99 protein-coding genes and 1 tRNA gene (1 of these 100 cut by a window edge) are annotated in these 114,370 nt (G+C 65.2%); 72 read left to right on the forward strand and 28 right to left on the reverse strand.

The genetic code is table 11. The features are described 5' to 3' along the window. Positions 1-231 precede the first annotated feature (231 nt). Positions 232-1,635 (reverse strand): sigma-54-dependent transcriptional regulator, encoded by a 1,404-nt coding sequence (locus tag AC3WOB_RS26880; protein WP_492276717.1) that lies wholly within the window; start codon positions 1,633-1,635, stop codon positions 232-234. Continuing rightward, positions 1,619-3,598 (reverse strand): sensor histidine kinase, encoded by a 1,980-nt coding sequence (locus AC3WOB_RS26885; RefSeq protein WP_492276718.1) that lies wholly within the window; start codon positions 3,596-3,598, stop codon positions 1,619-1,621. Before AC3WOB_RS26885 ends, AC3WOB_RS26880 begins: the two co-directional genes overlap by 17 nt. 292 nt (positions 3,599-3,890) lie before the next feature. Here AC3WOB_RS26885 and AC3WOB_RS26890 point away from each other — a divergent pair, with 292 nt between their 5' ends. Further along, the gene (locus AC3WOB_RS26890) at positions 3,891-5,267 is read left to right on the forward strand and encodes a dicarboxylate/amino acid:cation symporter (protein ID WP_013392758.1); all 1,377 of its coding nucleotides are present in this window, start codon (positions 3,891-3,893) and stop codon (positions 5,265-5,267) included. A gap of 147 nt (positions 5,268-5,414) precedes the next feature. On the opposite strand, the gene AC3WOB_RS26895 is transcribed toward AC3WOB_RS26890, so the two are convergent. From AC3WOB_RS26895 to AC3WOB_RS26925, 7 genes are all read right to left on the reverse strand, one after another. After that, positions 5,415-6,029, reverse strand: a complete 615-nt coding sequence (locus AC3WOB_RS26895) for a Maf family protein (protein ID WP_013392759.1) — start codon at positions 6,027-6,029, stop codon at positions 5,415-5,417. A gap of 34 nt (positions 6,030-6,063) precedes the next feature. Continuing rightward, positions 6,064-6,534 carry a 23S rRNA (pseudouridine(1915)-N(3))-methyltransferase RlmH gene (gene rlmH / locus AC3WOB_RS26900; protein WP_013392760.1) on the reverse strand — a complete coding sequence of 157 codons (471 nt, stop codon included), beginning with the start codon at positions 6,532-6,534 and terminating at the stop codon, positions 6,064-6,066. A gap of 7 nt (positions 6,535-6,541) precedes the next feature. Continuing rightward, complete coding sequence (rsfS, locus tag AC3WOB_RS26905; RefSeq protein WP_492276719.1) at positions 6,542-6,943, reverse strand: ribosome silencing factor; 402 nt, start codon at positions 6,941-6,943, stop codon at positions 6,542-6,544. A gap of 74 nt (positions 6,944-7,017) precedes the next feature. Next, on the reverse strand, positions 7,018-7,605 hold the full coding sequence (gene nadD / locus AC3WOB_RS26910; RefSeq protein WP_013392762.1) for a nicotinate (nicotinamide) nucleotide adenylyltransferase: 588 nt from the start codon (positions 7,603-7,605) through the stop codon (positions 7,018-7,020). After that, positions 7,602-8,513, reverse strand: a complete 912-nt coding sequence (gene hemF, locus AC3WOB_RS26915) for an oxygen-dependent coproporphyrinogen oxidase (RefSeq protein WP_492276720.1) — start codon at positions 8,511-8,513, stop codon at positions 7,602-7,604. Before hemF ends, nadD begins: the two co-directional genes overlap by 4 nt. A gap of 11 nt (positions 8,514-8,524) precedes the next feature. Further along, complete coding sequence (gene purD, locus AC3WOB_RS26920; RefSeq protein ID WP_013392764.1) at positions 8,525-9,832, reverse strand: phosphoribosylamine--glycine ligase; 1,308 nt, start codon at positions 9,830-9,832, stop codon at positions 8,525-8,527. Between the two features lie 138 nt (positions 9,833-9,970). Beyond that, a complete protein-coding gene (locus AC3WOB_RS26925; protein WP_013392765.1) occupies positions 9,971-10,702 on the reverse strand; it encodes a YebC/PmpR family DNA-binding transcriptional regulator in 732 nt (243 codons plus the stop codon). A gap of 161 nt (positions 10,703-10,863) precedes the next feature. Between AC3WOB_RS26925 and AC3WOB_RS26930 the strand changes: the two genes are divergently transcribed. The 3 genes from AC3WOB_RS26930 to AC3WOB_RS26940 all read left to right on the forward strand — a co-directional run bounded on the left by AC3WOB_RS26930 (position 10,864) and on the right by AC3WOB_RS26940 (position 14,603). Further along, complete coding sequence (locus AC3WOB_RS26930; RefSeq protein WP_492276721.1) at positions 10,864-12,390, forward strand: helicase HerA-like C-terminal domain-containing protein; 1,527 nt, start codon at positions 10,864-10,866, stop codon at positions 12,388-12,390. Between the two features lie 153 nt (positions 12,391-12,543). After that, a complete protein-coding gene (locus tag AC3WOB_RS26935) occupies positions 12,544-13,611 on the forward strand; it encodes a tartrate dehydrogenase (RefSeq protein WP_492276722.1) in 1,068 nt (355 codons plus the stop codon). Between the two features lie 32 nt (positions 13,612-13,643). Continuing rightward, complete coding sequence (locus tag AC3WOB_RS26940) at positions 13,644-14,603, forward strand: WaaZ-like lipopolysaccharide core biosynthesis protein (RefSeq protein WP_492276723.1); 960 nt, start codon at positions 13,644-13,646, stop codon at positions 14,601-14,603. A gap of 54 nt (positions 14,604-14,657) precedes the next feature. Here the strand turns inward: AC3WOB_RS26940 and AC3WOB_RS26945 are convergent, their stop codons facing one another. The 5 genes from AC3WOB_RS26945 to AC3WOB_RS26965 form a co-directional block, all read right to left on the reverse strand. Next, positions 14,658-16,256 carry a DHA2 family efflux MFS transporter permease subunit gene (locus AC3WOB_RS26945; protein WP_454668007.1) on the reverse strand — a complete coding sequence of 533 codons (1,599 nt, stop codon included), beginning with the start codon at positions 16,254-16,256 and terminating at the stop codon, positions 14,658-14,660. Next, positions 16,253-17,446 carry an HlyD family secretion protein gene (locus tag AC3WOB_RS26950; protein ID WP_492276724.1) on the reverse strand — a complete coding sequence of 398 codons (1,194 nt, stop codon included), beginning with the start codon at positions 17,444-17,446 and terminating at the stop codon, positions 16,253-16,255. The genes AC3WOB_RS26945 and AC3WOB_RS26950 overlap by 4 nt, the downstream gene beginning before the upstream one ends. 22 nt (positions 17,447-17,468) lie before the next feature. Beyond that, a complete protein-coding gene (locus AC3WOB_RS26955; protein WP_492276725.1) occupies positions 17,469-18,890 on the reverse strand; it encodes an efflux transporter outer membrane subunit in 1,422 nt (473 codons plus the stop codon). Positions 18,891-18,988: 98 nt separating this feature from the next. Next, positions 18,989-19,495 (reverse strand): MarR family winged helix-turn-helix transcriptional regulator, encoded by a 507-nt coding sequence (locus tag AC3WOB_RS26960; RefSeq protein WP_492276726.1) that lies wholly within the window; start codon positions 19,493-19,495, stop codon positions 18,989-18,991. A 33-nt stretch (positions 19,496-19,528) separates the two neighbouring features. Then, the gene (locus AC3WOB_RS26965; RefSeq protein WP_492276727.1) at positions 19,529-20,425 is read right to left on the reverse strand and encodes a DMT family transporter; all 897 of its coding nucleotides are present in this window, start codon (positions 20,423-20,425) and stop codon (positions 19,529-19,531) included. Positions 20,426-20,499: 74 nt separating this feature from the next. Here AC3WOB_RS26965 and AC3WOB_RS26970 point away from each other — a divergent pair, with 74 nt between their 5' ends. The 10 genes from AC3WOB_RS26970 to AC3WOB_RS27015 all read left to right on the forward strand — a co-directional run bounded on the left by AC3WOB_RS26970 (position 20,500) and on the right by AC3WOB_RS27015 (position 29,719). After that, positions 20,500-21,477: a DMT family transporter gene (locus AC3WOB_RS26970; protein WP_492276728.1), complete on the forward strand. Its 978-nt coding sequence runs from the start codon at positions 20,500-20,502 to the stop codon at positions 21,475-21,477. A gap of 71 nt (positions 21,478-21,548) precedes the next feature. Continuing rightward, positions 21,549-22,538 carry a quinone oxidoreductase family protein gene (locus tag AC3WOB_RS26975; RefSeq protein ID WP_013392775.1) on the forward strand — a complete coding sequence of 330 codons (990 nt, stop codon included), beginning with the start codon at positions 21,549-21,551 and terminating at the stop codon, positions 22,536-22,538. 179 nt (positions 22,539-22,717) lie between these two features. Then, the gene (gene styD, locus AC3WOB_RS26980; RefSeq protein WP_492276729.1) at positions 22,718-24,229 is read left to right on the forward strand and encodes a phenylacetaldehyde dehydrogenase StyD; all 1,512 of its coding nucleotides are present in this window, start codon (positions 22,718-22,720) and stop codon (positions 24,227-24,229) included. A gap of 68 nt (positions 24,230-24,297) precedes the next feature. Beyond that, positions 24,298-25,179, forward strand: a complete 882-nt coding sequence (locus AC3WOB_RS26985; RefSeq protein WP_492276730.1) for a transporter — start codon at positions 24,298-24,300, stop codon at positions 25,177-25,179. 32 nt (positions 25,180-25,211) lie between these two features. Continuing rightward, the gene (locus AC3WOB_RS26990; RefSeq protein WP_492276731.1) at positions 25,212-26,402 is read left to right on the forward strand and encodes an amine dehydrogenase large subunit; all 1,191 of its coding nucleotides are present in this window, start codon (positions 25,212-25,214) and stop codon (positions 26,400-26,402) included. After that, positions 26,399-26,956 carry a MauE/DoxX family redox-associated membrane protein gene (locus tag AC3WOB_RS26995; RefSeq protein WP_492276732.1) on the forward strand — a complete coding sequence of 186 codons (558 nt, stop codon included), beginning with the start codon at positions 26,399-26,401 and terminating at the stop codon, positions 26,954-26,956. Before AC3WOB_RS26990 ends, AC3WOB_RS26995 begins: the two co-directional genes overlap by 4 nt. Before the next feature lie 10 nt (positions 26,957-26,966). Further along, entirely contained in the window at positions 26,967-27,605 is a 639-nt protein-coding gene (gene mauD / locus AC3WOB_RS27000) for a methylamine dehydrogenase accessory protein MauD (protein WP_492276733.1), read from the forward strand. Continuing rightward, positions 27,589-28,095 (forward strand): methylamine dehydrogenase light chain, encoded by a 507-nt coding sequence (locus tag AC3WOB_RS27005; protein WP_492276734.1) that lies wholly within the window; start codon positions 27,589-27,591, stop codon positions 28,093-28,095. Before mauD ends, AC3WOB_RS27005 begins: the two co-directional genes overlap by 17 nt. Then, on the forward strand, positions 28,092-28,628 hold the full coding sequence (locus tag AC3WOB_RS27010) for a cytochrome C (protein WP_492276735.1): 537 nt from the start codon (positions 28,092-28,094) through the stop codon (positions 28,626-28,628). The genes AC3WOB_RS27005 and AC3WOB_RS27010 overlap by 4 nt, the downstream gene beginning before the upstream one ends. Before the next feature lie 131 nt (positions 28,629-28,759). Then, positions 28,760-29,719 carry an AraC-like ligand-binding domain-containing protein gene (locus tag AC3WOB_RS27015; protein ID WP_013392783.1) on the forward strand — a complete coding sequence of 320 codons (960 nt, stop codon included), beginning with the start codon at positions 28,760-28,762 and terminating at the stop codon, positions 29,717-29,719. On the opposite strand, the gene AC3WOB_RS27020 is transcribed toward AC3WOB_RS27015, so the two are convergent. Next, positions 29,720-30,394 carry an epoxyqueuosine reductase QueH gene (locus tag AC3WOB_RS27020; protein WP_492276736.1) on the reverse strand — a complete coding sequence of 225 codons (675 nt, stop codon included), beginning with the start codon at positions 30,392-30,394 and terminating at the stop codon, positions 29,720-29,722. It lies immediately after the preceding gene. An 86-nt stretch (positions 30,395-30,480) separates the two neighbouring features. Then, positions 30,481-33,264: a bifunctional [glutamate--ammonia ligase]-adenylyl-L-tyrosine phosphorylase/[glutamate--ammonia-ligase] adenylyltransferase gene (gene glnE / locus AC3WOB_RS27025; protein WP_492276737.1), complete on the reverse strand. Its 2,784-nt coding sequence runs from the start codon at positions 33,262-33,264 to the stop codon at positions 30,481-30,483. 124 nt (positions 33,265-33,388) lie between these two features. Between glnE and AC3WOB_RS27030 the strand changes: the two genes are divergently transcribed. Beyond that, on the forward strand, positions 33,389-37,012 hold the full coding sequence (locus tag AC3WOB_RS27030; protein WP_492276738.1) for a YhdP family protein: 3,624 nt from the start codon (positions 33,389-33,391) through the stop codon (positions 37,010-37,012). Positions 37,013-37,124: 112 nt separating this feature from the next. Here the strand turns inward: AC3WOB_RS27030 and rho are convergent, their stop codons facing one another. Both rho and trxA read right to left on the reverse strand, forming a co-directional pair. After that, complete coding sequence (gene rho / locus AC3WOB_RS27035) at positions 37,125-38,384, reverse strand: transcription termination factor Rho (RefSeq protein WP_006218533.1); 1,260 nt, start codon at positions 38,382-38,384, stop codon at positions 37,125-37,127. A gap of 117 nt (positions 38,385-38,501) precedes the next feature. Beyond that, positions 38,502-38,828: a thioredoxin TrxA gene (gene trxA / locus AC3WOB_RS27040; RefSeq protein WP_006218534.1), complete on the reverse strand. Its 327-nt coding sequence runs from the start codon at positions 38,826-38,828 to the stop codon at positions 38,502-38,504. A 326-nt stretch (positions 38,829-39,154) separates the two neighbouring features. Here trxA and AC3WOB_RS27045 point away from each other — a divergent pair, with 326 nt between their 5' ends. The 5 genes from AC3WOB_RS27045 to AC3WOB_RS27065 all read left to right on the forward strand — a co-directional run bounded on the left by AC3WOB_RS27045 (position 39,155) and on the right by AC3WOB_RS27065 (position 46,032). Beyond that, the gene (locus AC3WOB_RS27045; RefSeq protein WP_013392787.1) at positions 39,155-41,116 is read left to right on the forward strand and encodes a DNA topoisomerase IV subunit B; all 1,962 of its coding nucleotides are present in this window, start codon (positions 39,155-39,157) and stop codon (positions 41,114-41,116) included. Next, positions 41,116-41,721 carry a YcxB family protein gene (locus AC3WOB_RS27050; RefSeq protein WP_492276739.1) on the forward strand — a complete coding sequence of 202 codons (606 nt, stop codon included), beginning with the start codon at positions 41,116-41,118 and terminating at the stop codon, positions 41,719-41,721. Before AC3WOB_RS27045 ends, AC3WOB_RS27050 begins: the two co-directional genes overlap by 1 nt. A gap of 35 nt (positions 41,722-41,756) precedes the next feature. Then, a complete protein-coding gene (gene parC / locus AC3WOB_RS27055; protein ID WP_492276740.1) occupies positions 41,757-44,093 on the forward strand; it encodes a DNA topoisomerase IV subunit A in 2,337 nt (778 codons plus the stop codon). 116 nt (positions 44,094-44,209) lie between these two features. After that, a complete protein-coding gene (locus tag AC3WOB_RS27060) occupies positions 44,210-44,836 on the forward strand; it encodes a TetR/AcrR family transcriptional regulator (RefSeq protein WP_492276741.1) in 627 nt (208 codons plus the stop codon). Then, on the forward strand, positions 44,833-46,032 hold the full coding sequence (locus AC3WOB_RS27065) for a DUF418 domain-containing protein (protein WP_013392791.1): 1,200 nt from the start codon (positions 44,833-44,835) through the stop codon (positions 46,030-46,032). Before AC3WOB_RS27060 ends, AC3WOB_RS27065 begins: the two co-directional genes overlap by 4 nt. Here AC3WOB_RS27065 and AC3WOB_RS27070 read toward each other — a convergent pair whose 3' ends face one another. From AC3WOB_RS27070 to AC3WOB_RS27085, 4 genes are all read right to left on the reverse strand, one after another. Beyond that, entirely contained in the window at positions 46,033-48,651 is a 2,619-nt protein-coding gene (locus AC3WOB_RS27070) for a TRAP transporter permease (protein ID WP_492276742.1), read from the reverse strand. Positions 48,652-48,802: 151 nt separating this feature from the next. Further along, a complete protein-coding gene (locus AC3WOB_RS27075) occupies positions 48,803-49,807 on the reverse strand; it encodes a TAXI family TRAP transporter solute-binding subunit (RefSeq protein WP_492276743.1) in 1,005 nt (334 codons plus the stop codon). A 161-nt stretch (positions 49,808-49,968) separates the two neighbouring features. Next, the gene (locus tag AC3WOB_RS27080) at positions 49,969-51,309 is read right to left on the reverse strand and encodes an aspartate aminotransferase family protein (RefSeq protein WP_492276744.1); all 1,341 of its coding nucleotides are present in this window, start codon (positions 51,307-51,309) and stop codon (positions 49,969-49,971) included. 48 nt (positions 51,310-51,357) lie between these two features. Further along, positions 51,358-52,290, reverse strand: coding sequence for a MurR/RpiR family transcriptional regulator (locus tag AC3WOB_RS27085; protein WP_207471312.1), 933 nt, complete (start codon positions 52,288-52,290; stop codon positions 51,358-51,360). Positions 52,291-52,550: 260 nt separating this feature from the next. Here AC3WOB_RS27085 and AC3WOB_RS27090 point away from each other — a divergent pair, with 260 nt between their 5' ends. From AC3WOB_RS27090 to AC3WOB_RS27115, 6 genes are all read left to right on the forward strand, one after another. Then, positions 52,551-53,099: a MarR family winged helix-turn-helix transcriptional regulator gene (locus AC3WOB_RS27090; protein WP_013392796.1), complete on the forward strand. Its 549-nt coding sequence runs from the start codon at positions 52,551-52,553 to the stop codon at positions 53,097-53,099. After that, positions 53,096-53,656 (forward strand): diaminobutyrate acetyltransferase, encoded by a 561-nt coding sequence (gene ectA / locus AC3WOB_RS27095; RefSeq protein ID WP_042792828.1) that lies wholly within the window; start codon positions 53,096-53,098, stop codon positions 53,654-53,656. Before AC3WOB_RS27090 ends, ectA begins: the two co-directional genes overlap by 4 nt. A gap of 121 nt (positions 53,657-53,777) precedes the next feature. After that, positions 53,778-55,085 carry a diaminobutyrate--2-oxoglutarate transaminase gene (gene ectB / locus AC3WOB_RS27100; protein WP_013392798.1) on the forward strand — a complete coding sequence of 436 codons (1,308 nt, stop codon included), beginning with the start codon at positions 53,778-53,780 and terminating at the stop codon, positions 55,083-55,085. After that, complete coding sequence (locus AC3WOB_RS27105; RefSeq protein ID WP_013392799.1) at positions 55,082-55,486, forward strand: ectoine synthase; 405 nt, start codon at positions 55,082-55,084, stop codon at positions 55,484-55,486. Before ectB ends, AC3WOB_RS27105 begins: the two co-directional genes overlap by 4 nt. A 23-nt stretch (positions 55,487-55,509) precedes the next feature. Further along, positions 55,510-56,436, forward strand: coding sequence for an ectoine hydroxylase (thpD, locus tag AC3WOB_RS27110; RefSeq protein ID WP_013392800.1), 927 nt, complete (start codon positions 55,510-55,512; stop codon positions 56,434-56,436). Positions 56,437-56,530: 94 nt separating this feature from the next. Continuing rightward, positions 56,531-57,403, forward strand: a complete 873-nt coding sequence (locus tag AC3WOB_RS27115) for an MOSC domain-containing protein (RefSeq protein ID WP_492276745.1) — start codon at positions 56,531-56,533, stop codon at positions 57,401-57,403. A 24-nt stretch (positions 57,404-57,427) separates the two neighbouring features. Here AC3WOB_RS27115 and sugE read toward each other — a convergent pair whose 3' ends face one another. Continuing rightward, positions 57,428-57,745 (reverse strand): quaternary ammonium compound efflux SMR transporter SugE, encoded by a 318-nt coding sequence (sugE, locus tag AC3WOB_RS27120; RefSeq protein ID WP_013392803.1) that lies wholly within the window; start codon positions 57,743-57,745, stop codon positions 57,428-57,430. A 209-nt stretch (positions 57,746-57,954) separates the two neighbouring features. On the opposite strand from sugE, the gene panD reads away from it, so the two are divergent. From panD to AC3WOB_RS27190, 14 genes are all read left to right on the forward strand, one after another. Then, positions 57,955-58,323 (forward strand): aspartate 1-decarboxylase, encoded by a 369-nt coding sequence (panD, locus tag AC3WOB_RS27125; RefSeq protein ID WP_013392804.1) that lies wholly within the window; start codon positions 57,955-57,957, stop codon positions 58,321-58,323. A 63-nt stretch (positions 58,324-58,386) separates the two neighbouring features. Further along, positions 58,387-59,433 carry a CDP-6-deoxy-delta-3,4-glucoseen reductase gene (locus AC3WOB_RS27130; RefSeq protein WP_492276746.1) on the forward strand — a complete coding sequence of 349 codons (1,047 nt, stop codon included), beginning with the start codon at positions 58,387-58,389 and terminating at the stop codon, positions 59,431-59,433. A 187-nt stretch (positions 59,434-59,620) separates the two neighbouring features. Beyond that, positions 59,621-60,877, forward strand: coding sequence for a D-amino acid dehydrogenase (locus AC3WOB_RS27135; RefSeq protein ID WP_013392806.1), 1,257 nt, complete (start codon positions 59,621-59,623; stop codon positions 60,875-60,877). A 4-nt stretch (positions 60,878-60,881) separates the two neighbouring features. Beyond that, positions 60,882-62,222: an extracellular solute-binding protein gene (locus AC3WOB_RS27140; protein ID WP_492276747.1), complete on the forward strand. Its 1,341-nt coding sequence runs from the start codon at positions 60,882-60,884 to the stop codon at positions 62,220-62,222. Between the two features lie 191 nt (positions 62,223-62,413). Next, positions 62,414-63,283 carry a TrbG/VirB9 family P-type conjugative transfer protein gene (locus AC3WOB_RS27145; RefSeq protein WP_492276748.1) on the forward strand — a complete coding sequence of 290 codons (870 nt, stop codon included), beginning with the start codon at positions 62,414-62,416 and terminating at the stop codon, positions 63,281-63,283. After that, on the forward strand, positions 63,280-64,872 hold the full coding sequence (locus tag AC3WOB_RS27150; RefSeq protein ID WP_492276749.1) for a hypothetical protein: 1,593 nt from the start codon (positions 63,280-63,282) through the stop codon (positions 64,870-64,872). The genes AC3WOB_RS27145 and AC3WOB_RS27150 overlap by 4 nt, the downstream gene beginning before the upstream one ends. A 68-nt stretch (positions 64,873-64,940) precedes the next feature. Next, on the forward strand, positions 64,941-66,197 hold the full coding sequence (locus AC3WOB_RS27155; protein WP_492276750.1) for a hypothetical protein: 1,257 nt from the start codon (positions 64,941-64,943) through the stop codon (positions 66,195-66,197). Further along, positions 66,184-66,678, forward strand: a complete 495-nt coding sequence (locus tag AC3WOB_RS27160) for a hypothetical protein (RefSeq protein ID WP_492276751.1) — start codon at positions 66,184-66,186, stop codon at positions 66,676-66,678. The genes AC3WOB_RS27155 and AC3WOB_RS27160 overlap by 14 nt, the downstream gene beginning before the upstream one ends. Continuing rightward, positions 66,675-68,426 (forward strand): ATPase, T2SS/T4P/T4SS family, encoded by a 1,752-nt coding sequence (locus AC3WOB_RS27165; protein WP_492276752.1) that lies wholly within the window; start codon positions 66,675-66,677, stop codon positions 68,424-68,426. Before AC3WOB_RS27160 ends, AC3WOB_RS27165 begins: the two co-directional genes overlap by 4 nt. Further along, positions 68,419-69,555 carry a hypothetical protein gene (locus AC3WOB_RS27170; RefSeq protein ID WP_492276753.1) on the forward strand — a complete coding sequence of 379 codons (1,137 nt, stop codon included), beginning with the start codon at positions 68,419-68,421 and terminating at the stop codon, positions 69,553-69,555. The genes AC3WOB_RS27165 and AC3WOB_RS27170 overlap by 8 nt, the downstream gene beginning before the upstream one ends. Positions 69,556-69,617: 62 nt before the next feature. Further along, entirely contained in the window at positions 69,618-70,238 is a 621-nt protein-coding gene (locus tag AC3WOB_RS27175) for a type 4 pilus major pilin (RefSeq protein ID WP_013392814.1), read from the forward strand. Next, on the forward strand, positions 70,235-71,302 hold the full coding sequence (locus AC3WOB_RS27180) for a prepilin (RefSeq protein WP_492276754.1): 1,068 nt from the start codon (positions 70,235-70,237) through the stop codon (positions 71,300-71,302). Before AC3WOB_RS27175 ends, AC3WOB_RS27180 begins: the two co-directional genes overlap by 4 nt. Before the next feature lie 81 nt (positions 71,303-71,383). Then, positions 71,384-74,008: an alanine--tRNA ligase gene (gene alaS, locus AC3WOB_RS27185; protein ID WP_492276755.1), complete on the forward strand. Its 2,625-nt coding sequence runs from the start codon at positions 71,384-71,386 to the stop codon at positions 74,006-74,008. Beyond that, positions 74,008-74,277: a sulfurtransferase TusA family protein gene (locus tag AC3WOB_RS27190; RefSeq protein ID WP_492276756.1), complete on the forward strand. Its 270-nt coding sequence runs from the start codon at positions 74,008-74,010 to the stop codon at positions 74,275-74,277. Before alaS ends, AC3WOB_RS27190 begins: the two co-directional genes overlap by 1 nt. Before the next feature lie 75 nt (positions 74,278-74,352). Here the strand turns inward: AC3WOB_RS27190 and AC3WOB_RS27195 are convergent, their stop codons facing one another. Then, positions 74,353-74,934 carry a hypothetical protein gene (locus AC3WOB_RS27195; RefSeq protein WP_013392818.1) on the reverse strand — a complete coding sequence of 194 codons (582 nt, stop codon included), beginning with the start codon at positions 74,932-74,934 and terminating at the stop codon, positions 74,353-74,355. 424 nt (positions 74,935-75,358) lie between these two features. Here AC3WOB_RS27195 and rpsP point away from each other — a divergent pair, with 424 nt between their 5' ends. The 3 genes from rpsP (at position 75,359) to trmD (ending at position 77,149) form a co-directional block, all read left to right on the forward strand. After that, positions 75,359-75,619, forward strand: coding sequence for a 30S ribosomal protein S16 (gene rpsP / locus AC3WOB_RS27200; protein WP_013392819.1), 261 nt, complete (start codon positions 75,359-75,361; stop codon positions 75,617-75,619). 88 nt (positions 75,620-75,707) lie between these two features. After that, a complete protein-coding gene (gene rimM, locus AC3WOB_RS27205; protein ID WP_492276757.1) occupies positions 75,708-76,325 on the forward strand; it encodes a ribosome maturation factor RimM in 618 nt (205 codons plus the stop codon). Next, entirely contained in the window at positions 76,325-77,149 is an 825-nt protein-coding gene (gene trmD, locus AC3WOB_RS27210; protein ID WP_013392821.1) for a tRNA (guanosine(37)-N1)-methyltransferase TrmD, read from the forward strand. The genes rimM and trmD overlap by 1 nt, the downstream gene beginning before the upstream one ends. Before the next feature lie 119 nt (positions 77,150-77,268). Here trmD and AC3WOB_RS27215 read toward each other — a convergent pair whose 3' ends face one another. Next, positions 77,269-80,163, reverse strand: a complete 2,895-nt coding sequence (locus tag AC3WOB_RS27215) for a valine--tRNA ligase (RefSeq protein WP_492276758.1) — start codon at positions 80,161-80,163, stop codon at positions 77,269-77,271. A gap of 341 nt (positions 80,164-80,504) precedes the next feature. On the opposite strand from AC3WOB_RS27215, the gene ndk reads away from it, so the two are divergent. The 20 genes from ndk (at position 80,505) to AC3WOB_RS27315 (ending at position 102,512) form a co-directional block, all read left to right on the forward strand. Next, complete coding sequence (gene ndk, locus AC3WOB_RS27220) at positions 80,505-80,930, forward strand: nucleoside-diphosphate kinase (RefSeq protein WP_006393972.1); 426 nt, start codon at positions 80,505-80,507, stop codon at positions 80,928-80,930. A 44-nt stretch (positions 80,931-80,974) separates the two neighbouring features. Next, positions 80,975-82,129 carry a dual-specificity RNA methyltransferase RlmN gene (gene rlmN, locus AC3WOB_RS27225; protein WP_013392823.1) on the forward strand — a complete coding sequence of 385 codons (1,155 nt, stop codon included), beginning with the start codon at positions 80,975-80,977 and terminating at the stop codon, positions 82,127-82,129. Next, a complete protein-coding gene (locus AC3WOB_RS27230; RefSeq protein WP_013392824.1) occupies positions 82,126-82,620 on the forward strand; it encodes a helix-turn-helix domain-containing protein in 495 nt (164 codons plus the stop codon). Before rlmN ends, AC3WOB_RS27230 begins: the two co-directional genes overlap by 4 nt. A 16-nt stretch (positions 82,621-82,636) precedes the next feature. After that, on the forward strand, positions 82,637-83,923 hold the full coding sequence (gene ispG / locus AC3WOB_RS27235; protein ID WP_013392825.1) for a flavodoxin-dependent (E)-4-hydroxy-3-methylbut-2-enyl-diphosphate synthase: 1,287 nt from the start codon (positions 82,637-82,639) through the stop codon (positions 83,921-83,923). 54 nt (positions 83,924-83,977) lie between these two features. Beyond that, positions 83,978-85,264: a histidine--tRNA ligase gene (gene hisS / locus AC3WOB_RS27240; protein WP_085947857.1), complete on the forward strand. Its 1,287-nt coding sequence runs from the start codon at positions 83,978-83,980 to the stop codon at positions 85,262-85,264. Positions 85,265-85,267: 3 nt separating this feature from the next. Beyond that, positions 85,268-85,906, forward strand: coding sequence for a YfgM family protein (locus tag AC3WOB_RS27245; protein ID WP_013392827.1), 639 nt, complete (start codon positions 85,268-85,270; stop codon positions 85,904-85,906). A 5-nt stretch (positions 85,907-85,911) separates the two neighbouring features. Further along, positions 85,912-87,069, forward strand: coding sequence for an outer membrane protein assembly factor BamB (gene bamB / locus AC3WOB_RS27250; protein ID WP_492276759.1), 1,158 nt, complete (start codon positions 85,912-85,914; stop codon positions 87,067-87,069). 25 nt (positions 87,070-87,094) lie between these two features. Then, positions 87,095-88,447, forward strand: coding sequence for a ribosome biogenesis GTPase Der (gene der / locus AC3WOB_RS27255; protein ID WP_013392829.1), 1,353 nt, complete (start codon positions 87,095-87,097; stop codon positions 88,445-88,447). Between the two features lie 3 nt (positions 88,448-88,450). Continuing rightward, complete coding sequence (hisC, locus tag AC3WOB_RS27260; RefSeq protein ID WP_492276760.1) at positions 88,451-89,524, forward strand: histidinol-phosphate transaminase; 1,074 nt, start codon at positions 88,451-88,453, stop codon at positions 89,522-89,524. A gap of 156 nt (positions 89,525-89,680) precedes the next feature. Beyond that, positions 89,681-89,917: an RNA chaperone Hfq gene (hfq, locus tag AC3WOB_RS27265; protein WP_006218585.1), complete on the forward strand. Its 237-nt coding sequence runs from the start codon at positions 89,681-89,683 to the stop codon at positions 89,915-89,917. Positions 89,918-90,001: 84 nt separating this feature from the next. Beyond that, positions 90,002-91,108: a GTPase HflX gene (gene hflX, locus AC3WOB_RS27270; protein ID WP_013392831.1), complete on the forward strand. Its 1,107-nt coding sequence runs from the start codon at positions 90,002-90,004 to the stop codon at positions 91,106-91,108. Next, entirely contained in the window at positions 91,074-92,375 is a 1,302-nt protein-coding gene (gene hflK / locus AC3WOB_RS27275; protein ID WP_207471239.1) for an FtsH protease activity modulator HflK, read from the forward strand. Before hflX ends, hflK begins: the two co-directional genes overlap by 35 nt. A gap of 18 nt (positions 92,376-92,393) precedes the next feature. Then, on the forward strand, positions 92,394-93,296 hold the full coding sequence (gene hflC, locus AC3WOB_RS27280; RefSeq protein WP_013392833.1) for a protease modulator HflC: 903 nt from the start codon (positions 92,394-92,396) through the stop codon (positions 93,294-93,296). 265 nt (positions 93,297-93,561) lie between these two features. Then, a complete protein-coding gene (locus tag AC3WOB_RS27285; protein WP_013392834.1) occupies positions 93,562-94,719 on the forward strand; it encodes an ATP phosphoribosyltransferase regulatory subunit in 1,158 nt (385 codons plus the stop codon). A gap of 77 nt (positions 94,720-94,796) precedes the next feature. Continuing rightward, entirely contained in the window at positions 94,797-96,092 is a 1,296-nt protein-coding gene (locus tag AC3WOB_RS27290; RefSeq protein ID WP_013392835.1) for an adenylosuccinate synthase, read from the forward strand. 84 nt (positions 96,093-96,176) lie between these two features. Further along, on the forward strand, positions 96,177-96,719 hold the full coding sequence (locus AC3WOB_RS27295) for a phosphoribosyltransferase (protein ID WP_013392836.1): 543 nt from the start codon (positions 96,177-96,179) through the stop codon (positions 96,717-96,719). 391 nt (positions 96,720-97,110) lie between these two features. Continuing rightward, positions 97,111-97,323, forward strand: a complete 213-nt coding sequence (rpsU, locus tag AC3WOB_RS27300) for a 30S ribosomal protein S21 (RefSeq protein WP_006218592.1) — start codon at positions 97,111-97,113, stop codon at positions 97,321-97,323. Between the two features lie 19 nt (positions 97,324-97,342). Further along, the gene (gene dnaG / locus AC3WOB_RS27305; RefSeq protein ID WP_492276761.1) at positions 97,343-99,403 is read left to right on the forward strand and encodes a DNA primase; all 2,061 of its coding nucleotides are present in this window, start codon (positions 97,343-97,345) and stop codon (positions 99,401-99,403) included. A 768-nt stretch (positions 99,404-100,171) separates the two neighbouring features. Then, positions 100,172-102,424, forward strand: coding sequence for an RNA polymerase sigma factor RpoD (rpoD, locus tag AC3WOB_RS27310; RefSeq protein WP_013392838.1), 2,253 nt, complete (start codon positions 100,172-100,174; stop codon positions 102,422-102,424). A gap of 9 nt (positions 102,425-102,433) precedes the next feature. Then, a tRNA-Ile gene (locus tag AC3WOB_RS27315) sits at positions 102,434-102,512 on the forward strand. Positions 102,513-102,694: 182 nt separating this feature from the next. Here the strand turns inward: AC3WOB_RS27315 and AC3WOB_RS27320 are convergent. Both AC3WOB_RS27320 and AC3WOB_RS27325 read right to left on the reverse strand, forming a co-directional pair. Then, entirely contained in the window at positions 102,695-104,608 is a 1,914-nt protein-coding gene (locus AC3WOB_RS27320) for an acyltransferase family protein (RefSeq protein ID WP_492276762.1), read from the reverse strand. Between the two features lie 647 nt (positions 104,609-105,255). Continuing rightward, positions 105,256-105,414: a DUF6726 family protein gene (locus AC3WOB_RS27325; protein ID WP_080551052.1), complete on the reverse strand. Its 159-nt coding sequence runs from the start codon at positions 105,412-105,414 to the stop codon at positions 105,256-105,258. A gap of 325 nt (positions 105,415-105,739) precedes the next feature. Here AC3WOB_RS27325 and AC3WOB_RS27330 point away from each other — a divergent pair, with 325 nt between their 5' ends. Continuing rightward, positions 105,740-106,333: a BPSL1445 family SYLF domain-containing lipoprotein gene (locus AC3WOB_RS27330; RefSeq protein WP_041655386.1), complete on the forward strand. Its 594-nt coding sequence runs from the start codon at positions 105,740-105,742 to the stop codon at positions 106,331-106,333. 13 nt (positions 106,334-106,346) lie between these two features. Here the strand turns inward: AC3WOB_RS27330 and AC3WOB_RS27335 are convergent, their stop codons facing one another. After that, positions 106,347-107,279, reverse strand: a complete 933-nt coding sequence (locus AC3WOB_RS27335) for a LysR family transcriptional regulator (protein WP_492276763.1) — start codon at positions 107,277-107,279, stop codon at positions 106,347-106,349. Between the two features lie 154 nt (positions 107,280-107,433). Here AC3WOB_RS27335 and AC3WOB_RS27340 point away from each other — a divergent pair, with 154 nt between their 5' ends. The 8 genes in view from AC3WOB_RS27340 to AC3WOB_RS27375 are tightly spaced (at most 58 nt apart) and all read left to right on the forward strand, a layout consistent with a single transcriptional unit that may run on beyond the window. Beyond that, entirely contained in the window at positions 107,434-107,835 is a 402-nt protein-coding gene (locus tag AC3WOB_RS27340) for a Zn-ribbon domain-containing OB-fold protein (RefSeq protein ID WP_013392841.1), read from the forward strand. Then, complete coding sequence (locus tag AC3WOB_RS27345; protein WP_492276764.1) at positions 107,832-109,004, forward strand: thiolase family protein; 1,173 nt, start codon at positions 107,832-107,834, stop codon at positions 109,002-109,004. Before AC3WOB_RS27340 ends, AC3WOB_RS27345 begins: the two co-directional genes overlap by 4 nt. 58 nt (positions 109,005-109,062) lie before the next feature. Continuing rightward, positions 109,063-109,752, forward strand: a complete 690-nt coding sequence (locus tag AC3WOB_RS27350; RefSeq protein WP_013392843.1) for a 3-oxoacid CoA-transferase subunit A — start codon at positions 109,063-109,065, stop codon at positions 109,750-109,752. Continuing rightward, positions 109,739-110,407: a 3-oxoacid CoA-transferase subunit B gene (locus AC3WOB_RS27355; RefSeq protein WP_013392844.1), complete on the forward strand. Its 669-nt coding sequence runs from the start codon at positions 109,739-109,741 to the stop codon at positions 110,405-110,407. Before AC3WOB_RS27350 ends, AC3WOB_RS27355 begins: the two co-directional genes overlap by 14 nt. A 32-nt stretch (positions 110,408-110,439) precedes the next feature. Beyond that, entirely contained in the window at positions 110,440-111,984 is a 1,545-nt protein-coding gene (locus tag AC3WOB_RS27360) for an acyl-CoA carboxylase subunit beta (protein ID WP_013392845.1), read from the forward strand. A 10-nt stretch (positions 111,985-111,994) separates the two neighbouring features. Further along, positions 111,995-113,362: an acetyl-CoA carboxylase biotin carboxylase subunit gene (locus tag AC3WOB_RS27365; RefSeq protein WP_013392846.1), complete on the forward strand. Its 1,368-nt coding sequence runs from the start codon at positions 111,995-111,997 to the stop codon at positions 113,360-113,362. Further along, on the forward strand, positions 113,359-113,571 hold the full coding sequence (locus AC3WOB_RS27370) for an acyl-CoA carboxylase biotin carboxyl carrier protein subunit (RefSeq protein WP_013392847.1): 213 nt from the start codon (positions 113,359-113,361) through the stop codon (positions 113,569-113,571). Before AC3WOB_RS27365 ends, AC3WOB_RS27370 begins: the two co-directional genes overlap by 4 nt. A 42-nt stretch (positions 113,572-113,613) precedes the next feature. Next, positions 113,614-114,370, forward strand: partial view of a Bug family tripartite tricarboxylate transporter substrate binding protein gene (locus AC3WOB_RS27375; RefSeq protein ID WP_013392848.1) — the 5' portion only. 269 nt of this gene lie beyond the right edge of the window; only the first 757 of its 1,026 coding nucleotides appear in the window; its start codon is at positions 113,614-113,616; the stop codon falls past the right edge of the window.

Here is a 114,370-nt window from a genome sequence, read left to right on the forward strand (position 1 = left end):
AGTGAAACGACTTTGCGCCGATGATAGTGGACGGACGTCTGTGAAAGTAGGTCATCGTCAAGCTTTTATTCCGCAGAGCCCCACAGGTAACCCCTGTGGGGTTCTGTCTTTGCGGCGCCGGGCTGAGGATGCGCTTCGCAGGTTCCGCAAACCCCAATGAAAAACCCCTCGCAGGATGCCCCTGCGAGGGGTTTTGTTTTTCATGCCTGCAAGCCGTGACGCGTTCGCCGCCTAGGGTTGCGTATATTGCTGGCGGTCGATGCCATGGCGCTGCAGTTTGTCGTAGAAGGTCTTGCGCGGAATGCCCAGGGATTCCAGGGTGGCCTTGATATCGCCCTGATGGGTCTGGAGCGCTTCGCGGATCAGTTGGGCTTCTAAGCGTTCCATCCGTTCCGGCAGGCTTTCGGCGGCGCCCTCTGCTGCGATTGGAGTTGCGGGCGTATTCAGCACGCCCAGCACGACGCGTTCGGCGAAATGCGCGAGTTCACGCACGTTGCCGGGCCAGTCGTGTGTCAGGACATGCCGCCGGATGGATGCCGGCATTTCGGGAATGTCGCGTTGGAAGCGGCGCGAGGCATGGCCAAGGTAATGGGCAAACAGCAGAGGGATGTCCTCGCGGCGTTCGCGCAAGGGCGGAATCCGGATGGTGACGACATTGAGCCGGTAGAACAGGTCTTCGCGGAATTTGGTCCGTATGGCTGGGCTGCCGAGGTCTTCTTTGGTGGCAGCGACCACCCGCAGGTCCAGGTTGCGGACTTCGTTGCTGCCCAGAGGAGTGATCTGGCGTGACTCGAGCACGCGCAGGAGCTTGACCTGGACGGCCAGCGGCATGCTTTCGATTTCATCCAGGAACAGGGTGCCGCCGCTGGCATGCTCGATTCGGCCGATGCGTTTCTTCTGGGCGCCGGTGAATGCGCCAGGCTCATGGCCGAAGAGTTCGCTTTCGATCACGCTTTCGGGCAAGGCGCCGCAGTTGATCGCCACCAGCGCGCGGTGCCTGCGGCGGCTCAGGCGGTGCAGAGCGGTGGCCACGACTTCCTTGCCGGTGCCGGTTTCTCCTTCGACCAGGACGTCCACATCCGCGTCCGCGATATGGCGCAGCGTTTGCTTGATCCGCTGCATGGCGGGAGTGGTGCCGATGAAGGGGACCTCGTCTGCTTCGACGGCGAAGGCCGTTTCGCGCAGGCGGCGGTTTTCGAGCACCAGGTGGCGCTTTTCCGCAGCATGCACGATGGCGGTGATCAGCCTGTCGGCGGCATAGGGTTTGGTGAGGAAATCATAGGCGCCATCACGCATGCATTGCACGGCGGTCGCGATATCGCCATGCCCGGTGATGAGGATCACGGGGATGTCGGGATCGATGTCGCGCAGGCGCTGGAATAACTGCAGGCCGTCCATGTCGGGCATGCGGATATCGCTTACCACCACGCCGTCGAAGTCGCGGTTCAAGGCCGGCAACGCCGCGCGCGCGCTGGCATGGGCATCCACGGCAATGCCATGGAGCTTGAGCGTCTGGGCATTGGCGCGGAGCAGCTCCTCGTCGTCGTCGATGAACACGGCGCGGGGCGCAAAGGGCCGACGCAAGCTGTCGTCGATGGAGTTTGTCGCGTTGCTTGGATCAGGTGCGCGGGTCATGGTGGAGGCTCGTAGGGTTGTTCTGGTCGCGCGCCTTGCGCAATGTCAGGATGAACATCGCGCCGCTGCCCGGGGCATGCGGGGCGGGAAAGGCGGGATCCGAGAGGCCGGCTGCGATCAAGTCGCCGCCGAATTCGACGACGATGTCGCGGCAGATGACCAAGCCCAATCCCAAGCCTTCCGGCTTGGTCGTATGGAATGGGGTGAACAGGTGGGCACGGGCTGCGGGAGACAGCCCTGGGCCGTTGTCGCTGACGTAGATCTGCACCGTGGCCCCCAAATCTTGCAGCGCGACGACGATGCGGCCGTCCGGCAGACCTTCCAAGGCGTCCATGGCGTTCTGCAGCAGATTCACCAACACTTGTTCCAGCCGCACGCGATTGGCCAGCACCTGGTAGTTCAGGTCCTCGGGCGGCCGTTGCAGCACGATGCCCTGGCGTCGGGCGCGCGGTGCGACCAGCAGCAGCGCGCCTTCCAGGCAATCTTTCAGGCTGGTCGGTCCTACCGAGGCGCCGGCCTTGCGAGAAAAGGCGCGCAACTCCCCGGTTATGTGGCCGATCCTGTCAGTCAAGGCGGCGATGGTGCCCAGGTTTTCCTGAGCGGAGCCATTATCCTGGCGGCGCAGAAACTCGGCCGCATTGTCGGCATAGGCGCGTATCGCGGCCACGGGCTGATTGATCTCGTGGGCGACGCCGGCGGCGACCTGGCCCAGCAGGGCCAGCTTGCTGGCCTGTACCAGTTCTTCCTGCATGGTGTGCAGACGGGCGGCCGTGCGCTGGCGCTCGTCCATTTGATCGACCAGTTGTTCGTTCACCCTCAACAACTGAGATGTGCGTTCGTCCACCAGCGAGGCCAGCTGTTCATGGATGGCGGCCTGCTGCTCGGCGCGTCCGCGATTGCGATGACGGCGAAAGAGCACGAGGCCGGCAATGGCGGCGAGCGCGCTCTGCGCCAGCAATGCGCCCAGTTGCGCGTTGGCGGTGGCCTGGTTGATGGCCGCTTGTACCGGCGACAGCAGGTGCAGGGTCCAGCCGGGCGATTCGACGATGGGCAGGGTGGTGTGCAACAGCGGTGCGCCGGCGGGAATCTGCGGCAGGGTTGCGTCCGCGCGCACCAGTTGGCCACTGCTAACGGGTTGCAGCGGCGGCTTGAGCGGCAGCGGCTGGAACAGGGCGTCGCCGAACTGCAGGCTGGTGCGCAACGTCCGGGCCAGAGTGGGCGAGAGCGGCGCCAACACGTCGAAGCGCCAGTCGGAGATGCTGCCCAACAACACCACGCCGTGCTCGTCGGTGACGAAAATGGGCGCATTGGACTGACGCCAGTCGGCCTCCAGATCGCGGAAGTCCACTTTCAAAACCACCACCCCCAGCATGGCACCGTTGGCGTCGTCCACGCGCCGCGAAAGGTATAGCCCGGCCTCGTGGCTGATCGTGCCCAGGGCGAAATGCTCTGCCGAGCCACGCGCGATGGCGCCCTGGAAGTAGGGCCGGAACTGGTAATCCACCCCGACGAAGGTGGCGGGTTCGCGCCAATTGCTGGCTGCGATCGCCAGGCCTTTCTTGTCCAGTACATAGATCGCGGACGCGCCCACGCCGCGGCTGAGCGTGTCGAGTTTTTCGTCCAGGGATTCGATCTGCCCGCGCGAGCCTCCCAGCAAGGCGGCGCGCACGTCGACGTCGCGTGTCAGGACGAAGGGCAGTGCGCGGAATTTGTCCAGATTGTTGCGCAACAGAGCGGCGTTGATCTGCGCCGTGCCGCGCGCCTGAGCGGCCGCGTTTTTGAGGGCGCCTTCGCGCGCCCAGAGCGTGGCGGCATGCAGTACGCCGAAGACGATGGCGATGCCCAGCAGGATGGCAGCCGCGCGCCAGGGCCAGGACCAGGCGCGCGCTGGCGGAAAGCGGGCGGGGCGCTTGGCCTGGTCCGGAGCGGAACCAGTGCTGCGGGAGGAGGATCGGGCTGACATGAGATGTGCGGTTTTTCGCACATTTTATATCGCTTCTGTGTGAAATTCCGCCACGCCATCCTGAGGCAGCGCCTATTTAGGGGGAAAAATTCATTTCCAATCAATGGCTTGGAAGCTCGGGGCGAAGCAAACACTGCTGGCACGGGTCTTGCATAGGTATGTCCAAGCCCCGCGGCCTCCAGAGCGGGGTGAAATCGGCCCGCGATGACACGCGCAAGCCAGAAAATAGATAACGCCCCGCCGCCCGCGCTGAACCGCCCGGAGCAAGGGGCCTTGGTGGGGACAAATCCCAATGATCGACGTGGATCAAGTCGCGCCCGCGCGCAAGCTCAAGTTCTATCAAATTCTCTATGTGCAGGTGATTTTCGCCATCGTGGTGGGCGTGCTGCTGGGCGCGTTCAAGCCCGAACTCGGCCAGCAGATGCAGCCGCTCGGCGACGCCTTCATCAAGTTGGTCAAGATGATCATCGCGCCGGTCATCTTCCTGACCGTGGCCACCGGCATCGCTGCGATGAGCGACCTGAAGAAGGTCGGCCGCGTGGCGGGCAAGGCCATGCTGTACTTCCTGGTGTTCTCCACGCTTGCGCTGATCGTGGGCATGATCGTCAGCCATATCGTGCAGCCGGGCGCCGGCATGCACATTGACCCCAGGACCCTGGACGAGAAGGCGGTGTCGGGCTACGTGGCCAAGGCGCATGACTCGACCATCACGGGCTTTCTGATGAACGTGATCCCGACCACGATCTTCAGTCCGTTCGTCGGCGGCGATATCCTTCAGGTGCTGTTCGTGGCGGTGTTGTTCGGCATCGCGCTGGCCATGGTGGGCGAACGCGGCCAGCCGATATTGAACTTCATGACTGCGTTGGCCCAGCCGGTTTTCAAGCTGGTCGCGATCCTGATGAAGGCCGCTCCGGTCGGCGCCTTCGGCGCGATGGCCTTTACCATCGGCAAGTACGGCATCAAGTCCGTCATCAATCTGGCGATGCTGGTGGGGACCTTTTACGCGACCTCGGTGCTGTTCGTGGTCGTGGTGCTGGGCCTGGTCGCGCGCTACAACGGGTTCTCGATCCTGAAGCTGGTGCGCTATATCCGCGAAGAGCTGCTGCTGGTGCTGGGCACCAGCTCGTCCGAGGCGGCGCTGCCCACGCTGATGCAGAAGATGGAGCGGGCCGGGTGTTCGAAGTCGGTGGTTGGGCTGGTCGTGCCTACCGGCTACTCGTTCAATCTGGACGGCACCAATATCTATATGACGATGGCGGCCTTGTTCATTGCGCAGGCTTGCGACATTCCGCTGTCGCTGGGCGACCAGATCCTGCTGCTGCTGGTCGCGATGCTGAGTTCCAAGGGCGCGGCGGGCGTGACGGGGGCAGGCTTCATCACCCTGGCTGCGACGCTGTCGGTGGTGCCTTCCGTGCCGGTGGCCGGCATGGCGCTGATCCTGGGCGTGGACCGCTTCATGTCGGAGTGCCGCGCGCTGACCAACCTGGTCGGCAACGCGACCGCCACCGTGGTCGTGGCGCGTTGGGAAGGGGAACTGGATCAGGAGCAACTGCATGCCGCGCTTGAGGGTGAGCTCCAGCCTGCGCCTGTTCCAGCCTCGGTTCCGGCCCACGAGGCGCCGGGCAGAGCTGGCGCCCTGCCCATGGGCCAGCCAATGCAGCAGGGCTGAATCGGCGAAAAACCGACGTTGCCCGCGCACGCTGCTGCGTCTGCCGATGCGGGCAGCAGCCCCGAAGAGAGGGGGCGCCCGGCGATGAAGAAATCCCCCGGACCGCGAGGTTCCCGGGGGATTTTTTTCAGCCGGAGAGCGCGGTTTTCAGGGCACCTGAATACCCGCCGCGCGGAGCAGGTTCGCGGTTTCGAACAAGGGCAGGCCCATCACGCCGGTGTAGCTGCCGGCGATGTGCGAAATGAACGTGCCAGCCAAGCCCTGGATGCCATAGGCGCCGGCCTTGCCGTAGGGTTCGCCGCTGTCGCAGTAGCGGCCGATTTCCTCGTCCGTCAGGTCGCGCATGCGGACCTCGGTGATGGATACCGCTTCCAGCAACTGGTCTCCGGTCCAGACGGCGACGGCGGTGTGCACTTCATGCGCGGAGCCCGACAGGGCGCGCAGGATCCGCATGGCGTCGTCGCGGTCGGCCGGCTTGCCCAGGACCGTGCCCGCCAGGATGACCGTGGTGTCGGCAGCCAGCAAGGGCAGTTGCCGCAGGCTCTGGTCGCGCATCCAGTCGCGGCCGCGCAAGGCCTTGTCCCGCGCGGTGCGCTGGACGTAGTCGGCGGCGCTTTCGCCGGGATGCTGGGGTTCGTCCTCCCCGGGCGGGGCGGGCACGAGCAGGACTTCGTGCGCCAGGCCGATCTGGGCCAGCAGCTCGCGCCGCCGGGGACTGGCGGAGGCAAGGTAGAGGCGCGCGGGCGTTGCGGTGTCGGTCATGCGTGAGTGAAAAATATGCGCGCCGGCCCAGCGGTCACGCGCGGTGGTAGGGATGATTGGTCATGATGGCCCAGGCGCGGTAGAGCTGTTCGGCCAGCACCACGCGCACCATGGGGTGCGGCAGCGTCAGCGAGGACAGGCGCAACTGCCCGGCGCAGGAAGCCTTCAGGCCGGCATCCAGCCCGTCTGGGCCGCCGACCAGAAAGGCGACATCCTGGCCGCCGGCTCGCCATTGCTCCAGCTTTTGCGACAAAGCCATGGTGGTGAGGTCGCGTCCGCGCTCGTCCAGCGCCAGGCGCAGGGCGCTGGCGGGCAGGGCGGCTTCGATCCGCTTGGCTTCCGCGGCCATCATCTGGGCGGGCGTCTTGCCGGTGGTGCGGGGCTCTGGCTTGATTTCGCGCAGTTCCAGCGCGCAGTCGGCCGGCAGGCGCTTGGCGTAGTCGTCCCAGGCGGTTTGCACCCAGTCCGGCATCCGCGTGCCGACGGCCGCGACGATCAGCTTCACGGCGCGCTCAGTACTCGGCGTCGTGCACGCCGTCGTTGGCGACCGGCGCGGGGCGGGTGGACTCGGGCAGGAGCTTCACGCGCACCGGCTTGCCGCCCCAGATCTCTTCCAGGTTGTAGTACTGGCGGATGGCGGGTTGCATGATGTGCACGACCACGTCGCCCAGGTCGACCACGACCCATTCGCCGGTGTCCTCGCCTTCGATGGTGATGCCGGAGAGATCGAGCGCACGGCCGCGGTCCGCCACGCTGGAAGCGAGGGCGCGGGTCTGGCGGTTGGAGGTGGCGCTTGCAATCACGACGCGATCGAACAGGCTGGTCAGATGCGTGGTGTTGTAGACCTTGATGTCTTGCGCCTTGACGTCTTCGAGGGCGTCGATGACGGCGCGTTGGAGTTTTTGTATATCCATAGCTGCAAATATAACCCGCGCGTGGACAGCGGATGCTGGCCCCGTGGCGCTTTCAGCGCCTGGCGGGTGAGGGTTTATCGGTAAAGATGGTGCGTCGCAATATAGGCGGCGACCGGCGCCGCAAGCAGGCCTTCGGTGGATTCGCCCTGCGCCAGGCGCTGGCGGATCTGCGAGGCCGAAACCGCCATGGGAGCGAAAGGCAATTCCTGCAGTTCGCGTCCCTGGCCGCGCAGGTGTTCGGCCAGCGCCGGCGGCGCGCTTAGCGCGGTGCCCGGGCGGGTGGCGACGGCCAGGTCCACCAGGCTGGCGATGTCCTGCCATTCGCGCCAGGTGCAGAAATTGGCCAGTTGGTCGGCGCCCAGCAGCCAGACATAGCGCGCGTCCTGGGGCAGGGCGCGCAGCGTGTCCATGGTGTAGGTTGGGCCGCCGCGTTCGATTTCGATGGGATTGACGACCAGGCCCGCGTGGCCGGCAATAGCCAGCTGCAGCATGTCGCGGCGCTGGTCGGCCGTGGCGTGCAGTGCGGCACGCTGCCAGGGATTGGCGGCGGGGATGAGCTGCACCTCGGCCAGGCCTAGCGTCTGCAAGGCATTTTGCGCCAAGGCGATATGCGCGACGTGGACGGGGTCGAAACTGCCGCCTAGGAGACCGATGCGCTTCAAGCCCAGTCCCGCGGCTTCAGGTAGGCCGCCAATTCGGCCTCGGGTGTGCCGGCTTCGGGCTGCCAGTCGTAGCGCCACTGCGCCAGCGGCGGCATGGACAGGAGGATCGATTCCGTGCGTCCGCCGGACTGCAGGCCGAACAGCGTGCCGCGGTCGAAGACCAGGTTGAATTCGACGTAGCGGCCGCGACGGTAGGCCTGGAAATCGCGTTCGCGTTCGCCGTAGGCCTGGCCGCGGCGGCGCTCCACGATGGGCATGTAGGCCGGCAGGAAGGCGTCGCCCACGGAACGGGTCAGGGCGAACGAGGCGTCAAAGCCGGGTGCATTCAGGTCGTCGTAGAAGATGCCGCCGATGCCGCGTGTTTCATTGCGATGCTTGAGGAAGAAATACTCGTCGCACCAGCGCTTATAGCGCGGGTAGTAGTCGGCGCCATGGCCGGCCAGCGCATCGCGGCAGGTGGCGTGGAAATGGCGGGCGTCTTCCTCGTACGGATAGTAGGGCGTCAGGTCGATGCCGCCGCCGAACCAGAAGACGTCGGCCTCGTCGTGGCCAGGCCGGGCGGCCGCCAGAAACATGCGCACGTTCATGTGCGTGGTGGGCACGTGGGGATTGCGCGGGTGCAGCACCATGGACACGCCCATGGCTTCCCATGAACGGCCGGCCAGTTCGGGGCGGTGCGCGCTGGCCGACGGCGGCAGCTTGGTGCCCTGGACGTGGCTGAATAGCACGCCGGCGCGCTCGAACAGCGAGCCGCCTTCCAGCAGGCGCGACAGCCCGCCGCCGCCTTCGGGCCGCACCCATTCGTCGCTGCGGAAGGCCGTGCCTTCAGCGGCTTCCAGGGCGCCGACGATGCGGGCCTGCAAGCCGGTGAGGTAGTCCCGGACGGAGGAGACGGGCAAGGCGTTCATTGAGATTCCGGCTAGGCGTTGGGCTTGGACTTCTGTTGCGAGGGCTTGAGCGCGCGCCAGCCGATGTCGCTGCGGTACTGGCGGCCGTCGAAGTGGATGCCGTCGATCGCTTCGTAGACGCGGTCGCGGGCCATCTTGACGGAGTCGCCCAGCGCCGTGACGCACAACACGCGGCCGCCAGTGGTCTTCACTTCGTCACCATCGAGCTGGGTGGCGGCGTGGAACACCATGCAGTCCTCGGCGTCGGCGGGCAGGCCGCGGATGACGTCGCCGGTGCGCGGCGTGTTGGGGTAGTTATGCGCGGCCAGCACGGCGCCCAGCGCGGTGCGGCGGTCCCAGACGATGTCGGCCTGGTTGAGCGTGCCGTCGACGGCGTGCTCCAGGGCGTCCAGCAGGTCGCTCTTGACGCGCATCATGATGGGCTGGGTTTCCGGATCGCCCATGCGGCAATTGAATTCCAGGGTCTTGATCTCGCGGTCGGGATCGTCGCCCGGGGCGATCATCAGGCCGGCGTAGAGGAAGCCCGTGTACGGGATGCCGTCGCGCGTCATGCCCTGCACGGTCGGCAGGATGATTTCGCGCATGATGCGGTGATGCAGTTCCGGGGTGACGATGGGCGCGGGCGAATACGCGCCCATGCCGCCGGTGTTGGGGCCCTGGTCGCCGTCCTGCAGGCGCTTGTGGTCCTGGCTGGTGGCCAGGGCCAGCACGTTGCGGCCGTCGCACATGACGATGAAGCTGGCTTCCTCGCCCACCAGGCATTCCTCGATGACGACGCGCGCGCCGGCGGCGCCCATGGAGCCGTCGCCCAGCATGGCGTCCACGGCGGCATGCGCCTCTTCCAGCGTGGCGGCGACCACGACGCCCTTGCCCGCGGCCAGGCCGTCGGCCTTGATCACGATGGGGGCGCCTTCCTGGTCGATGTAGGCGTGAGCCAGGGCCGGATCGGTGAAGGTTTCGTAGCGGGCGGTCGGGATGTTGTGCCGGACCATGAAGGCCTTGGCGTAGTCCTTCGAGCTTTCCAGCTGCGCGGCGGCCTTGGTCGGGCCGAAGATCTTCAGGCCGCGGGCGCGGAACACGTCGACCACGCCGGCGGCGAGGGGGGCCTCGGGGCCGACCACGGTCAGGGCGACGCCTTCGCGCTGCACGAAATCAGCCAATTCCTCGGCACTGGTGAACGGAATGTTCTCGATCTGTTCGGCGCGCTGGGTGCCGCCGTTGCCCGGGGCGACGTAGACCTTGTGGACGCGCGGGGAGCGGGCCAAGCGCCAGGCGAGGGCGTGTTCACGGCCGCCAGAGCCAATTACCAGGAGTTTCATGTTGCGTGGTTCTTAAGGTTGCCAGTCGAGCGCCGCAAGGCGCCAGCCCGTGGAGTAGGCCAGGATCCGGGCGGACCCGGATCCGGTGACAGCGTGGCGCCGGGCAGGCAAGGCCCGCCCGGCGCCGGGGTAATGGGATTACTGCGCTTCGTCGAAAACGACGTTCGTATAGACTTCCTGCACGTCGTCCAGGCCTTCCAGGGCGTCGAGCAGTTTCTGCATCTTGATGGCGTCTTCGCCGGCGAGTTCGGTCTCGTTCAGGGCCTTCATGACGATGCCGTCCACTTCGGCCTTCAGGCCGGCGGCGTCGAAAGCGCTGCGCACGGCGGCGTAGTCGGCCGGCGCGCAGACCACTTCGATCACGCCTTCTTCGTCGGTCGTCACGTCTTCGGCGCCGGCCTCGAGGGCGGCTTCCATGACCTTGTCTTCCGAGGTGCCGGGTGCGAACACGAACTGGCCGCAGTGCTTGAACATGAAGGCGACTGAGCCTTCCTGGCCCAGGTTGCCGCCGTTCTTGGCGAAGGCGTGGCGCACTTCGGCCACGGTGCGGGTGCGGTTGTCGGTCATGCAGTCGACGATCACGGCCGCGCCGCCGATGCCGTAGCCCTCGTAACGGACTTCCTCGTAGGCTTCGCCGTCGGCGCCACCCGCGCCGCGCTGGATGGCGCGCTGGATGTTGTCCTTGGGCATGTTGGCGTCGGTGGCCTTGTCCCAGGCCATGCGCAGGCGCGGGTTGCTGTCCGGGTCCGGGCCGCCGGCACGCGCCGCCACGGTGATTTCACGAATGATCTTGGTCCAGAGCTTTCCGCGCTTGGCGTCTTGGCGCCCTTTGCGGTGCTGAATATTGGCCCATTTGCTGTGTCCGGCCATGGCTTCCCAGGGTAAATTGTCTGCAAAGAGGGCATTTTACCGTGCCGGCGTCCGGCGCGCCCGGGGGCGGACCGCATGTGTCCATATTGCCACGCGCACAAGCGGCGCGGCAGGCTCTACACTTGGGCATCCATCTGATTCCCTGGTCCGGAGAGCTGCACATGCCCAACCCCATCGTCATCGCCAAGAATGCCCAGACCGAATTGGCGCTGCTGCCTGCCCTGGCCAATCGCCACGGTTGCATCACAGGGGCCACGGGTACCGGCAAGACCGTCACCCTGCAGGTCCTGGCGGAATCCTTTTCCCGTATCGGCACACCGGTATTCATGGCCGACGTCAAGGGCGACCTGACCGGTATTTCCCAGGCTGGCGCGGGCACGCCCAAGCTGCTGGAGCGCCTGAAGAACCTGGGCCTGAGCGAACCGGCCTGGGCGGCCAGCCCGGTCACGCTGTGGGATGTATTTGGCGAGCAGGGGCTGCCGGTGCGGGCCACCGTGTCGGACATGGGGCCGCTGCTGCTGTCCCGCATCCTGGAATTGAACGACACGCAGGAAGGCGTGCTGACGCTGGTCTTCAAGGTCGCCGATGACGAAGGCCAGCTGCTGCTGGACCTGAAGGACCTGCGCGCCATGCTGCAGAACGTCGCCGATCGCGCCTCGGAACTGAAAACGCGATACGGCAATGTGTCTTCCGCCAGCATAGGCGCCATCCAGCGCGGGCTGCTGGCCCTGGAATCGCAGGGTGCGGAGAAATTCTTCGGCGAGCCCATGCTGGACGTGGCCGACCTGATGCGCACGGACGCGCAAGGCCGCGGCATGGTCAACGTGCTGGCCGCCGACAAGCTGATGCAGGCGCCGCGCCTGTATGCCATCTTCCTGCTGTGGCTGCTGGCGGACCTGTACGAGAAGCTGCCCGAAGTGGGCGACATGGACCAGCCCAAGCTGGTGTTTTTCTTCGACGAAGCCCACCTGCTGTTCAACGACGCGCCTGGCGCGCTGCTGAACAAGATCGAACAGGTGGTGCGCCTGGTCCGTTCCAAGGGCGTGGGCGTCTATTTCGTGACCCAGAATCCGCTGGACATTCCCGATACCGTGCTGGGGCAATTGGGCAATCGTGTCCAACATGCCTTGCGGGCGTTCACGCCGCGCGACCAGAAAGCCGTGAAGACGGCCGCCCAGACGATGCGCCCCAATCCGGGGTTGGACATCGAGGCGGCCATCACCGAGTTGGGCGTGGGCGAGGCGCTGGTGTCGCTGCTGGACCCGAAGGGGCGGCCGATGCCGACCGAGCGCGCTTACATCGTGCCGCCGGCAAGCCGGATCGGCCCGGCGACCGACGCCGAGCGGCAAGCGCTGCGCCAGGGCAGTCCGCTGGCATCCAAGTATGAAACGGCCATCGACCGGGAGTCCGCCTATGAAGTGCTGGCCGGGCGCGCGGCCAAGCCGGCGGATCAGGCCGGCGCGGCGAAGAACGGTTCCGCGCAGCCGGAAGCCAAGGGCGCCGCGGAAGAGTCGGGCGGCGGCCTCATGGACAGCCTGAACGACGTCCTGTTCGGCTCGACCGGCCCGCGCGGCGGCAAGCGCGATGGCGTCGTGCAGACCATGGCCAAAAGCACGGTCCGGTCGATTGCGCGCGAGCTGACCCGCGGCATATTGGGTTCTTTGCTGGGCTCGAAAGGCCGGCGTTGATACCCTGATCCGGTGCGTTTGCCGGAAACGGCTCGCGTGCCTGATCCAGGGCCGTACCGAGTAATATTTTCGTGTAATGATAAGGAGGCTGCGCGTGGCCCTTGAGACCTATGGCCGCGCGCGAAGCATCCAAGGAAAACAAAGGAAGACGTGGTGGCAAAGAAACACAAGATTGCGGTGATCCCTGGAGACGGCATCGGCAAGGAAGTCGTGCCCGAGGGCTTGAAGGTGCTGGACGCGGTCGCAACGCGATTCGGCATCGATTTTCAGTGGGACCATTTCGACTGGAGCTGCGACTACTACGCCAAGCACGGCAAGATGATGCCGGACGACTGGCAGGCGCAGATCGGCCAGCACGAAGCGATTTTCTTCGGTTCCATCGGCTGGCCCGCCACGGTGCCTGACCACGAAGCACTGTGGGGTTCGCTGTTCAAGTTCCGCCGCGAATTCGACCAATACATCAACCTGCGTCCCGTGCGCCTGATGCCCGGCGTGCCTTCGCCGCTGAAGGATCGCCAGCCGGGCGAGATCGACTTCTTCATCGTGCGCGAGAACACGGAAGGCGAATACTCGAACAGCGGCGGCCGCCTGTTCGCGGGCACCGAGCGCGAAGTGGTCATCCAGGAAAGCGTATTCACGCGCATCGGCGCCGACCGCGTGCTCAAGTTCGCCTTCGAACTGGCGCAGAAGCGCGGCAAGCATCTCACTGCGGCAACCAAGTCCAACGGCATTTCCATTTCGATGCCCTGGTGGGACGAGCGCGTGGCGGAGATGGCCGAGAAGTACCCGGACGTGCGTTGGGACAAGTACCACATCGACATCCTGTGCGCGCATTTCGTGCAGCATCCGGACTGGTTCGACGTGGTGGTGGCTTCCAACCTGTTTGGCGACATCCTGTCCGACCTGGGCCCGGCCTGCACGGGTACCATCGGCATCGCGCCTTCGGCCAACCTGAACCCGGAACGCAAGTTCCCGTCCTTGTTCGAGCCGGTGCATGGTTCGGCGCCGGACATCTACGGCAAGGGCATCGCCAATCCGATTGGACAGATCTGGAGCGGCGCGCTGATGCTGGATTTCCTGGGTTATCCAGACGCTTCGGCGGCAGTGGTCAAGGCTATCGAAACCGTCCTGGCGGAAGGTCCCCGCACCCGTGACATGAAGGGCAACGCCTCCACCGCCGACGTCGGCAGCGCGATTGCCGCGCTGGTCGTCGCGGGCTGAGACAGGCTGTCGACCGGGCTCCAGGCTAGTCAATGGACGAATCTGGCTTTTCCCCCACCGTTGCCCATGTGGGCGGCGGACGGGCCGACCGTTTCGTGCGCAAGCTGTTCCGCGTGCTGCGATCGCGCACGCAGAGGCACAACCAGCATTTGTGGCCCTTTGTCCGGATCTGGAGGGATAGATCCGGCGCGATCGGCGGCTTTCGCGCCTTTGGCCGGTCGCAGCCGGTCACGCCGCTTGCCCAGGGATACGATCGTGCCGACGAGGAAGTGCATCTGATCCTGAGCGGCCCGTCGGTCACCCAGATTCCCTACGACCGGCTCGACATCCGGGCGGCGATGGGTGTGAACGGCGCCATCGTGCTGGCGCGCAAGTTCGACCTGCCGTTCAAGTACTACTGCATCATCGACCAGAACTTCGTCCGCGAACGTATAGACCTGGTGCGCGAGATCGTGTCGCGCGACCTGACCCTGTACGTCTTGCCCGAGGTCCTGCGCTACATCATGCAGGGGCTGCCGCAGGATGCGATTCGCTGCCGCATTTGCGTCATCGAAATGATCTCCGAACGGGCCTACCAGCGTATTTCCGCGCCGGCCGTGCTCCAGCGCATGGCGGCGGCCTCGCCCGACGTGCAGTTGCTGGACGCGAAGCGCGGCATGGGATTCAGTTTCAACGTGGAGTTGGGCGTGTTCGATGCCGATACCGTGGCCTATGCCGCCTTGCAGGTGCTGGTATCCAGTGGAGCCCGCAAGGTCTATGCGCACGGGCTGGACCTGACGTTGCAAAATGGCTTGCGCTTCTATGACGAAGGACAGAAGCCCCAGGCCAGCAGGCTGGCGCGCAAGTTCTCGCATCTGATCGAACCGTCGTTCCGCTTTGCCGCCGCGCATTGGCGCGCCCGCGGTATCTCGGTGTTCAACCTGTCGCCCGTCAGCGCCTTGCCGGCCGACATCATCGAACGCGCCGACTGGCAGGTCTTGCTGAAGGAATAGGTTTCTTGCGGCCTGATCCCGGACGCAACGGTCCGGGATCAGGTCCGCCGCGCATCAGTGCGCGCCGGCCGCCGCTTCAGCGGCACCGCCGCCGCCAGCCTTGGCCGAACGTGGACGGGCGAACCAGACCAGGCCGGTCAGGGCCAGGAAGATGATGGCGGAGGCGTAGAACACGTCCACCGCCGACATGGTGAAGGCTTGCGTATTGATCAGCCCGTCCACCATGGTCAGCGCTTGTTGATGCGACATCCCCAGCCCGTTCTGCAGCGCCGCCATGGTCTGGTCGAACGCCTGCTGGCCGGGCTTGGCGACTTCGGTCAGTTGCGAGTGATGCATGGTCGCGCGGTTTTCCCACAGCGTGGTGGCGATGGACGTGCCGAACGCGCCCGCCGTCAAGCGCAGGAAGTTCGACAGGCCCGAGGCCGCGGGAATGCGCCACGGCTCGATGCCGGACAGCGTGATCGAGGTGAGCGGCACGAAGAACGTCGCCATGGCCGCGCCCTGGATGATGGTCGGCACCATCAGCGTGCGGACATCGGTTTGCGTGTTGAATCCCGAACGCATGAAGCACACCAGCGCGAAGATCAGGAACGCCACTGTCGCGATCTGCCGCGGGTCGCGCGTGGCCAGCATCTTGCCGACAATGGGCGTCAGCAAGATCGCCAGCAGGCCCACCGGTGCGGTCACCAGTCCCGCGTAGGTCGCGGTATAGCCCATATTGCTCTGCAGCCATAGCGGCAGCAGCACCACGTTGCCGAAGAAGACGCCGTAGGCCACCGCCAGCGTCAGCGCGCCGACCGTGAAGTTGCGGATCTTGAATAGGCGCAGGTCTACCACGGGGTGCGCGTCGGTCAGTTCCCAGATCAGGAAAAAGACGAAGGCGACGAAGGCGGTCGCGGCCAGCGCAATGATGGTGCCGCTGGCGAACCAGTCCAGCTCCTTGCCCTTGTCCAGCATGATCTGCAGCGCGCCCACCCACAGCACCAGCAGTGCCAGGCCGACCTTGTCGATCGGCAGCTTGCGCGTGACGGACTCCCGGTTGCCATAGATGCGCCAACTGATCCAGGCGGCCAGCAGGCCCACCGGCACGTTGATGTAGAAGATCCAGGGCCAGGTGTAGTTGTCGGAGATCCAGCCGCCCAGCAAAGGCCCGGCGACGGGCGCGACCAGCGTGGTCATGGACCAGACCGCCAGCGCCATGCCCGCCTTGGACTTGGGGAAGCTCGCCAGCATCAGCGCTTGCGACAGCGGGATCATGGGGCCAGCGACCGCGCCTTGCAGCACGCGGAATGCGATCAGCGCCTCCAGCGAAGGCGCAAAGCCGCACAGCCATGACGCCAGCACGAACAGCAGCGTGGAAACCAGGAACAGCCGCACCTGCCCGAAGCGTTGAGTGAGCCAGCCCGTGAGCGGCACCGTGATCGCGTTGGCCACGGCGAAGGAAGTGATGACCCAGGTGCCCTGGCTGGTGCTGACGCCCAGGTCGCCCGAGATGGTGGGAATGGACACGTTCGCGATCGAGGTGTCCAGCACGTTCATGAACACCGCCGTGGACAGCGCGATGGACCCGATGATGCGGGTCGCGCCTTCCAGTGGCGGGTAACCGCCAGGCGGGGGCGCCGGCGGGGCGGCGGGCTGCTTGGCTGCGCTCATGATGCGAGGTTGGCCTCGATGATCTTGCTGATCATGGTGTCGACTTCATCGTGGGCCGGCTCGAAGGCGCGCGTCGACCAGACCGGCTCCTTGCGTTCGGCCTGCGTCAGCGGTTCGCCTTCCTGCTTGCCCACGTCCACTTCCACGTCCATGGACAGGCCCACGCGCAGCGGGTGCTTCTTCAGGTCTTCGGGATCCAGCGCGATGCGCACCGGCACGCGCTGCACCACCTTGATCCAGTTGCCGGTGGCGTTCTGGGCGGGCAGCAGGGCGAAGGCGCTGCCCGTGCCGGCGTCCAGCCCGGCGATGGTGCCGTGGTAGATGACCGAACTGCCGTACAGGTCGGCAACCATCTTGGCGGGCTGACCGATGCGCATCTTGCGCAGTTGGCCTTCTTTGAAGTTGGCTTCGATCCAGACCTGGTCCAGCGGCACGACCGTCATCAGGGCGGAGCCGGGCGCGACGCGCTGGCCGACCTGCACGCTGCGCCGGGCGACCACGCCGCCCACCGGGGCGGGCAGCACGGTGCGCGATTGCGCCAGCCAGGCGTTGCGCAGGCCGGCCGCGGCCTGCTGCACGTCGGGGTGGCCGGCGATCGTGGTGCCCTGGGTCAGCGCCTGGTTGGTGGCCAGCTTGGCGCGCGAGGCGGCCAGCGCGGCGCGGGCCTGGGCCAGACCGGATTGAGCGGACTTCAGCGCGGCTTCGGCGTGCAGAATCTCTTCGCCGCTGACGCCGCCGGACTTGGCCAGCTGCTGGCGGCGGTTGACGTCGCTTTGCGCGCGGGTCAATTCGGCCTGTGCGCGCAGGATGTCGGCGTTGCGCAGGTCGACGTCGGCGGCCAGGGCGTCGTTCTGGACATAGATGGTGCGCACCTGGCGCACGGTTTGCGCGAGCTTGGCCTGGGCCTGCTGCAAGGCCACGTCGGTGTCAGCCGGATCCAGGCGCACCAGCGGCTGGCCGGCGGCGACGGTTTCCGTGTCGTCGGCCTCGATGGCCACGACCGTGCCGGGTACCTGGGGCGTGATCTGCACCAGGTTGCCGTGCACGTAGGCGTCGTCAGTGCTTTCGAAGTGGGCGCCGAACAGCGCCCACCAGATGCCGTAGGCGATCGCGATGAGGATGAAGGCCCCGGTGGCCAGCAGCAGCAGGCGTTTGCGGGCGGGGTTGGCGGCGGGAGTGGCTGCGGTCATGACGTCTGAGTCCGGGGAGCGTTCAATGGGTGGGGTTCGTGGCGGGGGCCGGCTCGGTCGCGGGGGCGTAGCCGCCGCCCAGCGCGTTGGCGAGGCTGGCGTCCAGTTGATAGGCGCGGATGCGCAGATCGGTGTCCAGCCGCGCCTGGGTCAGCACGCCGGTCTGCGCGATGAGCACGGAGATGTAGTTGCCCATGCCGGCCCGGTAGCGCTTGACCGCCAGGTCATAGGCGGCGTCGATGGCTTCGCGGGCCTGGCGCTGCTGGGCTTTTTCCTGGTCCAGCAGGCGCAGTCCGTCGAGCGCGTCGGCCACCTGGTGCACGGCGTCCAGCACGGTCTGGTTGTAGTCCGATACCGCGAGGTCGGCGTCGGCGCGGCGACCCGCCAGGTTCGCGTTCAGTTCGCCGCCGTGGAAGATCGGCAGCGTGACGGCAGGGCCGAAGCCGGCCATGCGGGCATCCGCGCCCAGCAGATTGCCGGTGCCCATGGCCTGGAAGCCGACGAATGCCGCCAGGTTCACGTTGGGGTAGAACTCGGCGCGGGCGCTGTCGATGGCGTGGCGGGCGGCCTCGGCGCGCCATTTTGCGGCGGTGACGTCGGGGCGGTGGCCCAGCAGGTCCAGCGGCACGCTGGCGGGTACGCCGCCGGCGGGGGCGGTCAGCGCCACCGGCTGCAAGGATTGTCCGCGTTGCGGACCGGCGCCGGCCAGGGCCGCCACCTGATTGCGCAACTGCGCCAGCGTGGTGTCGGTCTGGGTCAGTTCGACCTTGCCGGCGGCCAGCGACGATTCCGCCTGCTTGACCTCCACCTGGGTGTCGAGTCCGGCCGTGTAGCGGCCCTGGGTCAGCGACAGCACCTCGGCACGCTGAGCCAGCACGCGGTTGAGCACCTCGCGCTGGGCAAAGGCGTTTTGCAGGTTCAGGTAGGCGCGGACCATGGCGCCGGCCAGCAGATTGCGCGCCGCCTGGGCGTCGGCCGCGGCGGCGGCCTGCTGCGACACGGCCGCCTGCAGGCGCGAGCGGTTCTTGCCCCAGAAGTCCAGTTCATAGCTGAAGTCCAGGGCCAGCCGGTTGTCGCTGACGACCGAACCGCCCAAGGGCGCGGGATAGATGTAATCCTTCGACAGGTGTTCGCGGGTCAGCGTGTAGTTGGCGTCCACCCGGGGCAGCAGCGGCGCGCGTGCGATGCCGACGGCGGCGTTGGCCTTGGCCAGGCGGGCCTGCGCGGCGCTCATCGAAGGGTTATTGGCCAATCCCTCGTCCAGCAAGGCATTGAGCTGCGGGTCGCCGTAGCGCTGCCACCATTGGGTGTCAGGCCAGGCGGTGTCCTGGCTGGTCAGTCCAAGCTTGGCTCCGTCCAGCGTGGCCACGGGCTCGGAGCCGGATTCCATCAATGCGCAACCGCTCAGGGCCAGCACCAATACGGTAGTGAGAAGGCGTTTCATCCTGACTGTTTGCTGAAAGTAGTTGATTAATCTGTATTTGCCTAGGCAATTATTGTGCCAAATAAAACCCCGGGGACCGGGGCATGCCGGAGCCGTTGTCAGCGCTCCGGAGGCGCTGAAGAGGCGGAGCCGTTGGCGATCATGCGGCGCAGGAAATGCTTCAGCTGCGCGACTTCGTCGATGGAGAATCCGCGCAGATGGTGATTCAGTACCCGCGCGATATTGGGAGGAATCTCGCGCGCCTTGGCTTCGCCGATCTCGGTAAGTTCGATCTTGACGACGCGGCGGTCTTCCTGACAGCGGTTGCGGCGCAGCAGGCCCTTGGCTTCCAGGCGGTCCAGCGCACGGGTCATGGCGCCGGTGTCCATGCCGGTGAGCCGTGCCAGCTCCGCGGGCGTGTCGGCGCGTCCCTGGAAAACCAGCAAAATGGGGCGCCATTGCATGGCGGTGAGTTCCAGCGGAGCCATTTCCTGATCCAGCATCCGGTTCAACGAATTGGAGACCAGTTTGATCAGGAAACCGGCGTTGTCTTCCATCACGCAGCGGGCGTCGCCGCGGTAATGGACAGGTGTATCGGACGAAGAGAGGGGAGGCGCGGCAGTCATATGCGCCGAATTTTACTGCCTAGTCAGTTATTGTCAAGGCTGCATCTTTGCCGTCGTGTCGGGCTGCGCGGATGCCGGCGCCTGCTTGCGCAGGCCCGACCAGACGATGGCGGCCACGATCAAGGCGGCGCCGGCCATCATGCGGGGCGTGGGCTCCTGGCTGAACAGGATCCAGGCGAAGCCGATGGCGTATACGGGTTCCAGCGCGATGACCAGCCCGGCGCTGCGCGCGTTGAGCCGCGTCAGGCTGGACACGAACAGGTAGTGGGACAAGCCGGTGCAGAAGATGCCCAGCAGCGCCAGCCAGAACCAGTCCAAGGCAGGCAGCGCCGGCAGTTGGGACACGGCGAACGGCAGCATCACCAGCGCCACCACCAGGTTTTGCCAGCACGCTACCTGCATCGGGTCCATGCCCGAGGCTGAACGGCGGTTGCTCAAGGCCAGTAGCGCGAAGCTCAGCCCCGACAACAGGCCCCAGGCCAGGCCGATGGTGCCCTGGTCGGCCAGGTCGAACGACGGGGTGACCAGCACCAGGCCGGCGGTGACCAGGCCCAGCAGCAGCCATTCGGTCGGGCGGATGCGCTCACGGAACAGCAGCCCCTCGAACAAGGTGATGAACGCAGGGAAGCTGGCGAAGCCCAGCGTGGCGATGGCGATGCCGCCCACCTTCACGGCAATGAAGAACGTGACCCAGTGTCCCGCCAGCAGGGTGCCCGACACCACCAGCACGAACAGCTGCGCCGGCGTCAGGGCGCCCAGCAGCGGCTTGCGGCGCATGCGGGCGAACAGCCCCAGCGCGAGCACCGCGAAGACCGCCCGGCCCAGCGTGATCACGGCGGCGCTGGCCTGGATCAGTTCGCCGAACACGCCGGTCAGGCCGAATAGCACGGCGGCAACATGGATGTAGGTGAGAGCGCGGTGTCGGGTCATGCGTGAGAAAAATGTGGCCGGGAAAGCGTGGGCAAAGGCGTGCGGTGTTTTTGCACTGAACATAAAATCATCGCATGAATCGCCTTGCCAAGCTTTTGCCGTCCTTCCGTCCTTCCAGCCGCGCTGCCGGCTTCTTCCTGGCGACCCTGGGCGCGGTCCTGTTTTCGGCCAAGGCCATCGTGGTGAAGTTCACCTATCGCTACGGCATCGACGCGGTCACCCTCATCGCCTTCCGCATGCTGTTCGCCATGCCGTTTTTCGCGGCGGTGGCCTGGCATCAGTCGCGCCGCGCGGCGCGCGGCGAAATCCCGACCATGACCTGGAAGGAGCGCGCGCAGGTCTGCGTGCTGGGCCTGCTGGGCTACTACCTGTCCAGCTTCCTGGACTTTCTGGGGCTGCGCTACGTCACCGCCAGCCTGGAGCGCCTGATCCTGTTCCTCTCGCCTTCGCTGGTGGTGTTGCTGTCGGCGTTCTGGTTCAAGCGCCCGGTCGAGCGCCGCCAGTGGATGGCCATGGTGCTGTCCTACGCCGGGGTGGTGCTGGTGTTCGCCCACGACCTGTCCTTCGGCGGCGGCGAGGTGCTGTTAGGGTCTTTGTTCGTTTTCGGATCGGCCGCAAGCTATTCTGTGTACCTGATCTGTTCGGGAGAACTGGTCAAGCGCTTGGGCGCGACACGTCTGGTGGCGTATGCCATGCTGGTGTCCTGCGTGGCCTGCATCATCCAGTTCTTTGTCGTGCATCCCCCGGCCATGCTGATCCAGCCTGCCGGGGTCTATGGTTATTCGGTGATCCACGCCACGCTGAATACGGTGGTGCCGGTGTTCATGCTGATGTGGGCGGTCGCGCTGATCGGCGCGCCCACCGCGTCGCTGCTGGGCATGATCGGGCCGGTGTCGGTGCTGTTTCTGGCATCGTGGTTCCTGCAAGAGCCCATCACGGTATGGCAGATGGCGGGGACCGCGTTGGTGCTGGCTGGGGTATTCGCGCTGATGGGGGGCGGGGCCGGCAGGCTTGCGTCGGCCAGGCAGGGCGAGGCCCGGCCGTCGCGTTGAATCTGGTTTTTCTCGTTCAAGGGCCGCAGACAGGCCCTCGTTAGCAATTTTTCCAATGAAAGGAGGCCAGCATGGCCAGCAATCTCGTCAAGGCAATTCGTATCGAGCAGCACGGTGGTCCTGAAGTCCTGAAGCTGGTCGAGGTGGAAGTGCCTCCGCCCGCCGCCAATGAAGTCACGATCGAGCAGCATGCCGCCGGCCTGAACTTCATCGATATCTATTTCCGCACGGGCTTGTATCCCCATCCGCTGCCCCACGGCCTGGGCTTTGAAGGCGCGGGTGTGGTGACTGCGGTCGGCGCCGAGGTCACGCATCTGAAGAAGGGCGATCGCGTTGCCTACGGCCAGAGCCCGATCGGCGCCTACGCCAAGGCGCGCAACGTGCCGGCCGCGCAGGTCGTCAAGGTGCCCAAGGGTATCGGTTTCGACGAAGCGGCGGCGCTGATGCTCAAGGGCCTGACCGTGCAGTACCTGTTCCGCCAGACCTACCGTTTGCAAGGCGGCGAGACCATCCTGTTCCATGCGGCCGCCGGCGGCGTGGGCCTGATCGCATGCCAATGGGCCAAGGCCCTGGGCGTGAAGCTGATCGGCACCGTCTCCAGCCCCGAGAAGGCGGAACTGGCCCGCGCCAACGGCGCCTGGGAAACCATCGACTATTCGCGCGAGAACGTGGCCGAGCGCGTGCTGGAACTGACCGGCGGCAAGAAGGTGCCGGTGGTGTATGACGGCGTGGGCAAGGACACCTGGGAAACCTCGCTGGACTGCATTGAGCCGCGCGGCCTGATGGTCAGCTTCGGCAATGCGTCCGGCCCCGTGTCGGGCGTCAACCTGGCGACGCTGAACCAGAAGGGCTGCCTGTACGTGACGCGTCCCTCGCTGGGGCTGCACGTCAACACGCTGGCCAAGCTGCAAGCCGCTTCCGAGGAACTGTTCGATCTGGTCCTGAAGAAGAAGATCAAGGTCCGCATTGACCAGCGCTATACGCTGGAGCAGGCCGGCGAGGCGCAGACCGCGCTGGCCGGACGCAAGACCACCGGCGCCACGGTGCTGATGCTGGACTGATCCAAGGTCCATGATGCGCGGCTCCCGCAGGGGCGCCGCGCCAGGCCCGGCACCGTGCTGCGCGCGCTGCCGGGTTTTTTTGCGCCGTGCGCAGAATGACAAATCGCCATGCACGGTCCGACAAGCCTTGCGGGAATGCCGTTGCTATCCTGGCTTCAACCATTTCGTTGGAGCTTCGAATGTCTTCAGCAAGCGCAATCGCCGCCGGCCACGCCGGTTCTGACCGCCCGGAACTGGCCGCCATCCGGGAAGCCATGCTCATCGATGGCAAGCCGGTGCGCGTGGGGCAAGGCGCGCCCATCGCGGTCCATGATCCGGCCACGGGCGAAGTCATCGCCCATCAACCCGACGCTGGACCGCTGCAGGTGGATCTGGCCGTACAGGCCGCCAGGCGCGCCTTCGAGTCCGGTCCCTGGCGCGACATGCTGCCTGCCGGGCGCGAGCGCCTGTTGCTGAAACTGGCCGACCTGGTCGAGCTGCACGGCACGGAACTGGCCCGCCTGGAAACCCTGAACAACGGCAAGCTGCTGGGCGTCGCGCAGGGCCTGGAAGTCGGCTCGGGCGCGCAGTGGCTGCGCTACATGGCGGGTTGGGCGACCAAGATCACGGGCGACACGCTGTCGCTGTCCATACCGTTTCCTCCCGGCGTCCGCTACAGCGCCTACACCCTGCCGCAGGCCGTGGGCGTGGTGGCGGCGATCATCCCGTGGAATTTCCCGCTGCTGATGGCGATCTGGAAGATCGCTCCCGCCCTGGCCGCGGGCTGCACCGTGGTGCTCAAGCCGGCCGAGGAAACGCCGCTGACGGCATTGCGCCTGGCCGAGCTGGTGCTTGAAGCAGGCTTCCCGCCCGGCGTCGTCAACGTCGTGACCGGGCGGGGCGAGACCGCTGGCGCCGCGCTGGTCGCGCATCCCGGCGTGGACAAGATCGCGTTCACGGGCTCGACCGAAGTCGGCAAGCTGATCGGACGCGCCGCGATGGACGACATGAAGCGGGTTTCGCTGGAACTGGGCGGCAAATCCCCGGTGATCGTGTTGGACGATTGCGACGTCGACCGCGCCGTGCAGGGAGCCGCAGCCGCCATTTTCTTCAACCAGGGGCAGGTTTGCACGGCGGGCTCGCGCCTGTATGTGCAAAAGAACCTGTATCCCAAGGTCGTCGAGGGACTGGCCGATCTGGCCGCCGGCATGAGGCTCGGGTCCGGATTCGACCCCGCCACGCAGGTCGGCCCGCTGGTGTCGGCCCGTCACCAGAAGCGCGTCATGGATTACATCGATATCGGACGCAACGAAGGCGGACGCGTCCTGGCGGGAGGGGAGCGCGGAACCGGCTCGGGCTACTTCGTGCAGCCCACTGTTTTTGCGGACGTGCCGTCGGGCGCGCGCATCGCCCGCGAGGAAATCTTCGGCCCTGTCGTGGTGGCGCAGCCTTTCGACACCCTGGACGATGCGGTGCGGCTGGCCAACGACAGTGCCTACGGCCTGGGCGCCAGTCTCTGGAGCAACGATCTCTCCCGCGTGCAAAGCCTGATCCCGCGCGTCGATGCCGGCACCGTCTGGGTCAACACGCACAACATGCTGGATCCCAACATGCCTTTTGGCGGATTCAAGCAATCCGGCATCGGCCGCGAGCACGGCCGCGCCGTACTGGAGATGTACCTGGAACGGAAATCCGTTTGCATCGCTTACTAGAACGGTGATCGCGCGGCCCAAGCCGGGAAATACCGGTGGCCGCGCCTTCACGACACCAAGGGGAAGACATGGCAGGCAGGACAGGTAGCCGGGCCCGCAGGCGGGCGGCGCTGCTGCTCGCGTGCGCGGGAGCGTCGCAGGCAGCATGGGCGGGAGACCCCAGCGCGCGCGACTGGATACCCGCGCCAGTGGGCACCAACATCATCGCCGGGTACATGGCCGGGCTGAGGTCTTCGGGCTTGTATGCCGAAGGCTCGCGCGTGGACGGCGGGTCGGTCGACGTCAACACGCTGGTCTATCGCCAGATGCACTATCGCGACTTCTACGGCAAGACAGTGCAGCTGGAATTCATCGTGCCCATGATCCGGACCTCGCAGGACCTGCCGGGCATGGCGGGCGACCACCAGACCGGCATCGGCGACGTGACGCTAGGTTCGGCGATCTGGTTCTACAACAATGAGCAGACCCGGACCTGGTTCGCTTGGGAGCCGTTCGTCGTGGCGCCCGTGGGCCGCTACGACGGTTCGCGCCCCGATGTGTCGCCGGGTAAGAACCGCTGGTCCACCGTCCAGGATTTCTCCTTCGTGCAGGGCTTTGGCGAATCCACGTATCTGGAAGCCATCGCGGAAGTGGAGATCTACGGCCGCAATACCGATTGGCATGGGCAGACACTGAAGAAGGATCCCTCGTTCCGCTTTTTCGCGCTGGCCTCGACCAACCTGACGCCGGACACTTACACCGGCATCCGCTACCGCTACGAGACGGGCGGCAAGGAAACCTCGTCCGGCGAGACCGTCGCCACGCGCGCGCGCAATCACCAGCTGGCCGTCGAACTGACGCATCAGATCAACGACGCCAACCAGATTCAGATGCAGTACATCCACGACCTGAAGGTCGAGAACGGACCGCGGATGCGTGGCGTGCAGTTGCGCTACGTCTATGCGTTCTAGAGGAGCCGGATCATGAGACCAGGAGAATATCGATGAACGCGCCTAGCGCCAGATCATGTGCATCACGGGCCGGACGGTGGGCGCTGTGCGCCGCTCTGGCGGCGTCGGCGGGCCTGGCCCGGGCGGACCTGCCCGTGGAAGAACTGAAGGGCGGCACCCGCCTGCCGCCGGCCACGCCGCATCGGCTGTACGTGATGGACGCCGTCTTCAACCACCTGGTCGACAGCCGGGTCAACATCTATGACGGCGACACCCTGAAGTTCCTGGGCCTGGTGCCTACGTCGTTCAACGGCCACATGACCGTGTCCGCGGACGGCAAGGACATCTATGTCATGACGACCTATTACGAACGGCTTAACCGCGGCAAGCGCACCGATGTGGTCGAGGCCTGGGATGCCGAAACGCTCACGCCCAAGTACGAGGTGCCGATCCCGCAGAAGCGCGCGCAGGCGCTGAACTACCGCAACTACCTGCGACAAAGCACGGACGGCGGGCTGCTGCTGGTGCAGAACGCCACGCCCGCGTCTTCCGTCACGGTGGTCGACCTGAAGACGCGCCAGTTCGCGGACGAGGTGACCGCGGCCGCGGGTTGCTGGAGCATCATCGTGCTGCCCTCGCGCCCGCGCAGCTTCGCCAGCATCTGCGGCGATGGCGCGCTGCTTACCGTGGATCTGGACCAGGCCGGCAAGCCGGCGGGGCAGCAGCGCAGCCAGCCCATGTTCGATCCGGAGAAGGACCCCATCTTCACGCATACCGAGAACCTGGGCGATACCTACTACTTCGTGTCCTACAACGGCAACGTCTACAGCGCCGACTTCGGCGGCAAGGACGCCGTGTTCGGCAAGCCCTGGTCCTTGCTGGACGCATCGGGCAAGGACCAGGGCTGGCGTCCGGGCGGCTATAACCTGCTGGCCGTGAACCAGGCCAGCAAGCGGCTGTACGTAGGCATGCATCCGAACGGGGCCGAGGGTTCGCACAAGACGCCGGCCGCCGAGATCTGGGTCTACGACCTGGCCACGCACAAGAGGGTAGCGCGGGTGCCGGGCCAGAACGCCTTGTCGATGTCGGTCTCGCAGGATGACCAGCCGCGCCTGTACACGATCGATGGCGGCAACGTGAGCGTCTACGACGCCGCGCCGGCCGCGCCGGTCCTCAAGGGCACGATCCAGGCCGCCGGCGAAACCGCGCTGCAGGTCGAACCGCAACCGCGAGGTGCGCGATGAACGATCCCGTGCTGCTGTATGCCGCGAGTGCGGCGCTGGCCTGCGTGCTGCTCCTGGGAGCGCTGGAAAAGCTGAAGGACATGGCGGGCTTCGCCACCATCGTGTCGGCCTACCGGATCTTGCCTGCGGGCTGGAGCGGCGCATTTGCCTGGGCCTATGCGTTGAGCGAGGCGCTGGCCGGAGCCCTGCTGCTTGCGCCGCCCTGGCAGGCGGCGGGCGCGCAGCTGGCGCTGCTGGTGCTGGCGGCGGCCACGCTGGCGCTGGCCTTCAACCTGCTGCGCGGCCACCGCGACATCGATTGCGGTTGCGGCGGTTCCGCGTCCAGTGGGCTGGGGCGAGGCGCGCAGCGGGGAGGGCTGTCGTGGTGGCTGGTGCTGCGCAACGCCGCGCTGGCGCTATGGACCGCGCCAGCCCTCATCGCCACGGCGGGCCAGTCCCGCGGTTTGCGGTGGACTGATTCCGCCGCCGTTTTCGGCCTGACCATCGCCGCCGTGGGCCTGTACTTCACCGCCAACCACCTGTTGGCCTCACACCTCAAGTTGCGCAATCTCTGAAGGAATTCACATGGATGCCTTGATCATTTCCAATTTCCTGCTGTGGGGCGTGGTGCTCTGCCTGGTGCTCGTCATCCTGGCGCTGTCGCGGCAGATCGGCGTGCTGTACGAGCGCGTGGCGCCGATGGGGGCGCTGACGATGGACAAGGGCCCGGGCGTGGGTGAGGCTGCGCCGCGCTTCGAACTGTCGGATCTGTTGGGCCGCCGCATCGTCGTGGGCGAACGCGGCCAGCACAGCCAGCTGCTGTTCTTTCTTTCCCCGACCTGCCCGGTCTGCAAGAAGCTGCTGCCCATCCTGAAGTCGGTGGCCAGCACGGAAAGCGCGTGGCTGCGCATCGTCCTGGCCAGCGACGGCGAAATGCCCGAGCATCTGGCGTTCTACAAACAGGCGGGACTGGAACGGTTTCCGTACTTGCTGTCGACCGAAATGGGTATGAAGTTCCAGATCAGCAAGCTGCCTTATGCCGTGCTGATCGATGAAACCGGAACCTTGCGCGCCAAGGGCTTGATCAACTCGCGCGAACAGCTGGAAAGCCTGTTCACGGCGAAGGAGCTAGGCGTGGCGTCGGTGCAGGAGTTCCTGGCCGCCGGCACGCTGGAAGAAACCCGGATTTCCCGCAAGGAGAGCGGCAATGCACTGGCTGGATAAATTCGCAGAGCGCGCCACGCGCTCGGTCGCGCACACCACTTCCCGGCGCAGCGTGCTCAACCGCATCGGCCGAGCGCTGGTAGGAACGGCTTTCCTCATGCCGGTGCTGCCGGTGGCGCGTTCCGCGCCCGCGGATCCCAAGAAGCCGCAGATGGATGACACGGCGTGCGATTACTGGCGCTATTGCGCGGTGGACGGCTTTCTGTGTTCATGCTGCGGCGGCAGCATGACGTCCTGCCCGCCCGGCACCTCACCCTCGGCGGTATCGTGGGTCGGCACCTGCCACAATCCGCTGGACGGCAAGGACTACCTGATCAGCTATAACGACTGCTGCGGCAAATGCATGTGCGCATCCGCCGAGCGCGAGCGGCCGGGCTATCAGATGTTCCTGCACAACGATGTGAACTGGTGCATGTCAAACGAATCCTCCATCTTCCATTGCACCACGTCCGTGATCGTGGGCCTGGCCAAGCCCAAGCCGAAATCATGAATCCGGCGCAACGACCGCCGCAGCAGGGGTGGCGCTGGCTCTGTGCCGCCGCCGTCCTGCTCTGCGCGGGCCCGGCCGTTGCGCAGCATGCGGCGGCCGATGCCGCGGCGGCCGGTGCCGCGTCCGACCGGTTGCGCCAGGCCGTTCGTGCCGACTATGTGCTGCAGTGCGCGGGCTGCCATCGGGTGGACGGGCGCGGGAGCGGCCGCCATGGCATTCCCGACTTCCGCAATTCCGTGGGTTCGTTCGTGCATTTGCCGCAAGGCCGGGAGTATCTGGTGCGCGTGCCGGGGGCGGCGCAATCGCAGCTGAACAATGCCGAGCTCGCGGCCGTGCTGAATTGGATCGTGGAGGAATTCAGCCCCGCGCAATTGCCGGAGAACTTCCGTCCCTACACCGAACAGGAGGTGGCGCAGGTGCGTCCGCGCCGTTACGAGGACGTGGTGCCGGTGCGCCACGGATTGGCGCAGGCCTTGGCGGGACTTGGCTTGCCCTTGGCCGATTATTCCTATGGCAGCGACAGAAAACCCTAGCGGGCCTGAAATTTAGGGGTTGTCACCGATACTCCCTCGCGCCGGCCGGTGCTAGAAAGAGGCAGCATTTCATTCAACGCTGTAGCTGTGCTGTCGGGCTTGCCGCCCAGGCAGAAAGGCTCGGAGCCGCCATGTCCCCATCCCTTTTGCGCAGCGAGCCCAGGCATTTCCTGGACTGCGCAAGCTGGCAGGAAAATGTCAGCGATACCTTCGTTCCCCTGGAAGTCTCCGCGGTGTTTCCGGCCCGTTTCCGCAACAGCGTGGCGGTGGACTCGCTGGGCTGGATGCAGGTTTGCGAAATGCGCAGCAGCGCCCAACGCGTACGCCGCAGCAAGCTGCTGGCCGATCGTTCCGAGACGCCAGGATACAAGGTGACGCTGCAGCTCGCGGGCCGCAGCGAAATCCGCCAGTCGGGACGCAGCGCCTTGCTGGTGCCGGGCGAATGGAGCATCTACGACACCACCCGGCCGTACGAGGTCGAAGTCGACGATGGCGCGCACTTCCTGGTGATGCAGGTGCCCGGCAAGCATTTCGACGCCTGGCAGTCGTTCATGCAGAATGCCGTGGCGCGCAGCTTCAGTGCGCGCCAGGGTTGCGGGCGCATGGCGATGGATCTGCTGCGCGTAGCGCTGACCGAGCACGCGCACCTGTCCGAAAGCGCCTCGCGCGATGCCGCCAACGCGGTGCTGCAGATGATGGGGTTGGACATCAGCGAGCGGGCAGGGGGGCAAGCCGAACACGACCAGGCCGAACTGCGGCAGGCGCAATTGCGCCGGGTGCAGCAGCACATACTTGAAAACCTGCATGATCCGGCGCTGTCGCCGGCAGCCGCAGCTGCGGCCTTCCGGATGTCGCGCCGTTACCTCTACAACCTGTTCGCGCAGGCTTCCACGACTCCGGCCGACTTCATCCTCAGCGCGCGGCTGGAGCGTTGCCGCGATACGCTGCGCGACCCGGCCCAGGCGGCGCGGCCGATAGGCGACATCGCCTACAGATTCGGGTTCTCAGATGCGGCGCGTTTCAGCCACGCGTTCCGCAAGCGTTTCGGCGCGTCGCCGTCGGAGTACCGGCGCCATGGGCACACGGCTTGATCAGAGCTGTTCCTCGTTGATCAGGTCTTCCTTGCCGTAGAACTTCACGCCGATGTGGATGCGTTCGCGGCCCTGCGAGCGGCGGTGGCGGTTGGTGTCGCGCAGCGAATAGACGCAGCCGCAGTATTCCTGCTGGTAGAAGTTCTCGCGCTTGCTGATTTCGATCATGCGGGCGGAACCGCCGCCCTTGCGCCAGTTGTAGGTCCAGTAGACCAGGTCGTCGTAGCGCGCCGCGGCGCGTTCGCCGCAGCCATTGATCTGGTTCATGTCCTTCCAGCGCGAGATGCCCAGCGAGCTGGTGATGGTGTCGAAACCATGCTCGTGCGCGTAGAGCGCGGTGCGTTCGAAGCGCATGTCGAAACAGGCCGTGCAGCGTTCGCCGCGTTCGGGGGCGTTTTCCATGCCTTTGACGCGGTCGAACCAGTTGTCCATGTCGTAGTCGGCGTCGATGAATTCGATGCCGTGCTGCTCGGCGAAGCGGATGTTCTCCTGCTTGCGGATTTCGTACTCTTTGACCGGATGGATGTTCGGGTTGTAGAAGTAGATGGCGTAGTCGATGCCCGAGGCGGTCATCGCTTCCATGACTTCGCCGGAACAGGGCGCGCAGCAGGAGTGCATCAGCACTTTGCTGCGGCCGGCGGGCAGGTCGAGTTTGGGGCGCACGAGTTCAGACATGGCTTGCGAGCAACAAATAAGGCGGAAAACTCCTTATTTTACGCTGAGTTGCCGCAAACTGGCGATGCTCTGTCCCCCCAACGTGTTCAGCCCAGCACCGCCGTCCAGAGTTCGCGCACGGCGGCGCGTTCTTCCTGTAGCTGATCCTGCGGGACACGCGCCTTTTCCACACCCTGCAGGCGCATCTGGTGCTGGGCCCGGCGCAGCGTGCGGTAGGCGTCGCCGGCGCGGGCCGCCAGCTCAGGCGAAATCAGGCCCGCTTCGCCCGACAGGCGCAGCAATGCGATATTGCCCAGGTTGCGCACCAGCACCGGGTGGGTGGCCGAGTGGCATAGCACCAGGTATTGCGTGACGAATTCCACGTCCACCATGCCGCCGCGGTCATGCTTCAGGTCGAACAGCGGGCCGGTGTTGGGGTGGCCCGCGTTGATTTTTTCGCGCATCGCCAGCACTTCCTCGCGCAGCTTGGCGGCGTCGCGCGGCAGCACCAGCATGTCCTCGCGGATCTGTTCGAAACGAGCGCCGACGCTGGCGTCGCCCGAGGCGTAGCGGGCGCGGGTCAGCGCCTGGTGCTCCCAGGCCCAGGCGTGCTTGTGCTGGTACTGCTCGAATGCTTCCACCGAGACCGCCAGCAGGCCGGCGTCGCCGTCCGGCCGCAGGCGCAGGTCGACTTCGTACAGCCGGCCGGAGGACGTCATGGTCGAGAGCCACGACGTCATGCGCCGGCCGAGCTTGGCGTAGACCTCGGCGGCGTCCTCGCGAGGGTCGTCGAACAGGAACACCAGGTCCAGGTCCGAGGCGTAGCCCAGTTCCTTGCCGCCCAGCTTGCCATAGGCAATGACGGCGAAGCGCGGCTCGGCGCCCTCGGCCTTGTTGACCAGCGGCCAGGTGCGGCGGATGGTCTCGGTCAGCAACAGGTCGGCCAGCGCGGATAGCTGGTCGGCCAGCTTTTCCACGGTGAGTTCGCCTTCCAGATCTTGCGCCAGCAACTGGAAACTGGCTTGGCGCTGCATGTCGCGCATCAGGTTCATCTGGCGTTCGATGTCCGGGTCGCCGTCGGGCAGTCGGCAAGCGTCCAGGTCCGCGCTCAGCTGACGCGCGATCTGGGCGAAGTCCAGCGGCTCGAACAGGGTGCGCCAGTCGATCAGGCTGTCCAGCAGCAAGGGGTGCTGGGTCAGGTATTGCGCGGCCCAGGGGCTGGCGGCGACCATGCGCGCCACGCGCGCCAGGGTGTCGGGGTACTCGGCCAACAGCGCCAGGTAGGCGCTGCGCTGAGCGATCTTTTCGATCAGGTCAAACAGGCGCACCGTGGCCTGCAGCGGCGCCGGAGTTCGCAGGGCGGCGCGCAGCGCGGCCGGTAGCAAGGCGTCCATGCGCTTGCGGCTGCTCTCGGGCAGGCTGCGCACGCGGTGGCTGCCCAGCAGCGTTTCGGTACGGCGCAACAGGTCTTGCGCGTCGTCGCCGAAGGCCTGGCTGATCTGTTCGGCCAGTTCGCAGCTGCTGTCGGGTTCGTCCGGGCCGGACCCGGGGTCGGCGGTGCCGGGTGCGGGTGCCGGCACTTCGGCGTCGCCCATGCCCACCAGGCGGAACACGTTGCGGAAGGTTTGCGAGACGAATTGCCGGTGCCCGGCCAGCGTGCTTTCGAAGTCCTCGGGGCTCATGCCCAGGGCCGCGGCCAGGGCGCCGCGCAGCTCGGGGTCGCCCGGCAGCAGATGGGTCTGGGCATCCTCGCGGTATTGCAGGGCATGCTCGGTGCGGCGCAGGTAGCGGTAGGCCTCTTCGAGCCGGCGCGCGTCGTCCTCGGGCACCAGGCCGGCGGCGCTTTCCGCATGCAGCGCTTCCAGCAGGCCGCGCTTTTGCAGCGCGGGCATGCGGCCGCCGCGGATCAGTTGCGCCAACTGCACCACGAATTCGATTTCGCGGATGCCGCCATCGCCCAGCTTGATATTGTTGGCGCTGTCGATGCCATTGCGCGCGCTGGCGCGCCGCTGCCAGTCCTGGCGGATGCGTTCGCGCAGGGCGCGCAGGGCCGAGAGCGCGTCGAAGTCGAAATACTTGCGGTAGACGAAGGGCACGCGCAGGCTTTCCAGCTGGCGCGCCTGGGCGGCGCTGTCGCTGCCTTCGAAGGCCTGGGCCGGTATCAGGCGCGCCTTGAGCCAGGCGTAGCGTTCCCATTCGCGGCCCTGGCCGATCAGGTAATGCTCCAGTGCATCCAGGCTCCAGGCCAGGGGGCCGGCGTCGCCGTCGGGGCGCAGCCGCAGGTCGGTGCGGAACACCTGGCCGTTGGCGTCCACTTCCGACAGCACGGGCATCATGCGCCGCGTCAGGCGGCCGTAGAACTCGTGATGGCTGATGCGGCGCGGGCCGTCGGTTTCGCCTTCTTCGCCGTACAGCATGATCAGGTCGATGTCGGACGAGACATTCAGCTCGCAGCCGCCCAGCTTGCCCATGCCCACGATCAGCATTTCCTGCGGCTTGCCGGTAGCCGGATCCCGCGGCACGCCATGCACGGCGGCGAGATCCGCCGCCACGCTGCGATAGGCCGCGGCCACGGCGGTGTCGGCCAGCGCGGTCATGGCGCCGACGACTTCCTCCAGATCGGCCTGACCGGTCAGGTCGCGCACGATGAGCGTGTTGAAGACCCGCTCGCGCAGCTTGCGCAGCGCCATGCGGCAGACATCGACCGGCAGCGCGCCGCCTGCCTGCGGTCCGGCCAGCTCGGCTTGCCAGCGCTCGATCTGCGCGGGCGTCACGGGTTCGCGCACGGCATCGTCCAGCCAGGCGGCCAGATCCGGGTGGGCATCCAGTCGGCGGCGCAGATGGCCAGACCAGGCGAGGGCGGGGGCAAGTGTGGGGGCGGGCGTGGACATGGCGAAAGGGGCGGCAGAATAGGCGCGTTTCAGGTATAAGTGGGGACGATACCGCAAGACATATTTTCCTGCCCACCGATCCGTGTCTGTTTCAAAAAAAGTGCTCTGCTGGGTTTTCTGGGCCGTGCTGACCATCTATGGCGTCGTGGCCCTCGGACTGCTGGGCGTCCGTTATTGGGTCCTGCCGCGCGTGGACCAATGGCGTCCCCAGATCGAAGCCTACGCCAGCCAGGCGCTGGGCTCCCGCGTGACCATCGGCTCCATCCAGGCGAACTGGCATGGCCTGAATCCCAAACTCGACCTTACCTCCGTCCAAGTCTACGACGACGAGGTCGATCCCGTGCTGTCCTTGCCCTCGGTGTCGGCGGTGCTCGCCTGGCGCAGCATTTTGACTTTGTCGCCCAAGCTGCTGCGGCTGCAGGTCGAACGGCCTGAGCTCACCTTGCGGCGCGATCCGGCCAATCACTTATGGGTGGCGGGCCAGGACATCGACTTGAATGCCAGCGACCAGCGTTCGGACCTGGACCATCCAGCCCTGCGCTGGCTGGGCGCGCAGCGCGAGCTGCGGATCCGCGGTGCCACCATACGCTGGCAGGACGAATTGCGCGGGGCGCCGGAGTTGACGCTTACCAGCGTCGATCTACTGGCGCGCAACGGCAGCCTGTCGCACCGCTTCGTGCTCAAGGCCGCGGCGGATGGGGCGCTGGCTCGCAACGTGGAGCTGCGCGGCGAATTCAACCGCAGCCTGTTCACCGTGAACGCGGCCAATCCCGGCAACTGGGGCGGTCAGCTATATGCTCAGCTGGACGACGTGGAGCCGCTGGCATGGCAGCCGTGGTTCGAGGTTCCGGCAGTGGCGGGCCGCTTGAGCGGTCGTGCATGGCTGCAGCTGGAACGCGGCAAGTTTACCGATCTGACCGCGGACGCCGCGGCGCGCGGCCTGCAATGGACGGCGACGCCGCAAGGCGCGCAAGCCCCTGGCTTCAAGGCTGGTTACGCCCAGGTCCGTATCCAGGGCTTGCCGGGCGACTTCATTCAATTGGACGGCGTGCCCCTGGCGCGCAGCCCCGGGGCTCCCGCGGTGTCGGTCAGCGGCAAGGCCGAGCAACTGGGCGTGCACTTGCCGGGCATCTTCGAGCAGCCCACGCTGGCGGCGCGTGAAGTGGCGCTGGAAGCCAGCGTGAAGGGACCGGACGCCGAGCACTGGTTCGTGGACGTCGGCCAGCTGCAACTGGTCAACGATGACATCGACCTGCGCTTGCAAGGGCAATGGCGGCGCGAGGGCAAGACCGCGGCGGGCAGCGTCGACATGCGCGGCGTGATGGCGCGCGGCTCCATGTCCGCCATCCATCGCTACCTGCCCTTGGAGGTCAACGCCGATGCCCGCGAATGGCTGGCGATCGGCTTGCCTGCCGGCGAAATGCAGTCCGCGTCCATCACGCTCAAGGGCGATCTCGATGACTTCCCCTATGCCAATCCGGCGTCCCAGGGCGAATTCGTGATTGCCGGCGCGTTCAGCGGGGCCAAGGTCGATTACGCGCCCGCGCACGAACGCCGCAAGGGCTGGCCGATGCTGGAAAACCTGTCTGGCAATTTCCGCATCGACAAGGTCAGCCTGACCTTGGACAGCCCCGGCGGCGCGACCGCCCAGACGGGGCCGGGGCAGACCGTGACGCTGGGGGCAGTTTCCGCCACCATTCCCAATATGGAGGAAAACTCCGAATTGCTGCTCACTGGCGAGACTGCCGGCACGGTGCCGGCGTATCTGGCGCTGGCGGCCAATTCGCCCTTGGGCGGATTGCTGGATGGGGCCCTCGAAGATGCGCGCGGAACCGGCGACTGGCGGGTGGGGCTCAAGCTCAAGGTGCCCTTGCTGAATACCGATGACACCCAGGTCCAGGGAAATATCCTGTTCGCGGGCAACACGTTCACCTTCATGCCCGAAATGCCCCTGCTCAGCCAGATGCACGGCGACCTGGCGTTTTCGGAGAAGGGCGTGGAAGCCAAGGAACTGCGGGCGCAATTCCTGGGCGGCCCGGCGCGGATCTACGGGCGCCTGGCCCAGAGCACGGACGCGCTGCGCTTCGAGGGTACGTTGGCCGGGCCGGCGCTGACCCAATTGAGCAACACGCCGTCCATGGCGCGGTTTTCGGGCAAGGCCGCTTATAAGGGCAAGGTGGGCTATCAGCGCGGCGGCGCGGTGGACATTTCCGTCGAGTCCGATCTGGTGGGCATGGCCATCGACATGCCCGCGCCGGTGGGCAAGCCGGCCCAGGCTTCCCAGTTGCTGAAGGTGCAATGGTCGCCCGCGCAAGACCGCGGGGCGCAGAACCGGCGCTGGCTTACCGCCAGCCTGGGCGATGCCGTCAACGCCCTGTTCGAACGGGCGCCGTCAGAAGGAACGCCATCCTATTTCGCGCGTGGCGCGCTGGGCATCAACCGTCCGGCAAGCCTGCCGGAACGCGGCTTCAGCCTGAACGCCAGCCTGCCCGAACTGGACATGGACGCCTGGGAAAAGGTGTCCGATGGCTTCAGCGCGCCTGCCGGCAAGGGCAAGGCGGCGCCCAAGCCCATGCTGCCCGCGGCCGAGCGCATCAGCCTGGCGGCCGGTGTCCTGCGCACGGGCGGCTTTACCCTGAACGACCTGACGCTGTACGCGACCCGGCCGGGGCCGGCGCAGTGGCGCGTGGACCTGCAATCCAAGCAGGCCACGGGTTCGCTGGAATGGCGCGAGGCTTCCGGCGCCATCGCCGGCCAGATCACCGCCCGCCTGAAGCACCTGTCGCTGGGCGGCGAGGGCGACAGCAACAAGGCGGACGAGGCGTTGTCCTCTGGCAACGACCTGTCCGATATCCCGGCGATCGATCTGCAAGCCAAGGAGTTCCTGCTGTACGGCAAGAGTGTGGGCGAACTCCAGGTGCAGGGCACGAATCTTGAACGCGGCCGCCAATGGCGCCTGGACAAGCTGTCCATCGTCAATGACGCGGCCTCGCTCAACGCCACCGGCAATTGGGGCCTGGAAGGCCAGAGCCGCGGCCTGACCGTGGACGCCTCGGTCAAGTTCGAAGACGTGGGCAAGTTCCTGGACCGCATCGGTTTCGAGAAGGTGGTGTCGGGCGGCAAGGGCACGATGCAGGGCAAGGCTACCTGGCGCAATCTGCCGTGGACCCACAAGATCGAGGATCTGACCGGCGAGGTCGACGTCAGCCTGGACAAGGGCCGCTTCATGCACGTGAACTCGCGCACCGCGCGCCTGCTGGAGCTGTTGTCCCTGCAATCGCTGCAGCGTCTGGCGCGGCTGGACGTGAACCCCACCAATCTGCTGCGCGACGGGTTCCCTTTTGACACCATCCGCGGCAAGGTCAAGCTGGCCGATGGCACGGCCTCGACCGAGGGCTACAAGATCAACGGCCCCGTTGCCGCGATCGTGCTGGCGGGTGGCGTCAACATCATCCGCGAGCGCTGGGACATGAAGGCCGTGGTGATTCCCAACCTGGACGCCAGCGGCGCGGCCATGGTCACGGCGCTGGCGGTCAATCCGTTGATCGGACTGGGGGCCTTCGTGACGCAATGGCTGCTGAAGCAGCCGCTGGCGCGGGCCATGACCATGGAATACGCCGTCACCGGCAGTTGGGACGATCCCAAGATCGAGCCCATAGACGCGTCGGGCAAGCCGACGGGCGCCAAGCACACCCCGCGTCCCGCTCCGCAGCCCGGCACGCTGGAGGAGTTCATGGGGGGGCAGTGAGCGGCGCAGGCGGCCCGTTCGCCCCATGAAAAACGCCCTGGAGCGCGCTTGGCGCCCAGGGCGTTTTTCATGGGCGGGTCCGCGGCGCAGGCGCCATGGACCGCGGCGCCGTTTACTTCTTCTTCATCATGTCGAAGAATTCGGCGTTGGTCTTGGTGGCGCGCATCTTGTCCAGGATGAATTCCATGGACTGGACTTCGTCCATGTCGTGGATGAACTTGCGCAGCACCCAGACCTTCTGCAGCAGGTCCGGCGCGATCAGCAGCTCTTCGCGGCGGGTGCCGGACTTGTTCAGGTTGATCGACGGGTAGACGCGCTTTTCAGCCAGGCGGCGCTCGAGGTGGACTTCGGAGTTGCCGGTGCCCTTGAACTCTTCATAGATGACTTCATCCATGCGGCTGCCGGTTTCGATCAGCGCCGTGCCCAGGATGGTCAGCGAACCGCCTTCTTCCAGGTTGCGGGCGGCGCCGAAGAAGCGCTTGGGGCGTTGCAGGGCGTTGGCGTCCACGCCGCCGGTCAGCACCTTGCCGGAAGCCGGCACCACGGTGTTGTAGGCGCGGGCCAGACGGGTGATCGAGTCCAGCAGGATCACGACGTCCTTCTTCATTTCGACCAGGCGCTTGGCCTTTTCGATGACCATTTCCGCGACCTGCACGTGGCGGGTGGCGGGTTCGTCGAAGGTCGAGGCCACCACTTCGCCGCGCACCGTGCGCTGCATTTCGGTCACTTCCTCGGGGCGTTCGTCCACCAGCAGGACGATCATGACCGCGTCGGGGTAGTTGGTGGTGATGGCGTGCGCGATGTGCTGCATCATCACCGTCTTGCCGGACTTGGGGCTGGCGACGATCAGGCCGCGCTGGCCCATGCCGATGGGGGCGAAGACGTCAAGAATGCGGCCCGTGAGGTTTTCCTCGCTCTTGATGTCGCGTTCCAGGCGCATGGTCCGGTTTGGATGCAGCGGCGTCAGGTTTTCGAACATGATGCGATGCTTGATCGCTTCGGGCGCCACGCCGTTGACCTTGTCGACCTTGACCAGGGCGAAATAGCGCTCGCCATCCTTGGGCGTGCGCACTTCGCCTTCGATCGAGTCGCCGGTGTGCAGGTTGAAGCGGCGGATCTGCGAGGGCGAGATGTAGATATCGTCCGTGCTGGCCAGATACGAAGTCTCGGGCGAGCGCAGGAAGCCGAAGCCGTCCGGCAGGACTTCGAGGACGCCGTCGCCGAAGATCTGCTCGCCTTGCTTGGCGCGCCGTTTCATGATGGCGAACATCAGTTCCTGCTTGCGCAGGCGGTTGGCGTTCTCGATTTCCAGGCCGGCGGCCATTTCCAGCAGCTGCGAGACGTGCAGCGCCTTCAGTTCGTTGAGGTGCATCGCGGTGGGATTTTGGGGGAGAGTGAAGGAGAGTTCTGGCGGCGCGCCACGGACGGGCACACGCGGTATTGAATGAGCGCCGCCCCGAGGGCGGCGCCTTCGTTCACGGCACGCGGCTTACAGCGCGCCGTCCAGGAATGCGGTCAGTTGCGACTTCGACAGCGCGCCAACTTTGGTGGCGGCGGCTTGGCCGTCTTTAAAGAGCATAAGGGTAGGGATGCCGCGGATGCCGTACTTGGTGGCGGTGCCCTGGTTTTCGTCGACGTTCAGCTTGGCGATCGTCAGGCGGCCGGCGTATTCCGTGGCGACTTCTTCCAGGATCGGGGCAATCATCTTGCAGGGGCCACACCAGGCAGCCCAGTAGTCCACCAGCACCGGCTGGCCGGATTTCAACACATCGGCATCGAAGCTGGCGTCACTGACGTTCTTGATTTGGTCGCTCATGATGGTGATTCTCGGTTCGGCAGCAAAAGGCGCGTAAAAAGGGACGCGCCTCGCCGTTGTTCTTGTTTGTGGATGGACTCAAGCATACCACTGTCAATAACAACAGGCATACCACTGTTAATAACAACAGGAGTTGCTGGATTTGTGTAGGATGTTGCGGCGCAGTTGTCGCGATCCGGGCCGTGTGGCCCCGATGCGCTGGCTGTGACTGTCATCATCCTACCGAATTCGGAGCTGCTCAGGTCGTGCTCATCCCACTGGGAGCCGCGCAGAATCTAGGCTTATCCGTAAAATGTCGGTTTTTTTCCACAGATGTTGGGGATAACTTGGCCACTCCACGTTACACCGAGGCGTCCATTCGCGTCCTGAAGGGACTGGAGCCCGTGCGCCAGCGCCCGGGCATGTACACCCGAACCGAAAACCCCCTGCACGTCGTGCAGGAGGTCATTGATAACGCCGCAGACGAGGCCTTGGCCGGCTACGGCAAGCAGATCCAGGTCACGCTGCATATCGACGGCAGCGTTTCCGTCGAGGACGACGGGCGCGGCATTCCCGTCGGCCTGCATCCCGAAGAGCATGCTCCCGTGGTGGAGCTGGTGTTCACGCGCCTGCACGCCGGCGGCAAGTTCGACAAGGCGGGCGGCGGCGCCTACGCCTTCTCCGGCGGCCTGCACGGCGTCGGCGTGTCGGTTACCAACGCCCTGGCCACGCGCCTGGAAGTGGTGGTGTGGCGCGACGGCGCCGTCAATCGCCTGGTTTTCAAAGGCGGCGACGTGGCCGAGCCCCTGGCGCCCTATGACCAGGGCGGCCGCAAGAAGTCCGGCACCCGCGTGCGCGTCTGGCCGGACGCCAAATACTTCGACAGCCCCAACATTCCGCTGGGCGAGCTGACGCACCTCTTGCGCAGCAAGGCCGTGCTGCTGCCGGGGGTCAAGGTGTCCCTGGTCAATGAGAAGACCGGCGACACCAAGACCTGGCAGTACCAGGACGGCCTGCGCGGCTACCTGTCCGAGGCGCTGGCCGGGGCGGAGTTGATGGTGCCGTTCTTCGAAGGCGAGCAATACGCCGGCGCCGACCACGAGAACTTCGCCGAAGGCGAGGGCGCCCAGTGGGTGGTGGCCTGGACCGAGGACGGCAACGCCGTGCGCGAGTCCTACGTGAACCTGATCCCCACGCCCGCCGGCGGCACCCATGAATCGGGTCTGCGCGAAGGCCTGTTCAGCGCGGTCAAGGGTTTCGCCGAACTGCACAGCCTGCTGCCCAAGGGCGTCAAGCTGCTGCCCGAAGACGTGTTCGCGCGCGCCAGCTTCGTGCTGTCGGCCAAGGTGCTGGACCCGCAGTTCCAGGGGCAGATCAAGGAACGCCTGAACAGCCGCGACGCCGTGCGCCTGGTCGGCGGTTTTTCCAAGAGCGCGCTGGATCTGTGGCTGCACAGCAACGTCGAGTACGGCAAGAAGCTGGCCGAACTGGCCATTCGCCAGGCCCAGGCGCGCCAGCGCTCGGCCCAGAAGGTGGAAAAGCGCAAGAGCTCGGGCGTGGCCGTGCTGCCGGGCAAGCTGACTGATTGCGAATCCAGCGACGCGACCCGCACCGAAGTCTTCCTGGTCGAGGGCGACTCCGCCGGCGGTTCGGCCAAGATGGGCCGCGACAAGGAATTCCAGGCCATCCTGCCGCTGCGCGGCAAGGTGCTCAATTCCTGGGAAGTGGACCGTGACCGGCTCTTCGCCAACAACGAAATCCATGACATTTCCGTCGCCATCGGCGTGGACCCCCACGGCCCCGGCGATACGCCAGACCTGTCGGGCCTGCGCTACGGCCGCATCTGCATCCTGTCGGACGCGGACGTCGACGGTTCGCACATCCAGGTGCTGCTGCTGACGCTGTTCTACAAGCACTTCCCCAAGCTGGTCGAAGCCGGCAACGTGTTCGTGGCCAAGCCGCCCCTGTTCCGCCTGGACGTGCCGGCGCAGGGCAAGCGTCCGGCGCGCAAGATCTACTGCCTGGACGAAGGCGAACTCGAGGCCGCGCAGGACAAGCTGCGCAAGGAAGGCGTGCGTGAAGGCGCCTGGGCTGTCAGCCGCTTCAAGGGCCTGGGCGAAATGAACCCCGAGCAACTGTGGGAAACCACCATGAATCCGGACACGCGCCGCCTGCTGCCCGTGGGCTATGGCGACCTGACGCCTGAAGACACCACCCGCATGTTCGACATGCTGATGGGCAAGGGCGAGTCCTCGCAGCGTCGCGCCTGGATCGAAGAGAAGGGCAACCTGGCGGAGCTGGACATCTGATGGCCGCGTCCGCGCCCGGGCAAGCCCGTATGGATGTCGAGATGACGGCCGACGACTACGCCGACTTCGCCGCTTACGTGTACAAGCGGCCGGAGCTGCGCCGCCGCCGCTATCGCTCCCATCTGCGTTTCGCGGTCCTGATGATCGTGGCCCTGCTGGCCTACCTGATCTGGCAGACCTGGGACGGCAATATGCCGAACTGGGGGCGGATCCTGCCCGTGTACTTCCAGGGGTTGGCGGTGGGCCTGGGCATCCTCATGCTCCTGGCGCTGGCCTACGAGTACATCCTGCCGGCGCTGGTCAGGATGAACACGCGCCGCATGCTGAAAAGGCAGCCCGACGAGTTGTTCCTGGGCCGCCATCAGCTGGATTTCGGCGCCGACGGCATCACGGACACCACTTCTACTGCCTCCGGACGCATGGACTGGTCCGATGTGCGGCGCGTCGAGGAAACCCCGCAACATCTCTATGTCATTCTCGGCACCTTGCAAGGCGTGATCATCCCCAAGCGCGGGCAGGACGCCGCCACGCTGGATGCGGTGCGGACCCAGCTGCGCGCGCATGTCGCCGATACGCAGCTGATGTCGTCCGCGCAGGCGCTTTGACGCCGTTTCGATGAAATTGTCTACCTGAATACATCATGACCGACAGCAATCAACCTGGCTTGTTCGATTCCAACCCGCCCGGCGGCGATGGCGACGGCGATGGCGATGCCGCCATCACCCTGGCGCGCTACGCGGAGCAGGCCTATCTGGACTACGCGGTTTCCGTGGTGCGCGGCCGCGCCCTGCCTGACGTGGGTGACGGGCAGAAGCCGGTGCAGCGCCGCATCCTGTACGCCATGCAGGCGATGGGACTGGCCGCTGGCGCCAAGCCCGTGAAGTCCGCGCGCGTCGTGGGCGACGTGCTGGGCAAATACCATCCGCACGGCGACCAGGCCGCCTATGACGCGATGGTGCGCATGGCGCAGGATTTCTCGCTGCGCTATCCGCTGATCGACGGCCAGGGCAACTTCGGATCGCGCGACGGCGACAACGCCGCCGCCATGCGATACACCGAAGCCCGCCTGACGCCCATCGCCAAGCTGCTGCTGGACGAGCTGGACGAAGGCACGGTGGACTTCGTGCCCAACTACGACGGCAGCCAGCAAGAGCCGCAGATGCTGCCGGCGCGCCTGCCCGTGATGCTGCTCAACGGCGCCTCGGGCATCGCGGTCGGCATGGCCACCGAGATTCCGCCGCACAACCTGCGCGAAGTGGCGCAGGCCTGCGTGGCGCTCATCAAGCATCCGCAATTGCCGGACGCCGAGCTGCACGCCTTGATCCCGGGTCCGGACTTCGCGGGCGGCGGGCAGATCATTACGCCGGCCGAGGACATCGCCCAGATCTACGCGGGCGGCCGCGGCTCGCTCAAGGTGCGCGCCCGCTGGCAGTTCGAGGAAATGGCGCGCGGCCAGTGGCAGTTGGTGGTCACCGAGCTGCCGCCCGGCACCTCGGGCCAGAAGGTGCTGGAAGAGATCGAGGAAATCACCAACCCCAAGGTCAAGACCGGCAAGAAGAGCCTGACGCCCGAGCAGACCCAGGCCAAGGCCGTGATGTTGAACCTGCTGGACGCGGTGCGCGACGAATCCGGCAAGGACGCCGCCGTGCGCCTGGTCTTCGAACCCAAGACCTCGCGCGTGGACCGCGACGAATTCGTCAATACCCTGCTGGCGCAGACCAGCATGGAAAGCAGCTCGTCCATCAACCTGGTGTGCATCGGCACCGACGGCCGGCCGCGCCAGAAGGGCCTGCGCGACATCCTGGTCGAATGGATTGCATTCCGCACCAACACCGTGGTGCGTCGCACGCGCTACCGCCTGGACAAGGTCATCGACCGCATCCACGTGCTGGAAGGCCGCATGGTCGTCTACCTGAACGTGGACGAAGTGATCCAGACGATCCGCGAATCCGACGAACCGCGCGCCGCGCTGATGGAACGCTTCAAGCTGTCCGAACGGCAGGCCGAGGACATCCTGGAAATGCGCCTGCGCCAGCTGGCCCGCCTGGAAGGGTTCAAGATCGAACAGGAACTGGCGGACAAGCGCGAGGACCAGGTGCGCCTGCAGGAACTGCTGGACAATCCCGCCTCGCTCAAGCGCCTGCTGGTCAAGGAAATCGAGGCCGACGCCAAGCAGTACGGCGACGACCGCCGCACGCTGATCGAGACCGCCGAGCGCGCCGTGCTCGAAACCAAGGTGCTGGACGAACCCGTCACCGTGATCGTGTCGCAAAAGGGCTGGCTGCGCGCCCGCCAGGGCCATGGCCACGACGCCTCGCAATTCGGCTTCAAGCAGGGCGACGATATGTACGGCGCCTTCGAGTGCCGCACCACCGACACGCTGATCGCCGTGGGCGACAACGGGCGCGTCTATTCGGTGCCGGTCGGCGGTCTGCCTTCGGCCCGCGGCGACGGCCAACCCGTCACCACCATGATCGACCTGGGCAGCGGCACGCGCATCGTCCACACGATCGCGGCCGCGCCCGACAGCCGCTGGCTGCTGGCCACGCGCGGCGGCTACGGCTTTGCCGCCAAGCTGTCCGACATGGTCAGCCGCCAGCGCGCCGGCAAGCAGTTCATCACCCTGGAAGAGGGCGACGAACTCCTGCGCCCGGTGCCGCTGTTCGCTGGCGCCAAGCAATTGGCGCTGCTCTCGCACAAGGGCAAGTTCCTGGTCTTCGGCCTGGACGAGGTCAAGACCTTGTCCGGCGGCGGCCGCGGCACCATCCTGATGGGGCTGGACGGGACCGACAAGCTGGACCAGACCGTGCCCATTGGCGCGGGCGGCCTGCGCGCTGCCGGCATCTACCGCAACAAGCACACCGAGGACATCCTGGTGGGCGATGCGCTGGCGCCGTACATCGGCAAGCGCGCGCGCAAGGGCCGGGCGCTGGACGTGCGGCCGAAGCAGCCGGTGCTGTCGCCGGTGCTGGGCTAGGCCCCGGCGGGCAGGCAAGAATGCGGCGGGCTTCGGCCCGCCGTTTTTTTTCGCCTGTTGACCAGCGGCGAGATCCCGGTATTTAATAGATAGACTATTCAGTCTATTAATTAAAGATGCGCAAGATCGACCCCATCAAGCAGCAGGAACGACGGAATCAGATACTGGCCGCGGCGGCGGACTGCTTTGCCGAGCAAGGCTTCCATTCGACGTCCACGGCGCAGATCTGCGCCCGCGCCGGAATGAGCCCGGGCAACCTGTTCCATTACTACGGCAGCAAGGCCGAAATCGTCGAAGCGCTGATCGCGTCGGACACGGCATCGGCGCGCGAGCTCATGCGGGAAGCGTGCGCCGCGCCGGACGCGCGGCGGGCGCTGGCGGACTGGGTCGGCGCGCAGTTGGCGCTGCATCAGGATCCGGCCTACGTCAGGCTGGGCATGGAAATCCTGGCCGAGGCCGTGCGCAACCCGCGGGTGCATGCGCTGGTGATGGAGAACGAGGCTGCACGCAAGGCCGGCCTGGTGGTGCTGTTGGAAACAATCTGGGCGCATCGCTTGCCGCCGCAGCCGCCAGCGGAAATGGCCGACACCTTGTTGCTGTTGCTGGATGGCGTCTACAGCCGTTCGGTGGTCGATCCCGCTTTTGGAGCGGTAGCGGGCAGCCGCTTGTTGGAGCAGGCCTTATTGCGCTGCCTGCCCCCTGGCAAAGCCAGGCGGGCCGCAGCCGCAGGGAGGCAGGCATGAACGCGCCGGCAACCTACGCGCGGCTGGAGCAGGTCGACGCGCTGCGCGGCTTCGCGCTGTTCGGCATCCTGGTGGTCAACATCGGCGTGTTCTCTTCGCCGTTCTATGGCGCCGGCGTCGCTGATCCCTCCTATTCGCAGCCGCTGGATCTGACCGTGCGCTGGCTGATCGCCTGGCTGTTCGAGACCAAGTTCTACCTGCTGTTTTCGTTCCTGTTCGGCTACAGCTTCACCCTGCAGATGAGCGCCGCCGAGCGCAGCCAGGCGGCCTTCGCGCCGCGCTTCCTGCGGCGGCTGGCGGGCCTGGCGCTGCTGGGCTTGGCGCATGCCGTGCTGTTCTATCAAGGCGACATCCTGCTTACCTATGCGTTGTTGGGGTTGGCCCTGCTGCTGTGCCGGCGCATGGAGCCCAGGCGGGCGCTGCGCATTTCACTGTGGATCATCGTGCTGACCGCGTCGCTGTGGGCCATCATGGGCGCGCTGAGCTACCTCGATCCGGTGCCGCCGGAGTACACGGCGCAGTACTACGCGGATGCGCTGAGCGCGATCGAGGCGTACCGGGGCACCATAGGCAGCACCATCGCGCAGCATATGAAGGAGCTGACTGAGGGAGTGTGGTTCACGGTCCTGTTCGTGCAAGGGCCGTTCGCGTTCGCCATGTTCCTGGCTGGCTACGCGCTGGGCCGCCGGCATGCGCTGGCGGACCCCTGGCGCCAGCCGCGGACACTGTGGCTGCTGTGCGCGCTGGGCCTGGGGCCTGGCCTGGCGGGGTCCGCAGCCTACGCCTTCAGCGCGCTGCCATCGGCGGGCGTGGCCTGGGAACTGCCGGGGCTGGCGGCCGACCTGCTGACCGCGCCGCTGCTCAGCATGTCGTACGCCGCGGCCTTGCTGCTGGCGATGCGCACCCCGTCCGGTGCGCGGCTGGCGGGCTGGCTTGCGCCGGCCGGGCGGATGGCGCTAAGCAACTACCTGATGCAGTCGGTCGTCTGCGCCTTCCTGTTCACCGCATGGGGCCTGCGGCTGTTCGCCTCGGTTTCGCCGCTGGCGGCATTCTGCATCGCCGTGGCGATTTTCGCGGCGCAGCTGCCGCTGTCGGCATGGTGGTTGCGGCGCCATGCTTACGGCCCGGTGGAATGGTTCCTGCGCGCGCTCACCATCGGCGCATGGCCGGCCTGGCGGCGCGCGCGGGCGGACTGATCAGACCGGCTTGGCGCGCAGCCGGCCGACGGCGGCGCCGCCATCCCGACGGCCCTGGCGCGTCCACATGCCCGCCAACAACAGCAGCGCGGGCACGTACACCCAGAAGTCGGACCAGCGCTGCGGGTTGGGCGCCTTCACTTCCACCACGTCCCAGCCTTGTTCCCAGCCCGCGCGCTGGGCGCGGCTGCCGAAGCGCACGCCGCCGATCTGCGTCTGGTCGCCCAGGCTCATCAGCGTCAATCCCGCCTCGGCCAGGCGCTTGCGGCCGGCGTCCTGTCCGCCAGCGTTGTCGGTCAATTCAGGCAGGGCGACGGCGACGGTCTTGGTCAGCTCGTCGCCTTCCAGGTTGATGCCGCGCAGCACCACCGTCAACCGTCCATTGTCGGGCAGCGCGCCCGCGATGGCCTGCATCTCGGACGCGGGCCGGCTTTCATGGCGGGCTGCGAAATGGTCCATGAACCAGTCCGGGCGGAACAGCATGAACGTGACCAGCAGCAGCACGCCGACTTCGACCAGCGTGCAGCGCACGCGGAACCAGCGCATGGTGGCGGCGGCGAAAGTCAGCGAGGCGATGGTGGCGCCCGTCACCACCAGGGCCAGCTCCCAGCCGTAGGTGACGTCGATCAGCAGCAGCATGGGGTTGAACACGAACATGAACGGCAGGATGGCCGTGCGCGCCGCGTAGGTCACGCCCTGGATGCCGGTCTTGATCGGGTCCTCGCCCGAGATGGCGGCAGCCGCGAATGTGGCCAGCCCCACGGGTGGCGTGATGTCGGCCATGATGCCGTAATAGAAGACGAACATGTGCACGGCGATCAGCGGAATGACCAGGCCGCTCTGCGCGCCCAGTTCCACCACCACGGGCGCCATCAGCGTCGCCATCAGGATGTAGTTGGCCGTGGTCGGCATGCCCAGGCCCAGGATCAGGCAGACCACCGCCGTGAAGATCAGCATCAGCAGCACGTTGCCCATCGACACCAGCTCGACGAAGGCCGTCATGCGCAGGCCCAGGCCGGTCAGGGTGATGGCGCCGACGATCAGCCCGGCGGTGCCGCAGGCGATGGCGATGCCTATCATGTTGCGGGCGCCGTCCTCCAGGCCGCCAATGGCGTCGCGCCAGCCCTGGCGCCAGGCCGGGGCGGCCGGCTGCTTGCGGAACCAGGCGATCAGCGGACGCTGCGTCACCATCTGGAACAGCATCGCCATTGCCGCCCAGAACGCCGAGAGGCCGGCCGACAGTTCTTCCACGCTCAGGCACCAGACCAGGATGCCGATGGGGATCAGGAAGTAGAGCCCGGCGCGCACCGTGGGCCAGGGCTGCGGGCGCACCGGATGGTTGATGTCGATGTCCTGCGGCAGATCGGGATGGCGCGCCGCGATGCGCAGCAGCCATAGATAGAGCGCCGCCAGGATGGCCAGCAGCACCCAGATGGCCGCGGCGCCCGCCACGGCCTGCACGCCCGTGCCTATCCAGTAGGCGGCGCCCATCACCAGCAAGGTGCCGCTGATGCCCATGCCCCATCCGGCCAGCTTCTGCAGCGGCGTACGGGCCGGACCCGAGGCCATCATGGGCTGGATCCCCAGTTTCAGGGCTTCCAGGTGGACGATGTAGAACAGCGCGATGTACGAGATCGAGGCCGGCAGGATCGCGTGGCGGATGATGTCGGTATAGGGGATGCCGACGTATTCGATCATCAGGAAGGCGGCGGCGCCCATCACGGGCGGCATGATCTGGCCGTTGACGGACGAGGCGGTCTCGATCGCTCCCGCGCGCACGCCGCCGTAGCCGGCCTTCTTCATGAGGGGAATGGTGAAGATGCCGCCCGTCACCACGTTGGCCACCGACGACGCCGACACCAGGCCGTTGACGGCCGAGGACACCACGGCCACCTTGGCCGGCCCGCCGCGCAGATGTCCCAGCAGCGCGAATGAAACCTGCATCATGTAGTTGCCGGCGCCGCACTTGTCCAGCATGGAACCCAGCAGCACGAAGATGAAGATGTACGACACCGACACCCCCAGCGCCACGCCGTACACGCCTTCGGTCGTCAGCCACATGTGCGACATCAGGCGTTCCAGCGAAGCGCCGCGGTGCGCCAGCACGTCGGGCAGCCAGGGGCCGGCCAGGGCGTAGGCGACGAACACCAGGCCCAGCACCGTCATGGGCAGGCCGAGCGCGCGGCGCGTCACTTCCAGCAGCAGCGCCAGGCCGATCGCCGCAGTGGCCACGTCCATGGTCGTGGGCTGGCCGGGGCGACCCGCCAGCTCGTTATAGAAGAGGTACAGATAGCTGCCGCAGAAGCCCGCCATCAGCGCCAGCGCCCAGTCGTACCAGGGCATGCGGTCGCGCGCCGAGCGTTTGCTGGCGGGATAGGCCAGATAGCCCAGGAACATGGCGATGCCCAGGTGCAGGGCGCGCGCCTCGGTGTCGTTGAAGATGCCCCAGCTCAGCGTGAACGGCAGCGGCGATGCGTACCAGAGCTGGAAGAAGGACCAGATCAGCGCGCCCGCCGCCAGCGTGGCGCCCGCCAGGCCGCCGGCATTGCGGCCTCCGCGGTCGGCGTCGGCGACCAGCTGTTCCAGGTCCGGGGCCGGCGTGTGCGGCTCTTTAATCATGAAATTCCCCTACGTGTCATGGCGCGCGCCGGCGGCGCGGCGCGCGTTGTGTCCTTGCGCGCTTGCGCCGCGCAAGGGGCGGCAGCCTGCGCGCCGGGCGTGAGCCCAGGTCACGAAGGCGTGCCGTGTCAGCGGCCCTGAGGCCCAGGCCTCAGAGCAGGCCCTTTTCCTTGAAGTACTTCTCGGCGCCCGGATGCAGCGGCGCCGACAGCCCGTTCTTCACCATGTCCGCCGCCTTCAGGTTGGCGAATGCGGGGTGCAGCTTCTTGAAGTCGTCGAAGTTGTCGAACACCGCCTTGACCACGGTGTAGACGGTGGCGTCGGGCACGTCGGCCGAGGTGACGAAGGTGGCCGTCACGCCGTAGGTCTTGGTTTCCGCCGGGTTGTTCGGATACAGCCCGGCCGGAATCGAGGCGTGGGCGTAGTACGGGTACTTCTCGACCAGCTTGTCCACGGCGGGGCCGGTCAGCGACACGAGCTTGGCGCCGCAGCTGGTGGTGGGGTCCTGGATGTTGGCCGAGGGGTGGCCGACGCCATAGAAGAAGCCGTCGATCTTGCCGTCGCACAGCGCCGAGCCGTGCTCGTCGGGGCGCAGCTCGGACGCCAGCGAGAAATCCTTCAGCGTCCAGCCCATGGTGCTCAGCAATTCCTCCATCGAGGCGCGGGTGCCCGAGCCGGGGTTGCCGACGTTGAAGCGCTTGCCCTTCAGGTCTTCGAAGCTCTTGATATTGGCTTCCTTGCGCGTCACAACCGTGAACGGTTCGGGGTGGATGGAGAACACCGAGCGCAGCTTGGTATACGGCCCGGCCTGCTTGAACTGGCCTTCGCCCTTGTAGGCGTTGAAGCCCACGTCGGATTGCACCACGCCCAGGTCCAGCTCGCCGGCCTTGATGGTGTTGGCGTTGAAGACCGAGCCGCCGGTCGATTCGACCGAGCAGCGGATGCCGTGGTTGGAACGGTCCTTGTTGACCAGGCGGCAGATCGCGCCGCCGGCGGCATAGTAGACGCCGGTGACGCCGCCCGTGCCGATACTGACGAACTTCTGTTGGGCGGAGGCCGGAGCCGGCGCCGTGGACAGCAAGGCCGTGGCGAGACCCGCGGCTGCGAGCGTCCAGGCGTTGCGATGGCCCAAGGGGTGTTTGACGGACGTGGTCATGCAAACTCCTTTTGGGGTTTTTTCCCCGTGATATTGCCGGTCTTGGCCGGCGGTTGGCGCGCCCCGCGAGCCGCGGAGCACCCTGTGCGTATCATCACGAGCCCGCGCCAGGCGGGCGGCGCGGCGGCTCGACGTCCGCCGCGCTTGCAGGCAAGCAGGCTCTAGGCCCGCGTCTGCGCAATGGCGGCGTCGATGGCGCCGACCAGACGTTCGGTTAACTGGTCCAGCTCATCGTCGGAAATGATGAAGGGCGGGGCGAGCAGCACGTGGTCGCCCTGGCGGCCGTCGATGGTGCCGCCCATCGGGTAGACCATCAGGCCAAGGGCCATGGCCTCGCGTTTGATGCGCGCATGCAGCGACAGCGCCGGGTCGAAGGTCTGCTTGCTGGCGCGGTCCTGCACCAGCTCGACGCCCATGAAGAGGCCCCGGCCGCGGATGTCGCCCACATGCGGATGCGCGCCCAGCGCGCTGTCCAGCCGCTGGCGCAAGCCTGCGCCCTGCGCTTGCACGCGCGCCAGCAGGCCGTCGCGCCGGATCACGTCCTGCACGGCCAGCGATGCGGCGCAGGCGATCGCATGGCCCAGGTAGGTGTGGCCGTGCTGGAAGAAGCCGCTGCCTTGCTGCATGGCGTCCACGATGCGCTGCTGAACCATCACCGCGCCGATCGGCTGATAGCCGCCGCCCAGGCCCTTGGCGATGGTGATCAGGTCGGGACTGATGCCTTCCTGTTCGACCGCGTACAGCGTGCCGGTGCGGCCCATGCCGCACATGACCTCGTCGGCGATCAGCAGCACGCCGTGGCGGTCGCAGACTTCGCGGATACGCCGGAAATAGCCTGGCACCGCCGTGACGGCGCCAGCGGTGGCGCCGACCACCGGTTCGGCCACGAAGGCCATCACCGTGTCCGGACCCAGTCGTTCGAAGGTCTGCTCCAGCTCCTGCGCCAGGCGCTCGCCGTATTGCTCGGGACTTTCGCCCTCGCGCTGGTCGCGGTAGGCGTAGCAGGGCGAGACATGTTCGACTTCGATCAGGAGCGGCGCGAACTGCGCGCGGCGCCAGGCGTTGCCGCCCACCGCCAGCGCGCCCAGCGTGTTGCCGTGATAGCTCTGGCGCCGCGCGACGATGTGGCGGCGTTCCGGCTGGCCGATTTCCACGAAGTACTGCCGCGCCATTTTCAGCGCGGCTTCGACGGCTTCCGATCCGCCCGAGACGAAGTAGGCATGGGAGACGCCTTCTGGCGCGTCGGCCACCAGCCGCTCTGCCAGTTGCTCTGCGACCTCGGTCGTGAAGAAGCTGGTGTGGGCATAGGCCAGCGCGTCGATCTGCGCGTGCATCGCAGCCTGGACGTCGGGGTGGTTGTGTCCCAGGCAGGAGACCGCCGCGCCGCCCGAACCGTCGAGGTAGGAGCGGCCGGCGCTGTCATAGACCCACACGCCCTGGCCGCGGACCGCGACGGGAGGCGTCTGGCGTAATGAACGATGCATGACATGGGTGTGGCTCATGGGGCAATTCCGCAATGCAAGAGGTTGAAGGCGAATCCGGGCGGGGTATCAGGCGGGGCGGCGCGGCGGGGCGCTGCTCCAGTAGACGTTGTCGTTGAGCAGGCGTTGTTCCACTTCGGTCAAGCGGTTCAGCACTTCGTCGCCGCCGCGCGCGGTCAGACGCGCGATCAGGTGCTCGGCCAGGCCGAGCAGCCCAGCCGTGGTGTGGAAGAACGAACCGGGACCTTGGCGCGCCGGGCGCGCCCGCACGCCTTCGCGATCCGGCGGCGCGAAGCGCAGGGTATGGCGGGCGTCGACGGCAAGCGGCGACAAGGGATCATCGGTCAGCGCGATCAGCGCCACGCCGCGTTGTGCGGCCTGGCGGGCCAGCTGCACGGTGGCGGTGGGATAGGGCGCTTGCGAAATCACGATCAGCGCATCGCCCGTCCCCAGGTTGTCGGCCTGCTCGGCGGGTGCGCCGCCCAGGCCGTCTATGAGCATGCTGTTGCGCCGCACCAGCTGGTAGGCGTAACGCATCTGGAAGGCAATGCCGAAGGCCGAGCGGGTGCCCAGGAAGCCGACCTGCCTGGCCTCCAGCAGGGTCTGCACCGCGGCGTCGAAGGCAGAGGGCGGATTCAGTGCGCAGACGGAGCTCATGGCCTGGATCTGGTAGTCGGTCAGCACATCGTGCCCGGGCGCGGCGGGTTCGCCCGCTGCGGCCTGCAAGGCGGCGGCACGGTCGCGCAGCCCCGGCGTGGCTTGTCCCGCCAAGGCCTGCTGGAAGGGCAGGCGGAAGTCTTCGTAGCTGGAAAAGCCAACGGCGCGCGCCAGCCGCAGCATCGTCGCCGGCGCCACGCCCAGGGTCTGCGCCTGGCGCCGCATGGACCACAGGCCGACCTCGGCGGGATGCGCCACGACCCAGTGCGCCGCCCGCTGTAGTTCCGGGGGCAACTGTTCCAGTTTTTCCTGGAGGGTCAGGAGAAGGTCGGACGGCAAGGACATGTACGGCAGCAGGTTTTCATAAAAAACAGATGATAAATCTGTGGTTGATAAAAAAACATATGTTTTTATAAGGATTTTCACCTAGAACGCAGGGGCGGACAAAAGAAGCGTCACGCAGGTAATTCCATGAAATCCACCGTTATCCTCCGCAAATCAGCGCTTATTTACTTACATCATGCAACGGGATTTTTGTTTGACGGGAATGAATCGTGCGCATATCATTTGTGTAGAAATGAATTTGACCGAACCTTCTTTTTCCCATGACTGACGCCGCGAAATCCGATCCTTCACAGCAATACGATTTGCGCATCTTGCGGGCCTTGCGCCGCATCACGCGTTCCATCGCCTTGCATTCGCGCCAGCTGTCCGCCGTCAGCCACATCACGGCGCCGCAGCTGATGTGCCTGCGCACGGTCATGGCCAACGGGCCGATGACGGCAACCGCCATCAGCCGCGAAATGCACGTCAGTCCCAGTACCGTGGTCGGGATCCTGGATCGCCTGGAAGACAAGGGCTTGATCCGCCGCGAACGCGGCCGCGAAGACCGCCGCATCGTATTCGTCACGGCCACCGACGCGGGCCGCGACCTGGCGCAAGGCGCGCCGTCGCCGTTGCAAAAGCACCTGGCCGACGCGCTCAACGCCTTGCCCGAACTTGAACAGGCCACCATCACGCTGTCCCTGGAGCGCATCGTGGCGCTCATGGAACAGGACGGCCAGGCCGCCGTCGAGACGCATGGCGATGTGTCTTCGCCCATCCTTGAAGTGCCCACGGGCGGGGCACCCCCTGAATCAGGAATCGTTGCATGAAGAAAAACGAACTGGATACCCCAACCCTCTCAAGTGCCGTGGCGCCGGCGGTCAGCGCGCAGACCCATACCATGCGTCTGCCCGACCGCAAAGACGGCGCCGCCATCCACCGCCTCATTTCCGAGTGCCCGCCGCTCGACCTGAATTCCCTCTACGCGTACCTGCTCCTCGCTGAGCACTTCCGCGACACCTGCGTCCTGGCCGAAAGCGCCGGCGGACGCATCGACGGTTTTATCTCCGCATACGTGATCCCGGACCGGCCCGACACCTTGTTTGTCTGGCAGGTCGCGGTGCACACCCGCGCACGCGGCCATCGACTGGGCCGCGCCATGCTACGCGAGCTCTTGCGCCGCAAGGGTCTCGAGCATGTCCGCTATCTCGAAACCACGGTGGGGCCTGACAACCAGGCATCGCGCCGCAGCTTTGCCGGCCTGGCCGGCGAACTCGGCGCCCACGTCTCCGAACAGCCGTTCTTCGACCGGCAACTGTTCGGCGGCGCGGACCATGACGACGAGATGTTGTTGAGGATAGGTCCGTTCGCCTTGCCGGCCCCCTAGGGGCGGCGCAAGCCCAGCGGTCTTATCGAATACCGGGATGGTTGGCCGATCCGGATGCGTCCGCGCACCCGGAAGGGCTCTGGCCGTCCGTCCACTTATGAGATGAAAGGGAGGATTAATCATGGACTTGAAGATCTTTGACCGGATGGAGTCGGAGGTACGGGGCTACATCCGGTCGTTCCCCGTGATATTCAGCCAGGCCAGGGGCTCGACCCTGATCGATGAGGACGGCACCGAATACATCGATTTCTTCAGCGGCGCCGGCACGCTGAACTATGGCCACAACAATCCTGTTCTCAAGGAAAAGCTGCTGGAGTACGTCCAGTCGGACGGCGTGGTGCATGGCCTGGACATGGCCACCAGCGCGAAGAAGCGTTTCCTGGAGACGGTGGACCGCGTGCTGCTCAAGCCGCGCAACTGGCAATACACCTTGCAGTTCACCGGCCCGACCGGCACCAACGCGGTGGAAGCCGCGCTGAAGATCGCGCGCCAGGTGAAGGGGCGTCCCAACGTCATCTCGTTCACCCATGGCTTTCACGGCGTGAGCGGCGGTTCGCTGGCGGTGACGGCCAACATGAAGTTCCGCGAGGCGTCCGGCTATGCCCTGGGCAACACCACCTTCATGCCCTACGACGGCTACTTCGGTCCGGACGTGGACACCATGGCCTACCTGGAGCGCATGCTGGAAGATCCCAGCAGCGGCATGGACAAGCCCGCCGCCGTCATCGTGGAAACGGTGCAGGGCGAGGGCGGCGTCAACGTGGCGACGCTGCGCTGGCTGAAGGAACTGGAAAAGCTGTGCAAGCGCCACGACATGCTGCTGATCGTGGACGACATCCAGGTCGGCTGCGGCCGCACCGGCACCTTCTTCAGCTTCGAGGCCGCCGGCATCCGGCCCGACATCATCACCCTGTCCAAGTCGCTGTCGGGCTTCGGCCTGCCGATGTCGCTGGTGCTGATGAAGCCCGAGCTGGACGTCTGGAAGCCGGGCGCTCATAGCGGCACCTTCCGCGGCAACAACCTGGCTTTCGTCACCGCGACCCAGGCGTTGGAAACCTATTGGGCCAATACCGCCTTCACCGCCGAGATCCAGCGCAAGGAGCGCCAGGTGCGCGACTGGCTGGAGAACCTGGTGCATAGCTATCCCAACGCCGGCCTGTCGGCGCGCGGCCGCGGCCTGATCCAGGGGCTGGTGTGCAACGCCACGCCCGCGCTGGCCAACCGCATCGCGCAGAACGCCTTCAAGAAGGGCGTGGTGATCGAGACCTCGGGCGCGCAGGACGAAGTGCTGAAGCTGCTGCCCGCCCTGACCATCGAGGAAGAACTGCTGAGCAAGGGCCTGGACGTGATCGAAGCCAGCGTCGCGGAAGCGCTCGCCGAAGAAGGGCAGTCCGCCCGCATCCTGAAATTTGGAGGAAAACGTCAATGATCGTACGCAATGTCAAAGATGTGATCGGCACCGCCGACGAAGTCCGCACCGACACCTGGGTCAGCCGCCGCGTGCTGCTGAAGAAGGACGGCATGGGCTTCTCCTTTCACGAGACCACCATCTTCCCGGGCGGCCGCACCCACATCCACTACAAGAACCATCTTGAAGCGGTGTGGTGCATTGAAGGCGACGGCTCCATCGAGACCATCGCCGATGGCAAGAAGTACGACCTGGGACCCGGCGTGGTCTATGCCCTGAACGAAAACGACGAGCACTGGCTGTGCGGCGGCAAGGAGCCGCTGCGTGTCATCTGCGTCTTCAACCCGCCGCTGACCGGCCAGGAAGTGCACGACAAGGAAGGTGTCTACGCCTTGCCCGAGGCCGAGGCCCAAGCGGCCTGACATACACATACAAGGAGGTTCGCATGATCTCACCTGCACAGGATCCGTACGCCTCCCGTACGGATCGAAGTTCCGCCATCATTGCCCGCCAGGATCCGGTGGTCTATGAAAACGGCCAGTACGCCAGCGCATTGAATGCCGGCCAGGTCGAGCAATACGAGCGCGACGGTTTCATCCTGCTGGAGAACCTGTTCTCCGACGATGAAATCCGCGCCTTGTCCACCGAGGTCGAGCGCATGACGCGCGACCCCTCGATCGTCCGCCGCGAAGAGTCCATCACCGAGCCCGGCAGCAATGCGGTGCGCTCGATCTTCATGGTGCACGTGCTCAATCCCATCCTGTCGCGCCTGGTGCGCGATCCGCGGCTGGTCAACGTGGCGCGGCAGATCCTGGGCTCCGAGGTGTACATCCACCAGTCGCGCGCCAACATGAAGCCGGGCTTCAAGGGCAAGGAGTTCTACTGGCACTCCGACTTCGAGACCTGGCACGTCGAGGACGGCATGCCGGCGATGCGCGCCCTCAGCTGCTCGGTGCTGCTGACCGACAACAATGAGTGCAACGGCCCTCTGATGCTGGTGCCCGGTTCGCATCGGCAGTTCATTTCGTGCGTGGGTGAAACGCCGAATGATCATTACAAGCAGTCGCTGAAGAAGCAGGAATACGGCGTGCCGGATCCGGTCAGCCTGCAACTGCTGGTGGAGCAGGGCGGCATCCGCTCCATGACGGCCAAGGCCGGCTCGGTGGTGTTCTTCGACTGCAACACGATGCACGGCTCCAACAGCAATATCTCGCCCTGGCCGCGCGCCAACGTGTTCATGGTCTACAACAGCATGGACAACACCTTGAACCCGCCCAAGTACGGGCTGACGCCGCGTCCCGAGCACATCGCGACGCGCAAGGGATTCAAGGCAGTCACGCCGCTGGATACCCTGAAGCTGGTCGGGGGCTGAACCCCCTGTGTAAATGCCCAGGCGCTGCCTGGGCATTTTCTTGTGGGCCTCTGCTATTCTCTGCGCACTCCGCTACATCGAGATCCCGCAAGCCATGTCTGCCCGCATCCTCAGCCTGCACATCTACCCGGTCAAATCCTGCGCGGGCATCGCGCTGGACGAAGCGCCCATCGACCGCGCGGGGCTGGCCCATGACCGCCGCTGGATGCTGATCGGCGCCGATGGCCAGTTCATGACGCAGCGGCAATGGCCCGCGATGGCGCTGATCCGCACGGCGCTTACGGCAGATACGCTGCGCCTGTCCGCGCCGGGCATGCCCGATCTGGACGTGGCCCTGGACGGCTCGGGACTGGAACCAGAGGCGCAGTCCGTGGCCGTCTGGAGCGATACCACTTCCGGCCGGCGCGAAAGCGCGGCGGCTGGGCTGTGGTTTTCCGATTTCCTCAAGACGCCGTGCCGCCTGTACAAGGTGGACGCGGCCGCGCAACGCAATGCCAAGCCGGATTGGGTGTCGCGCTGGCTGGACGCGCATCCCGACCTGGCGGAACCGTTCGCGGGCCAGCACTGTTTCGGCTTTGCCGATGGCTTTCCGTTGCTGGTGGCCAACCAGGCCTCGCTGGACGATCTGAATGCCCGCCTGCAGGCCAAGGGCGTGGCGCCGGTGCCCATGGACCGCTTCCGCCCCAATATCGTCGTGCAGGGCGAATGGGAAGCCTTCGAGGAAGACCACACCGCCATGATCGAGGCTGCAGGGGTGAAGATGGCTTTCGTCAAGCCTTGCACCCGTTGCTCGATTCCCGATATCGACCAGAATACCGCCCAGCAATACGAAGAACCCGGCCGCACGCTGGCGGGCTACCGCAATCTGGAGATCGGCGTGGTGTTCGGCCAGAACGCCATCCTCGACGCGCCCGCAGGCGCGCGCCTGAAGGTGGGCGACGAGGTCGGAATCGAACTGGATTTCTGATCCCGCGCCCCCGCCGCCGGGGCCTCAAGCCGAGGACAGCTTCAGGCCTACCAGGCCGAGCACGATGAGGGCCACGCTGGCGATGCGCATCCAGCTGGTGGACTCGCCGAACAGCACGATGCCGGCCACGAAGGCGCCGATCGTGCCTATGCCCACCCATACCGCGTAGGCGGTGCCCAGCGGCAGGGATTTCATCGCCACCGCCAGCAGCCAGACGCTGATGGCCATGCCTCCGGCGGTGATGGCCGAAGGCCAGAAGCGGGTGAATCCGTGGGTATATTTCAGGCCTACGGCCCAGACGATTTCAAACAGGCCTGCGAGTACCAGGATGATCCAGGTCATTACGACTCCTACGCTTGTGTTGCCGGCTTGCCGCCGGCGCGAGGGGCCGTCCCCAGTATCAAACGCACCGGCCGTCCGGCCGCGCGCGGCAACGGGCCGTCCCGCTGCGGCAAAAATTATAGAATACCGGGTTCATACGGCAAAACCGGGTGCCGGGCATCACTCTAGCAACACTTCGCGTTCCGGGACGCGAAACCAGGATATCAATCATGCAACGCATCATGCTGCGGGCAAAACTGCACCGCGTCACGGTCACCGAGGCCGACCTGCACTACGAAGGGTCGTGTGGCATCGACGAAGACTTGCTGGACGCTGCCGGCATGCGCGAGTTCGAACGCATCGAGCTCTACAACGTCACCAACGGTGAACGTTTCGACACCTACATCATCAAGGCGGCCCGCGGCAGCGGCGCCATCTCCTTGAACGGCGCCGCCGCGCGCCGCGCCCAGGTCGGCGACCTGATGATCATCTGCACCTACGGCCCGATGTCCGAGGCCGACTCGGCCACGCACAAGCCGCTGGTGGTGCTGGTGGACGACGCCAACCGCGTCAAGGAAATCCGCAAGTTCCCGGCCTGAGGCCGGGCCGGGCGGAGCGCCTCGCGAACGAGGCGCTCCGCTAACACCCTGAACCGTTTCATCATGAGCTTCCAGGTCATCATCCAACCCAGCCAGCACCAATTCCCCGTCGAACCCGGCCAGACCGTGCTCGATGGCGCGCTGGCCGCTGGCATCGTCCTGCCGTACAGCTGTCGCAACGGCGCCTGCTCCACCTGCAAGGGCCGCGTGGTGTCCGGGGAGTTCGACGCGGGGCAGTACCCCGCGCAGATTCTTTCGCCCGAAGAGCTGGCCGACGGCTACACGCTGTTCTGCCAGGCCCGGCCTGAATCCGACATGGTGGTCGAATCCACCGAAGTCCGCCTGGCCAGCGACATCCAGATCCGCAAGCTGCCGTCGCGCGTGCAGACGCTGGAACGCGTGGCCCCGGACGTCACGGTGATCAAGCTGCAGCTGCCGGCGTCCGAGCAGTTCCGCTACTACGCCGGCCAGTACATCGAAGTCATCCTGAAGGACGGCCGCCGGCGCAGCTATTCGATGGCCGGCGCGCCGCATACCGGCAGCCCCCTCGAACTGCACATCCGGCACATGCCCGGCGGCGTGTTTACCGACCACGTGTTCGGCGCCGGCGACACGCAGATGAAAGAGCGCGAAATCCTGCGCCTGGAAGGGCCGTTCGGCTCCTTTTTCCTGCGCGAAGACAGCGACAAGCCCGTCGTGCTCCTGGCCAGCGGCACGGGCTTCGCCCCGGTCAAGGCCATCGTCGAGCATATGATCCACCACAACATCAAGCGCCCCGTGGCCCTGTATTGGGGGGGGCGCCGTCCGCACGACCTCTACATGGACGCGCTGGCGCAGTCGTGGGCGGGCATGCTGCCCGATTTTCGCTATGTGCCCGTGGTGTCCAATGCCTTGCAGGAAGACGGTTGGACGGGGCGCACCGGCTTCGTCCACGAAGCCGTCATGCAGGACATTGCGGACCTGTCGGGCCATCAGGTTTACGCCTGCGGCACGCCGCTGATGGTGGACGCCGCAAGGCGCGAATTCAGCGCTCAGAACGGACTGCCGGCGGACGAGTTCTACGCCGACGCCTTCACGTCCGAAGCGGACCTGGCCCGGGCCGCGCCCTAGTGTTGAGTAACAGGGCATGAGCGAGCAGGGGGGGAACGAGCGGGCCTGGAAAGGTTTGTGACTTCCGCCCCTTTTTATTCCGTAGGCGCGGGCAAAGCGCCAGGGTAAACTGCCGTGGCAGCAGCTTGCCATGGATCGTGGACATAGGGTCGGCGATCCGAGTTGGCACGCAAGGAGCAATGCGGGCATGAAAGTAGCGGTATTGGGTGGCGGCATCATCGGAATCTCCAGCGCCTGGTGGCTGAACCAGGCCGGCCACGACGTCGTGGTCATAGATCGCTGCACCGGTCCCGCCCAGGAAACCAGCCTGGCCAATGGCGCCCAGATCTCGGTTTCCTATGCCGAACCCTGGGCCAACCCGCAAGCCCCGTTCAAGTTGCTCAAATGGATGTTCCAGGATGATGCCCCGCTGCTGTTCCGTCCGCAGCTGGATTGGCGGCAATGGATGTGGGGGCTGTCGTTCCTGCGCGAGTGCCTGCCCAGCCGCCTGGCTCCGAATATCCGCGCCATGGTCCGCATGGCGGAATACAGCCGCGCGACTCTGCGCGGCATGCGCGCGGAACTCGGTATCCAGTACGACCACCTGGAACGCGGCATCCTGAATTTCTACCGCGACCCGCACGAATTCGAAAATTCGCAGCGCGCCGCCGGCCTCATGCGCGATTTCGGCGTGGAACGCCGCGTGGTTTCGGCCGACGAAGTCATCGCCATCGAGCCTGCGCTGGCGCCGCACCGCCAGACCATCGTCGGCGGCGATTACACGCCCGAGGACGAAAGCGGCGACGTACACCTGTTCACCGTGGCCCTGGCCGAGCATTGCGCCCGGGCCGGCGTCGAATTCCGCTACAGCACGCGCGCCACGCGCCTGCTGACCGAGGGCGGCGCGGTGCAAAGCATCGAAATCATCGAGCCCGACGGCCGTTACGGCGTCGTGTCGGCCGATGCCTACGTCGTGGCGATGGGCAGTTTCAGTCCCTATCTGCTGCGGCCGCTGGGCGTGCCTTGCAATGTCTATCCGGCCAAGGGCTATTCGGCGACGTTCCCGGTCATCAAGCCGGACGCCACGCCTACGGTCAGCCTGACGGACAGCAGCCACAAGGTCGTTTTCTCGCGCCTGGGCGACCGGCTGCGCATGGCCGGAACCGCGGAGCTGTCGGGCTATTCCCGCAGCCTGAATACCGGCCGCTGCGAAGCCATGACCCGGCTGGCGCGCGAACTTTTTCCCGATGCGCTCGATTTCGAGCGCGTCAGTTACTGGTCGGGCTTGCGCCCGTCCACTCCCTCGAATGTGCCCATCATCGGCCGCAGCCGTATTCCCAACCTGTACGTCAACACAGGACACGGTACGCTCGGTTGGACGATGGGCGTTGGCTCGGGCCGGGCATTGGCCGATCTGCTCAGCGGACGGCGGCCGGAACCGGAGTTTCCTTTTCTTGGTCTGTGAACCTATGAAGAATCTGCAATTGGCGGGCGTTGCCCGCGCGATGTTCGCCAGCCGGCGCGCATGGTTGTTCGGCGCCGCCATGGCGATGGCCGGCGCGGCGAATGCCGCCGCGGTCGAAATCCAGGTCTGGCACACGCTGACCGACGCAAACAAGGCCGAGTTCGAAAAGCTCGCCAAGCAATACAACAAGGAGCAGGACCAGGTCCGCGTGACGCTGCGCGGCTTCGCCTCGTCCAACGCGCTGGAACAGGAAGCCGTCACGGCGGTGAAGGCCAAGAAGGGCCCGAACCTGCTGCAGCTGACCGATAACCACTCGCCTGAAGTCGTCGCCCAGCACAAAGCCGTGCTGCCGCTGTATGAACTGCTGGCCAAGTACCCGATCAAGGACCTGAACTGGTTCGTGCCGGCCACCAGCAGCTTCACGCGCGACAGCAAAGGCCGCCTGCTGGCCTTCCCCTGGATGGCCGAAGTGCCGGTGATGTTCTACAACACCGCTGCCTACAAGAAGGCCGGCCTGGATCCCAACAAGCCCGCGCGCACCTGGACGGCCCTGCAAGGCGAGCTGCTGAAACTGCGCGACGTGGCTGACATCGACTGCCCCTACGCCTCCAGCGACCAGGTCACGGTCCACCTGGAGAACCTGGCGCCGATCAACAACCAGCAGTTCACCAGCAACAACAACGGGCTGGACGCGGTCACCAAGAAGTCGGCCGCGCCCGCCATGCAGTTCGACACGCTCTACATGCGCCATATCTCGCTGATGGTGAGCTGGAAGCGTTCGCTGCTGTTCATGGCGCATTCGGGCGACAACGCCAGCGACAAGCTGTTCGCCAAGGGCGAATGCGCGGTGCTGACGGCCAATACCGGCGCGTTCGGCCAGTTCCTCAATACCAAGTCGTTGTCCTTCGGCGTGGCGCCGCTGCCTTACTACGACCAGGTCACCAAGGACGGCGGCAAGCCGTTCGTGAGCGGTTCGGCGCTGTGGGCACTGGAAGGCCATCCCCAGGCCGAGGAAAAGGCCACGGCGCAGTTCCTGGCCTGGCTGTCCAAGCCCGTCATCGCGGCGGAATGGCATCAGCGCACCGGCTACCTGCCGCTGACCGAAGCCGCTTTCCGCGCCTCGGACGTGTCGTTCTATGAGCGCATTCCGGGCGTCCAGGCGCTGATCGCCTCCATGCGTTCCAACCCCACGGCGAACAGCCGCGGCTTTCGCATGGCCAACTACGAGCGCATCGAGCCTGTGCTGAACCAGCAGCTCAATGAAGCCTTCGAAGGCAAGGTGCCGCCGGTCGCGGCGCTGAACAACGCCGCCACGCAAGCGCGCAGCATCGCGGCGCAACGCTGATCCAGGCGGGCGGCGCACACGTCGCCGCACCCTGACGCAAGCCCGGTCTCAGGACCGGGCTTTTTTTTGGTCCGGCCGCCGCGCGACCAAACCATCCATGCGTACATGCCAGTCTGGCGATGCGCTGGCCGCTCGTCCACCATGCCTCTCATGCGTATCGATTCCGGTGCGCCTTTCGCTCGCGGTGAGGCATGGTTCGTTTCTTCTTCCTGGCGGCAGGGCTGTCCTGCCTGGGGGCCTGCACAGGGGCCGGCAAGAGTCCGGCCGCATCGACATGGGAAGCCTCGCGGCAGGCTGCCCAAGGCTTCCGCTTCGACTGGCAGTTGTCCGGCGATCCCTCTGTTGCGCCGATGCAGGTGTTCGACGACGGCAAGGAAACCTGGCTGCAGTTCGCGCCGGGGCAGGCGTTGCCGGCGATTTTCGGTGTTGGCAGCGACGGCGAACGGGCCTTGCCGTACGTCAGGCGCGATCCCTACGTAGTGCTGGCAGGAGGCTGGAGCGGTCTGCTGTTTCGCGGCGGGCGCCTGATGGCCCGCGCGCAGCGTGTGCCGGCGGTCGCGGACGCCAGGCCGGCAGGTGGGGCGGGGACCAGGCCGCAGGATGAACCTGCGCCTCTGGCGCTGGCCGCCGCGGCCGAACGCATCGGCCCGGCGCGGCCTGCCGAGCCGGCGTCGCACGCCATCGGCGCGTTGCAAGCCGCCGGACCACTGGCCGGTGCGGCGTCGGCCGGCGCTACTGCACCGGCACCGATGGCGGCGCCGCAGCAGGTCTATCGCGCTGCTCCCCCGGACGCCACGCTGCGAGCCGTTCTTGCGCGCTGGGCGGACCTCGCCGGCTGGACCTTCCAGCCGCAGCATTGGGCCGTGGACGTGGACATTCCCTTGTCGGCTGCGGCCGAGTTCTCCGGCGATTTCAAGTCAGCCGTGCGCGAACTGCTGGGCGCCACCGAGCTCGCCGAAAAGCCCTTGCAGCCATGCTTCTACGGCAACCGGGTGTTGCGCGTAGTGCCGCTGGCGCAGTCCTGCACGCGGATGGCCGCGCCAGGGGGGGCTGCGGCATGATGCGGATACTGTGCTTGTCTGTCGTTGTCTCTGGCGTGTTGGGCGGCTGCGCGGCGTCGCAGCAGGCGGCGGATCAGCGCCTTGCGGCAAACACGCGTCAGGCCCAGGTGGCTGCCCACCAGCGGGCCTTTGTCGAAGGGCTGTCGGACCGCGCCGCACGCGTCGCGGCCCAGGATGTCGCCATGCCGTGGCTGGCCGGCAAACCACAGCCCCTGGCACGGGAAGTGGCGCTGCCGCCCGCATTGCGTGAGAACGTGCGGACCACCTTGATGCTGGCCGACGATGCCGACCTGCCTGCGCTGGCCCAGCGCCTGACGGCCGCCACGGGCATCGCAGTGCGGGTACGGCCGGATACCTTGCTGCCGCTGGAATTGTTCCTACCTCGGCTGGCCGTCAACGGCGCCTTGTCCCTGCCGGCACCGGTCAGCCTGGAGGTCCGCGCTGGCGGGCAGCCGCTGGCCGACCTGCTCGACGCGCTGGCCGCGCGCTTCTCGGTGCATTGGCGCTACGAGCACAACGCGCTCGAGTTCTACCGCACCGAGACCCGCGTGTTCGATTTGCGCGCCTTGTCGCTGACCAGCAAGGTGGATGTCCGCCTTGGCCGCGAGGGCAGCCCGGAAGGTGAAGGCTTTGAGAGCACCTCCAACACGTCCTTGTCGGCGGGCCAGCACGATGCGGTGGCTATCCTGCGCGCCAACATCGCGCCGTTCCTGACGCGTTCCGGCGTGGTGGCCGACGCGGTCGAGGGCGCCACCTCGATCGTCGTCACGGACACCCCCGAGGCGCTGGAACGTGTCGCTCGCTACCTCGAGCGCGAGAACAAGGCGCTGACCCGCCGGGTCCGGCTGGTGTTCGAGGAAATCACCGTCGTCGCCAACGATGCCACCTCGGGCGGCATCGACTGGAACGTCGTCTACGCCGCGGCCGGGGCCGCAGCGCGGCTGGCGCTGCCGGGCGCGGGCGCGGGGGCGGGCGGGGGCAGCCTGGACGCTTCCATGGCCAGGGGGCCATTCCAGGGCACGCAGGCCATTGTCTCCGCGCTCAGCACGATGGGAGCCGTCGTACGGCACAACAAAGTTCCTATCCTGACCCTGAACCGCCGTCCGGTCACGCACGCGGTAAGAACCACGTTCAGCTACATCGACCGGGTGCAGAGCACTGCGGTCCCCGGCACCACGGCGGGGGGCGCCAACGGCTCGCTGCCGGCGGTATCCATCAGCCAGAAGGAAGAGACGGTAGGTTCGTTCCTGACGTTGTTGCCGGACATCCAGGAGGACGGCCAGATCCTGCTGTCGCTTGCCTATGACAACGCGGTCGCCCAGCCCCTGAAGACCATCACCTTCGGCGAGCGCGGCAACCAGGTGCAGGTGCAGCAGGTCACGATCGACGGCAACGGCACGGTGCAGCAGGTCGAGCTGCGTCCCGGCCAGCCCATCATCGTTTCCGGTTTCGACCGCAGCCAGGACCAGCATGACCGCCAACGGCTCGCGCCGGGGCTGCCGCTCATCGCGGGCGGCCTGGACAGCGCCTCCACGGAACGCATGACGACCCTGGTGCTGGTGACCGCCCAGGTCGAGGAAGGGTACTAGGCGTGGAACGGGTCCCTCTCTCCTTGTTGCTTGACGTTCCAGACACAGGCCGCACCTTGGCATTCGGTTTGCGTTGGTTCGCTCTGATCGGCTCCAACATTCCCGCGCTGGCGCGTTCGCGCGGGCGCCGCTTGCGGGCCAGCCACTACGTGGTGGGCGGAGCGCCGGCCATGGTGGCCGGTTATGGCCGCGTGCGTCCGTCGTGGCGTGGCGGTTCGCGAGCGGGGCGGGGCGGGCATCGGCACATCCAGGCGGCCGCGCAACTGTATGCCCTGCTGTATCCGGATGGGGGCCACAGCCTGATCAGCCTGCCCGGCGGCGGGCACTGGTTGGTGGCGGCGCAGCGCGGCACCGTGCTGTCGCAGGCGGACAGAGTGTTCGCCACGCTCGACGAAGCCTTGCGCGAACAGGAGCTGTTGCGCGCCCGGCGGCCGGGGTTGCCGGCGCAGGAAGCCGGCGAAGCCTGGGCCTTGCTGATGCAGGCGGCGGACCCGGCCGCGCGCCTGGCCGTGTTGTCGTCGCGCTGGGGCGAGCTGCCGCTGGCGTTCCGGTTGTTCCTGGCCTGCGCGGGGGTTGCCGCCATTGCTCCGCAATTGTGGAGCAGCTTGATAGCCCCATGGTCCGGCCGCGAACCACCCGCCCATGCCGATCCGCAGGGCCTGGAGCCGCAGCCGGATCCGTACCAGGTCCTGTTGCGAAGCACCGTGGTTCACGCTCCCGGCGAAGTCACCCGCCTGCTGGACGGTTTGGGCAGATTGCCGATACAGATGCGCGGCTGGGCGCTGAGCCGCGCGCGTTGCCTGGCTGCGGAGCAGGCCTGGAATTGTTCCGCTGTCTACGTCAGGGCTCATCCTCAGGCTGCCAACGACGTCCTGCACGCGCTGCGGCCCGTCGGCTGGCAGGTTTCATTTCAGCCTCTGGAGGAAGCCACGCTGTCTTGGCGCACGGCGTCCTCGCCGACATGGCTGGCGGATCTGGTTCTGCCCACCTCGCTGCAGCTCGACACCGGGCTGGTCGCCGCGTTGCAAAGGATGCGGGCGGCCTTTACTTCCGTCGTTCTGGCGACGGCATTGCCGTTGCCCTTGCCCATGCAGTCGCCGCCTGCCACTGGGCAGGCTGGCGTCACATACGCGGCGCGGCCTGCCATCCGCAGCCGCGCCATCACCTTGCGGGGGCCGCTGCGTTCCTTCGCGCTGCTGGATGGCGCCATCGTGGCGGCCAAATGGTCCCGCTTGTCGCTGGACATCCAGGCGCAACCCCGGCCGAGCCTCGTCTCCAGCACGCTGGTTGCCGAACTACAGGGAGAAATCTATGAACACGAATAGGGGCGGCGGCGCGCGCCCGCACCTCGCGGCAGGCTTCATCGGGCGCCTGCTCGTGTCAGCCGCGCTGGTGCCTGCCGCCCACGGCCAGCCGGCGCCGCAGGCCGAGGAACCGCGACCGTGGCCAGAGACCGAAACCGTGCGCGCCTTGCTGCGTGCGGATGCGGCGGCTGCCCTGGCGGACTGCCGGGTCCCCGGCTTGTGCCGTCAGGGGGCCGAGTTCGCGGCGTCGGTAGCGCCACCCGCCAGGGCCTCCGACGAGATCCGGGTAATGGCGATTTTCGGTCTTGCGCGGCACTTGAGCGTCGATATCGCCATCAATGGTGCCGTACTCCGCTATCAGGCGGGTAGGGGTGAACCTGTCGCGGGAGCCGTCGACAGCCGCGCTTACCTGTTGCTGGCCATCGACGATAGCTGCGTGAAGTTGCGCCGCGGCGATACCGAACGCACAGCTTGCGTCGATGCGGGCAGGGGGCAGCCATGACCGTGCATGCCCTTCAGCCCGTCGCGACGCATGCCGATGTGGGGCTTCCCACGGTGGCGGGCTGGGAGCCGCCCCAGCTTCAAACGCCTGAAGACATCGCCCGCCTGCAGCCACCATTCGCGCGGCCGCTCGGGCGCGACTTCGATCTCGCCGCGCTCGCCGGCAGGCTGTGTCCCGTGTTGCTGGAAAGCGGCGAGGTCGCTGTGTTCGCCGTAAAGGACTACACACTGGGCGATCAGATCGACGAGGTCGAGCGCATGGTGCTGGCGCGCGGCTATCGGCTGGCGCGCGTGCCGCGCTATCAGCTGCCCGCGCCGCTGTTGTTGATGATCGCCCGCGGGCAGTTGGCGGCGCCAGCGTTGGCCGGGCGCGGCAAGCAGCGGCAGGAGGAGCGAGCCTCGGCCCTGGCCGCGATGTTCCTCGACATCGTGGGCTGGGGCGTGGCTCAGGGAGCGAGCGACGTGCACATCAACGTCAACCGGCGCCGTGCCGCCTGCGAGATTCGCTACACCATCGGCGGGGAATACGTGGGCACGGAACGCTTTGCGGGCCTGTCCAACGCGACGCTGCTGGAGGTCCTGGCGATGGCCTGGATGGATGTCAAGGGAGGCAACGGCGCGGTGTTCGACCCGGCGCTCGAGCAGCAAGGGCGCATCGGGCTGGACATCGATGGCGTACCCATCGTGCTGCGCTGGGCTTCACTGGCCGCCGATGCCGGGCCTTCGGTCTGCTTGCGCATCTTGCGACTGGACGCGACCGCCAACGCCGATCTGCTGGCCTTGGGCTACCTGCCCACGCAGGTGGAAATCCTTGCCCGGGCGCGCGAGCGCGAAGGCGGAGCCATCGTGCTGGCAGGCGTGGTCGGCTCCGGCAAATCGACCACCATCGCGACGCTGATGCGCGGCATCGCGCCCACCCGCAAGGCCATCACGCTGGAGGATCCGGTCGAATACGTCATCGACAATGCCTTGCAGAACACGCTGGGAGGGGCTCTGGCGGAATCAGCCTGGCCGGCGTTCGACGCCAAGCTCAAGACCATCAAGCGCTCGGCGATGAATGACCTGCTGATCGGCGAGATCCGGGACATGGACACCGGCCGGGCGTTCATGGACCTGGCCGGCTCCGGCGTCAGCCTGTACACGACCACCCACGCCGCTGGCGCCGTGCTGATACCCGAACGCTTGGCATCGGATTCGATCGGCGTGTCGCGAGATTTTCTGGCTACGCCCGGCATCCTCAAGCTCTTGGTCTACCAGACCTTGCTGCCGCGCCTGTGCAGCCATTGTTCGCTGCCCGTGGACAGTTTGTGGTCCAGAGCCGCCGACGGCGGCAAGCGCCCGGACTGGCAGGCATGGTCGAAGCGGATGCAGCAGGAGTTCCTGCTGGATCTCGCCACGCTCAGGGTCAGGAATGCGGCGGGTTGCAGCGCTTGCAGGCGGCCGCAACTGCCTGAGTTGAACGGCATCTCCGGCCGCAGCGTGGCAGCCGAAATGCTTGAGCCCGAGCGTGTCGAAGGTTTTTTTGAGCGCGTGCGCGCACGCGACAATGTCGGGCTCAAGCGCCTGGCCGAGGCCGCCGGCCCTACGGTCTGGCGCAGCGAGACTGCGCGCGGCGCATCGGCGCGGGACTGCGCTCTGTACAAGGTCAGTTGCGGAGAAGTCGATCCTCGTTCCCTGCTGCGTCGCTTCGATTTTCCAGCGCCCGTGCCTGCGCGCGGCGTCGGCGCCGGCGGGGGCGGTCATGGCTAGATCGTTGCTGCCGCATTTTTCCTTCAGCCCCTCCTCCGGCCGGACCTTGTTGTTGCGCCTGGACGCGCTGCGCTTTCGTGCGGGGCGAGCTGACTATTACGAGTACCTTGCAGACCTGGTCGAAGGAACCCAGGGCCGCAAGAATCTGCGCGCCGTCTTCGAGGATGACGCGCGCCGTCATGGCGAAGATACCGTGCGCGGCCGGCTGTCGAGACATTGGGCGGGCATGTACCTGGAGGCCGGCGGCGATCTGGGCGCGGCCTGGGCGGACACGCTGCCGTCGAGCGAGTGCGTGCTGCTCAGCTGCGTGCAGGAAGAGGGCGGCGATCTGTCCGCCGCGTTGCGGGATGTGGCGCGGGCCGTGCGCTTGGCGTCGGATGCGTGGCTGGCGCTGGTCTCGGCCGCGGCGGCCGGCCTCGCGGCTGCGGCTGTTGCATTCTCCTTGCTATGTGCAATTCCCTTTTTCAGCGTGCCGCGCTTGCAGCAGGTATTCCAGGCCGTGCCGGCGGAGGATTATGGCCGGCTGACCCGCGCGCTGTTCGCCTTGGCCCAGGGCCTGCGGCAATGGCTGGCCTTGTGGCTGGTGCTGTTGTCGGGCCTGGTCTTGCTGAGCCTGTGGTCGCTGCCGCGTTACACGGGCGCTGCGCGGTCGCGGCTGGACCGCTGGCTGCTGTGGCGGCTTTACCGGGATTTCCACGCCATCCGCTTTCTCGCTCTGCTGACCGTGCTGGTCAGGCAGCACGGCGCGGCCGACACCCGTTTGCGGCGCGCCCTGGCCGTGCAGGCCCGCGATGCCGCGCCCTGGATGCATGGGCATCTGCTGGACATGCTGGGGCGGATAGACGGCGGCCAGACCGGTCCGGAGATCTTCGGCACGGGCCTGCTGGACGCGGACACATGGTGGTACATGGCCGACATGATGGATGCCCTGGGCATGGAGGCCGGACTGGTGCAGGTGCGGCTGCGCGTCGAATCGCGCCTGTTGGTGCGCGTGCGCCGCCAGGCATCGGTGTTGCGCTGGGCGTTGCTGCTCTCGTCCGTGGGCGCCGTGCTGGGCATCACGCTCTGGCATTACGGCGTGATCGATGAACTGCGCCAGGCGCTGACTAATTTCTATGCCAGCCAATAGGGGCTGCATCAGGCACGCGGCGCCAATCGGCCCGCGCGCTACATCTCACGAGGAAAGCAACCATGCATTACGTACACGCAATCCCGTTCCGCGCCAGCCGGCAGCGCGGCTTTTCGTTGATGGAGGTCTCCATCGTCACCGCCATCGTCCTGTTGATTGCGATCGTCGGCATTCCGGCCATCGGCGCCTACGTCGTTGAGAACAAGGTGCCCAAGGTGGGAGAGGAATTGCAGCGTTTCATTGCCAGCATGAAGACCAATGCGCAGGGGGGCGGGGTCACTCCGTATGCCGGCCTGGACACCGGCGCCATGGCCAATGCCTTGCGGGAGTCCAGCGTGCTGGCCATCGATGGGTCCGGGGGCGCGGCGCGCATCGCCCATGGCCTGGGCGGCAGCGGCGTGGGAGGCAATGGGGTGGTCGAGGTCGCTGCCGCCTCGTTCGGCAGCGCGGGACAGGGTTCCGCGTTCTCCATCAAGCTGACCAACGTCAGCCAGGCGGCATGCCCATCGTTGGCCTCGGTGCTGCAACGGATGTCGGAGACCATCTCGATCGGTGGAGGGGGTGGCGGCCTCAGGCTTGTGAAGGACGCGTTTGCGACGCCCAGCGTGCCTTACCGGGCGGCCCTGGCCCAGGCGCAGTGCAGCCCGGGCGACGTCAACACCTTCGTATTCGTCGCAAAATGAGCCCGCCGCTGTGGTGCATCACGGCTCGATCGGGTGCCGCTGCGGCTTTGCGTCAGCGCGGGTTCTCATTGCCGGGCCTGGTGGTGACGTTAGCCTTGAGCGCCATGGTGGCCATCTGGGCGTCCGGTCAGGTGGTGCAGCGGATCGAAGACGCAGCAGCCCGTGCCTCCGGCGTATGGTTGACACAGATCCGCCTGGCGCTAACCGAGGTGTTGGCTCGGCATTCCGCCATCCTTGCCAAGGGGGATTTGCCACGTAGCGAACAGGGGGTTCCACTGTTTGCGGACCCGCTTGCGCCCACCGTGGGCGAATTGCGTGGCCTGGGGCTGCTGCCGGCCGATTTTCCCGAGCGGTCCTCCATGGGTTTTTCGGCGCAGATCCAGATCGTCAGGTCGCAGGCATGCCCGGGCGAACGCTGTCGGATGGATGGACTGGTCTACAGCGCCGCGCCGTTATTGAAAACGGGGACGCAATTCATTGACTTGACCGGCATCGCTGCCGTTATCGATGCGGCCGGCGGCTATGGCGGGGCGGTGTGGCCGGCTTCGCCGGGTCTGGTGCGCGGCGCGGCGTTCAGTTTCGCCAATCCGGCGGCGTCCGGAGGGGCGGCCTACGCGCCGGGCACGCTCGCCCTGTGGGCGGGAGCGGACGCTGGCGGTCCTGATCTGGACCGATACGTCAGGATCCGGGATACGCGCGATCCGCAGCTGCAGGGGGAGCTGAGCGTCGCGTCCTCGGCGCGGGTGGGCTCGCATCTTACAGTCGGCGCGCGCGCCAGCGTGGGACAGCCATGCAATGTCGCCACCGGCGCCATGGCCACCTCGGAGCAGGGAGAGCTGCTGACATGCCAGTCCCAGGCCTGGGGGCCCGCAAGCGGCGGCTTCGGCGGGGCGTACAGCTTCAACTACCCATTGGGTTGCTACCATTACAGCGGCACGTCCACTGCGAATCCCCGGACTGGCGAGTGCTCATGCCCCGCCGGCTACAAGGCCGTGATTGTTTCAGCGGGCGGTAAATGGACCGAGACGGAAGGCTGGACCACAGGCTACGTCTGCGTGCGCTGAGGCTGCCGCGAGGCCGGTTTTCCTGGGATCCCCGCCAACCCTCTATAATCAAAAATTCGCCTAAATTCTGCTTCGCCCACGATGAAATCCTCCGAGATTCGCCAGCAGTTTCTGCAATTCTTCAAGTCCAAGGGACACACCATTGTTCCCTCGTCGTCGCTCGTCCCGGGCAACGATCCGACTTTGCTCTTCACCAATTCGGGCATGGTCCAGTTCAAGGACGTCTTTACGGGCAAGGAATCGCGGTCCTATACGCGTGCCACCTCGTCGCAGCGCAGCGTGCGCGCCGGCGGCAAGCACAACGACCTGGAGAACGTGGGCTATACCGCCCGCCACCATACGTTCTTCGAAATGCTGGGCAACTTCAGCTTCGGTGACTACTTCAAGCGCGACGCCATCCAGTACGCCTGGGAATTGCTGACCCAGGTCTACAAGCTGCCCGCCGAGAAGCTCTGGGTCACGGTCTACCAGGAAGACGACGAAGCCTACGACATCTGGGCCAAGGAAGTCGGCGTGCCGGCCGAGCGCATCATTCGCATCGGCGACAACAAGGGCGCGCGCTACGCGTCGGACAACTTCTGGCAGATGGCGGACACCGGTCCTTGCGGCCCGTGCTCGGAAATCTTCTATGACCATGGTCCCGAGATCTGGGGCGGCCCCCCGGGATCGCCCGAAGAAGACGGCGACCGCTACATCGAGATCTGGAACCTGGTGTTCATGCAGTTCGAACGCGATGCCGCCGGCAACATGCCGCGCCTGCCGCGTCCCTGTGTCGATACCGGCATGGGTCTGGAACGCATCGCCGCCGTGCTGCAAGACGTGCATTCCAACTACGAAATCGATCTGTTCCAGCACCTGATCGCCGCCGCCGCGCGCGAAACCGGCATCAAGAACCTGGAAGACAACTCGCTCAAGGTCATCGCCGACCACATCCGCGCCTGCTCGTTCCTGATTGTCGACGGCGTGATCCCCAGCAACGAAGGCCGCGGCTACGTGCTGCGCCGCATCGTCCGCCGCGCGCTGCGCCACGGCTACAAGCTGGACCAGACCAAGCCGTTCTTCCACCGCCTGGTGCCCGACCTGGTCGCCGAAATGGGCGAGGCCTATCCGGAACTGGCCGCCACGGCCGAGCGCGTCGCGCAGGTGCTCAAGCAGGAAGAAGAGCGCTTCGGCGAAACGCTGGAACACGGCATGCGCATCCTCGACACCGCCCTGGCCAACGTGCCCAAGGGCGGCCAACTGGACGGCATGACCCTGTTCACGCTGTACGACACCTACGGCTTCCCGGTGGACCTGACCGCCGACATCTGCCGCGAACGCGAACTGGACGTGGACATGGCCGGCTTCGAGGTCGCCATGGAACGCCAACGCGACCAGGCGCGCGCCGCCGGCAAGTTCAAGATGGCCGAAGGCCTGAGCTACGAAGGCGCTGACACGCGCTTCGAAGGCTACGAAAAACTCGAACTGGATGGCGTCAAGGTCACGGCCCTGTACGTCGACGGCACGCAGGTCCAGCAGGTCAAGGCAGGCCAGAGCGCGGTCGTCGTTCTGGACGCGACTCCGTTCTACGCGGAGTCGGGCGGCCAGGTCGGCGATACCGGCCTGCTGGAAGCCGACGGTGTCCGTTTCGCCGTCGCCGATACCCTGAAGATCCAGGCCGGCGTGTTCGGCCACCACGGCGAACTGGAGTCCGGCACGCTGTCCGTGGGCGATACCTTGCTTGCGCGCGTCGACGCGGTCCGCCGCGCCCGCACCGTGCGCAACCACTCGGCCACCCACCTCATGCACAAGGCGCTGCGCCAGGTGCTGGGCGCGCACGTGCAGCAGCGCGGCTCGTTGGTGGATCCCGACAAGACCCGCTTCGACTTCGCCCAGGATGCGCCGCTGACCGCCGAGCAGATCGCTCGCGTCGAAGCCATTGTCAACGCCGAGATCCTGGCCAACCAGCCCACCGTGGCGCAGGTCATGGCCTACGACGACGCCGTCAAGGGCGGCGCCATGGCGCTGTTCGGCGAAAAATACGGCGACACGGTCCGCGTGCTCGACATCGGCTTCTCGCGCGAACTCTGCGGCGGAACCCACGTCAGCCGCACGGGCGACATCGGCCTGTTCAAGATCGTGTCCGAAGGCGGCGTGGCCGCTGGCGTGCGTCGCATCGAGGCTATCACTGGCGACAACGCGCTGGCCTGGGTGCAGAACCAGAACGCCTTGCTGACCCAGGTTGCGGGCATGCTGCGCAGCACGCCCGCGGACCTGCCGGCGCGTATCGCGCAGGTGCAGGAACAGGTCAAGAGCCTCGAGAAGGATCTGGAACAGTCCCGCAACAAGCTTGCCGCCAGCGCCGGCAATGATCTGGCGACCAGCGCCGCGGTCGAGGTCAAGGGCATCAAGGTCCTGGCCGCCAGCATCGGCGACGTGGATCCCAAGGCATTGCGCGGCATGGTCGACAACCTGAAAGACCGCCTGAGGCCTGCTGTCGTGCTGCTGGCCACGGGTTCGGCCGATGGCAAGATCAGCGTGGTGGGTGGCGTCACCGCCGATCTGACCGGCCGCGTCAAGGCGGGCGATCTGGTCGGCTTCGTCGCGGCCCAGGTGGGCGGCAAGGGCGGCGGCCGTCCCGATATGGCCATGGGCGGTGGTACGGACTTGGCAGCCTTGCCCGCGGCGATCGCCAGCGTGCAGAAATGGGTGGACGAGCGTCTGTGATGAACGGGGCGGATACCAGCTTTGATGGCGGCGCGCAGGCGCCGTCCTTCGAGCACGAAGTCGATGCCAGCGGCCTGACCTGCCCCTTGCCTATCCTGCGCGCCAAGAAGGCGTTGGCGCAGATGGCCAGTGGTGAGGTGCTGCGGGTCATCACCACGGATCGCAATGCGATCCGCGACTTCCAGGCGTTCGCCCGCCAGACCGGCAATGTGCTGGTGGCGCAACAAGAGGTCGATGGCCGCGGGGTGCATTTCCTGCGGCGGCGCTGACCGGTTGCCGGTAGTACGCGCCACGTAGAAGGGCCCGCCGCAAGGCGGGCCCTTTCGCATGGGCGGAGCCCCTGCTTACTTGCGGATGGCCGCCGCGACTGCCCGGGTAATGGTGAAATCCACCAGGTCGCCTTCCTTCAACTGCTGCAGGCGTGCCTGCAGGGCCGGATCCTGGACCTGGATGGTGCGCATGCCGCCCTGCGGACCTTTCAGCGTCACCAGGTTGGCGCTCTTGTTGATGTGCCAGATCTCGGCGGTGATGGTGGTCTGGCGTCCGGCAGCGCCGCCAGGCATGGCTCCCTTGGCGCTGCGGGTCGCCGCGGTTTCGGTCTTGACCTCCGGAATGCCGGATCCGGCCGGACGCACGTCCACCGCTACCGACTCGTAGTAGTCGAGCGTCAGCGTGTCGCCGGGCTTGATCTGCTGGAAGTTGCGGATATCGGGGCCAGCCTGAATGTCTACGCTATTGCCGTTTTCGCCCTGCAGTGTGATGGTCCGAGTGGCCGGGTCCACAGCGGTGACCTTGCCGGAGGCGGTCGTCAGGGCGGCTCCCATGACACGGGCCGAAGCTGCAAGCGGCATGGCCAAAGCGCCCGCCAGCAGGCCCGCCAGGGCCAGGCGCGCGACAGGGGTGAAGACTGATTTCTGATTCTTCATGGTGGTGCACCCTCCGGTTAGAGGAAGTTGGGGGAAAACCGCTGGAAAAAGCAGAGACAGGCGGCAGGTGGGCCGCCATTAAGGGGATGGTTTGAAGCAGGTGCGGTGGCGGCGCCGTGGACAGGCGGCAGGCGGGATCGAAGCGCGGGGTCTTGCGTAGGTCGACATAAAACCGATCTCCTCAATCGGGCTATTTCTTCACACGCACTGAGTTCTGACGCACTAAGACAGGCACGAGGGGGGCAGGGCGGCTACACTTGGTACTGCGGCGCGGGCCCCGGCCCCTGTGTTTGTAGAATACCTGGATGTGGTGTTTTAGGATACAAATCGCGCCGCTACGCACAATTCGGCACTGCCATTTGCCAGCAGGCTTGTTTAAGTGCTAGAATTTCCCGTTTTTCACAACTAATTCAAGGGATTACCTATGGTGGTGATTCGCCTGGCCCGCGGTGGGTCCAAGAAGCGTCCGTTTTACAACCTGGTGGCCACCGATTCGCGTAACCGTCGCGACGGCCGTTTCATCGAGCGCGTGGGTTTCTACAACCCCGTAGCCAGCGAAGGCACGGAAAACCTGCGCATTGCGCTGGATCGCGTGCAACACTGGACCGGCAACGGCGCCCAACTGTCGCCTGCTGTCGAGCGTCTGGTCAAAGAGTACTCGGCCAAGGTTTCCGCCGCGGCTTAATTGCCTGCGTCGCATACCGAGCCCTGAGCTTTACTGCGCTTAAAAGCTGCCATTCATAGCTGCTTCATAGTTACCAAGAGCACGATACATGCCTGATGCCGCAACCTCCAACGCGGCGCCGACGGATTTGATCGAGCTGGGCCGCATCAGTGCAGCCTACGGTGTGAAAGGCTGGGTCAAGGTGCAGCCACATTCGGCCAATGCCGAAGTGCTGCTCTCAGCATCTCAATGGTGGTTGACTCGCCCTGTGCCTGAACTGGCGCGGGGCGTTGTCGCGTCTGCGCCTGTCGCATACAAGGTCGTGCAAGCCCGTTCGCAAGGAGCCACCGTGGTGGCTCAGCTGGCTGGCATTGCGGACCGCGATCAGGCCGAAGCCCTGCGCGGTTGTTCCGTGCAGGCGCCGCGGGGATCCTTTCCCGCGCCCGAGGAAGACGAATACTACTGGGTCGATCTCATCGGTTGTGCGTTGTACACCAGCGCCACCGGCGAACCTGCGCTGCTGGGCGTGGTCGACGAGGTCCTCGATAACGGCGCTCATGCCGTTCTGAGGGTCTTGCACCAACGGGTTGGGGCTGAAGGCCCCGAGCCCATCCTGAACGCCAAAGGCCGGCCCGCCGAAATGCTTGTTCCGTTCGTGCGCGCGCACATACACGCCGTCGATTTGTCAGCTCGCCGCATAGACAGCGACTGGCCGGCGGATATTTGATGCGTATAGACGTCGTTACGCTCTTTCCCGAAATGTTCGGGGTAGTGCGGGACCTGGGTGTCACCGGCCGGGCGCATGCCCAGGGCCGGTGGTCCCTGCATGCCTGGAATCCTCGTGATTTCACGCACGACGTGCACCGCACCGTGGACGACCGCCCCTACGGCGGCGGCCCCGGAATGGTGATGATGGCGGGGCCTCTGGAAGCCGCCGTCAATGCCGCCCAGGACGCGCGCGCAGCGCTTGGCCTGGGCCGCGCCCCTGTTGCGCTGCTGGCTCCGGTCGGCCGGCGCTACGATCAGGCGGGCGCCGAATCCCTGGCGGCAAGCGAGGGTCTGATCCTCATTTGCGGCCGCTACGAAGGCGTGGATCAGCGTTTCATTGCGCGCTGCGTCACGCAGGAAATCTCGCTGGGCGACTTCGTGTTGTCGGGCGGGGAAATCGCCGCGCTCGCCGTGATTGACGCCGCCGTGCGCCTGTTGCCCGGCGTGCTGAACGATGGCGAATCCGCGCTGCAGGATTCCTTCAACGACGCCTTGTCCGGCCTGCTGGACAGTCCGCACTACACGCGCCCCGAGGTCTACCAAGGCGAGCCCGTGCCGGCGCCTCTGCTTAGCGGGCATCACGCGAACATCGCCCGTTGGCGGCGCGAGCGTTCGTTGGAGCTGACCGTTGCCCGGCGTCCCGAACTGATCGAGGCTGCTCGCGCAAAAGGGGTGTTGACCCTGGCCGACGAGCGCTTTCTGGCCGAGTTGGCGGGTACTCCGCTGCCGGAGCCGGTCAAGCGGCGGCGGCCATCCCGGCCCAAGCTGCCCAAGGCCTCCTGAAACTTCTTCGACTGCACGTTTGCCGGCGATCCTTGCGCCGCGCATGTCTTGCCGCGGCGGGCAAACAAAAACCCCGGAACAAAATTCCGGGGTTTTTGCTTCCAGCGTAGCGATGGGGCTTAGTTGCCCAGCTTGACGCGCTGTTCGCGCACCTTCTGTAGCGTCTCGCCGAACTGCGCCATGCGCGCCTTTTCCTGCTCGACCACGGCAGCCGGCGCGCGCTCGACAAAGCTGGCGTTCGACAGCTTGCCGTTGGCCTTGGCGATTTCGCCTTCCAGGCGCGCGATTTCCTTGTCCAGCCGCACGCGTTCCGCCGCCACGTCGATTTCGACGTGCAGCATCAGACGGCTGTTGCCCACGACCTGGACCGGTGCTCCGGCGTCGGGCAGAGCGTCGAGCACCTCGACCTGGCTCAGCTTGGCCAGCGCGGCCAAGTACGGCGCGTTGCGGGTGAGGATGGGCGCATCGCCTTGGGCGCAGAGCGGCACCTTCTGCGCGGGCGACAGGTTCATCTCGCCGCGCAGCGCGCGCACGGCTTCGACCTGGGCCTTGAGCTCGGCGACATCGGCTTCGGCGGCGGTGTCGACCGCGGCGGGATTGGCCTGCGGGTAGGGCTGGACGCTGACGCTGTCGGCCACGCCTTCCTTGCGCTTGCCGGCTACCACCGACACCTTTTGCCAAAGCTCTTCCGTGATGAACGGAATGATCGGGTGCGCCAGGCGCAGCACGCCTTCCAGCACGCGGATCAGCGTGCGGCGCGTGCCGAGCTGCTGGGCCGGCGTGCCGGTCTGGATCTGCACCTTGGCCAGTTCCAGATACCAGTCGCAGTACTCGTCCCACACGTAGCGGTAGAGCGAATTGGCGATGTTGTCGAAGCGGTAGTCGGCAAAGCCGCGCGCCACGTCGGCCTCCAGCGCCTGCAGTTGGCTGACGATCCAGCGGTCCACGAAGGACGTTTCGCCGGTTTCCGGGCCGGTCAGGTCGTGGCCTTCGGTGTTCATCAGCACGAAGCGCGTGGCGTTCCACAGCTTGTTGCAGAAGTTGCGGTAGCCTTCGCAGCGCTTCAGGTCGAAGTTGATGTTGCGGCCCAGCGTGGCGTAGGCGGCCATCGTGAAGCGCAGCGCGTCGGTGCCGAAGGAGGGGATGCCGTCCGGGTACTGGCGGCGCGTGGCTTTCTCGATGGCGCCCGCCTGTTTCGGATTCATCAGGCCGTAGGTGCGCTTGGCCACCAGGCCGTCCAGGTCGATGCCGTCGATCAGGTCGACCGGATCCAGCGTGTTGCCCTTGGACTTGCTCATCTTCTGGCCGTCGGCATCGCGGATCAGGCCGTGCACGTAGACGTGCTTGAACGGTATGTGGCCGGTCAAGTGGGTGGTCAGCATCACCATGCGGGCGACCCAGAAGAAGATGATGTCAAAACCCGTGACCAGCACGCTGGACGGCAGGTAGCGCTGCAGGTCGGGGGTGTTTTCCGGCCAGCCCAGCGTGGTGAAGGGCACCAGGCCCGACGAGAACCAGGTATCCAGCACGTCCGGGTCGCGCTTGAGCTCGCCGGTCACGCCGGCCGCGCGGGCCTGGGCATTGGCTTCGGCTTCGTCGTGCGCCACGAAGATCTGGCCGTCCTCGGAGTACCAGGCGGGAATCTGGTGGCCCCACCAGAGCTGACGCGAAATGCACCAGTCCTGAATGTTGTTGAGCCACTGGTTGTAGATGGTGGTCCAGTTGTCCGGGTAGAACTGGATGCGGCCGTCGGCCACCACTTCCAGCGCAACCTCGGTAATGCTCTTGCCCGGGTTCAGCGTGCCTTCGGGAGCGGGCTTGCTCATCGCCACGAACCATTGGTCCGTCAGCATCGGCTCCAGCACGACGCCGGTGCGGTCGCCCTTGGGCTGCATCATCTTGTGCGGCTCGACCTTGACCAGATAGCCTTCGGCCTCCAGCTGCGCCACCACGGCCTTGCGCGCCTGGTAGCGTTCCATGCCCTGGAATTGCTTGGGGCCGTTCTCGTTGACGTGGGCGTCCAGCGTGAAGATCACGATCAGGGGCAGATCGTGGCGCATCGCGCAGGCGTAGTCGTTGAAGTCGTGGGCGCCGGTGATCTTCACGCAGCCCGTGCCGAATTCGGGGTCGACGAAATCGTCCGCAATGATGGGGATGTTGCGGTCGCACAGCGGCAGTTCCACTTCCTTGCCGACCAGGTGTTTGTAGCGCGGGTCTTCGGGGTGGACGCACAGGGCGCCGTCGGCCAGCATGGTTTCCGGGCGGGTGGTCGCGATGGTCAGGCCGCGCAGCGTGACGGTCTGGCCGTCCTTGTCGACGATGGTTTGCGGGCCGTCGACGAAGGGGTAGAGGATGTGCCACATGTGGCCGTCGGTTTCCTCGGACACCACTTCCAGGTCGGACACTGCCGTCAGCAGCTTCGGATCCCAGTTGACCAGGCGCTTGCCGCGGTAGATCAGTCCCTGTTTATGCAGGCGCACAAAAGTTTCCACCACGCCGCGCGACATGCGCTTGTCCATGGTGAAATATTCGCGCGGCCAATCGGCCGAGGCGCCCAGGCGGCGGACCTGCTCGGTAATGGCATTGCCGGATTTTTCCTTCCACTCCCACACCTTTTCCACGAATTTTTCGCGGCCCAGGTCGTGGCGGGAAACCTTCTGGGCGTCCAGTTGTCTCTCAACCACGATCTGCGTGGCGATGCCGGCGTGGTCGGTGCCGGGAATGAATACGGTGTCGTCGCCGAGCATCCGGCGGTAGCGGACCAGGCCGTCCATGATGGTCTGGTTGAAGGCATGGCCCATGTGCAGGGTGCCCGTCACGTTAGGAGGCGGGAACTGGATGACGTAGGGGTGGCTTTCGGTCCCCGTTTTTACATGTTGCCCTGCCTGGAAGTACCCGCGCTTGTCCCACTCGGCGTACCAGCGGGATTCCAGCGCGGAGGGTTCGAAGCTCTTGGAGAGTTCCTGGGCGTCGCTCGCGGCATTCGCGGCGTTCGGGGGGGCAGCTTGAGTCATTGCAGGGTTCCGGCAAACAGGGGCGCCCGAGCTAAGGGTGCGGGCGGCAAACCGCACATTTTAAGATGTAATGCGGTCTTCTCAGCGTGTTAGAATACCGGGTTACTGTAAACCTTTTAGAAGTCCCTGAATTCATTGAGGATTCCGGGCGAGTCCAACAGGTAGGCAGTGTCGAATCCCTGCCTTGGCCTAGTGGTTCGGGACGGCCCGAAACAAGCATGCGTTTCGGACCTCCTGCGCGCCAACAGCGCGATGACGCTTCAAGGGTGACACCGACAAGCGCAGAGCCACGCCAGGCAATTCATCAGAAACCAAGTCAGAAATCAGTTTTCGGAGTTCTTATGTCCATTCAACGCACCCTCTCGATCATCAAGCCCGACGCCGTCGCCAAGAACGTCATCGGCCAGATCGTCGGCCGTTTCGAGCAAGCTGGCCTGAAGGTCATCGCTGCCCGCCTGGCCCAGCTGTCGCGCGCCGACGCCGAGCGTTTCTACGCCGTGCACAAGGAACGCCCCTTCTTCAAGGACCTGGTCGACTTCATGATCTCGGGTCCCGTGTTTGTGCAAGTTCTGGAAGGCGAAGACGCCATCCTGAAGAACCGCGACCTGATGGGCGCCACGGACCCCAAGAAGGCGGCTCCCGGCACCATCCGCGCCGACTTCGCCGACAGCATCGACGCCAACGCCGTGCACGGCTCGGACGCTCCGGAAACGGCCGCTGTCGAAGTCGCTTTCTTCTTCCCCGAAATCAACATCCACAGCCGTTGATTTTCGCGGAACTTCTGTTCTAGCTTTTTAGTGTTACCCAGGTCATGGAAACCGTCGAACGAATCAATCTGCTGGGGCTAGACGGCTCCGCCCTGTCCGAACTGGTCGGAAAGTGGGGCGGCAAGCCGTTTCGGGCTCGCCAGTTGCAGCGCTGGATGCACCAGCGCGGCGCCGATTCGTTCGACGCCATGACCGACCTGGCCCGCGATTTCCGCGGCCAGCTTGCGCAGCATTGCCGCATCGAGGCTTTGCCCGTCAACATCGAGCAGCGCTCGACCGACGGCACCCGCAAGTGGCTGTTCGATGTGGGGCAGGGCAATGCCATCGAGACCGTCTTCATTCCCGAGGACGACCGCGGCACGCTATGCATTTCCAGCCAGGCCGGATGCGTGGTGAACTGCCGCTTCTGCTCGACCGGGCACCAAGGCTTCAACCGCAACCTGAAGACCAGCGAGATCATCGGCCAACTGTGGTGGGCCAAGCGCGTGCTGGAGGCCGACATCGGCACCGCCCGCCTGGAAAGTGCCCGCGCTACCGAAGACACCCGCGTCATCAGCAACGTGGTCATGATGGGCATGGGCGAACCCCTGCTCAACTACGACCAGGTTCTGCCCGCGTTGCGCCTGATGCTGGACGACAACGCCTACGGCTTGTCGCGCCGCCGCGTCACCGTATCCACCTCCGGCGTGGTCCCCATGATGGACCGGCTGTCGCAGGACTGTCCCGTGGCGCTGGCCGTTTCGCTGCACGCACCGAACGATGCGCTGCGCGACGAGCTGGTGCCGCTGAACAAGAAGTACCCGCTGAAGGAGCTGCTGGCTGCTTGCGAACGCTATCTGGCGTTCGCCCCGCGCGACTTCATCACTTTCGAATACTGCATGCTGGACGGCATCAATGACACCGACCAGCACGCCAAGGAACTGATCCAAATTGCACGCCAGCTGCGCTGCAAGCTCAATCTGATTCCGTTCAACCCCTTTCCCGAGTCCGGCCTGAAGCGCTCGAACTCGGCGCGGGTGAAGGTGTTTGCCCAGCGTCTGATGGACGCCGGCATCATCACCACCGTGCGCAAGACCCGGGGCGACGATATCGATGCGGCCTGTGGCCAACTGGCCGGAGAAGTGCGCGACCGTACCCGGATCACCGAACGGAACGCCGCACAGCGCCAGACCATACCAATTAAACAGGTGCACGCATGACGCAGGATTTCGCTTCTGCAGTTTCAGAAACGCCCGCAGGCGCTGTGGGTGGCATCGGCTCGGCATTGCGCGCGCTGCGCCAGTCCAAGGGCTGGTCGCTCGACGAAGTGTCCAGCCGCATCAAGTTTTCCACGAAGCAGATCGAAGCCCTCGAAAACGAGCAATGGGCAAACCTGCCCACCGGCGTTTCGCTGCGAGGCCTGGTACGCAACTACGCGCGCCTGTTGGGCGCGGATTCGCAGGCCATCGTCGATTCGCTGGATCCCAAGGCGCGCGTCACCGGTCCGGTGAAGCTCAGCCCGGGCGCCCTGCATTCGGCGCACTCCATTCCCCAGTCCGGCGCCGACGACGAGCGCTCGTCGTCGACCTCCTGGGGCTGGCTCATCGCCATCGTGCTGGTGCTGGCCGCCGGCGTGGCGTATGCCTTCTGGCAAGGCTGGTTGCCGCAGCACTGGCTGCCGTCCGACTGGCTGCCGAAGTCGACCAAGTAACAACCCGGTTCCACCGATGCAAGAATCTTCTCTGCCTTGCCAGGATGCCCCGCCTCCCTCCGTGGGGGCGGCTGAGCGCCGCGCCACGCGTTCGGTGGCGGTGAAGTGGGGTGATCGCGTCGTGAAGATCGGCGGCGACGCTCCGGTCGTGGTCCAGTCCATGACCAACACCGACACGGCGGACGCCATCGCCACCGCGATTCAGGTCAAGGAGCTGGCTCAGGCCGGCTCCGAGCTCGTGCGCATCACCGTGAATACCCCGGAAGCCGCGCGCGAAGTCATCGCCATCCGTGAACAACTCGACCGCATGGGCGTGAACGTGCCGCTGGTCGGAGACTTTCATTACAACGGCCACAAGCTGCTGACGCAGTTTCCCGATTGCGCGCAAGCGCTGTCCAAGTACCGGATCAACCCGGGCAACATGGGCGGGGGCAAGCGGCGCGACGACAATTTCGCGCAGATGATCGAGGTGGCCTGCCGCTACGACAAACCGGTGCGCATCGGCGTGAACTGGGGCAGCCTGGACCACGAGCTGATGGCCCGCAAGATGGACGAGAACAAGCTGCGCGCCCAGCCCTGGGAAGCGCAGGCCGTGATGCGCGACGCGCTGGTCGTGTCTGCCATCAGCAATGCGCAGCGCGCCGAAGAACTCGGCCTGCGGCGCGACGCCATCATCCTGTCCTGCAAGGTCAGCCACGTGCAGGACCTGATCGCCGTGTATCGCGACCTGTCCGCGCGCTGTGACTACCCGCTGCATCTGGGCCTGACCGAAGCCGGCATGGGCAGCAAGGGCATCGTGGCTTCCACCGCCGCGCTGGCCGTGCTGATGCAGCAAGGCATCGGCGACACCATCCGTATTTCGCTCACGCCCGAACCTGGCGGCGACCGCAGCCGCGAGGCCATCGTGGCGCAGGAAATTCTGCAGACCATGGGGTTGCGCGCCTTCACGCCCATGGTCGTCGCCTGCCCGGGCTGTGGCCGTACCAGCAGCACGTTCTTCCAGGAACTGGCCGATAGCATCCAGACCTACCTGCGCCGCCAGATGCCGCTCTGGCGCGCCCAGTATCCCGGCGTCGAAAGCATGAACGTCGCGGTCATGGGCTGTGTGGTCAACGGGCCGGGCGAAAGCCGTCATGCCGATATCGGCATCAGCCTGCCGGGCACCGGCGAGGTACCCGCCGCGCCGGTGTTCGTGGACGGCGAACGCACGGTCACGCTCAAGGGCGACCATATCGCCGAAGAGTTCCAGGCCATCGTTGAAGACTACGTTGCGCGCCGCTATGGCGCGCCTGCCTCTCATTAAAGTAAGGGTGTGGTCGCTAGCGCGCTTGCCGGCGCGCGATGCGGCATGATCAAGATGACTCAAGCTTTCCAGAAAGTCGCCGCGATACGCGGCATGAATGATCTGTTGCCGGGGGCGAGCGCCCGCTGGGAGCAATTCGAGGAAATCGTGCGCGGCTGGCTGCGCGGCTACGGCTATCGCAATGTGCGTACGCCCGTGCTTGAGCATACGCGCCTGTTCGCGCGCGGCATCGGCGAAGTCACCGACATCGTCGAAAAAGAGATGTACACCTTCGCCGACGGGCCCGACGAAGAACTGCTGACCATGCGTCCTGAAATGACGGCTGGCATCGTGCGCGCGTCCATCGAACACAATCTGCTCTACGACCGCCCGCAGCGCGTCTATTCCATCGGTCCCGTGTTCCGCCGCGAGCGTCCGCAACGCGGCCGCTATCGCCAGTTCCATCAGATCGACGTCGAGGCCCTGGGCTTCGCCGGTCCCGACGTGGACGCCGAGCTCATCGTCATGCTGGCACGCCTGTGGAAGTTGCTGGGTCTGACCGATGTGCGCCTGGAACTGAATTCGCTGGGCCAGCCGGCCGAACGCGCCGCCCACCGCGCGGCGCTGATCGAGCACCTGGAAAAGCACCGCGACATCCTGGACGAAGATGGCCAGCGCCGCATGTACAGCAATCCCTTGCGCGTCCTGGACACCAAGAACCCCGCCATGCAGGAAATGGCTGACAGCGCGCCGCGCCTGTTCGACTTCCTGGGCGAGGAATCGCGCGCGCACTTCGATGGCATGTGCCAGCGCCTGACCGACGCCGGTATCGAGTACCGCCTGAATCCGCGCCTGGTGCGCGGGCTGGACTACTACAACCTGACCGTGTTCGAGTGGGTCACCGACCGCCTCGGCGCCCAGGGTACCGTGTGCGGCGGCGGCCGTTACGACGGCCTGATCGAACTGCTGGGTGGCAAGTCCGCACCCGCGGTGGGCTTCGCGATCGGCATGGAGCGCCTGCTGGATCTCTGGGAGCAGAGCGTGCAGGTCGAACAGCAAGCCGAGTGCGACGTCTATGTCGTGCACCAGGGCGAAGAGGCGCAACGCCTGGCCGCCCGGGTTGGCGAAGACCTGCGCGATGCCGGCCTGTCGGTCGTCGTGCATGCGGGTTCGGCAGGCTTCAAGTCGCAATTCAAGCGCGCCGACGCCAGCGGCGCCCGGGTTGCGGTTATTCTTGGCGCCGATGAAGTGGCCGCGCAGACGGCCAGCGTGAAGTTCCTGCGCGCCGACGCGCAGGGCGAAACGGCCCAACAGCAAGTCCCGTTGGCGGGATTGGCCGACGTATTGAATAACAAGGGTTAATGCATGGCATACGATCTGGAAGAACAGGAAAAACTCGACGCTATCAAGGCGTGGTGGGCGCGTTACGGCACGCTGGTGGTCACGCTGGTGGCGGCGGTTGCGCTGGCCTGGGGCGGCTGGTGGGGCTGGAAGGCCTATCAATCGCACCGCGCCAACCAGGCCATGGGTTACTTCGAAGCGCTGGAAGACGCGGCCCGCCTGGGCGGCGCCGATTCCTCGGTGCGCATCAAGACCGCCGCAGCCACGCTGCGCGAGCAATATCCGTCCACCGGATACGCCACGCGCGGCGCCCTGGTGGCAGCCCAGGCGCTGCAGGCCCAGAAGGATGACGCAGGCGCCCGCGAGCAGCTGGAATGGCTGGCCGCCCAGGGCAAGAACCCGTCCATGCAAGCCGTGGCGCGTTTGCGCCTGGCTGGCATGATGCTGGACCAGAAGCAATACGATGCCGCCTTGGCGCAACTGAACAATCCGCCGGCAGCCTTCGCCGCCTTGTTCGCGGATCGCCGCGGCGACATTCTCGCCGCGCAAGGCAAGCGCGAAGAAGCGCGCGCTGCGTGGCAAAGCGCCATTGATGGCCTGGGTACGGCCAATCCCCTGACCCAGGTTGTGCAACTGAAACTGGATGCCCTGAGCGGAGCGTGACTGTAATGCGTAAATTTGCACCTGGTCGTACGTGGCGTGGCGCCGTTTGCCTGGCGGGCTTGCTCGCCCTGGGCGGATGCGGCATGTTTTCCCATGATGACGGCCGCTACGATCCCGCGCCCCTGACCGAATACAAGGCCGGCATGTCCGTGCGCCAGGTCTGGAGCGTGTCGGTCGGCAGCGGCTCGGGACTGGGCTTTGCGCCCACCGTGCTGGGCGACGCCATCTATGCCGCCACGCCTGACGGTTCGGTCGGCAAGTTCGACCTGCAAAGCGGCCGCGCCATCTGGAAGGCCAGCGTCGACGGCAAGTTGTCCGCCGGCGCCGGCAGCGATGGCACCACCACCGCCGTGGCCTCGCCCAACGGCGACGTCATCGCCTTCGACGACACCGGCAAGGTGAAGTGGAAAGTCCGCGCCACCAGCGACGTGACCATCCCGCCCGTGGTGGGCTATGGCATCGTCGTGGTTCGCAGCGGCGACTACCGCATCCAGGCCTTCGACGCCAACAGCGGCGAACGCGTCTGGAACGTGCAGCGTCCGGGTCCCTCGCTGGCCCTGCGCAGCGTGTCGCAGATGGTCCTGGCCGAAGGCCTGGTCATTACCGGCCTGCCGGGCGGCAAGCTGATGGCCATCGCGTCCAACAGTGGTAACGTGCAATGGGAAGGCACCGTGGCGACGCCGCGCGGCGCCAGCGACCTGGAGCGCCTGACCGACGTGGTCGGCGCCCCTCGTATCGCGGGCAACCTGCTTTGCGGCGTGGCCTATCAGGGACGTATCGTTTGCTTCGACGTCACGGCCGGCGGCCGCCCGTTGTGGGCCAAGGACTTCTCCAGCGTCAGCGGCCTGTCGCTGGACGAGCGTTTCGCCTACGCGGCGGACCAGAACAGCGTGGTCAACGCGTTTGCGCTGGATAATGGCGGCAATGTCTGGAAGCAGGCAGCGCTGAAGAACCGCCAGGTCACCGCTCCGGCTATGCTGGGTGGCGCGCTGGCAGTGGGCGACCTGGATGGCTATGTGCATTTCCTGTCGCGCAGCGACGGCAGCCTGATGGCCCGCCTGTCGGTAGGTGGAGGCCCGGTGATTTCGCCGCCGCAGACCACTTCCCAGGGAGTGCTGATCCAGACGGGCAATGGCAACCTCGTCCTGATCGGCGCCAACTAAAACCTATAGAACAAAGCCTTACACCGTGTCTTTCAAGCCTGTCGTCGCCCTGGTCGGCCGTCCCAACGTTGGGAAGTCGACCCTATTCAACCGCCTGACGCGATCGCGCGCCGCGCTGGTGGCCGATTATTCCGGCCTGACCCGCGATCGCCATTACGGCGAGGGCAGGGTAGGCGAGATCCCCTTCATCGTCATCGATACCGGTGGTTTCGAACCCGTCGCCAAGGACGGCATCCTGCTGGAGATGGCTCGCCAGACCCGGCAGGCCATCGCCGAGGCCGACGTCGTGGTGTTCCTGGTGGATGCCCGCGCGGGCATCAATGCCCATGACCACGAAATCGCCCAGCTGCTGCGCAAATCCGGCCAGCAGCGCGTGCTGCTGGCGGTGAACAAGGCGGAAGGCATGGGCGCCGGCTCGGCCATCTCCGAATTCCATGAACTCGGATTGGGCCAGCCCTATCCCATCTCGGCTGCGCACGGCGACGGTATCGTCGACCTGATCGAACTGGCCCTGCAGGACCTGGCCGAGCCGCCCGCGGAAGAAGAGTCGCCCGAAGAGGGCGAGCACGACCACCGCATCAAGCTGGCCATCGTCGGCCGTCCCAACGTGGGCAAGTCCACGCTCATCAACACCTTGATGGGCGAAGAGCGCGTGATCGCGTTCGACATGCCGGGCACGACCCGCGACGCCATCGAAATCGACTTCGAGCGCGATGGCCGTCGCTATACGCTGATCGACACCGCAGGCCTGCGCAAGCGCGGCAAGGTGTTCGAGGCGGTCGAGAAATTCTCCGTCATCAAGACGCTGCAGGCCATCGAGGCCAGCAACGTCGTGCTGCTGATGCTGGACGCGCAAACCGAAATCTCCGAGCAGGACGCCCACATTGCCGGCTTCGTGCTGGAAACGGGGCGCGCCGTGGTCGTGGCCATCAACAAGTGGGATGGCCTGGACGGCGAAGCCAAGGAACGCATCGAACGCGAGTTCCAGCGCAAACTGCGTTTCCTGTCTTTTGCGCGCATGCATACCATTTCGGCCCTGCGCGGGCAGGGCGTGAAGCCCCTGCTCAAGTCCATCAACGCGGCGCATGCCGCGGCGTTCGCCAAGCTGTCCACGCCCAAGCTGACGCGCGAGCTGCAGACCGCGGTCGAGCAGCAACAGCCGCCTCGCAAGGGCATATTCCGTCCGAAGATGCGCTATGCGCATCAGGGCGGGCAGAACCCGCCGCTGGTCGTCATCCACGGCAACGCGCTGGACGCTATTCCGGATTCGTACCGTCGCTATCTGGAAACGCGCTTCCGCAATGCGTTCGACCTGGCCGGCACGCCGCTGCGCATCGAATTCAAGTCTTCGCACAACCCCTACGCGCAGGAAAACTGATCCATGAGCCGCTTCTGGAGTCCCGTGGTCGGGACGCTCAGTCCGTATGTGCCGGGCGAGCAGCCCAAGCTTCAGAATCTGGTCAAGTTGAACACCAACGAGCATCCCTACGGCCCGTCGCCCAGGGTGCTCGACGCGATCCGCTCGGCCTGCGATGACACGCTGAAGCTCTATCCGGACCCTGCGTCCGACCGTCTGCGGCAGACCATCGCCGGCACGGTCGGCGTGCAGCCCGGCCAGGTCTTCGTGGGCAACGGCTCCGACGAGGTGCTGGCGCATGTGTTCCTGGCGTTGTTGAAGCATGAGCGTCCGTTGCGCTTTCCGGACATCACCTACAGCTTCTATCCGGTCTACTGCGGCCTGTACGGCATCCAGTACGAAACGGTGCCGCTGACGTCCGACTTCCGCATCGACGTCGAGGACTATCTGCCAGGCCGCAATGGGCAGGCAGGCGCCATCATCTTCCCGAATCCCAATGCCCCCACCGGCCGCGCCCTCGGCGTGGCGGAAGTCGAACGCATCGTCGCCGGCAACCCCGACTCGGTCGTCGTGGTGGATGAGGCCTATGTGGATTTTGGCGGAGAGTCCGTCATTCCTTTGGTGGACCGCTACGACAATCTGCTGGTCGTGCAAACGCTGTCCAAGTCGCGTTCGCTGGCAGGCTTGCGCGTCGGTTTCGCAGTGGGCAGCGCCGAGCTCATCGATGGACTTGAGCGTGTAAAGAACAGTTTCAACTCCTATCCCATCGATCGCCTCGCATCGGCGGGCGCGGTGGCGGCCATGGAAGACGTGGAGTACTTTGAGCAAACGCGCCAGGCCGTGATCGAAACCCGGTCGCGGATGACGGCGGCTCTGGAATCGCTGGGCTTCGAGGTGCTGCCTTCGGCCGCGAATTTCGTGTTCGCGCGGCACCCCTCCAAGGACGCTGCGGATCTGGCTGCCGCCTTGCGCGAACGCAGCATCATCGTGCGCCATTTCCGCCAGGAACGCATCGACCAGTTTTTGCGTATTACCGTGGGCACCGACGAGCAGTGCGAACTGCTGCTGAAGGCGCTTGCGGAGGTCTTGCAGGCTTGAGCGGCGGCAGCTTTCCAATCGGAAAACTCTGGTGTCACTTTTGCTTCCCGGCCAAGTAGCACGGGCCGGGAAAACCCTGTAGAGTACAAGTTTCGGCGTATGCCACCAGTACAGAAGTACGCCACCACTCAATAACAAACAAATGGAGCCTGGCCAATGAGCAATAAAGGGCAAACTCTGCAAGATCCGTTCCTGAACACGCTGCGCAAGGACCATGTGCCCGTGTCGATCTACCTGGTGAACGGCATCAAGCTTCAAGGGCAAATCGAATCCTTCGACCAGTACGTGGTGCTGCTGCGCAATACGGTCACGCAAATGGTCTACAAGCATGCCATTTCGACCGTCGTTCCCGCGCGTGCCGTGAATTTTCAGGTGGAAGTCCCTGCTGAGTAATCTCGCTCCAGCTTTACCTTTTATTGCCCGCCGGACGGTACTCGTCGGCGGGCATTTTCGCTTTGGCTCCAATATGGTGCATGTATGCGCGCTCTGATTATCAGCGTGGATCTGGGAGATCCGGACTTCGCGGCCCATGCCGAGGAATTCGCCATGCTGGCCAAGGGCGCTGGCGCGGAAGTCGTCGGCACCTTGACGGCTCGGCGCGACCGGCCCGACGCCAAATTCTTCATCGGTTCAGGCAAGGCCGATGAGGGCGTGGCGATGGCCCAGGCCTTGCTGGCCGACATCGTCCTTTTCGACCAGCCGCTGTCCCCCGCTCAGCAACGCAACCTGGAACGCGCGTTCAATCTGCGCGTGGTGGACCGGGTTGCCCTCATCCTCGACATCTTCGCGCTGCGCGCGAAGAGCCACGAAGGCAAGCTCCAGGTCGAACTGGCGCAACTGCAGCATCTGGCCACACGCCTGACCCGCATGTGGAGCCACCTGGAACGGCAGCGCGGCGGTATCGGCATGCGCGGGCCAGGTGAGGCCCAGCTCGAAATGGACCGACGCATCATCGGCGCCAAGGTCAAGGTGCTGCGCGAGCGGCTGGACCGGGTCGAACGCCAGCGCGTGACCCAGCGTCGGGCGCGCGCCCGTGGCGGCGCGTTGTCGGTGTCGCTGGTCGGCTACACCAACGCCGGCAAGTCCACCTTGTTCAATGCCCTGACGCGCGCCGACAGCTACGCCGCTGACCAGCTGTTCGCCACCCTGGATACGACCACGCGCCGCATCTGGATCGAAGGGGCGGGTTCGGTGGTGGTGTCCGACACGGTCGGATTCATCCGCGACCTGCCTCACGGCCTGATCGCGGCATTCCGCGCCACCCTGGAAGAAACCGTGCATGCCGATCTGCTGCTGCATGTGGTCGATGCCGCCAGCCCGCAGCGCGACGAGCAGATTTTCGAGGTGAACAAGGTCCTGGCCGAAATCGGCGCGGCCTCGATTCCCACCATTCTGGTCTACAACAAGATAGATCTGGCCGGACTGGAGCCAAGGGTGGAACGCGATGCACATGGTACGATTGCGCGAGTATTTGTAAGCGCCACCGAGCGCGCCGGTTTGGATGCGTTGCGCGGGGCAATTGCGGAAACCGGACAGATTGTGGGAAACAATGCCGCGAATTATCAAACTCTTCAATCTGAATGACCCCGGCTGGGGTCGTGGGAACAACAATGGCTCCGAGCCGCCGCCCAAGCGGCCTCAAGGCAGCGGAGACGGCCCTCCCGACCTGGACGAGGTCTGGCGCGATTTCAACAATCGCATCGGATCGCTGTTCGGGCGCAAGGGCGGGGGCGGCAATAACCGCCCTGGCAACCGTGGCGGCATGACGCCGCCATCGCCGCGTGGTGCGCGCATCGGCCTGGGGGTGATCGCCCTGGTCGCGGCCGGCATCTGGCTGGCCAGCGGTTTCTACATCGTGCAAGAAGGCCAGGTCGCGGTTGTGACACAGTTCGGCAAGTACAAGTCGACGTCGCAAGCCGGTTTCCAATGGCGCATGCCGTATCCCATCCAGAGCCACGAAATGGTCAACGTGTCGCAGCTGCGCACGTTCGAGGTCGGCTTCCGCGGCGGCGCGCGCAACAAGGTCTTGCCCGAAGCGCTGATGCTCACGACGGACGAGAACATCGTCGATATGCAGTTCGTCGTCCAGTACCGCCTGCGTGCAGACGGCGCGCCCGATTACCTCTTCATGACGCGCGACCCCGATGAATCGGTCCGTCAGGCGTCGGAGACGGCCATGCGTGAAGTCGTGGGCAAGCAGTCGATGGACTTCGTGCTCTACGAGGGCCGCACCACGGTCGCCACGCAGGTGCAGACCCTGATGCAGCAGATCCTGGACCGCTACCAGACCGGCGTGCAGGTCAGCACCGTCGCCATCCAGAACGTGCAGCCGCCCGAACAGGTGCAGGCCGCGTTCGACGACGCCGTCAAGGCAGGCCAGGACCGCGAGCGCCAGATCAACGAAGGCCAGGCCTACGCCAACCAGGTCGTGCCGCTGGCCAGTGGCCAGGCGTCCCGCATGACCGAACAGGCTGAAGGCTACAAGGCCAAGGTCGTCGGCGATGCCCAGGGTAATACCTCGCGCTTCACCAGCATCCTTGGTGAATACGAGAAGTCGCCGGCGGTCATGCGCCAGCGCATGTATCTGGAAAGCATGCAGGAAATCTTCACGCGCGCCAGCAAGGTCATGGTCGACACCAAGAGCAACAACAACATGTTGTATCTGCCCCTGGACAAGATCATGCATCTGGCCGCTCAGGACGCCAGCAAGTCCGGTGTCGCCGGTTCGGGTTCGCCCACGCTCGCCAGCCCGCCCGCCCAGTCGCCGGCGCGCGGCAGCGCCGCGCCGGTGCCTCAGTCTTCCGGCAGCAGCAATAGCAACACGCTGCCCCGCGACCGTACGTCGCGCTAACCCGGAGGAGTCCTGATCATGCAACGTCTCATGCCTATCCTGGTCGGCCTGCTCATCGTGCTGGCCGCCCTTTCTTCCTGCGTCTTCGTCGTGCGCGAGCGCGACTACGCCCTGGTGTTCTCGCTGGGTGAAGTGCGCAAGACCATCAACGAACCCGGCCTTTACTTCAAGGCGCCGCCTCCGTTCCAGAATGTCGTGACGCTCGACAAGCGCATTCTGACCATCGAAACCAACGAAGCCGAACGCATCCAGACTTCCGAAAAGAAGAACCTGCTGATCGATTCGTACGTCAAGTGGCGCATTGCGGATCCGCGCCAGTACTACGTGTCCACCGGCGGCAATGAGCGCGTGGCGCAGGAGCGCCTGCAGGCGCTGATCCGCGACGCACTGAACGCCTCGGTCAACGTGCGTACGGTGCGCGACGTGGTTTCGACCGAACGCGACAAGATCATGGCCGAGATCCTGACCAACGTCGCCAAGCGCGCCGAGCCCTTGGGCGTGCAGATCGTCGATGTGCGCCTGCGCCGCATCGAGTTTGCGCCGGAGATTTCGGAATCGGTGTATCGCCGCATGGAAGCGGAGCGTACGCGCGTCGCCAACGAGCTGCGTTCCATCGGTGCCGCCGAAGGCGAAAAGATCCGCGCCGAAGCCGACCGCCAGCGTGAAGTGATCGTGGCCCAGGCCTACGCCAAGGCCCAGGGCATCATGGGCGAGGGCGACGCCGCGGCTGCTGCGATCTATTCGCAGGCCTATGGCAAGAACCCGCAGTTCTACACGTACTACAAGAGCCTGGAAGCCTACCGCGCTTCGTTCTCGAAGCCGGGTGACGTGCTGGTCGTTGACCCCAGCTCCAGCTTCTTCCAGTTCATGAAGGATCCCACCGGCGACGCGCTGGCGCCGGTCACCGTGCCGGCCAAGTGATGCGGCTGCGGTAACGCGGAACGAAAAGCCCCTTGGATTTCCAAGGGGCTTTTTGCTGGCGGTTGCGGCGGTTGGCTCGTCGTTGTGCAATAAGGGACGGTTGCTTGCCCAGGGCAGGTCCGGGTGGCGCTCGCCGCTGAACCATGTACAATACCCCGTAAGCTAGAAAACATTCCGCAGCGGCTGAGCGGGCTTACGCCCCCTCAGCCGCTTTTTCGTTTGGGCGACGCCCATGCATCATTTGGCGTTATTCAGGTAAACATTCATGGGTAACTGGTTGCTGCCCGAGAGCCTTGCCGACGTACTTCCGGCAGAGGCCCGGCGCATCGAGGAATTGCGCCGCGAACTTCTCGATCTGTATCGCACTTACGGTTTCGAGCTGGTCGCGCCGCCCCTGGTCGAATACATCGATTCATTGCTGTCTGGCACCGGCAGCGATCTGGATCTGCGCACCTGTAAGCTGGTCGACCAACTGTCTGGTCGCACGCTGGGCGTGCGCGCCGACATGACTCCTCAGGTCACGCGCATCGACGCGCACTTGTTGAACCGCGCCGGCGTTACCCGTCTGTGCTATTGCGGCAACGTGCTGCATGCCCGCCCGGCGGACCTGCTGTCCAGCCGCGAGTTGCTGCAGATCGGCGCCGAGATCTACGGCCATGCCGGCTTCGAGGCCGACCTGGAGATCATCCAGCTGGTGCTGGAAACGGTGGCGATCGCCGGCGTGCGCAACCCGCGTCTGGATCTGTGCCATCCGGGCGTGCTGCGCGCGCTGCTGGAATCCGATCCGGCGGCCGCGGCCTTGTCGCAGGACGTCATCCTGCTGATGCGCGAGAAGGACGTCCCGGGGTTGGGCGAATTGGCTGAGCGGGCTCCCGGCCTGCGTACAGAGACCCTGAAGGCCCTGCAATTGCTGCCCAAGCTGTACGGCGGGCCGGAAGTGCTGAAGGAAGCGCGCCGCGAACTGCCCTTGTTGCCGGGCGTGGTGGCGGCTCTGGACGCGCTGCAGTTGGTGGTGGACGCCATGCCCAATGTGGCTTTCGGCGTGGACTTGGCCGACGTGGGTGGCTATGGCTACCATTCCGGCGTGAAGTTCGCGCTGTATGCCGAAGGCTGGCGCGATGCGCTGGTCAGCGGCGGCCGTTATGACGATGTCAGCCGTGCGTTTGGCCGGGCCCGTCCCGCCACCGGCTTCAGTCTTGATTTACGCAAGCTGGCGGCGGGTTTGCCGCCGGCGGAAAGGGCGCGTGCGGTTCGCGCGCCTTGGGGGCAAGCCCCCGCCCTGACCGAGGCGGTGCGCCGCCTGCGCCGGTCGGGGGAAATTGTCGTTCAGGTATTGCCCGGTCACGAGCAGGATCAGGACGAATTCGTTTGCGATCGCGAGCTGGCGCTGCAGGATGGCGCCTGGACGGTCAGAACGCTGTGACTAACTCCCTCTCGGCAACGAGAGGGCCCGCGGGGAGATTTCCGGATTTCCCGAGAAACTCGATATTGATTCGTAACATGAGCAAGAACGTAGTCGTAATCGGCACCCAGTGGGGTGACGAGGGCAAGGGCAAGATCGTCGACTGGCTGGCGGAATCCGTCCAGGGCGTGGTCCGCTTCCAAGGCGGTCACAATGCCGGCCATACGCTGTGGATCAACGGCAAGAAGACGATTCTTCGCCTGATCCCGTCGGGCATCATGCATCCTGGCGTCACCTGCTTCATCGGCAACGGCGTCGTGCTGTCCCCCGAAGCCCTGCTCAAGGAAATCGAAGAGCTTGAGGCCGCCGGTCTGGACGTGCGTTCGCGCCTGCAGATTTCCGAAATCTGCCCGCTGATCCTGCCGTACCACGTTGCCATCGACAAGGCGCGCGAAGCGCGCAAGGGCGACGGCAAGATCGGCACGACCGGTCGCGGCATCGGTCCTGCGTACGAAGATAAGGTCGCCCGCCGCGCGCTGCGCGTGCAGGACCTGTTCAATCCCGCGCTGTTCGACGAAAAGCTCGCCGAGGTGCTGGATTACCACAACTTCGTGCTGACCAAGTACCTGGGCGCCGAGGCGGTTTCCGCCAATGAAGTGCGCGACCAGGCCATGGCGCTGGCTCCGGCCATCGCCCCGATGGTCAAGGACGTGTCGAGCAACCTGTACGCCATGCAACAGGAAGGTAAGCGCCTGTTGTTCGAGGGCGCGCAGGGCGCATTGCTGGACGTGGACCACGGTACCTATCCCTTCGTCACCAGCAGCAACTGCGTTGCTGGCGCGGCCTCGGCCGGCGCAGGCGTCGGTCCGCAGCAACTGGACTACGTCCTGGGTATCACCAAGGCCTACACGACGCGCGTCGGATCGGGTCCGTTCCCCACGGAGCTGGTCGATGAGATCGGTACCCGCCTGGCCACGATCGGCAAGGAATTCGGTTCCGTCACGGGCCGTCCGCGTCGTTGCGGCTGGTTCGACGGCGCGGCGCTCAAGCGCTCGGTCCGCCTGAACGGCATCACCGGCCTGTGCATCACCAAGCTGGACGTGCTGGACGGCCTGGAAACCATCCAGCTGGGCGTCGGCTATCGCGTCAACGGCGAGTTCCGCGATGTGCTGCCTTACGGCGCGCATGCTGTGGCGCAGGCGCAACCGGTGCTGGAAGAACTGCCGGGCTGGAGCGAATCCACCGTCGGCATCACCGAGTACGACAAGCTGCCCGAGGCGGCCCGTCGCTACCTGGAGCGCGTGGCCGAAGTCTGCGGCGTCCCGATAGATCTGGTGTCGACCGGTCCCGACCGCAACGAAACCATTGTGCTGCGTCATCCCCTGAAGGGCTGACATCGGGTTATTATTCGCAAGGCCGCCGCCGGTCTCATACCGGCGGCGGCCTTTTCGTATTTATTAAGCAGGAGATGCTTGCCTATGAGCACGCCGACCAATGATGACAGCCATCTGTGGGTGACGTGGGACGACTACAACCGCCTGATCGAGCGCCTTACCTTGCAGGTGCATCAATCGGGTTGGAAGTTCGACAAGATTCTTTGTCTGGCGCGCGGCGGCATGCGCGTTGGTGATGTTATGTCCCGTATTTTTGATGTGCCGCTGGGTATCCTGGCCACGAGCAGCTATCGCGAAGCGGCCGGCACCAAGCAAGGCGACATGGATATCGCCCAGTTCATCACCATCACGCGCGGCACGTTGTCCGGGCGGGTGTTGCTGGTGGACGACATGGTCGATACCGGCAAGACCTTCAACAAGGTCTTCGATCACCTGAAGAGCCAATTCGCCGACATCACCGAACTGCGCAGCGCGGTGCTGTGGTGGAAGGGCCATTCCCAGGCGACGCCGGATTACTACGTCGACAAGCTGCCGACCAATCCCTGGATTCATCAGCCTTTCGAAGACTACGACAGCCTGCGTCCGCATCAGCTCGAGGCCTGGATCCGCAAGGGTTCCAAGAGCTGAGCTTGCTTTTCCGGCGGGAGAGGGCATTCTGGCTGCCCAGGGCGCCAGACTGTCCCCCCAGTAGTCAAAATGGCCATGACCATGCTAGAATCGCTGGTTATCGCTAAACCGAACTTGGCTTGTTACTCTCTGGGTAGTCTTTGGGTAACGGAAACAGCCAGCGGAAATCCAGGATGGGATCTGCGGTTCAGGGCTGCCAGGCGGCACTGAAGCCAGCGTCCGGCCCCTGGGTTGCGCTTTCAAGGTTCCCCGTTCGCGGTATCTGTCTCTGTTGGTATGATTTTGGTATCGACGAGGCCGTTTACGCGTACCTGGACCCGCGCAGCGTTGCTGGTAAGCAAGCCAGGTTTGTCATCAACTTTTGTTACCCTACAAGCAGGCCAATCACTTTATGCCTATCGTTCGACTGAAGGAAAACGAACCGTTTGAAGCCGCTCTGCGCCGCTTCAAGCGCACCATCGAAAAGACCGGTTTGCTCACCGAGCTGCGTTCGCGCGAGTTCTATGAGAAGCCCACGGCTGAGCGCAAGCGCAAGCACGCCGCCGCTGTGAAGCGCCACTACAAGCGCATCCGTAGCCAACAACTGCCCCCGCGCCTGTATTGATTTTTGATTCCCGAATCTATTGATTCCAGAATCATTCATCCAGGATTTGCTCGCCCGAGTCGACGTCGTCGACATAGTCGGGCGATACGTGCAGTTGAGAAAGGGCGGGGCCAACTTGCTTGGCCTGTGCCCTTTTCATAACGAAAAAAGTCCCTCGTTCACTGTCAGCCCCACCAAGCAGTTCTATCACTGTTTTGGTTGCGGAGCGCACGGCAGCGCCATCACCTTCCTGATGGAACACACGGGCGCCAGTTTCCCCGATGCCGTGCGCACGCTCGCGGCATCGGCGGGAATGACGGTCCCCGAAGAAAACCGCAGTCCACGCCAGCAGCAGGAATCCGCGCGCCGCAAGGCCGAGGAATCCCGCCACACGCAGGTGCTGGATGCCGCTCAGGCCCATTACCTCAAGCAGTTGCGGGCATCGCCCGCGGCGATCCGCTATTTGAAGCAGCGCGGCCTGACGGGTGAAATCGCGGCCCATTTCGGCCTGGGCTGGTCGGGCACCGACCGCCACGGCTTGTCCCAAGTCTTCCCGACCTATGAGGACCCCGTCCTGGTCGAGTCCGGGTTGGTCATCGAATCCGAGGACGGGCGCCGCTACGACCGCTTCCGGGAACGGGTCATGTTTCCGATCCGCAATGCGCGGGGCAGTCTTATCGGATTCGGTGGCCGCATCATCGGCAAGGGCGAGCCCAAGTACCTGAATTCGCCGGAAACCCCGCTGTTCTCCAAGGGGCATGAGCTCTACGGGCTGTGGGAGGCGCGCCTGGCCATACGCCAGGAAGGTCAGGTCATTGTGGTCGAAGGCTACATGGACGTGGTCGGCCTGGCCCAGCAAGGCATCGCCAACGCGGTGGCGACGCTGGGTACGGCCACCACGCCGGACCATGTCAAGAAGCTGTTGCGTGCCAGCGATAAGGTTATCTTCAGTTTCGACGGCGACGGCGCCGGCCGGCGTGCCGCATGGCGCGCCTTGCAGGCCTGTCTGCCGGTGCTGCGCGACGATATTGCGATCCGCTTCCTGTTCCTGCCCTCGGAGCACGATCCCGACTCGTACGTGCGCGAACTGGGCGCGGAAGCCTTCCGCGCATGCCTGGGGGACGCCGTGGCGCTCTCCCGCTTCCTGCTGGATGAGTTGGCTTCGCGGCACAACATGAACGAAGCCGAAGGGCGTGCCAGTTGCCTGCACGAAGCCAAGCCCTTGCTGGCCGCCATTCCCGAATGCGCACTGCGCGTGCAGATCGAGCGGGAAATGGCCAAGTTGGTTCAACTGACGCCTGAGGAAATGGCTCAGGTGCTGGCTCAGCAGCCCGCCAAGCCCTTTGCGCCCGCGGCCAAATCGGGCGCGGCCGGAGGGGATGCCGGCGCGGCCGCAGCATCCGGGCGGGAGCATGAACCCGGCCATTCAGACATGGGCTACGACTTCGCCGGTCACGATTTTCATGACATTCCGGCCGATGAGTCCGATTACGCGGACCAGGTCCATCTGCCGTCCCAGGGTTCCGACTTTGGCGGCGGAGGCGGTCAGCGCAGCGGCGGCAAACAGGAATGGAAGGGCAAAAGCGACTGGAAGGGCAAGGGCGACTGGAAAGGCGGCAAAGGCAACTGGAAAGGCAAGCGCGACAACGACGTTGGCGGATTTGAAGGCCGCCGCACCATGCCTTCGCTGGCCAAACGCCTGCTGGGCCTGCTGCTGGCGCACCCTGAGCTGGTTGACTCCATGGGCGACCAGCAGCTTGAAGTCATCGACCATGGTCCCCATCTAGGTCTTGTAAGAGACTTGATCATGCTGGCGCAATCCAGCGGCGCCCGTCATGTCGGCGCGCTGCTGGAGGCGGCGGATCCGGATTCGGATCTGGCCACCGTGCTGAAGGGGCTGCGGGCCGATATCCTGTCTCAGGAAGACCTGCCGGACCCGCAAACGGAATGGGACGATGCCTTGAGGCGCATCGAGTTCGATTCGGCCAAGCTGGAGATCGCCAAACTCGCTGCGGCGGGGTTGACCACGGAAGAAGCGCGCAAGCGCTATCTGGAGCTTTCCAGCCGCATGGCCGTGCTGAAAGGTGCCGGTGTGCGCTAAATGCGCTAAAATCAAAGGTTGTCCGCCGGCATAGCGCATTTTTGGCCGGTGGAGCTGGGGCAGGCAGTTGTTTGTGCGGCGCGGTACCCGTTGCGGGGCGCCGAACTTAAACAAGGCTTTGGCCTGGTGAGCTCGCGAATTGAGGTATGTGCAGTCGATTTCTGCTTAATTCTTGCTGAATTTGGTAGTAATCCTGGTGCTGCAATCCGTGAGCAATACGAAATGCGTCTGGCAGACGGAATCTATTCCGGATGCTGGAATCTAATGGATGTATAGGGTTTGACGCGGGACCTGCGATCCGGACGCGGCGGGCGCTCCAGAAATGGAACGCCAGGCGCGCAACGGCAGAAATAAAAGCGGATGCGCGCGTCAAATTTGTTACATAGTTAATTAATATAGCTGAGCGGTGAATCAAGCAGTTCGGCGGCGGTCGTTTCCGCGTAGCGTTAGTGGTTTGGGTGCTGTGTCTACTCAGCTGCTTGGGGCCAAGGCCCGATAAGCAAGCAAAGCCTATTTATAGGCAGACAGCCCCCCCGACGCGCGCAAGCCCCCGCAGGATGAGGCCATGCACGCAACGCGCAAGTACGGTATCGCACCGGAACGGCGCCAAGCGGGCTCGCAAGAGCCAGCGCTGCGAACAACGCAGCCGTGTGGTCTCCGCCGATTCACCAGTTTTACCCGTATAACCGCCGTGTTGGGCTGCCCGTCCAAGGCGGCTTCATGCGGTGCAACATGCCCGAACGGGTTGCGACGACCACGGAAGCGACTATGACCAAATCCACCGGCAAATCCTCCTCTGCAATTGATGCGGCCGAAACCAAGGCCACCACGGCCAAGCGCGTCGTAAGCATGGCAGCGGAAAAGGCGCCCGCCAAGACGGCGGTGAAGGTCGCCAAGCCCGCCGCCAAGAAGGCGACCAAGGCTGCCGCGGCTGACAAGCCCGAGAAGGTGACGAAGGCTCGCGCCAAGAAGGCCGAAGACAAGCTCGCCGACCTCGTGGGCAGCGCGCGCCCCGTGCCCAGCGGACGCCGCCCGGGCCGTCCCGCCAAGAACGCCAACAATGATGCCGACGGCTTCGACGATTCGATGGACGGCGAGGGCGAAGTCCTGCCCGATCTGAAGCCGCCCAAGCGCGGCGGCAAGCGCGGCAAGGCCGATCCCAAGGATCTGATCGCCCGCGGCCCCGTCACGCCCGAAGAATACGAAGCGCGCCGCAACCGCCTGAAGCAGCTGATCAAGCTGGGCAAGGACCGCGGCTACCTGACCTACGGCGAAATCAACGACCATCTGCCTGACGACCTGGTCGACGCGGAAGCGATCGACGGCATCATCAGCACGTTCAGCGACATGGGCATTGCGGTCTACGACCAGGCGCCCGATGCCGAAACGCTGCTGATGAGCGAAAACGCGCCGGTGGCCTCCAACGACGACGACGTCGAAGACGAAGCCGAAGCCGCGCTGACCACCGTGGACTCCGATTTCGGCCGCACCACCGATCCCGTGCGCATGTACATGCGTGAAATGGGCTCCGTGGAACTGTTGACGCGCGAAGGCGAAATTGAAATCGCCAAGCGCATCGAAGACGGCCTGAAGCACATGGTCATGGCCATCTCGGCCTGCCCGACCACGATCAACGAGATCCTGGCCCACATCCTGCGCGTGCGCGAAGGCCAGGCCCAGATCGACGAAGTGGTCGACGGCCTGGTCGATCCGGAAGACGGCGAAGAGTACGCCGGCGCCGGCGTCACCGCCGAGGAAGACGAAGGCGACGACGGCCCCGCAGGCGGCATGTCCAGCAAGCAGCTGGAAGACCTGCGCGTGAAGGCCCTGGCGAAGTTCGACGAAGTCGGCAAGCAGTTCGAAAAGATGCGCCACTCGTACGAGAAGGACGGCTACAAGTCGGACGTCTACGTGCGCGCCCAGGAATCCATCCAGAACGAACTGATGGGCATCCGCTTCACGGCCAAGATGGTCGAGAAGCTGGCGGATACGCTGCGCCAACAGGTCGAGGAAGTGCGCCAGCTCGAGCGCGCCGTCCTGCACACGTGTGTGGACCGTGCCGGCATGCCGCGCACGCACTTCATCAAGGTGTTCCCGGGCAACGAAACCAACATGCAGTGGGTCGTCGATGAAGTGGCTGCCGGCCACCCGTACGCCGAAACGCTGGAGCGCCAGATTCCCGCCGTTCAGGAACTGCAGCAGAAGCTCATCGACCTGCAAACGCGCGTCGTGCTGCCGCTGAAGGACCTGAAGGACGTCAACAAGCGCATGGCCACTGGCGAAGCCAAGGCTCGCAAGGCCAAGCGCGAAATGACCGAGGCCAACCTGCGCCTGGTGATCTCGATCGCCAAGAAGTACACGAACCGCGGCCTGCAGTTCCTGGACCTGATCCAGGAAGGCAACATCGGCCTGATGAAGGCCGTGGACAAGTTCGAATACCGCCGCGGCTACAAGTTCTCGACCTACGCGACCTGGTGGATCCGTCAGGCCATCACGCGTTCCATCGCCGACCAGGCGCGCACCATCCGTATCCCGGTTCACATGATCGAAACGATCAACAAGATGAACCGGATCAGCCGCCAGATCCTGCAGGAAACCGGCGCCGAGCCGGATCCCGCGACCCTGGCGCAGAAGATGGACATGCCCGAGGACAAGATCCGCAAGATCCTGAAGATCGCCAAGGAACCGATCTCCATGGAAACGCCCATCGGTGACGACGACGACTCGCATCTGGGTGATTTCATCGAAGACACGTCCACCCTGGCGCCTTCCGACGCGGCCTTGCACGGTTCGATGCGCGATGTGGTCAAGGAAGTGCTAGACTCTCTCACCCCGCGTGAAGCCAAGGTTCTGCGCATGCGTTTCGGTATCGAAATGAGCACGGACCAGACCCTGGAAGAAGTGGGCAAGCAATTCGACGTCACGCGCGAGCGCATTCGCCAAATAGAGGCGAAAGCACTGCGCAAGCTGCGTCACCCCAGCCGGGCCGATAAGCTGAAGAGCTTCCTGGAAGGGCAGTAATCGTTTTTAGGGCCTCTAGCTCATGCCTGGTTAGAGCAGCGGACTCATAATCCGTTGGTGCCGAGTTCGACTCTCGGGGGGCCTACCAAGTAATGGCGCGGGTTTGCGGGTGGTTCACGCAACCCGCGCTTTTCTTTTGTCGTGGCCTGTAAGCAGTACCAGGTCGTACTCAGCCACTTCGATCAGCAGCCGGATTTCCCCGCGGCCGTGGATTGGAGAACGTACCAACTTGAATCGGGGAGGCAGGCCGCCGGGGCTGCCGGACCTGCACTATTTCAGCGGAATCGAGCTTGCGACCACCTTTGCACCGTCAGTGGTTAGGTGGCCGATGTCCCAGGTCGTGAAGCTTGTTGGGTCATCGTTCGTTCTGACCAGGCACCCGTCACTGTTGCACAGGCTATCGAAGGCCGAAACGTAGGTGATGTTCTCGATCTTGCTGATTTCGCGCAGAGCTGCATCAATACCCTGAATCATCGGGAGCAGCGATGTCGACAACCTTTGTGGCGTTGATTGCGCGAGCGCACCGTTTTTCCAAGTTTTAAGGACCAAGGTGGGCAAGTTCTCCGGCCATCGCGGGGCAGGGCCAACAAGGATTACCTCTTTGGCACCAGACTCCTTTACCGTTTGAATGGTATGAATAAGAGCGTTGCGCTCCGCGGAATCTTTCGCCCAGTCCTGAGTGTATTGATCCCAGACCGCAAACATCACCACAGCGGCGTTGGGGTGCTTCTTGATCAACGACAGGGTGAATTCATTGCTCGCTCTGCAGCTGTCATATTGGCTGTCCAGCAATGGAGGGCAACTATTGCGGGTCGTCTGTGCGATCGTGTACTGGTCGCCAAGGATCGCCAGAACGCCGGGATAAAGGCGAGCGGCGTACGAGTCGCCCCACACGATCATGGACTTGCTCGCACCTTGATCCAGCAATTCATAGCACTGCCGATCGAAGGCGGAACCGCCGTCTTTTGCGGTGAGCCAGCACGCCGGGTATCTGGCGTCCCCTTCGTAGGAATAGGTGTACGTGGCGACGGCTTGCAGTGCGTCGGGAAGGCGCGAAGGCGCGCCTTGACTAGCGACAGCTTGAACCCCAACCGCGCCTGCGATAGCGAGCATTCCCCCTAGAAGGGGGACGGCAACTCGCGGACGCACGAATGTGCGGAAGTTCTTCTCGATCAAGTGATAGGTCAGCGCCGCAAGCAAGACGCTTGCCAGGGCAAGCGACACCCTTGTTTCCGTCGTAATGCCCGGGTCCAGCAGCTTGCCGATTGAGAGCAGTGGCCAATGCCAGAGGTACAGCGGATAGCTGATAAGGCCAATGTAAACCAACGCGCGGTTGGCCAGGATCGCTTGTCCTAGCCTCGACGCGTTCGCAGTGGCTAGTACCAATAGTGTCCCTGTGACCGGTATGACGGCCCACCAACCTGGAAAGGCGATGTGGCTGTCGAAAAGCAATACGGAGCTTGTGATGAGCGTCAGACCGAGCGCCGTCCCCACATCGGAGAGCGGGCCACGATAATGATGCCGGGTAGGGTTACGGCGCAGCATGAAACACGCGAGCGCCCCGCCAGCCAGAAGCTCCCAGAATCGCGTGTGGGGAAGGAAGAATACTTCCACAGGATGATCTTGAATTCGCCAGATATTCAGGACGAAGGAAATCAGTGCAAACGCGAGAATGGCTGGAAGACAGGCTTTCCGTCTGAAAGAAAGCCAAAGCAGCACCGGATAGACAAGATAAAACTGTTCCTCGATGCCCAGGGACCAAAGATGCATCAACGGCTTCAATTCGGACGTCGTATCAAAGTAGCCGTCTTGGCGCCAAAGGACAAAGTTCTGAAGAAAAGTCGCTCCCCCTACGATCTGAACGCCGAGCTCACTGAATTCCTTCGGCATCAGCAGAAACCAGCCAGCGAGATATGTTGCGATTAGAACCGTAGTCAAGGCAGGGAGCAGACGCCTGGTCCTGGATATGTAGAAATAGGAAAAGCTGAATTTTCCCTGCTCTAGATTTCCAAGAAGGATCGACGAGATCAAGAACCCTGAAATCACAAAAAAAACGTCGACGCCAACAAACCCGCCCGTGAAGGTTCCTGGGACTGCGTGGTAAATGACGACGGAAATTATTGCGACAGCCCTGAGGCCGTCTATGTCTGGCCGATAGACAATTCCGTGGCTGGCGTGTTTCATTGAGGGCGTCCGTTGGTTGCGCCAGCATCATACGACACGGCGTGAAGTTATGGATCTCCCGTTCTGGCGGGCTTCTTGTCGTCCATAGGAAGCGGCCAAAACAGGCGACGGGGCCCCGAAAAACCGGCTATGGTCATAGCCCGAACGCTCCAGCCCGGGTACCTTGATGGCTCTACGCGGTTTAGCCGGCGCAGACCAGGTGCTGCTGTCTCGGCGTATGGCGCCGTCTCCTGACGTAGTGGATGGGCATTCTTTCAGTCATCGGCAGCTTCCAACCTATGCCGATATCGCTCCAGCCGTTTCGCCGGAACTTTCATGTTGGCTCTCGCTCTGATCTCTTTTGTGTATGACAGCGATGGAGAACTCCGATGAAATCTAAAGCCTTGCCTGGTACTGCCCAGGACCCGCTGGCTTTCGAGGCGGAGGCCCTGGCGTGGAGCGGCGCTCGCCCAATGACATCTGACATCTCAATGATGTCTCCCATTGAGCTAATGAGGCATGCCTTGGTAAAGCTGGAAAATTCGTCCGTTCACCAGACTCCAGAGAAAGCTGCCGCAATCCAGTATCTGACCAGTGCATTGAGCATGGTTAGCTTTGTCACATGTAGCTAACGTGCAGGAAGGCTGGGGAATAAAGCAGGGACCGCATCAATCGATCACTTCCGCGCAAGCATCCGTTGGCGCTGCGGCGACGTCGCCGACGACGGGCACGATCTTGATGGCCGCAGACGCAATACGGCAGGGGGCGGCCGCTACGCCGCAACCGGAAGCGGATATGCACAGCATTGAAATCAAAAGCCACTTCATTGGACGTGTTCGAATTGATTGATCAAGGCGCAGCCCGATAAAAGGCTGGCGGTGTCGCACGGAGTCTATTTCGACCATGTTCAGACGCCGATTCCCATATGAAGAAAACGTGCACGCTGCATTGCGCAGGCGGCATTCTGCTATGTGTCGCCGCGCCAATTAGTGGGGAAATGCTGGCCAAGTGTAATGACACTTGCTCGCCTTGGAACAGGAGGTAACGCGGACCCCGTTTGCATGGCGCCAGAGCCGGGAAATCCCGGGTAGGATGGTGATGTTCTTTCCGGGCGTACCCGGAAGGGCGTCCAACAAAAAGAAGGAGCGCTACATGCTTGATACTTTTCCCAAGGCAGGCCGAGCGGGCGTGATCGCCGCGATGCTCGGCGTGGCTGGCTTGTTGTTTACCGGCTGCACCACGACCACCGCTCAATCCTCGGCCACGGCTGCGGAAAAGCGGCAGGAACTCGATACCGCCGCGGACGCCACCCTGAGCAAGCTTTATCAATCTTCGTCGCAGGCCAAGCAATTGGTCGAACGCGCGCGCGGGGTGTTGGTGTTCCCGGGCGTATTGAGTGCAAGCTTCATCGTGGGAGCCCAGCATGGGTCCGGCGTGCTGCGCGTGAGCGGTTCGGATACCGGCTACTACAGCATCACGGGCGGTTCTATTGGCTTGCAGGCTGGCGCCCAGTCCAAGGCCATGGTGGTGTTGTTCATGACGGACGATGCCTTGGCCAAGTTCCGCGCCAGCAGCGGTTGGACGGTCGGGGCGGACGCGACGGTGGCGGTGGCCAACGTGGGCGTCAACGGCAGCATCGATACCAACACCGCGCAACAACCCATCGTCGGTTTCGTCTTGAACAACGGCGGTCTAATGGCCGGAGTGTCGGTGGACGGCAGCAAGATTTCGCCGCTGTTGTTGTAGCAGGCGCGCGCCCTTACAGGCCCATGGCCTTTTCCCAAGGCAATTGGGGAGGCAGGGCCTGCGTCATTGCATCCACAAAAGCGCGGATGCGCGGCGATAGGTGCCGGTTCGGCAGATAGACCAGCTGGACCGGCGCGCCAGGCGCCATCCAGTAGGTCAACACCAGTTTCAGGCGTCCGTCCATGACGGCGGACTCTGCAATGAAGCTGGCCATGCGGGCGATGCCCGCGCCGGCCACCACGGCATCCAGGATGGCTTCCGGATGGTTTACGTTCAGATTGCCGCCGGGCGTGATCGTGTAGCGCTCATCGCCTTTCTGGAAATCCCATTCGTGATATCGGCCGGTCTGCCATTGGACGTAGGCCAGGCAGTTGTGCCGTTCCAGTTCGGCGGGTGTAGTCGGCGTGCCATGCGCGGCCAGATAGGCGGGGCTGGCGCACGTGACGTAGCGCAGTTGCGACAAGGTCTTGGCGATCACACGCGAATCCGCAGTGACGCCGATCCGTATGGTCGCATCCAGTCCCTCTTCAGCCAGATTGGGAATGCGGTCGCTGAAATCGGCGTTGATCGATAGTTCCGGGTAGCGCGCAGTCAGCGACAGCAGCGCAGGCATGATGACCTTTCTGCCCAACCCGACCGGCGCATGCACGCGCAGCTTGCCGCGCGGACTCTCGCTCGCTCCCGTTACTTCGGCCTCGGCGGCCTCCACTTCCAGCAGGATATGGCGGCAACGCCGCAGCAGCAATTCGCCATCGTCCGTCAGCGACAGGTTGCGTGTGGTGCGGTTGAGCAGCTTCACGCCCAGCTTGGCTTCAAGCAGTGAAACGCTCTTGCTCACCGATGCGGTTGAGATGTCGAGCCGGTGCGCCGCGGCCGTGAAACTGCCGCTGTCCGCGACCCGCACGAAATTCAGAACATGCTTGAGATGGTCTATGAGGATGTACATGGCGCTCGGGCTGATGGGTGCACGCCATCTTAGTCATTCCCACGCGGAAAGTTAAAGGTGATTTGCCCTCGGGTCCGTTTATCTGCCGCATGCCTGTCCCTACACTGAGCCGCAATGTTGGCAGGTTCAGAAGACGACACGACAGGAGGCATGGGTGGAGATCCAGAGCAGTGCGCAGGCAGCGGGCGGGCCCGAGCGGATTTATCTAGATGGGCTGGCGGCGGGCCGGTTCCAGATTCAACGTTGCGAGGATTGCAGCCAGGCGGTGTTCTATCCCCGCTGCGTGTGCCCCCATTGCGGCGGCTTGGCATTGCGCTGGTTCTCGCCTTCGGGTGAGGGAGTGGTGTATGCCACCACGACCGTGTACCGCAAGCCGGAGCAGGGCGGCGACTACAACGTTTGCCTGGTGGATTTGCCGGAAGGCGTGCGGATGATGAGCCGGGTCGCGGAGCTGGCGCCCGCGCAGGTGCGTATCGGCATGCGCGTAAGCGCCCGGATCGTGGCGGACGGCCATGCCGCGCAAGTGGTGTTCGTGCCCTCGGGGAGGACAGCATGACGCTGCGCGATTTGAGAGGCAAGACGGCCGTGGTCGGCGTGGGACTGGCCGGGCTGGGACAGGCCAGCGGCCATAGCGAGCAGGAAGTGCTGGCGCAAGCCGCCATGGCCGCGATTACGGACGCCGGCCTGAGTCTCAAGGATATAGACGGCATTACGACCTGTAGCTCCCTGTCGCCCATGTGGGCGATGTCCGTCGTCGAGTATCTCGGCATACGTCCGACCTTCGTGGACAGCACCATGATCGGCGGTTCCAGCTATGTGGCGCATTTGCTCCCGGCCATGCACGCGCTCGCTTCCGGGCAGTGCAATGCGGTTCTGGTCTGTTACGGCAGCACCCAGCGCACCGCCACGTTCAACCGTGCCGATCTGACCCGCGTGCGGAAATTCCTCGACCCGCAGCCTTACGAAACGCCCTATGACCCGCCTTTGCCGGTAGCGGCCTACGCCTTGGCCGCGAGCCGCCACATGCACCAGTACGGCACCACGCGCAAGCAATTGTCGGAAGTGGCGGTGGCCGCGCGGAAATGGGCGCAATTGAACCCGGAAGCCACCATGCGCGAACCGCTGTCGCTGGCGGATGTCGAGGCGGCGCGTCCGGTCTGCGAGCCCTTTACGGTGCGCGACTGTTGCATGGTCAGCGACGGCGCCGGCGCGTTCGTGCTGACCCGGTCCGACCGCGCGCGCGACTGCGCCAAGAAACCGGTGTACGTGATGGGCAATGCGACCGCGATATGGAACCGGCAGGTGTCGTCCATGCATGACCTGACGGTGACCGCAGCGCTTGAATCGGGCAAGCGTTGCTACGAGATGGCCGGCGTCTCCGCGAAAGACATGGACCTGGCCATGCTGTACGACGCCTTCACCATCAACACCATCCTGTTCCTGGAAGACCTGGGGTTCTGCCGGAAGGGCGAGGGCGGCGCGTTTGTGGACGATGGCGCGATCGGGCCCGGCGGGCGGCTGGCCGTCAACACCAACGGCGGCGGCCTGTCCTGCGTGCATCCGGGCATGTACGGCGTGTTTCTCATGGTCGAGGCGGTCAGGCAACTGCGTGGAGAGTGCGGTGAACGCCAGTTGAAGGATCCGAACCTGGCCCTGGTGCACGGCAACGGCGGCACGCTGTCCAGCCAGTCCACCGCGATCCTCAGCGCGTTGCCTACGCTCTGACCGTCCAACAAGTCTGCGGTGGAGGCGGAGCAACCGCATCACCGCCATGGGGTAAGCCATGTTGAAAAAGATCGTGCCCTCGCTGGAGGAGGCCGTGGCTGGAGTGGCGGATGGCGCCACGCTGCTGATAGGCGGGTTTGGCGCTTCCGGCGTGCCGACGGAACTGCTGCAGGCGCTACTGGAGACCGGCGCCCGCGAACTGACCATCGTCAACAACAACGCGGGCAATGGCGAGCAGGGTTTGAGCCAGCTGATCCGGGCGGGGCGGGTGCGGAAAGTGATCTGCTCCTTTGCGCGCTCGTCGAATCCCAAGAAACCCAATGCGGCGGCGTTCGGAGAGTGGTATGCCGCAGGCAGAATCGAACTGGAGGTGGTGCCGCAAGGCACGCTGGCCGAACGCTTGCGCGCGGCCGGAGCCGGCATGGGGCCGTTCTTCACGCCCACTGCCTACGGAACCCGCTTGGCGCAAGGCAAGGAAGCGCGCGTGATCAACGGCCGCGGCTACGTACTGGAAGAGCCGCTGCCGGGTGATGTGGCCTTCGTGAAGGCGCAGTACGGCGACAGTGCGGGCAATCTGACCTACCGTTACGCCAGCCGTAATTTCGGACCCGTGATGTGCATGGCCGCGCGGATGACTGTGGCCCAGGTAGACCAGGTGGTGTCTCTGGGGGAACTGGCGCCGGAGCAGATCATAACGCCCGGGATTTTCGTTCAACGCATCGTCGAGTACCCCAATGAGTATCAATAGCCTGTCCCGCGCGCGCATGGCGCAGATCGTCGCCGACGACATTCCGCCCGCCTCATACGTCAATCTGGGCATCGGCATGCCGACCTCGGTGGCCGACTATTTGAAGCCCGAGCGCGGCGTGGTGCTGCACAGCGAAAACGGCATCCTGGGCATGAAAGGCCTGCCGCCGGGCGCCGCGGTCGACACGGACCTGCTCAACGCCAGCAAGGAGCCCGTTGCGCTGGACATCGGTGCCTCGATTACCGATCACGTGGTGTCCTTCGCCATGATGCGCGGCGGCCATATCGATCTGACCGTGCTGGGCGCCTTCCAGGTTTCCGCCGACGGCGACCTGGCCAACTGGGACACGGGACGCGAAGACTCGATTCCAGCCGTGGGCGGGGCCATGGACCTGGTAGCAGGCGCCAAACGCATCTTCGTAATGATGCAGCACGTGGACCGGGATGGCCGGCCGAAGATCGTGCCTGAATGCACCTATCCCCTAACCGGCAAGGCCGTGGTCGATCGCATCTACAGCGATCTGGCAATCCTGGACATCACGCCGGACGGACTGCATGTGCGGGCGATGGTGCGGGGCCTGGATTTTGCAGCGCTGCAGGCGCGGACCTCGGTGGACTTGAAGCTGGACGATGCATGGATCGAACTGGCGCCCTGAATTTCAGGTGGACGCCGTCATTGGAGGAAGTCATGAGCTGGACGCAGGAGTTGGACGAACTGGCACGCCGCAAGGAATATTCCCTGCGCATGGGCGGCGCGGAAAAGGTGCAGCGTCAGCATGACGCGGGCAAGCTGGACATCCGCCAGCGGATCGAACGGCTGGTCGATGGCGGTTCGTTCGTCGAGGTGGGAGGTTTGGCCGGTAGCGGTGAATACGACGAGCAGGGCCGCCTGGTCCAAGTGATGCCGTCGAACGTGATCATGGGACGGGCGGCGCTGGACAGCAAAAGCGTCGTAGTCGTGGGCGACGACTTCACCGTGCGCGGCGGCGCGAACGACGGGGCCGTGGGCGACAAGATGATTTTTGCCGAACAGATGGCGTTCGACCTGCGCCTGCCGCTGGTACGCCTGATCGACGGCACGGGCGGAGGCGGCTCGGTCAAGAACATCGAGAAGATGGGGCATGCGCTGCTGCCGAAGATGAAGATCTGGGCCTACGTGGCGCGCAACCTGGCCCAGGTCCCCGTGGTGTCGCTGGCCCTCGGGTCGGTGGCCGGCCAGGGCGCCGCGCGCGTCGCCGGCAGCCACTACTCCGTCATGGTCAAGGACACCTCGCAGCTGTTCATTGCGGGACCACCGGTGGTGGCCAAGATCGGCCAGAAACTGGGCAAGAACGAGCTGGGCGGAAGCGCCATACACACCCGCAACGGGGTGGTGGACGATGAGGTGGATTCCGAGGACGAGGCTTTTGCGGCGGCGCGGCGTTTCCTGTCGTATCTGCCGGCGTCGGTCCACGAACTCGCGCCCAGGGGAGAGCCTCCCGTCACTGTGGCTGAACAGGAGTGGTTGCGGACCGCCATTCCGAAGGACACGCGCAAGGTCTACAAGATCCGGCCGATACTGGACACCTTGTTCGATCCCGGCACCGTGTTCGAAATCGGCCGGCATTGGGGGAGGGCAATCGTGGGCGGGCTGGCTCGGGTGGATGGCTGGCCCGTGCTGTTCGTCGCCAGCAATCCCTATCACTATGGCGGCGGCTGGGACCGGCACACCGCCGAGAAATTCACCCGTCTGGTCGATTTGGCCGAAACCTTCCACCTGCCCGTGGTGAATCTGGTGGACATCGCGGGTTTCCAGATCGGCCTGGAAGCCGAGAAGGACGGCGTGATGCGCGCCGGAGTCAGGGCGTTGACGGCGGTCTCGCAGTCAACGGTGCCTTGGTTTTCGCTGATCATGCGGCGGGCCTTCGGCGTGGCCGCGGGCGGCCATCAGAATTCCAGCCGTTTCAATTTCCGCTATGCCTGGCCTTCGGCCCAGTGGGGCTCGCTGCCGATCGAGGGCGGCCTGGAGGTGGCGTACCGGTCGGAGATCGAGGCGGCCGCCGATCCCGAAGCCAAGCGCGCGGAAATCGAGGCAAGAGTGCGTGCTTTGACGTCGCCCTTCCGTAGCGCGGAGGCCTTCGTCATCGAAGACATCATCGATCCTGCCTGCACGCGTGCGCGCCTGGTCGAGTTCGCGAATCTGGCCGCACCGCTGCGCCAGCCCGGCCAGGTGGCCACCGGATACCGGCCCTGAGGTGCTGCAGATGAAGAAGATCCTGATCGCCAACCGGGGAGCCGCCGCCGCGCGTATCCTGCGTGCCGTGAGGGCGCTGGGCCTGCGGTCCGTGGTGGTGTACTCCGAGGCCGATGCCGACCTTCCGTATGTGCGCCAGGCGGATGAGAGCTGCTGCATCGGGCCGGCGCCGGCGCGGGCCAGCTACCTCAACCAGGACCTGCTGCTCGAGGTCATGGCGCGTTGCGGCGCCGATGCGCTGCATCCGGGCTACGGATTCCTGTCCGAGAACGCACAGTTCGCGCGCAGGGTGGAAATGGCGGGGCATTGCTTCATCGGCCCGTCGTCCAAGTGGATTGACGCGCTCGGCAATAAGGCGAGTGCGCGTACGTTGATGCAACGGCATGGCCTGCAGGCAGGCGGCAGCACGGGCATCCTGCCCCGGGATGACATGGCGGCAGTACGCCAGGCGGCCGAGGCGCTCGGGTATCCGGTGCTGATCAAGCCTGCGGGCGGCGGCGGCGGTATAGGCATGATCCCCGTCCACGATCCTCGGGCGCTATCTGATTGCTGGGAGCGCGCCAGCGGCATGGCCGAAAAGGCCTTCGCCAACCCCGCCCTGTACATGGAACGATTCGTGCCGTCTCCGCGGCATATCGAATTCCAGTTCCTGGCGGACAGGTTCGGCAATGTCCTGTCCTTGTTCGAACGGGATTGTTCCACCCAGCGCAGATACCAGAAGGTGATCGAGGAAGCGCCGGCGCCGGCCATCGACCGCCAGGCCGTGGCCAGCATGTCGCAGCGGCTGTCGGCGATCCTGGGAGAGATCGGCTACGACGTCATCGGCACGGTGGAGATGCTGTACACGCCGGACAGCGGCTTTTCGTTCCTTGAAGTCAACACGCGTTTGCAGGTCGAACACGCGATCTCGGAAGCGGTCACCGGCGTGGATATCGTGCAGGCGCAGATTCGCCTGGCGGCGGGCGAAAGGCTGTCCTCGGTGATCGACAGGCAGCCTGTCGTGACGGGGCATGCCATCGAGGCGCGCGTCTACGCCGAGGATCCCGTGAGTTTCCTGCCTTCGCCCGGCGTCCTGAAGGCGTTCGAGTTGCCGCAGTCCCGTCCCGGTTTGCGGATAGAGACTGGCTATGCGCAAGGCAACCGGGTTTCCAGCCATTACGACCCCATGGTGGCGAAGGTTGTTGCGCATGCGGCCGATCGCGCCAGCGCCATCGGTGAACTGAGCAGCGCGCTTGGCCGTATGCGGGTAGAGGGCATCAAGACCAACATTCCCATGATTCTTCAGGTGCTCGGATCGGAGCGGTTCCAGGCCGGAGCAATGACTGTCGACGGCTTGCAGGAAGTGATTTCAACAGAGTCGGTAAAGGAGCTTGCATGAAAAAAATAGTCTCCAACGTGGCGGGCCGCGTGGTCGCTTGTTGCGTGGAAGAGGGCGTGCAGATTCAGACGGGCGACGAGGCGTTCAAGGTCGAGTCGATGAAGATGGAAATCCCCGTTGAGAGCGAGGCAGCAGGCCGTATCGCCAAGGTGCTGGTGGCGGTCGGCGATGAAGTGGAGGAAGGGCAGGATCTTGCGTTGCTGGATTGAGGCGGACCGCCTCTGAACCTGGATAAAAAAAGCGAGGAGACAATGTTCAAGACAATCAAAAAAGACGCGCCCGCAGCTTCTGCGCGCAAGCGTCCCCTGAGGATCCTGGCGCTGCTGGGATGCGCGGTCCTGCTAGGCGCTGGCACGGCTGGCGCGCAAACCGCGCAGGGCTTTCCGAACAAGCCGGTGACCATAAACGTTCCATTCTCGGCCGGCGGCACCACCGACATCCTGGCGCGCGTGATAGGCCAGCGCCTGAGCGAGCGCTGGGGCGTGTCGGTGGTGGTCGAGAACAAGCCCGGCGCGGGCGGCAACATTGGCACGGCGCAGGTGGCGCGCGCCGCGCCGGACGGCTACACGCTGGTGATGGGCACGATCGGCACGCACGCCATCAACCCCAGCCTGTACAAGTCCATGCCCTACGACGCCATCAAGGACTTCGCGCCGATCACGCGTACGGCCATGGTGCCGAATGCCCTGGTGGTGCCCAAGAATGCGCCGTATGACACCGTGAAGGAACTGATCGCCTACGGCAAGACCCATCCGGGGAAGCTCACCTTCGGCTCTTCCGGACATGGGAGCACGCTGCACATGTCCGGCGAGACTTTCAAGATGATGACCGGGGTCGATATGGTGCACGTACCCTACAAGGGCAGCACGCCGGCGGTGACGGATCTGCTGGGCGGCCAGATATCGATGATTTTCGACAACCTGCCTTCGGCGCTGCCGCACATCAAGGCCGGCCGGCTGAAGGTGTTGGCGGTGACCTCGGCGCAGCGCAGCGACCAACTGCCCGACG

The sequence above is a fragment of the Achromobacter sp. FW305-C-30-7 genome, from assembly GCF_058783105.1.

Bases quoted from the DNA above. Each gene is read 5' to 3' on its own strand.
- rimM (WP_492276757.1), top strand. From the start codon at position 75,708: ATGCCTGATGCCGCAACCTCCAACGCGGCGCCGACGGATTTGATCGAG.
- AC3WOB_RS27075 (WP_492276743.1), bottom strand. From the start codon at position 49,807: ATGACCACGTCCGTCAAACACCCCTTGGGCCATCGCAACGCCTGGACG.
- AC3WOB_RS26965 (WP_492276727.1), bottom strand. From the start codon at position 20,425: ATGACCCGACACCGCGCTCTCACCTACATCCATGTTGCCGCCGTGCTA.
- AC3WOB_RS27065 (WP_013392791.1), top strand. From the start codon at position 44,833: ATGAACGCGCCGGCAACCTACGCGCGGCTGGAGCAGGTCGACGCGCTG.
- AC3WOB_RS27050 (WP_492276739.1), top strand. From the start codon at position 41,116: ATGGCCGCGTCCGCGCCCGGGCAAGCCCGTATGGATGTCGAGATGACG.
- purD (WP_013392764.1), bottom strand. From the start codon at position 9,832: ATGAAACTCCTGGTAATTGGCTCTGGCGGCCGTGAACACGCCCTCGCC.
- styD (WP_492276729.1), top strand. From the start codon at position 22,718: ATGTCTTCAGCAAGCGCAATCGCCGCCGGCCACGCCGGTTCTGACCGC.
- AC3WOB_RS26990 (WP_492276731.1), top strand. From the start codon at position 25,212: ATGAACGCGCCTAGCGCCAGATCATGTGCATCACGGGCCGGACGGTGG.
- AC3WOB_RS27010 (WP_492276735.1), top strand. From the start codon at position 28,092: ATGAATCCGGCGCAACGACCGCCGCAGCAGGGGTGGCGCTGGCTCTGT.
- AC3WOB_RS26955 (WP_492276725.1), bottom strand. From the start codon at position 18,890: ATGAAACGCCTTCTCACTACCGTATTGGTGCTGGCCCTGAGCGGTTGC.
- AC3WOB_RS27290 (WP_013392835.1), top strand. From the start codon at position 94,797: ATGAGCAAGAACGTAGTCGTAATCGGCACCCAGTGGGGTGACGAGGGC.
- AC3WOB_RS26895 (WP_013392759.1), bottom strand. From the start codon at position 6,029: ATGACCGACACCGCAACGCCCGCGCGCCTCTACCTTGCCTCCGCCAGT.
- AC3WOB_RS26960 (WP_492276726.1), bottom strand. From the start codon at position 19,495: ATGACTGCCGCGCCTCCCCTCTCTTCGTCCGATACACCTGTCCATTAC.
- rpsU (WP_006218592.1), top strand. From the start codon at position 97,111: ATGCCTATCGTTCGACTGAAGGAAAACGAACCGTTTGAAGCCGCTCTG.
- mauD (WP_492276733.1), top strand. From the start codon at position 26,967: ATGGATGCCTTGATCATTTCCAATTTCCTGCTGTGGGGCGTGGTGCTC.
- AC3WOB_RS27070 (WP_492276742.1), bottom strand. From the start codon at position 48,651: ATGATTAAAGAGCCGCACACGCCGGCCCCGGACCTGGAACAGCTGGTC.
- hisC (WP_492276760.1), top strand. From the start codon at position 88,451: ATGAGCCGCTTCTGGAGTCCCGTGGTCGGGACGCTCAGTCCGTATGTG.
- AC3WOB_RS26950 (WP_492276724.1), bottom strand. From the start codon at position 17,446: ATGACCGCAGCCACTCCCGCCGCCAACCCCGCCCGCAAACGCCTGCTG.
- ispG (WP_013392825.1), top strand. From the start codon at position 82,637: ATGCAAGAATCTTCTCTGCCTTGCCAGGATGCCCCGCCTCCCTCCGTG.
- AC3WOB_RS27325 (WP_080551052.1), bottom strand. From the start codon at position 105,414: ATGAAGTGGCTTTTGATTTCAATGCTGTGCATATCCGCTTCCGGTTGC.
- AC3WOB_RS27085 (WP_207471312.1), bottom strand. From the start codon at position 52,290: ATGTCCTTGCCGTCCGACCTTCTCCTGACCCTCCAGGAAAAACTGGAA.
- AC3WOB_RS27345 (WP_492276764.1), top strand. From the start codon at position 107,832: ATGACGCTGCGCGATTTGAGAGGCAAGACGGCCGTGGTCGGCGTGGGA.
- AC3WOB_RS27145 (WP_492276748.1), top strand. From the start codon at position 62,414: ATGGTTCGTTTCTTCTTCCTGGCGGCAGGGCTGTCCTGCCTGGGGGCC.
- hfq (WP_006218585.1), top strand. From the start codon at position 89,681: ATGAGCAATAAAGGGCAAACTCTGCAAGATCCGTTCCTGAACACGCTG.
- alaS (WP_492276755.1), top strand. From the start codon at position 71,384: ATGAAATCCTCCGAGATTCGCCAGCAGTTTCTGCAATTCTTCAAGTCC.
- AC3WOB_RS27245 (WP_013392827.1), top strand. From the start codon at position 85,268: ATGGCATACGATCTGGAAGAACAGGAAAAACTCGACGCTATCAAGGCG.
- AC3WOB_RS27330 (WP_041655386.1), top strand. From the start codon at position 105,740: ATGCTTGATACTTTTCCCAAGGCAGGCCGAGCGGGCGTGATCGCCGCG.
- AC3WOB_RS27360 (WP_013392845.1), top strand. From the start codon at position 110,440: ATGAGCTGGACGCAGGAGTTGGACGAACTGGCACGCCGCAAGGAATAT.
- bamB (WP_492276759.1), top strand. From the start codon at position 85,912: ATGCGTAAATTTGCACCTGGTCGTACGTGGCGTGGCGCCGTTTGCCTG.
- rho (WP_006218533.1), bottom strand. From the start codon at position 38,384: ATGCACCTCAACGAACTGAAGGCGCTGCACGTCTCGCAGCTGCTGGAA.
- panD (WP_013392804.1), top strand. From the start codon at position 57,955: ATGCAACGCATCATGCTGCGGGCAAAACTGCACCGCGTCACGGTCACC.
- AC3WOB_RS27015 (WP_013392783.1), top strand. From the start codon at position 28,760: ATGTCCCCATCCCTTTTGCGCAGCGAGCCCAGGCATTTCCTGGACTGC.
- AC3WOB_RS27160 (WP_492276751.1), top strand. From the start codon at position 66,184: ATGAACACGAATAGGGGCGGCGGCGCGCGCCCGCACCTCGCGGCAGGC.
- AC3WOB_RS27355 (WP_013392844.1), top strand. From the start codon at position 109,739: ATGAGTATCAATAGCCTGTCCCGCGCGCGCATGGCGCAGATCGTCGCC.
- AC3WOB_RS26885 (WP_492276718.1), bottom strand. From the start codon at position 3,598: ATGTCAGCCCGATCCTCCTCCCGCAGCACTGGTTCCGCTCCGGACCAG.
- AC3WOB_RS27365 (WP_013392846.1), top strand. From the start codon at position 111,995: ATGAAGAAGATCCTGATCGCCAACCGGGGAGCCGCCGCCGCGCGTATC.
- AC3WOB_RS27320 (WP_492276762.1), bottom strand. From the start codon at position 104,608: ATGAAACACGCCAGCCACGGAATTGTCTATCGGCCAGACATAGACGGC.
- AC3WOB_RS26880 (WP_492276717.1), bottom strand. From the start codon at position 1,635: ATGACCCGCGCACCTGATCCAAGCAACGCGACAAACTCCATCGACGAC.
- thpD (WP_013392800.1), top strand. From the start codon at position 55,510: ATGATCTCACCTGCACAGGATCCGTACGCCTCCCGTACGGATCGAAGT.
- hflK (WP_207471239.1), top strand. From the start codon at position 91,074: ATGCCGCGAATTATCAAACTCTTCAATCTGAATGACCCCGGCTGGGGT.
- rlmN (WP_013392823.1), top strand. From the start codon at position 80,975: ATGGAAACCGTCGAACGAATCAATCTGCTGGGGCTAGACGGCTCCGCC.
- AC3WOB_RS27115 (WP_492276745.1), top strand. From the start codon at position 56,531: ATGTCTGCCCGCATCCTCAGCCTGCACATCTACCCGGTCAAATCCTGC.
- sugE (WP_013392803.1), bottom strand. From the start codon at position 57,745: ATGACCTGGATCATCCTGGTACTCGCAGGCCTGTTTGAAATCGTCTGG.
- hisS (WP_085947857.1), top strand. From the start codon at position 83,978: ATGACTCAAGCTTTCCAGAAAGTCGCCGCGATACGCGGCATGAATGAT.
- AC3WOB_RS27350 (WP_013392843.1), top strand. From the start codon at position 109,063: ATGTTGAAAAAGATCGTGCCCTCGCTGGAGGAGGCCGTGGCTGGAGTG.
- AC3WOB_RS27195 (WP_013392818.1), bottom strand. From the start codon at position 74,934: ATGAAGAATCAGAAATCAGTCTTCACCCCTGTCGCGCGCCTGGCCCTG.
- AC3WOB_RS27135 (WP_013392806.1), top strand. From the start codon at position 59,621: ATGAAAGTAGCGGTATTGGGTGGCGGCATCATCGGAATCTCCAGCGCC.
- AC3WOB_RS27005 (WP_492276734.1), top strand. From the start codon at position 27,589: ATGCACTGGCTGGATAAATTCGCAGAGCGCGCCACGCGCTCGGTCGCG.
- rpoD (WP_013392838.1), top strand. From the start codon at position 100,172: ATGACCAAATCCACCGGCAAATCCTCCTCTGCAATTGATGCGGCCGAA.
- AC3WOB_RS26930 (WP_492276721.1), top strand. From the start codon at position 10,864: ATGCCCAACCCCATCGTCATCGCCAAGAATGCCCAGACCGAATTGGCG.
- trmD (WP_013392821.1), top strand. From the start codon at position 76,325: ATGCGTATAGACGTCGTTACGCTCTTTCCCGAAATGTTCGGGGTAGTG.
- AC3WOB_RS27150 (WP_492276749.1), top strand. From the start codon at position 63,280: ATGATGCGGATACTGTGCTTGTCTGTCGTTGTCTCTGGCGTGTTGGGC.
- rpsP (WP_013392819.1), top strand. From the start codon at position 75,359: ATGGTGGTGATTCGCCTGGCCCGCGGTGGGTCCAAGAAGCGTCCGTTT.
- AC3WOB_RS27130 (WP_492276746.1), top strand. From the start codon at position 58,387: ATGAGCTTCCAGGTCATCATCCAACCCAGCCAGCACCAATTCCCCGTC.
- rsfS (WP_492276719.1), bottom strand. From the start codon at position 6,943: ATGGATATACAAAAACTCCAACGCGCCGTCATCGACGCCCTCGAAGAC.
- AC3WOB_RS27170 (WP_492276753.1), top strand. From the start codon at position 68,419: ATGGCTAGATCGTTGCTGCCGCATTTTTCCTTCAGCCCCTCCTCCGGC.
- AC3WOB_RS27060 (WP_492276741.1), top strand. From the start codon at position 44,210: ATGCGCAAGATCGACCCCATCAAGCAGCAGGAACGACGGAATCAGATA.
- AC3WOB_RS27295 (WP_013392836.1), top strand. From the start codon at position 96,177: ATGAGCACGCCGACCAATGATGACAGCCATCTGTGGGTGACGTGGGAC.
- AC3WOB_RS26925 (WP_013392765.1), bottom strand. From the start codon at position 10,702: ATGGCCGGACACAGCAAATGGGCCAATATTCAGCACCGCAAAGGGCGC.
- ectA (WP_042792828.1), top strand. From the start codon at position 53,096: ATGAAGAAAAACGAACTGGATACCCCAACCCTCTCAAGTGCCGTGGCG.
- AC3WOB_RS26970 (WP_492276728.1), top strand. From the start codon at position 20,500: ATGAATCGCCTTGCCAAGCTTTTGCCGTCCTTCCGTCCTTCCAGCCGC.
- AC3WOB_RS27140 (WP_492276747.1), top strand. From the start codon at position 60,882: ATGAAGAATCTGCAATTGGCGGGCGTTGCCCGCGCGATGTTCGCCAGC.
- ectB (WP_013392798.1), top strand. From the start codon at position 53,778: ATGGACTTGAAGATCTTTGACCGGATGGAGTCGGAGGTACGGGGCTAC.
- ndk (WP_006393972.1), top strand. From the start codon at position 80,505: ATGTCCATTCAACGCACCCTCTCGATCATCAAGCCCGACGCCGTCGCC.
- hemF (WP_492276720.1), bottom strand. From the start codon at position 8,513: ATGAACGCCTTGCCCGTCTCCTCCGTCCGGGACTACCTCACCGGCTTG.
- AC3WOB_RS27335 (WP_492276763.1), bottom strand. From the start codon at position 107,279: ATGTACATCCTCATAGACCATCTCAAGCATGTTCTGAATTTCGTGCGG.
- AC3WOB_RS27105 (WP_013392799.1), top strand. From the start codon at position 55,082: ATGATCGTACGCAATGTCAAAGATGTGATCGGCACCGCCGACGAAGTC.
- hflX (WP_013392831.1), top strand. From the start codon at position 90,002: ATGCGCGCTCTGATTATCAGCGTGGATCTGGGAGATCCGGACTTCGCG.
- AC3WOB_RS26985 (WP_492276730.1), top strand. From the start codon at position 24,298: ATGGCAGGCAGGACAGGTAGCCGGGCCCGCAGGCGGGCGGCGCTGCTG.
- AC3WOB_RS27215 (WP_492276758.1), bottom strand. From the start codon at position 80,163: ATGACTCAAGCTGCCCCCCCGAACGCCGCGAATGCCGCGAGCGACGCC.
- AC3WOB_RS27190 (WP_492276756.1), top strand. From the start codon at position 74,008: ATGAACGGGGCGGATACCAGCTTTGATGGCGGCGCGCAGGCGCCGTCC.
- AC3WOB_RS26940 (WP_492276723.1), top strand. From the start codon at position 13,644: ATGGACGAATCTGGCTTTTCCCCCACCGTTGCCCATGTGGGCGGCGGA.
- AC3WOB_RS26975 (WP_013392775.1), top strand. From the start codon at position 21,549: ATGGCCAGCAATCTCGTCAAGGCAATTCGTATCGAGCAGCACGGTGGT.
- AC3WOB_RS27370 (WP_013392847.1), top strand. From the start codon at position 113,359: ATGAAAAAAATAGTCTCCAACGTGGCGGGCCGCGTGGTCGCTTGTTGC.
- AC3WOB_RS27165 (WP_492276752.1), top strand. From the start codon at position 66,675: ATGACCGTGCATGCCCTTCAGCCCGTCGCGACGCATGCCGATGTGGGG.
- AC3WOB_RS27090 (WP_013392796.1), top strand. From the start codon at position 52,551: ATGACTGACGCCGCGAAATCCGATCCTTCACAGCAATACGATTTGCGC.
- hflC (WP_013392833.1), top strand. From the start codon at position 92,394: ATGCAACGTCTCATGCCTATCCTGGTCGGCCTGCTCATCGTGCTGGCC.
- AC3WOB_RS27175 (WP_013392814.1), top strand. From the start codon at position 69,618: ATGCATTACGTACACGCAATCCCGTTCCGCGCCAGCCGGCAGCGCGGC.
- parC (WP_492276740.1), top strand. From the start codon at position 41,757: ATGACCGACAGCAATCAACCTGGCTTGTTCGATTCCAACCCGCCCGGC.
- AC3WOB_RS26995 (WP_492276732.1), top strand. From the start codon at position 26,399: ATGAACGATCCCGTGCTGCTGTATGCCGCGAGTGCGGCGCTGGCCTGC.
- AC3WOB_RS27285 (WP_013392834.1), top strand. From the start codon at position 93,562: ATGGGTAACTGGTTGCTGCCCGAGAGCCTTGCCGACGTACTTCCGGCA.
- AC3WOB_RS27230 (WP_013392824.1), top strand. From the start codon at position 82,126: ATGACGCAGGATTTCGCTTCTGCAGTTTCAGAAACGCCCGCAGGCGCT.
- AC3WOB_RS26890 (WP_013392758.1), top strand. From the start codon at position 3,891: ATGATCGACGTGGATCAAGTCGCGCCCGCGCGCAAGCTCAAGTTCTAT.
- AC3WOB_RS27080 (WP_492276744.1), bottom strand. From the start codon at position 51,309: ATGAGCCACACCCATGTCATGCATCGTTCATTACGCCAGACGCCTCCC.
- AC3WOB_RS26945 (WP_454668007.1), bottom strand. From the start codon at position 16,256: ATGAGCGCAGCCAAGCAGCCCGCCGCCCCGCCGGCGCCCCCGCCTGGC.
- glnE (WP_492276737.1), bottom strand. From the start codon at position 33,264: ATGTCCACGCCCGCCCCCACACTTGCCCCCGCCCTCGCCTGGTCTGGC.
- AC3WOB_RS27180 (WP_492276754.1), top strand. From the start codon at position 70,235: ATGAGCCCGCCGCTGTGGTGCATCACGGCTCGATCGGGTGCCGCTGCG.
- trxA (WP_006218534.1), bottom strand. From the start codon at position 38,828: ATGAGCGACCAAATCAAGAACGTCAGTGACGCCAGCTTCGATGCCGAT.
- AC3WOB_RS27020 (WP_492276736.1), bottom strand. From the start codon at position 30,394: ATGTCTGAACTCGTGCGCCCCAAACTCGACCTGCCCGCCGGCCGCAGC.